The following is a 112,490-nucleotide window of genomic DNA, read 5'->3' as shown; positions in this document are numbered from 1 at the left end:
TCGCGCGCCAGCTGTACTCGTCGAGGCGTGCGGTGTCACCCGCGCCCTCCACGAGCAGCGAGGTGGCCATGCTCCGGCTGACCAGGTAGAGCGAGTAGGAGATGCTCCACGCCAGGGTGAAGTACGCGGCGGCGGCCGGCCCGGAGGCCTCGAGCACGACGAGGGGCAGCGCGCTGGTCAGGCCGGTGCCCACCAGCGCGACCAGGTAGTCGAGCGAGGCGAACTGCACGACCTGTCGCGGCTCGAGGGGTTGCGCCAGGTGGGCGGTGCGGGCGACGTGCGCGGGGACGAGGTGCGCGACCATCACGACGCCGACCGCCGCCAGGACCGGGACCACCGGGACGGTCCAGGCGAGGAAGACCCCGTACGACGACACGGCGATGGCCGGCACGAGGAGGGCGGCCAGCTTGAGGACCCCGTAGACGGTGTTCTTGGCGAGCACCCAGTCGGACTGGCGGAGTCCGGACAGGGCTCCCTCCTGCAGCACGAACAGGCACCAGACCACCAGGGCCACGACGAACAGGGCGTCGACGTGCAGGTCGTGGGACTCCAGCGGCAGGGAGGGTGCCCACCATCGGGCGCCCGCGAGGAACACCACGCCCACCACGAGCGCGGCCGAGACGGTCGCCACGCAGCACCCGGCGAGCAACCGCCCGGTGCGCTTCGCTGCGGTGGGCAGGAACCGGGCCAGGACGGTGGCGAGGTTGAGCTGGGCGATCGTCGCCAGCAGGCTGAGCGCGGCCACCAGAGCCGAGCCGTTCCCCACCTCCTCGACCGAGAAGCGCCGGGCGGCCACCACCCAGAAGGCCATGCCCAGCACGGCCGTCGCCCCCGAGTTCAGCACCAGGGCGTAGCCGTTGCGCAGCAGCGGCTGGCGCACGTGCCCGCTGAGCCGGGCGCGGAGGCGCTCCGGTCGGGCGTCGACGGTCATCGCGCTCACCCGCCCCGCTGCCAGATCCGGACGTAGTCCACCTCGAGGGCGGCGGGGAAGTCGGTCGACGGTGCCGGGTCCCCGGGCCACTCGCCGCCCACCGCCAGGTTGATCAGCAGGTACATCGGCTCGTCCGGGACGTGCTCCTCCTCGCTGAACCGCCACTGCTCCTCGCCGTCGACGAGCCACACGAGCTCCTCGGGGGTCCAGCGCAGGCCGTACCGGTGCCACCGGGCCGAGGAGTCCGCACCTCGCCAGGTGTGACCGACGGTGACCCGCTCCCCGTCGTCGTCGACGTAGCGGAAGTGGGCCCGCAGCGTCGCGGGCGTGTCGCCGAGGACCTCCATGACGTCGATCTCGGGCCGGGACTCGTGCGTGAGCGGGAGCAGCCACAGGGCGGGCCACAGGCCCTTTCCCTCGGGCATCCGCATCCGGGCCTCGACCCGGCCGTAGCGGAACCCGAACCGCGGTCGTTGCGACTGGTCGTCCCGGCTCCGGCCGGTGGTGACCATGCCGGAGGTGTAGGGATAGGTCTCGCCGTCCGAGCCGCGCACCCGCTCGCGTCGCGCCTCCAGGCGCAGGACCCCGTCCTCGACGCCGACGTTGTCGGGCAGGTACCACTCGAGCTCGTCGTTGCCGCTGTTGGTGCACCCGCGGTCCTCCCACCAGTAGCAGGTGGTCCACCTGCCCGGGTCCAACGCGTCGTGCTCGAACTCGTCGGCGAACACGAGTGTCTCCTGCGGCACGGAGCCGCTCGGGTCGGCGCGGGTCGCCATGACGCCGACCGCGGTGGCGCCCGCCACCGCCATCGCCGCGACCACCGTCGCGACCGGCCAGAGCCGCCGGTCAGCCATCGCGGACCCCCAGCGCGCGCTTGACACCCGTGCGCGCCAGCCGGTCGAGACGGTCCAGGGGGACCCGCTCGACGATGTACTCGTCATAGGGGTGCGCCACCGCGCCGAACCGGCTCTTGAACTGGGCGAGTCCGGCCGAGGCCCCGGACTCGCCCATGTGGTACCAGCGGCAGCCGGCCCGACAGGCGGCCTCGATCGCCACCTTGTGCAGCAGCCGGTTCGCCTGGGTCTGCGCCGCCAGCTCCTCGTCCATCGCTCCGCGGGTGTAGTGCGCGTTGCGTCCCTGGAGGACCAGGATCGCGGCCACGGCGCGGCCTTGATGGCGGGCGACCGACACCTGGCAGGACGCGCCGAGGTGATCGGCGATCGCTCGCAGCTTGGCCGGTGGGTCGCGCCGGGCGAACCGGGCCTGCGCCAGCCAGGCCGGCTCGTGCTGGTGGCCGGCCCAGCGGTCGACCGACGCCCGCAGGAGCGCGTGGAGCTCCGGCAGCAGGCGTCCGGTGGTGTCGGTCTCGACCACCACCCCCATCCGCTCGGCCTTCCGGACCTGGCTGCGGGTCGCCGGCTTGAAGCGCTGCTGCCAGACCGTCGCGAAGCCGCCGCTCAGGTCGAGCACGTGTGCGCACGACGGCCGGGTCGAGACGCCCCGTCGCTCGGCCATGGCGCTCGACCAGAGGTCGGCGTGCAGGGGATTGGGGCGCAGGTGGACTCGGAGGGCGCCCCGGGCGACCAGGTCGTCCACCACGGCCGCGACGGCGTCGGCGGTCACGCCGCCCTCGACGAGCGGTCCGCCGAAGCCCCAGGCGGGCGGCATGGAGTCCAGGGTCGAGAGCCGGCCGGAGCGGCGTGCGCTCCGGACCAGGGGGAGCAGGACGCGGCGGCCGTCCGAGAGTCCGTAGCACGTGCTGGCGTCGACGTAGTGTCCGTGGGCGCACACGCTTCGGATCCACTCGGGTGACTGGGTCGGCAGGGCGTCCGGGTCGGCCGCGACCAGCTCGTGCCAGTCGCGGCGCGAGGCGGGCCCGTCGTGGGCCGCCCGCGCGACGATCGCTGCGCTGGCTGGCGTCATGGCGACCGGGGTCCTGTCCGGGCCGACGCCAGCACCCGTCGCGTGCGCCGCGCGGTCCGCCACAGGCCGGTGCGCGCGCGCGGACGGCAGGGCGCCTGCGGGATCCCGTCGCCGGCGAGCAGCCGGGCCAGGTCGTCGGTCGTCGTGTCGGCGAGCACCATCACGCGGGCCAGGGCGTACACGTCGTCGTCGGTCGAGGACATGGCATGCCGGACCGCGGCGGCCGAGGTGTAGCCCGCCTCGATGACCTGCTCCCGCACCCGACGGCTGTAGTTGCCGTGGGGGTAGGCGAAGCTGGTGACGGGTCGCTGCAGCTGCTGCTCGAGGACGTCCTTGCTCCGCCGGATCTCGGCCCGGGCCTCCGTCGCGCTCAGCTCGTCGAGCCGGGGGTGGGTGTGGCTGTGCGCCCCGATCTCCACGCCGCGCTCCGCGACGTCCCGCAGCTGCTCGGGGTGCAGCAGCCGGCGGTCCTGCTCCCGCTCCCGCGCCAGCCAGCCGGCGGTCCCGCCCAGGTAGCCGGTCGGCACGTACAGCGTGCTCGCCAGGTGGTGGGCCTCGAGCACGGGCAGCGCCGCGGCGTGGAAGTCGGCGAAGCCGTCGTCGAAGGTGATCACCACGGGGCGCTCGGGCAGCGGTGGTCCGCCCGGGAGCAGGCACTGCTCGAGCTGCCGCAGCGTCAGGCTCTGGTAGCCCCGCGCGGACAGGTGCTCCATGTGCGCCGCGAACCGGCGAGGGTGGAGCGTCCAGGGGCGGAACCGTCGCGAGGAGTCCTCCGCCACGCTGTGGTAGAGCAGGACCGGGACGCGGGCCGTCACGGCGTCCCCGATCCGATGTGACGTGCCTCCCGGACGCTGCGGGCGTAGTCGAACGGCCCACGCGCGATGCCGAGGAGCTGCCAGAGCAGCAGCTGGGAGGGCTGGCCCGTGCCGCGGCTCGTCCCTGCGGCGGAGGAGGTCCTCGCCAGGTGGAGCGCCCCGAGCGGGGCCAGCCGGGCGAAGGTGAGGAGCCGCGAGGGTCGGCGGGCGACGACTCGGGTGAGGTACGCCGCGAGGCCGACGCCGTAGTTGAGTGCCTGCGCCCGAGCGTCCGTGGCCTCGCGGCGGTGGTGGTGGTACACGATCGCCGCGGGCTCGTAGACGAGGGTGCAGCCGGACTCGATGACGTCGACGAAGGCGGCCAGGTCGTCCCCGCCCCGCCCCCTGCTGCCGGCACCGAGGGCCGGGTCGAAGCCCCCCAGCCCGCGCAGCACGTCGGTCCGGAAGGCCATGTTGGCGCCCGACCCCAGGGTCCCCGCGGCGTACGGGAACAGCGGGTCGTCGGGCCGGCCGTTCAGGTGGAAGGTGCGCGTGGTGAAGCCCTTGCCGAAGCCGCCGTGCGCCTCGATCATCGCCTGACCGGGTGTCTCGAGCTCGGCGGGCCAGATCAGACCCGTCACGCAGCCGACCCGGTCGTCGCGGAAGTGTCGGGCCAGGCTCGCGACCCAGTCGCGGTCGACCACGACGTCGTCGTCGGTGAAGGCGACGACCGGAGTGGCCACGTGCCGCAGTCCGCGGTTGTGCGCGCGCGCCAGCCCGGCCACGTCCTCGCGGACGTAGGTCACCGTCGGGTAGTCACGGCGCACCATGTCCTGCGTCGCGGACGTGCTCGGGGCGTTGTCCACGACGACCACCCGGAGGTCGGGCCGACCCGTGAGCAGCGACTCGAGGCAGCGCCGGAGCTGCCGGGGCCGGTCGTGGGTGGCGATGACCACGGTCACGTCCGGCTCGGCGGCGTCCCACGGTGGGATCACCGGGGCGGCCGGCGGCGTCGCGAAGGCGGCCCGGATCCGGGTCTCGTCCTGGGGGCTGATGCGGCCCTCGACGAGCGCGACGTCCGTGGCACCCACCGGTCGGCCCTCGCAGCGGACGAGGACGCGGGCGCGCTGGTACGCGGGAGCCGGCGCCGGAGGGGACGGATCGGTGAGCTCGAGCTGCAGCAGCCGGACCGGGAGGAAGTCGTCCTCGCCCTGGTCCGGTGCCCGGCGGGGCAGCAGCGCGTCCGTGCGCCCGACGGCGTACCCGGCCGCGGTCAGCAGCAAGCCCGCGGCGATGGCTCCCGCACGGGCGGCGCCGGCGGGGTCACCGCGCCGCACCGTGGCCGCCAGTCCCTCGACGACTCCCGCGGGCAGGGTCCGAGCCACGTAGGAACGCTCGGTGCTGAGCGCGTCACGGGCGCCGACGAGCCGGGCGACGGTCGCCTTGGACCGGCCCTCGGCGAAGGTGCGTCGCGCGAAGTAGCCGAACCGCTCGCGGTCCGCGGTGACGCGGTGGTGCACCACCGCACGCGGCTCGAACACGATGCGCGCGTCCGGGCGGCCCTGGCGTATCCGGATGCACAGCTCCGTCTCCTCACACCCGGTGGGTGCCGCGCCGATGCGACCCACCGCGGGTGAGAAGGAGGTTCCGTCGGCGAAGACATCGGCCCGGAACGCCATCGCGGCGCCGTGGACGTTGCGGACCTCGCCACCGCCCGCGGGCATCCCGAGATAGCTGCAGCCGACCACCCAGTCGAACTCCGCCGGCCACCACCGCGGGCGTGCGTCGTCCCAGCGGGGGACCGCGGCCCCGCCGACCGCGACGACCCGCGGGTCGGCGAACGGGGCCGTGAGGTGCGCCAGCCAGTCCGGCTCCGGGGTGGCGTCGTCGTCGAGGAAGGCGACCAGGGCGCCGCTGGCGGCCGCAGCTCCGGTGTTGCGGGCGCCGGAGAGGCCCCGCGACTCCTGGTTGGCGAGGACCTCGACCTCCGGCTGCCATGCGCTCCGGGCACGGCGCAACAGTGCGCCGTTGTGGTCCACGACGAGCACGACCTGGTCGGGCGGCCGGCTCTGCCCTCGCAGCGCGTCGATGGCGGCCGTGAGGTCGAGCCAGCGCTGCTCGGTGTAGGCGCAGACCACGACGGAGACCGACGGTGTGCCGTGGACGCGTGGGGCGGTCACGCCTTCGGTCCGTGTCCGTTGCTCGCTCTCCCGATCACCGCGGACGGGACGTCCGCGGCGCCGGGCTCGAGCAGACCCGGTCCGAGGTCCGTCGCGGCGTCCTCCGCTCGCGTGAGCTGCACGACCTCGTCCCGCACCTCGACCGCCGTTCCGACCGCCGTTCCGACCGAGGGAGCGGCAGGCGCCGCCGGGGAGCAGGGCAGGGCCCCTGCCACCGCGTCGGCCGGGGCCGCCGCCTCGGGGGAGTAGCGGGCGGAGAAGACGGGGGACTCGCCCCAGATCGTCCTGACGACCCGCAGCCCGTCGCGGATGGCGTGGAGGTTGCTCTGGCCGTGGATGCGGCGCAGCTCGTAGCTGGGCACCTCCCACACGCGCAGGGCCCCCTTGGCCGCGCGCACGTTGAGCACGGTCTCGACCTCGAACCCCTCGCCGAGGGGCGACTCGGCGGCGGGGTCCGCGGCGTACAGCGGCCGGGGCGTGCACAGCGCGGGCAGGCAGTCCGCCCAGAACGCGTTGTAGCCGTAGCAGAGGTCGGTGTAGCAGGTGCCGTAGATGCTGTTCACCAGCGTGCACAGCACCCGGTTGCCGATCTTCCGGGGGCGCGTGATGTCCGCGCTGCCTCCTCCCTGGGCGAACCGCGAGCCCTTCGCCACGTCGGCACCGGCGACCAGCGCTGCCACGAACCGGGGGATCTCGGCGGGATCGGCCGACCCGTCCGCGTCGAGGGTCACCAGGATGTCCCCGCGTGCGGCCACCAGGCCGATGTACAGCGCGTTGCCCTTGCCGCGCCCGGTCTGCTCGACCAGGCGCATGTCGGGACGCAGCCGCCGCGCCACCTCGACGGTGTCGTCGGTGGACCCGCCGTCGACCACCACCACCTCGAACAGGCCGTCGGGGAGCCTCGGCAACACCACCGACAGGTTCCGGGCCTCGTTCAGCGTCGGGATGACGACGCTGACGCGCGGGCTCTTGAGGTTCCTCCGGGCCCGATCCCCGTGCATCGGCGGACATCCCGGGTCGTGACAGTTGTTGCTGATCTCCCATGCGTGCTGCATCCAACCCACCCCACACTTGTGACAGGGGTTTCCCGACCCGAGCTCAGACCCTGTGCAGTCGATTCCCGGGCGACCGGCGATCGGTCGCCCATCGGTCCATCCGTTCACTTCGGTCCCGCGCCCGTCACCCCGTCGAGGCAGCCTCCGAGCATCCGCGCTCCGCGCGGCTCTCGCGTGCGGCCGCCTGGTAGACGTCCAGCTCCCGGTCGCCGCGTCGCCACATCGAGAGCCACATCGCGGTCGCGTCCTCGGGCGAGAGCTGCCCCAGCCGCAGCATGTCCATGTGCTCGACGTGGTGGGCCCACATGCGGATCGAGGTCCGTGCCGCCTCGAGCGTGCTGATCTGCGCCCCGACCTGCTCCACGCATGGGCGCAGCACCGGATCGACCGGCGCGACGACGGGCGCCGGGCACTCCACGGCCTCACGACGCACCCCCGCCCATGCCGCGTTGAACGCATCGACGCGACGCTGGGCCCCCACCCTGGTCCGGTCCCAGAAGTCGGTCGCCTGCTGGAGGGTGATCTCGCCGACGACGAGCTGGTTCATCGCCTCGATGTGCACCTCCCACTGCCTCAGCGCCGGCACGGCCGCCTCGAGTGGCGTCCGGAGCGCCTGGGCGGCGTGGGTGCAGCGGTCCATCCTCGAGGCCCGGGCCCCGGTCGCGGCCGGCTCCGGCTCGCTGTCGTCGCGCTCCACCTCCACGAGGGCGGACTGGTTCGCCGCGGGCGCGGGGTCGTCGGCCTCGTTGCCGTCGACCCACGCCAGGATCGCGACGGCGCCCAACCCGACGCCGGCCAGCAACCCGGCCACCGCGGCCAGGACGGTCGTCGGAACCTCTCGGCGCTCGTCGTCCATGTCTGGTCCTCGGGGTGAGGGATTCGGTCTGGACCACCACCGTAGGTAAAGGACCCCGTCTCGTCGTTCACCCATATCGGGGAACTGTGAGCAGCGCGCGGGGCGGCTCCTCAGTCGCCGATGCGCGTCCGCACCTCGTAGAGCTCCGGGAAGAACGTGAGGTCCAGCGCCCGCCGCAGGAAGTCGACGCCCGACGACCCGCCCGTGCCGACCTTGTGGCCGATCACGCGCTGGACGACCTGGAGGTGCCGGAAGCGCCACTGCTGGAAGGCGTCCTCGATGTCGACGAGCTCCTCGCACGTCTCGTAGACGCCCCAGTGCTCGGCAGGTGCGGCGTAGACGCCGGCGAAGAGGTCGACGAGCTCCTGGTCGGTCCGGTAGGGCTGCGACCAGTCGCGGTCCAGCAGCCGTTGCGGAACGGCGTACCCCTGCCGGGCCAGGTAGGCCAGGAACTCGTCGTAGAGCGACGGCTCGTGCAACAGCTCCGCGAGCGCGGCGTGGGCGACCTGGTCGTGGGCGTGCACCTTGACCATGTCGGCGCTCTTGTTGCCGAGCAGGAACTCCACCTCGCGGTACTGCGCGGACTGGAAGCCGGAGCTGGTGGCCAGGAAGGGGCGGATCTCGGCGTACTCGCTCGGCGTCAGCGTCGCCAGCACCGACCACTGGTCGGTGAGCGTGTGCTGGATGTGCTTGATCCGTGCCATCCGCTTCAGCGCAGGGGAAAGGTCGTCGCTGCGCAGCAGGTCGCGCGCCGAGCGCAGCTCGTGGATCATCAGCTTGAGCCACAGCTCGCTGGTCTGGTGCTGGACGATGAAGAGCAGCTCGTCGTGCTGCGGCGGGTCCGAGAGCGGCTGCTGGGCGGACAGCAGCACGTCGAGACGCAGGTAGTCGCCGTAGGACATCGAGCGCGAGAAGTCGCGCTGGATGCCGTCCTCGAGGTCACGCGTGTTCGGTCCGCCCATGGTTGCAAGGTAGTCGGTGGCCTCGTCTACCGTCGCACCCATGGCTCCATCCGCCGTCGGCTCCTCGCAGGCCGAGCGCACGCGCACCTGGCGCCCGGGGTGGCCGTGCGCGCCCGCGCAGGTGCTGCGACCGCAGCGGCGCGGCGCCGGCGACCCGACCCAGCGCCACGAGGACTCGGGACGCATCTGGCGCGCGATGCGTACGCCGGTGGGACCGGCCACGCTGTGCGTCCAGCCCCGGCCGGTGCTCGGCGAGGTCGTCGGGCGCGCCTGGGGACCGGGGGCGGAGTGGGCGCTCGACCGGATGCCGGCGCTGCTCGGCGGCGACGACGACCCGACCGGCTTCGAGGCGCACCACCACCCCGAGGTCGCGCACGGCTGGCGCACGCTGGCGCACTGGCGCATCGGCCGGACCGGGTTGGTCATGGAGTCGCTGGTGCCCTCGATCCTCGAGCAGAAGGTCACCGGCAAGCAGGCGTTCGGGTCGTTCCGCGAGCTGGTGCGCCGCCACGGCGAGCCGGCTCCCGGACCGGTCGCCCCGCTGCGCCTGATGCTCCAGCCGACGCCTGAGACGATCGCGGCGATCCCCTCGTGGGAGTGGCTGCGGCTCGGTGTCGACCCGGCCCGCTCCCGGACCGTGGTGACCGCCTGCCGCGTCGCCGCGTCGCTGGAGCGCGTCGCCGACCTGCCGGGGGAGGAGGCCGACCGCCGGCTGCGCTCGGTGCGCGGCATCGGGGTGTGGACGAGCGCCGAGGTCCGCCAGCGCGCCCTCGGCGACCCCGACGCGGTGAGCTTCGGCGACTACCACCTGGCCAACTGGGTGGGCTGGGCGCTCGTGGGGCGCGACATCACCGATGACGAGATGGCCGAGCTGCTCGAGCCCTACCGGCCGCAGCGCGGTCGGGCCGCGGCGATGGCGATGGCCGGCGGACGGTCCCGGCCGCGCCGGGGTCCGCGGATGAGCGTGCCGACGCACCTGCCGACGCGGTGAGCGAGCGGACCGGACCGGTCCAGACCCCCGGCGAATGGTGTCGCCACCCCCGAGGACCCGGAGTAGCGTCGCTGAGGACGTGAAGGCTGTGAGGGAGGCCGTCATGGGCGACACCGACCCCGTCCTGCTGCTTGCCACGACCGACGGGACCTCTCGTGAGGTGCTGGGCTCGGAGCTACGGCGCCGCTACGGCGGCGACTACGAGGTCGTCGTGTGCGCTGACTACGCGCACGCGCGCGCCGTGCTCGAGGGCCTGCGCCGCTGGGGACGCCAGGTCGCGCTCGTCATCGCCGGCTACGGTCCCGACGACCGCGACGGGCTCGACTTCCTGCGCCGCGCGTACGGGCTGCACCCCTCGGCCAAGCGCGCGGTCGCCGCCATCTGGGGCGACTTCGCCAGCACGCGCGATGTCTTCACCGCGATCGGTCACGGCCACGCCGAGCTCGTCCTGCTGCGCCCCGAACGCCGTCGCGACGAGGAGTTCCACGGCACAATCACCGACGCCCTGGACGACTGGCACCTCGCCCAGGGGATCGGCTTCGAGGCGGTGCGCATCATCGGCGAGCAGCGCGACGAGCGCACGCACGCGCTGCGCGACCAGTTCGGCCGCAACCACATCCCGGTGGGGTTCCACCAGGCCGGCTCCGAGTGGGCCAACCGCCTTCTGCGGGACCTCGGGCTGGACGACCCCGCCCTCCCGGTCCTCCAGCTGGCGTTCACCAACCCGCCGACGACGCTGGTGGCCCCCACGGACCTCGAGATCGCCGACGCGTTCGGGCTCATGGTGCCGCTCTCGCCCGACCGCGTCTTCGACGTCGTCGTCGTGGGCGCGGGACCGAGCGGCCTGGCCGCCGCCGTCTACGCCTCGTCCGAGGGCCTGTCGACGATGGTGGTGGAGCAGTCGGCCGTGGGCGGTCAGGCCGGCACGTCGTCGCTGATCCGCAACTACCCCGGCTTCTCGCGGGGTGTCAGCGGCGCCCACCTGGCGTTCCGGTCCTTCCAGCAGGCCTGGTCCTTCGGCACCGAGTACTCGTTCCTCCGGCAGGTCGAGGCCCTTGGCACCGCGGGTCAGCTGCGCACGGTCGCCATGTCCGACGGCAGCGTCGTGCACAGCCGCAGCGTCGTGGTGGCGACCGGCGTCGACTACCGGCGCCTCGACGTGCCGGCCCTCGACGCGTTGGTCGGGCGCGGCGTCTTCTACGGCGCCGCGGTCGCCGAGGCACCGTCGATGACCGGGCAGGACGTGTACGTCGTGGGCGGCGGCAACTCGGCCGGGCAGGCCGCCCTCCACCTGGCCCGCTACGCCCGCCAGGTCACGCTGCTGGTGCGCGGCCCCTCGCTCGCTGCGAGCATGTCGGAGTACCTCGTCGCGCAGCTCGAGGCCACGCGCAACGTGGCCATCCGCTACCGGACCGCGGTGCTCGACGGCCGCGCGGACGACGGCTGCCTGGCCCGGCTGACCCTCGGCGACCCGCACGGCGGGGCCGAGGTCGAGGAGGTGCCGGCCGGTGGTCTGTTCGTGCTGATCGGCTCTGTCCCGCGGACGTCGTGGCTGCCCGACGCGGTGGCTCGCGACGAGTCCGGCTTCGTCCGCACCGGAGAGGAGGGCCGACTGCCGTTGGAGACGAGCATGAGCGGCGTCTTCGCGGTCGGTGACGTCCGCGCCGGCTCGATCAAGCGGGTGGCCACGGCGGTCGGCGACGGGGCGACGGTCATCGCGCTGCTGCACGGCTACCTCGCGGCACACCCCGTCCCGGCATGACACCCCTCGCACGGCCGATGCGCGCGCTGCTCCTCCTGGCCGCGGTGCTCGTCTTCCTGGCCGGCTTCCAGCTGACGGTGTTCCCCACCCGCACCGCCGACTGGTTCGCATGGACCATCGACGTGCCGATGACCGCGGTCTTCCTCGGTGCCGCCTACTGGTCGAGCGCCGTCCTGGAGGTGTCGGGTGCGCGGTCCGAAACCTGGGGCCGGGCGCGCCTTGCGGTGTGGACGGTGCTGGTCTTCACGACGCTGACGCTCGTCGTGACGCTGGTGCACCTCGACAGGTTCCACCTCGGAGGGGCGCATGCGGTCGGCGCCCGGGCGGTGGCCTGGGGGTGGCTGGCCATCTACGCGGGCGTCCCGGTCGCGATGCTGGCCGGGACGGTCCTGCAGTCGCGCGTGCCGCGCGGCCGGGGCGACCGCGCGCGGCGTCCGCTCCCGCCGCTCCTCCGCGGCCTGCTCGTCGGTCTCTCGGCGGTGCTGCTGGGGTGCGGAAGCGTCCTCCTGCTCGCGCCCGAGTGGGCCGCCCAGGGTTGGGCGTGGCAGTTGACCCCGCTGACCGCGCGGGCCGTGGGGGCGTGGCTCGTCGGGCTCGGCTGGGCCGCCGCCCACGCATGCCTGGCCGACGACGCGGCCGACGTCCGTCCGATCGCGCTCACCGGCGCGGCGTTCGTGGTGCTGGAGTCGGTCGCGCTGCTGCGCCACGGCGATGCCCTCGACTGGTCGTCCGGACGGTCGGCGGCCTACCTCGCCGGGCTGACCTGGATCGCGGTGGTCTCGGCGTGGATGCTGCGCCTCAGAGCAGCGGGCGCAGCGGCGCCAGGAAGCTCTCGGTGAACTTGCGGTTGAGGTCGCGCGCCTCCCACTCGTCGAGCGTCAGCTCGAGGCAGTTCGTCTCGTCGGTGCGGAAGACCTCCTCCATCACCCGGGCGAACGCCGGGTCGATGACCTCGAGGTTGATCTCGTAGTTGCCCTGCAGGCTGAGCCGGTCGATGTTCGCGGTGCCCACGGTCGACCAGCTGCCGTCGATGGTGGCGGTCTTGGCGTGCACCATGGCGTCCTTGAACCGCAGGATGCGCACCCCCGCCGCGAGCAGCTGGCCGTAGTAGCCGCGCGAGATCCAGTCCGCGACGATGTGGTTGGACTTCAGCGGCAGCAGCACGCGTACGTCCACCCCGCGCCGTGCGGCGTCGACGAGGCAGTCGACGAAGTCCTGGTCGGGCAGGAAGTACGCCGTGGTGAGCCACACGTTGCGGCTCGCGCGGTTGATGGCCTCGAGGTACATGCTGCGGATCGGGAAGTTCCACTGCCGCGGCACGTTGCGGTGGATCCTGATCTGCGGGTCCCAGTCCGAGGCGGTCTCGAGCAGGAGCGGCCGGTCGTTGCGGCGCAGCCGGTGCCGGCGGTTGAGGTTCCAGAAGTCGGCGAAGGCCCGCTTGAGGTCCCAGACGCCCGGGCCGGTGATCCGCACGTGGGTGTCGCGCCACTCGGTGGCGTAGGCGGAGCCGACGTTGTAGCCGCCGAGGAACGCGACCTCCTCGTCGACGACCAGCATCTTGCGGTGGTTGCGGCCGTAGCGGCGCAGGTCCCAGAAGCGCAGGCCGGCCGTCCACACGGGGTAGCGCAGCACCTTGAGGGAGGGCGAGAACCGCTTGAACGCGGGCGAGACGACGAGGTTCGCGAAGCCGTCGTAGACGCAGTGCACGTCCACGCCGCGGGCGGCGGCCGCGGTCAGGGCGGCCTTGAACTTCCACCCGATCTCGTCGCCCTTCCAGATATAGGTCTCGAAGAGGATCTGCTTCTTCGCGCCGTCGATCGCGGCCAGCATGTCGTCGTAGAGGTCGCGTCCGAACGTGTACGTCGTGATCTCCCCGGCGCCGACCGGCACGGTCTCCGGGCCGGTCACCGGGAACGGCTTGGCCTTCTTGCCGCGCCGGCGGTAGGAGTCGACGAGGGAGAGGACGACGGCGAACCCGATCTGGAGACCGAGGAGCCCCAGCAGGGTCCGCCGGGCGGCGGTCAGCAGGCGGGCGGCAGTCACGGGCCACAGGGTAGCCACCCCCCGCCGGGAGCCACCCCGCTGTCGGTGGTCCCCCGTACGCTCGTCGCATGCGTCCGATCACCGATCTGCAGCGCCGCGTGGCGCCGTTCAAGGTCGTCTCCGACTACGAGCCGTCCGGCGACCAGCCGACCGCGATCAAGGAGATCGTCGGCCGGATCCAGGGCGGCGAGCAGGACGTGGTCCTCCTCGGCGCCACCGGCACCGGCAAGACCGCCACCGTCGCGTGGGTGGCCGAGCAGCTCCAGCGTCCCGTGCTCGTGCTCCAGCCCAACAAGACCCTGGCCGCGCAGTTCGCCAACGAGCTGCGCCAGCTGTTCCCGGACAACGCGGTGGAGTACTTCGTCTCCTACTACGACTACTACCAGCCCGAGGCCTACGTCCCCCAGACCGACACCTACATCGAGAAGGACTCCTCGATCAACGAGGAGGTCGAGCGGCTGCGCCACAGCGCGACCAACAGCCTGCTCACGCGCCGCGACACGATCGTGGTCTCGACGGTGTCCTGCATCTACGGCCTCGGCACCCCGCAGGAGTACGTCGACCGAATGCTGCGCCTCAAGGTCGGCGAGGAGCACGACCGCGACTCGGTGCTGCGCCGGCTGGTGGAGATCCAGTACACCCGCAACGACATGTCGTTCACCCGCGGCACGTTCCGCGTCCGCGGCGACACGCTGGAGATCTTCCCGGTCTACGAGGAGCTCGCCGTGCGGGTGGAGTTCTTCGGCGACGAGATCGAGCGACTGATGACGCTGCACCCGATCAGCGGCGAGGTGATCTCCGAGGACGAGGAGCTGCACGTCTTCCCCGCCACCCACTACGTCGCCGGCCCCGAGCGGATGGAGCGGGCGATCAAGGGCATCGAGCTCGAGCTCGAGGACCAGCTGGCCGCCTTCGAGAAGCAGGGCAAGCTGCTGGAGGCGCAGCGGCTGCGGATGCGCACGACGTACGACGTCGAGATGATGCGCCAGGTCGGGTCGTGCTCGGGCATCGAGAACTACTCGATGCACATGGACGGCCGCACGCGCGGCAGCGCCCCCAACACCCTGCTCGACTACTTCCCCGAGGACTTCGTCCTCGTGATCGACGAGTCGCACGTCGCCGTGCCGCAGATCGGCGGGATGTACGAGGGCGACATGTCCCGCAAGCGCAACCTCGTCGACCACGGCTTCCGCCTGCCGAGCGCGATGGACAACCGCCCGCTCAAGTGGGAGGAGTTCCTCGACCGGATCGGGCAGACGATCTACCTGTCCGCCACGCCGGGCAACTACGAGCTCGACAAGGTCGGCGGCGTCGACAACACCGTCCAGCAGATCATCCGGCCGACCGGCCTCGTCGACCCCGAGGTCGTCGTCAAGCCGACCAAGGGCCAGATCGACGACCTCATCCACGAGATCCGCGAGCGGTCCGACAAGGGCGAGCGGGTGCTGGTCACCACGCTCACCAAGAAGATGTCCGAGGACCTCACCGACTACCTCCTCGACGCCGGCATCCGCACCCGCTACCTCCACTCCGAGGTCGACACCCTCAAGCGGATCGAGCTGCTGCGCGACCTGCGCCTGGGCGAGTACGACGTGCTCGTCGGCATCAACCTGTTGCGCGAGGGCCTCGACCTGCCCGAGGTGTCGCTGGTGGCGATCCTCGACGCCGACAAGGAGGGCTTCCTGCGCTCGGACAAGTCGCTCATCCAGACCATCGGTCGTGCGGCCCGCAACGTGTCCGGCCAGGTGCACATGTACGCCGACAAGATCACGCCGTCCATGGAGGCCGCGATCGGCGAGACCAACCGGCGTCGCGCGATCCAGGTCGCCTACAACACCGAGCACGGCATCGACCCGCAGCCGCTGCGCAAGAAGATCGCCGACATCACCGAGATGCTCGCGCGGGAGGACGAGAACACCGAGGAGCTGCTGCGCACCTGGGCCGACGTCGGCCAGAAGGGCCGCGCGGGCGGGGTCAAGGCCGGCAAGTCCCCGACGCCGGCACTGTCGAAGATCCGGTCCGAGGCTCCGGACACGGCCGGCATCCCCAGCACCGACCTCGCCGAGCTGATCCAGGGGCTGACCGACCAGATGAAGGTGGCCGCGGCCGAGCTGCAGTTCGAGGTGGCCGCGCGGCTGCGCGACGAGATCTCCGACCTCAAGAAGGAGCTGCGCCAGATGATGGAGGCGACGAAGTGAGGACTGGGCGCGCGGGCCGAGGTGGTGTCGCGGCGTCGGCGTGGACTCGCTAGCGTCAGGGCCATGAGCACTCCCATCGACCTGGGTCGACCCATCTCCGGCAACGTCATCGACCTGATCCTCGACGACCACAGGCGCTTCGAGGCGCTGATGCGCGACCTGCGCGACAGCACCGCGGACCGAGACGGCGTGCGCAAGGCCCTGGCCGCGCTGCACGTCGCGCACGCCGAGGCGGAGGAGAAGCACGTCTACCCCCAGCTGCGCCGCAAGGACGCGATCACCGAGCACGAGGCGGAGCACGGCGAGGAGGAGCACGCCGAGGGCCACGAGGCGATGCTGAAGGTGCTCGAGCTCAAGGGCACCGACACGCAGGCGTTCGACGACGCGGTGGAGGAGCTCGCGACCGCGCTCAACCACCACCTGACCGAGGAGGAGCTCACGATCCTCAACCCGGCGCGCGAGGAGATCTCCGAGGACGTGCTGGTCCGTCTGGGCGAGGCGTTCCTGACCGAGCGCAACGCCCAGCTCGACGCCGACTGCGGCAACATCGACAACATCCGCCGGATCGTCGCGGCCGCCGAGCGCGAGGGCCTGCTCGACGACGACGAGGACGGCGACGAGGGCTGAGGCTCCGCTCCGGACCTCAGCGCCGGCGCATCATGGTCAGGCCGACCATGCGGGCCACGACCATGGCGACGTAGAACACGCCTGTCATCATCTCCACCATCACGAGCGCCCGGGCGTGCGCGCCGACGGCGACGATGTCGGACAGCCCGACGCTCGTGAGGGTGGAGAACGACAGGTACAGCAGCTCGAACCACTCTTGGCCCGAGCCCGACGGGCTGGAGAACGAGTCGGGCCAGACGACCTGGACGGCGGCGTAGGCGTACGCGAAGCCCCACGCCACCACGGTGAACGCGGCGCCGGTGGCGTAGTACTCGTCGGTCGTCACGTCGTCGTCGTGCAGCAGGTAGCGCAGCATCGCGTAGGAGACGTAGAAGTAGAACGGGCAGTGCAGCAGCCCGGACATCAGCACGATCCGGTCGTTGGTGTGGAAGACCGCCTCGAGCAGGGTGAGGACCATCGCCGGCGCACCCAGGAAGAGCACGACCCGGCTGACCCGGGGCGTGCGCCGCACCGCGAGGACGGCCGACCCGACCGCCAGCATCCCGATCACGCCGAGGAACGCACGCCCGATCACGGAGCCGTCGAGGAACGGCCACGCGAGGACCTGCAGCAGCTGCGCGCCGAGCAGCACCGCGGACGGGTGCGCCACCAGCTGTTCGAGACGTCGCTTCACGGTCACGCAGTCTAGGGAGGGGACGCCCGCTGCCCGGGGATCGGCTGGGCTAGGTTCTCGGCGTGAGCTCGAGGCGCGGCAGGTGGGTGACGGCTGGGCTCGCAGCCGCGCTCCTCGCCCTGCTGGTCGCGATCGGCGTCGAGCTGGTGGCCCGAGACGGCGTCGACGCGGAGCTGACCAGCGCCCAGCAGCAGGTGGCGCGGGCGGCCCGCGCCGAGGCGCTCGCCTTCCTGACCGTGGACCACGCGGACATGGACCCGTTGATCGACGCGGTGCTGGCCGGCGCCACCGGCGAGTTCGCCGAGGAGTACGCCTCCCAGCGCCGGCGGCTCGTCCGGGAGGCCGTCCGGACCGAGGCGACCTCGACCGCCGAGGTCGTCGCCCTCGGCGTGGGTGACCTCGACGCGGACTCGGCCAGCGTGCTGGTGGCCGCGAACAGCACGGTCACCAACAACCGCACCGATGGCGAGGGCGAGGTCCGCTACTACCGCCTGCGCCTCGACCTGGTCCGCGAGGACGACCGGTGGCTCACCAGCCGGATGGAGTTCGTCCGGTGACGGCGACAGACCCCGGACGGCGCGTGACGGCCGTGCTGGCCGGGCTGGTGGTGCTCGCTGCTGCCGTGCTCGTGTGGCTGGTCACGGGCGGCGGGCAGCCATCCCGGCCGGAGGTCACGAGTGCCGAGTCGGCGGAGGCCGCGGTGGCGTCCGCCGCCGTCAAGGAACAGGTACGCGAGGCCGCGGCGGACGCCGCCGCCCGCGCCTACGCCTACTCGTGGGACACCATCGCCGACGACAAGGCCGCCGCCCGCGCCCTGATGACCGACGACATGCAGCGCCGCTACGACCGCACCATGGCCGGGGTCACCACCAGCAGCCGCGAGCACCACACGGTGGTCCGCACGGTCGTGGTCGACACGGCCCTCGTGACGGCGACGGAGGAGCACGCCCGGGTGCTGGTGTTCGCCAACCAGCGCAGCTCCGGCGACGACCTGGCCGAGCCGCGGCTGGACCTGGACCGGGTGCTGGTCACGCTCGAGAACGTCGACGGCGACTGGCTGGTCAGCGAGCTCGACGCCCTCTAGGCACGGGCGCGCACACCCGCCGGAGGCCTTGTGGGCGGCCGTCCCGGACGGGAGGATCACGGCGTGGACGACGTGCGGACCGACCTGCTCATCATCGGAGCCGGCCCCACGGGCCTCTACGCGGCGTACTACGCCGGGTTCCGCGGCATGAGCGTCGCGGTCGTCGACTCCCTCCCGGAGCTCGGCGGGCAGATCACCGCGATGTACCCCGAGAAGGCGATCCTGGACGTCGCCGGCTTCCCCAGCGTCAAGGGCCGCGACCTCGTCGCGGGCCTGGTCGAGCAGGCCGCGTCCGCCCACCCGACGTACCTCCTCGACCGCACCGCCACCACGCTCGAGCACGGCGACGACCACGTGGTGGTCACCCTGGACGACGACACGCGCATCACCGCCGGCGCGGTGCTGATCACTTCCGGCATCGGCAAGTTCAGCCCGCGCCCGCTCCCCGCCGGCGAGGGATGGGTGGGTCGCGGCATGGAGTTCTTCGTGCCCAGCTTCGCGCCGTACGCCGGCAAGGACGTGGTGGTCGTCGGTGGAGGGGACAGCGCGTTCGACTGGGCGCAGCACCTCGAGCCGCTTGCGGCCTCGGTCACGCTCGTGCACCGCCGCGACGCGTTCCGCGCCCACGAGCGCACCGTGGCGGAGGTGCGCGCCTCCAGCGTCGAGATCATCACCAACGCCCAGGTGACCGAGCTGCGTGGCGACGCGCACCTCGAGGAGGTCGAGATCAGCGTCGACGGCCAGGAGCCGCTGGTGCGGCCCGCGCAGGCGCTCGTGGCGGCCCTCGGCTTCCTCGCCGACCTCGGCGCCATCCAACGCTGGGGGTTGGTCACGCAGAAGCGCCACGTCGTCGTGGACTCGGCGATGCGCACCAACCTCCCGCGTGTCTTCGCCGCGGGAGACATCACCGACTACCCCGGCAAGGTCCGCCTGATCGCCGTCGGCTTCGGCGAGGCCGCGACGGCCGTCAACAACGCCGCCGTGGTGCTCGACCCCTCCGCGCACGTCTTCCCCGGGCACTCGAGCGAGGGGTGACCCGCCGGGCCGATACCGGCCAGTAGGCATAATGGGCACTCCACCTGCGCGACGCGAAAGGCATCACACGTGCGCATCGCCCTGCTGTCCTACCGGAGCAAGCCTCACTGCGGCGGTCAGGGCGTCTACGTCCGTCACCTCAGCCGTGAGCTCGTACGCCTCGGGCACGAGGTCGAGGTGTTCTCCGGCCAGCCCTACCCCGAGCTGGACGAGGGCGTGCGGCTGACGAAGGTGCCGAGCCTCGACCTCTACCGCGAGCCGGACCCGTTCCGGATCCCGCGGCTGCGGGAGTTCCGCGACCGCATCGACGTCGAGGAGTTCCTCACCATGTGCACGGCCGGGTTCCCCGAGCCGAAGACGTTCAGCTCGCGCATCGCGCGGCTGATGCGCGAGCGTGCCGGTGACTTCGACATCGCGCACGACAACCAGGTCCTCGGCACGGGGATCCTGCAGCTGGAGTCCTACGGGCTGCCGGTGATCGCCACGATCCACCACCCGATCACCATGGACCGGCGCATCGACCTGCAGACGGCGCCGACGTGGCGCAAGCGCCTGACCCTGCGCCGGTGGTACGGCTTCCTGCGCATGCAGAGCCGGGTCGCCAAGCAGATGCGCACGGTGCTGACCCCCTCGGAGTCCTCGCGCCGCGACGTCGCTCGCGACTTCGGCGTCGACCCAGCGCGGATCCGGACGATCCTCCTCGGGGTCGACGACGTCTTCGCCCCGCCCAGCGCGCCTCGGGTGCCTGGACGGATCCTGGCCATGGCGAGCGCGGACGCGCCGATGAAGGGGATCGCGACGCTGCTGGAGGCGTTCGCCAAGCTCAGCGTCGAGCGCGACGTGTCGCTGGTGCTCGTCACCCGTCCCGAGCCGGGCGGCCGCACCGAGCAGCTCATCGACCAGCTCGGCATCGCCGACCGGGTCACCTTCGTCAACGGGGTCAGCGACGCCGAGCTCGTCGAGGTGATGGGCTCGGCCGAGGTGGCCTGCGTGCCGTCGCTCTACGAGGGGTTCTCGCTCCCCACCGCCGAGCTGATGGCCTGCGCGACGCCGCTGGTCGTGTCGCGCGCCGGTGCGATCCCGGAGGTGGTCGGGCCCGACGGCCAGTGCGCCGACCTGGTGACGCCCGGCGACGTCGGCGAGCTGGAGTCCGCGATCGCCGCGCTGCTCGACGACCCCGAGCGGCGTACGGCGATGGGCGCGGCGGGTCGGGCCCGCGTCGAGGAGATGTTCAGCTGGCGCGCCGTGGCCGAGGCCACGGCAGCCGCCTACGAGGAGACGATCGCCGCCTTCCAGCGTGAGCATGGCGGGCGCGTGCAGGAGGAGAGCCGCCGTGCTGACCGTTGACTTCGACCGGCTCGGGCTGCGCCCCGGTGAGCGTGTGCTCGACATGGGCTGCGGCGCCGGGCGGCACGCCTTCGAGATGTACCGGCGCGGGGCGGACGTCGTCGCGTTCGACCAGGACGCCGACGAGCTCGCCACGGTGCGCGAGTGGTTCACCGCGATGCGCGAGGGCGGCGAGGTGCCCGAGGGAGCCGAGGCGGACGTCAAGGAGGGCGACGCACTGGCGCTGCCCTTCGCCGACGGCGAGTTCGACCGGATCGTTGCCGCGGAGGTGCTCGAGCACATCCACGCGGACGTGGAGGCGATCAAGGAGCTGGTGCGCGTGCTGCGCCCCGGCGGGACGATGGCGATCTCGGTGCCCCGCTGGCTGCCCGAGGTGATCAACTGGAAGCTGTCCGACGACTACCACAACGCCGAGGGTGGCCACGTCCGCATCTACACGGCCGAGGAGCTGGTCGACAAGGTCACCAAGGCCGGTCGCCCCAACGACGGCACGCCGGGCGACGCCATGGTCTTCACCGGCAAGGACTACGCCCACGGACTGCACGCGCCCTACTGGTGGATCAAGTGCGCGGTCGGCGTCACCAACGACGAGCACCCGCTCGCCAAGGCGTACCACAAGCTGCTGGTCTGGGAGATCATGGAGAACCCGAAGGCGCTGCAGTACGCCGGCAAGGTGCTCGACCCGCTGATCGGCAAGAGCATGGTCCTCTACTTCCGCAAGCCGGTGGCCCCCGCCGAGCCCTCCGCACGGTGAGTCCGGTCCCCGCGCAGGGCGTGCTCACCCGCGCCCAGGTGGAGCAGACCGCCGCCTCCATCGAGGCGATGCAGGAGGGCTCCGGCGCGATCCCCTGGAGCCCCGGTGAGCACGCCGACGTGTGGAACCACCTGGAGGCGGCCATGGCGCTCATGGTCGGCGGTCGGCGCGAGGCCGCCGAGCGGGCGTTCGCGTGGGTGCGGACGACACAGCGCGACGACGGCTCGTGGCCGATGAAGATCGTCGCCGGCCAGGTCGAGGACCACTCGGCGGAGTCCAACATGTCGGCGTACGTCGCCGTGGCGGTGTGGCACCACTGGCTGGTGACCGGCGACCAGGCGTTCGTCGGCGCGATGTGGCCGACCGTGCGCCGCGCGCTCGACCTCGTGGTGTCGCTCCAGCTGCCGTTCGGAGGGATCGCCTGGTCGCAGGAGTGGCGCGACGGCGCGCCTGCGGCGGTCAACGAGGAGGCACTGCTCGCCGGCTCGTCGAGCATCTACCACTCGCTGCGCGCTGGCGTCGCGATCGCGGGGCTGATGGGGGAGCCGCAGCCCGCGTGGGAGGTCGCCGGCGGCCGACTCGGCCACGCCCTGCGCGAGCACCGCGACCTGTTCCTCGACAAGTCCACGTTCTCCATGGACTGGTACTACCCGGTCCTCGGCGGCGCCGTGCGTGGCGCGGCCGCGCACGCGCTGCTCGCCGAGCGCTGGGACACCTTCGTCGAGCCCGGACTGGGCATCCGGTGCGTGTCGACCAACCCGTGGGTGACCGGCGCGGAGACGTGCGAGCTGGTGCTCGCCCTCGAGGCCGTCGGGGACCGGGAGCGTGCGCTGCAGCTGTTCGCGGACATGCAGCACCTGCGCACCGACGCGGGGTCGTACTGGACCGGCTACGTGTGGCCCGACGAGGTCAACTGGCCGGCCGAGCAGACGACGTACACGGCCGCGGCGGTCGTCCTGGCTGCCGACGCCCTGTCGGACATCACCCCGGGCGCCGACATCATGCGCGGCACCACGCTGGCACCCGACTTCCCCGAGGTGGACCTGCGGTGCGGGTGCGCGTCAGAGGAGCCGGTCGCCGGCGTCGCCCGACGTACGGCGTAGCACCCGCATCGAGCCGACCGCGCCGACCTCGGTGAAGGCGCCGCTCGCCAGCGCGGGCAGGTAGATGTCCTCGTAGGGCGGACGCCCGCCGTCGGCGGGATCGGGGAACACGTCGTGGACCAGCAGGATGCCGCCCGCCATCAGCCAGTGCGGCCAGCCCCGGAAGTCGGCGCGGGCCGGCTCGACGCCGTGGCCGCCGTCGATGAACAGCAGCGACAGCGGCGTGCGCCACCATCGCGAGACCGTCTCCGAGCGACCCACCACTGCGACCACCTGCTCCTCCAGACCCGCCTCGGCGATGGTCCGGCGGAAGACCGGCAGCGTGTCCATCACCCCGAGGTCGGGGTCGACAAGGGTGTCGTCGTGGTGCTCCCAGCCGGCCTGGTTCTCCTCCGACCCGCGGTGGTGGTCGACGGTGAAGACGGTGCCGCCCACCTCGCGTGCGGCGCCGCCGAGCCAGATCGCGGACTTCCCGCAGTAGGTGCCGACCTCGAGCGCCGGCCCGTGCGGCAGCCGCTCGCGGGCCCACCGGTGCAGGACGGCGCCCTCGTCCTCGGGCATGAAGCCCTTGGCGGCGCGGGCGTGCTCGAGCAGGTCCGGCGGCAGGGCGGGGTCGGCGGGCAGCACGACCGATGACCCTAGTGCGGCTGTGTCACACCGCGGCCCGCCGGCCCGTCGAGTGGGTAGCAGCACCACCACAACCCGAGGAGCACCTATGACCAACCACTCGATCGTCATCCCCGTCGACGACATCGCCGCCGCGACGGCGTTCTACACCACCGCCTTCGGCGTCGAGCCGCACACCGACACGCCCTACTACGTCGGCTTCAACCTGGACGGCCAGGAGATCGGGCTGAACCCCAACGGGGAGGCGGACCGGATGACCGGCCCGGTCGTGTACTGGGAGACCGACGACGTCGCCGCGAAGGTCGCCGAGGTCGAGGCGGCCGGCGGGCGCGTCGTACGTCCCGTGTCCGAGGTCGGTGGCGGGACGTCGCTGGCGCTGCTGGCCGACCCGGCCGGCAACCAGGTCGGCTTCATCAGCCAGGGTTGAGCGGCGGCTGAGGCGCGGAAGGAAGGTCGCTGCGCTCGTCCCGTGGGCGGGGCTACCGTCGTCCGGTGAGTGGGATGCACGCCGACGAGGTCGCGATCGACGACGCCACCGTACGTCGACTGCTGGCCGCGCAGCTGCCTGACTGGGCCCCTCCTGCCGCTCGTGCGGCTGACCCCGGTCGGCACCGACAACCAGCTGTTCCGCCTCGGCGACGACCTGCTCGTGCGGATGCCGCGCATCCACTGGGCAGCCGACTCCGCCGAGTGGGAGCACGCCTGGCTGCCGCGGCTGGCGCCCCACCTGTCCGTCGCCGTGCCCGCACCGGTGGCGCTCGGCGAGCCCGGCGAGGGCTACCCCTGGCGCTGGACCGTCGTGCCGTGGATACGTGGGGAGACGCCGACCGCTGCCACGTTCGACCCGCACGAGTGGGCGGTGTCGCTGGCCTCCTTCGTGCGCGAGTGCCGCGCCGTGCCCGGCTTCGAGCCCCGGTCACCACGGAGGGCCGGGGCGGTCCGCTGTCGTCGCTCGATGCCTGGGTGCACGAGTGGACCGACCGCGCCGACCCGGCCGAGGTGTCCCGCGACGCAGTCCTCGCCGTCTGGGCCGACGCCCTCGACGCCCCCGCGCACGCCGGCGAGCCCTGCTGGTTCCACGGCGACCTGCACGAGGGCAACCCGGTCGTCCGCGAGAGCCGGCTCGCCGCCGTCATCGACTGGGGTACGGCCGGACGGGGCGACCCGGCCGTCGAGCTCAACGTGATGTGGGGCTCCGTCCCCGAATCGGCGGCGCAGCTGTACCGCGACCAGGTTGGCCTCGACGAGGCCGCGTACCGACGCGCGCGCGGCTTCGCCCTCGCCCCCGCGATCAGCGGGTGGACGTACTACCACCACACCAACCCCGCGATGTCCCGGTCCAGCCTCGACACGGTGCGGAAGCTCATCGCGTCGCTGGGCTAGGAGCGTCAGGCCTCTAGGCAGAACTCGTTGCCTTCGGGGTCGGTCATCACGACCAGGTCGCCGTGCTCCGCGAGCACGGTCGCGCCGAGGGCGACCAGGCGCTCGCGTTCGGCCTCCAGCGGGCCGATGACGCGCAGGTCGAAGTGTTGGCGGTTCTTGGAGGTCTTCGACTCTGGCACCGGCTGGAACCACAGTGTGGGGCCACCCCATCCCGCGGGCTCGACCCACGCCTTGTCGCGCGTGCTGTCGTCGTCGACGTCGGATCCGAGTGCGTCCGCCCAGAAGGCAGCCACCCGCAGCGGGTCGTGGCAGTCGAACGTCACGGACTTCACGAAGGAGGTCATGGGACGACCCTATTGGCGGAGCTCTGCGGTCACGGAAGCCGCCGAGGGCACTTTCCGGGGGAGTACGGGCGCACTCGATGCGGCAGAACCGGGCGAGCCCAGCCGCCCTCAACGCGGCAGATCCGGGGGGCCGGCGCTTGCGTCGGGCCGCCGTAGACCGCGAGCGCCAGCGATGCGTAGCCGTTTGTCGACCGCTCGATCGACCTTGAGCGTTAGCGGCGGATGAACTCGATGAGCATGCTCAAGAGCACGAGGACGCCCCAGGCCTGAAGGAACCGCAGCGCCCAGTCCTGTCGATGCTTCGTGCCCAGGCTGCCGCCGAAGAACCGCGATGCCGGGTCCGCGTAGAAGACCGGGACCACGGCATCCGGGCGGACGTCGACCTGGAGCGCACGGACGCGGACGGGGTCCCACCGCGGCGCAACCTGGACCAGGTGCGATCCGGCGGACACCTTGATCAAGTTGTCTCCGACGACCACAGGCACTTGGACTCCGTCGACCTGTACCCACGGCGCGTGACGGCCGCTGCCCATGGTCGGCCTACGCACATTCAGACGAATCATCCCGTCCGAGTTGGTACGGGGCTCCACCGTCACGATTCCATTGCACCAGAGAACCGCCCGCCCGCGCACGCAACTCGGCAGATCCGGATGTTGCGAGCGTCCTCGACAGGGGGCGTAAACACGCACTCATCGCGGCATGAGCGGACGTCACGGCACCGTCTGCGGCTGAATCGTTACGTGATAGTCACTGACTCCGGGGGTTCGATGGAGGACGCTCCACCCGTGAAAACAACGGGGGCCCGAGTCATACTGCTTGCAGTGCTGACGTGCGGAGGCTGCGCGTCGAATGCTGAATCCCCACCGAAGCAGCAAGGTACTCAGTTGAACCTGCTCACCTCTGACTGGCAGTCGGGCGACGAGATGATGTTCGCTCAGATCACTGGGACGTTGCGACTTGACGACCAGGGCTGTCTGGGGTTCGAGGGCACCGGGACGCCGCCTGTTTGGCCCAAGGGCTTCACGGCATACCGGCATGACGGCGAATTCACCTTGTACGGCCCCGAGGGCGAAGTCGTCGCGACCGAGGGCGACACCATCGAGTCCGGTGGCGGCGAAGTACCCGCGAACGACTTGGTGTCTGCCAGCGACTGTCTGTCGCCGGATGGAAAAATGTTGCTAGTCCAGGGTGAGGTCCGAGTGGTGCGCGACTGAACGACCGCTCATCGGCAGATCCGCGCTCGAATCGCGGCATCTGAGTGGGTTGGTGGCGTAGTCGAGCCCGGTGCACTGCGACAAAATGCGCGGGTGAGCAGTTCGGGTCGGCCGAGCGATCGGATCATCGAGCAACGCGTTCGCAACCGCGTGATCGAGTACCTCGAACCTGCGTCGTCGTTCGCCGCTCAACAGGAGTACGCGAGAACCGCCTCCGCCCTACGTTTACGTTCCTCACGAGACCATCGAGCAGTGGGAGGACTGGGCTCCCCAACTGGATCTAGTGCTGACCGACTCGCGGTCTACACCCGCGAGGAGAAGGAAGCACTCGGCCGCTTCCGGTCCGTCCGGGGAGACGACCGCAGCCGCATCCCCAGGACGACAACCCCCGCTGGCAGCAGTGCAAGCAACGCCTGAATGTGAAGCGATGCGACCTGAAGCCGAGACTGCGCTCGCCCAGCTCAGCGCACGCGGTCGGCTGCCTGAGGACTGATCGACGCAAGCAACTCAGCAGGTCCGGGCGCGTGCGTGCGAGGGGCCCCGCCGACTTCAGGTCGGCGGGGTGCGGGGCGGGGTCATGGTCGGCGCGGCAGCGGGACCGGTGGTGGGTCGTCGAGTGCGGTGCTGCCGGACGGATCTCGTCTGAACCGGTGGCCGTGGGGGCTGGTCCACTCGAACGCACCCGGCCCGGTGACGGTGTAGCGCCAGGGGGAGTGTGTCTTGAGCCGGTGGTGCCTGCGGCAGAGGGCGGCGAGGTTGGACGTGGTGGTGGGCCCGGGTTGTGGGCGGCCTTCCGCGTCGGCGTCCGCGGCGTAGGGGATGACGTGGTCGATGTCGCAGCCACGGGCCGGCCGAGAGCACCACGGGAAGACGCAGGTGCGGTCGCGAAGGGCGACCTGCTCGCGGATGCGGTCGGGGATGTCGTAGCCGGGGGTGGTGAGCTCGGCGGTGAGGTCGATGACGGGCTTGATGGTGACTTTGGTGCGGGTGTCGCCGCACCAGGCCTTGACCTGGTCGAGCATGACGAGCCGCTGGCCTTCCTCGAGCCGGCCGGTGGCGCCGAACAGGGTGTGAGTGGTCCCGTCGGCGTCGTTCGTGGCGGTGGCGGCGAAGTGGGCGTGCAGGACGACCTCCCGCGCGATGGGGAGCCCGTCCTGCGCCCGCGTGTCCGTCGTGCCTTGGGCGTGGAGGTCGAGTGCGGTCTGGGTGCGGGCCAGGTCACCGAGTGCCTTGGCCCGCCGGGCGTCCAACCGCTCGACGGACCCGAGTGCGGCGAGGGTCGCGGCGCCGTGGGCGAGGGCCCGGTCGAGGTCGAGGGCGTCGGCGAGGTCGAGCTCAGCCTCGAGACGCATGGTCCCTGCGTAGTGCACGTCCTGGGTGTCGATCGTCGCGTGGCGCGGGTCGACGTGCTGCCAGCCGTCCTCCGGATCCCCGGCCGGATCGGGAAGCGCGAGCTCGAACCGCTTGATGGTCTCGGCGACGAGCCGGTCGAGCTGTGCGGGACCGATGCGCCCGGCGACCGCGGCGACCTGGGAGTCGACCCAGCCCGCTGCCTCGCGGGTGAGCGCGGGTGTGGCGTGGATGGTGGCCTCGGCGACCGACCGGGCCCGCCACGCCGGCACGCGGCCGGACTGGACCTGGGCCCACAGCCGGGGGAGGCGGTGGCGCAGCTCGAGTGCGTGCCCGATGAGCCGCTTCGCCGCCATCGTTGAGATGCCCAGAACCGCGCCGAGTTCGGCGACGCAGAACTCCGCCACCAACGGGCAGCCCTCGCCAGCGATGGGCTCCTCGTGCTCACACCCGGGCACGGTGAACGCCACCGCGGAATGGATGGACTCCGGCGGGTGCAGGTCGGCCCACCGCGCCGCCACCTCCAACAGGTCGGCGGCGGCTCGGTCCTCGGCGGCCTTGCGATCACGAGCGAGAGCGAGCAGCGCAGAGGCGGAGAGGTCATCGACCCTCACGTCCTGTGGCGCTGCCAGCGTCTCGATCATGTGTTCGATTCTACGCGGGACCACCGACAGCGGCTATGCCCGACAGTGCCCTGTGAATCACGCGATCCGCTGCCCCCGCGGACGACTCGAGCTGCTCCTGACCTGGGCTGATGCCATCAGCGTGAATCGGCTGGCGTGCCACGATCCCCGCCGGGCCGCGCGCACGCTCCCGTCGGGTTCGATGAAGCACGCGACTCACCCGCCACGCCACAATGATCCCTGCAACTTCCCGGCAACGCCCACGCTGCTCAACCAACGCTCCCGGCAGCCACAGGTGCCCTCAGAACGTGTAGCCGAACGCCTCGAGATCGGCCGCGTACACCTCGGCGACCTTCTTGCGCGTGGCGTCGGAGTAGTAGTCGCGATAGCTGCCGTGCGGCGACTTGTTGCGGTGCGGGATCCGCGACGGCTCGCCGCCGAGGCGTCGCTCGACCGCCATCAGGTCCTCGGCGAAGGTCTCGGTGCGACCGACGAAGTCGACCTCGCGGCCGGGCGCCACGAGGTACTCCACCTGGGGCCGACCGACTCGGGGCAGCTCCTCAGTGCCGCGCAGCACGAACTCGTCGAAGCCGGAGTACGCCGCCGCGGCTCGCCACATGTCGTTGCCCCGCATCCGGGTGGCCGTCTCCTGCGGCTTGCCGCTCGCCGGGCCGTGGGCCTGGTTCCAGTCGTGGATCATCGACCACCACGACACCATCCGCGCCCACGGGTTGCGGACGAAGGCGAACGACCAGTAGTCGGCGACGTGCGGCTCGGCGCGCAGGATGCGCTCGTACGGCGCGTGCCGGCCCAGCGGGGGCGTGACGCCCGGCGCCTTGCTCCGCGCGTCGGGGCAGCAGCGCGCGAACGCTACGCCGACCGAGACCCCGCCGGTCTTCGGCACGTGCACGAACAGCGCGCGCCTGTCGTCGGAGATGAGCACGGGCGCGAGGCTAGCCCACGCACCGGTGCAAGGCCGTGCCGATGAGGGATGATCGCGGCGTGATGACGTTCCTCGGGCGCGGGCCCGGTCGCGACTTCGTGTTGCTGGCGCTCCCCAAGACGGCCAGCACGACCCTGGAGCGCGCCCTCGCGCCGCACGCCACCGAGTCGATCACCTCACCGCCCGCCCGCAAGCACCTGCCCGCGCGGGGGTTCGTGCACACCAAGGCGCACGAGCTCGCCGCCCAGGGACACCCGCGCGAGTCGTACGAGCTGGTCACCATGTTCCGCGAGCCGATCGCCTGGCTGGAGTCGTGGTGGCGCTACCGGGCCCGCGACGACAGCCGCCGGTCGACGGCCGACATGACCTTCGAGCAGTTCGCGCTGCACTACCTCGCAGGCGACGACGATGCCCCGGTCCCGCGGGGCCGTCCGGCGCGGTTCATCGAGGCGCAGGGCGCGGTGGCGGTCGACCGGATCCTGAGCGTCGACCGGCCCGACGTGTGGTCGGCCTGGTTCAGCGAGCGGCTCGGCGTCCCGCTGGAGTTCGAGCGGCGCAACGCCTCGGGGGCGCAGCGCGGCGAGCTCGGCACTGGCACGCGCGAGGCCCTGACGGCCCACTTCGCGCCGGAGTACGACGTGTGGCGGCGCCTGGCCGACACGGGGCAGTGGTCGGGTGCGCGCGGCACCCGGCTGCGCGAGGTGGCCGGGTAGGCGATCAGTAGGTGTAGCCGAACAGCTCGATGTCCTCGGCGTAGACCTCGGCGACGCGTCGGCGGGTCTCGTCGGTGTAGTAGTCGTGGTAGGTGCCGTGCTTGGACTTGTTCTTGTGCGGCGGGACAGTGGGCTCGAGGCCCAGCTGGACCTGGACCCGCTGCAGGTCCTCGACGAAGTTCTCGGTGCGGCCGACGAAGTCGACCTCGCGGTTGAACCGCGGCGCGCGCAGGTAGGTGATCTGCGGCGTGCCGACCCGGGGGAGCTCCTCGGTCCCGCGCATCACGAACTCGTCGAAGCCGGAGTACGCCGCGGCGGCGCGCCACATGTCGTTGCCGTCGCGCATGGAGTTGTGCTTGACGTCCTGCGGCTTGCCGCTCGAAGGACCGTGCCGGCGGTCCCAGGCGGTGATCATCGAGTACCACGACACCATCCGGGCCCACGGGTTGCGGACGAACCCGAACGTCCAGTAGTCGAGGACCTGCGGCTCGTGCTTGAGGATCTTGCCGAGGGTCGCGTGCCGGCCCAGCGCCGGGCGCGCCTTGCGGGCGTCCGGGCAGGCCTCCTTCACCGTCTCCTCGACCGACACGCCGCCCGTCTTCGGGACGTGGACGAAGAGGACCTGCCGGGAGTCGCTGATCAGCACGCGCCGAGGCTATCCCACGCTCCGGCGCCTCCCGCGCGGTGCCGGAGCCCCGTGTCGCGGCCCTAGCATCGGGGCGTGTCCACCACCGCGACGACCGCCGCAGCCCGGGGCTACCGCCGGTCCCAGAAGGTGCTGCACTGGCTGACCGTCGTCGCCCTGGCCGCGCAGTTCGCGGTCGGCTACGCCCTCGACCTCGACGGGGACTGCGACCCGCCGGGCGAGGACCGCAGCGGCGGCGACACCAGCGACGCGGCCGAGGAGCGGATGGAGCGGCTCGAGGAGGCGTGCGAGGCCCGCGCCGACGGCTACGACCTGGTCGGAGGCGGCTTCGACCTCGCCGAGCTGCACCTGCTCCTCGGGCTCGCGGTGCTGGCGCTCGGCGTGGTGCGCCCGGTCTGGCGTCGCGTCGCCGGCCTGCCGCCGTGGTCCGAGCACCTCTCGCCGGCAGATCGCAGGCTCGTGCACTGGACCGAGCGGGCGCTGCTGCTGCTCCTCGTCGTGGTGCCGCTGAGCGGCCTGCTGCTCGTCGGCACGGGAGACGACGCCTGGCTGCCCCTCCACGTCGGGGCGCACGTGGCGTTCTTCGTCGCCCTCGCCGCGCACCTATTCACCAATCTGCGCCCGGCGATCCTGCGCCGGATGGTGTGACCGGCCCGGTCAGGCCTCGAGCGGCCACCCGCGCTGTGCCCAGCCGCCGGTGCCGCCGGCCACGTTGACCGCCGGCACGCCCTGCGCCCGGAGGTGGTCGACGACCTGACGGCTGCGTCCGCCGCTCTGGCAGATCACGAAGACGGGGGTGTCGCGGGGCAGCTCGGCGACCCTGGCGGGCACCTCGTTCATCGGGATGTGGACGGCACCGGGCACCCGTCCGCGGGCGACCTCGTCGGCCTCGCGCACGTCGAGGACGTACGCCCCCTGGCTGTGGGCCGCCGCGAAGTCGTCGAGGCCCACCTCGTCCTGCGGCCCGTCGGCCGCGGCCTGCTGGGCGGCCTGCATCTCCTGGCGCACGGCGTCCATGTCGAGCTCGCGCGCCTGCTGGATCACGCCGGCGAGCGCCTGCGGCGGCAGCGCGCCGGCCTGGTTGAAGAGCAGGACCCCGTCGCGGAACAGCATCAGCGTCGGGATCGAGGTGATGGCCGCCATCTGGCTCAGCTGCTGCTCGGCCTCGGTGTCCACCTTGCCGAAGACGATGTCGGGATTGTCGTGCGACGCCTTCTCGTAGACGGGCGCGAACTGGCGGCACGGGCCGCACCAAGAGGCCCAGAAGTCGACGAGGACGATCCCCTCGCCACTCACGGTCTGCTCGAAGTCGGCCAGGGTCAGCTCGCGGGTGCTCATGACTCCAGCCTGCCACGCCGGCCCTACGCCATCACCAGCCGCGTGAGCGCCACTCGGACAGGTGGGGACGCTCGTCGCCCAGCACGCCGTCGTTGCCGTGGCCGGGGTAGAACCAGGTCTCGTCGGGCAGCCGGCCGAAGATCTTGGTCTGGACCTCACCGATGAGCTGCGCGAACGCCGCTGCGTCGCCGAACGTCGCGCCGACCCCGCCGGGGAACAGCGAGTCGCCGGTGAACAGGTGCGGGGCGGCGGAGACGGCCTGGTCGTCCAGCAGCAGGCAGATCGAGCCGGGCGTGTGTCCGGCGACCGGGACGACCTCGAGGGTGCAGCTGCCGACCGGGATCCGGTCGCCCTCGCCCACGCGTGCGTCCACATGGACCCCGGTCTGCTCCTCGATCGCCGGGGCGTCCGGCGCTCCGGCGACGACCACGGCGCCCGGGTGCGCGGCCTTGACGGCGGCCAGCGCGCGGTGGTGGTCCCAGTGCTGGTGGGTCGTGACGATCGCGGACAGCGTGCGGTCCCCGACGAGCTCGAGCAGGCGCTCGGGCTCCGCGGCCGCGTCGACGAGCACGACGTCGTCGGTCTCTTTGCAGTGCAGGAGGTAGCAGTTGTTCGACATCTCGGGATCGACCGCGACCTTGGTCACGGTCAGCGGCCCGAGGGTGCGTACGGCGGGCGGTCCGCCCGGCGCGACCTCCCCGGTGTAGCTCGCGTGCTCGTTCACCATGGCCGTACCTCCGGGAGTCTTGTGCTGTCGCTGGTGAGCCCCTCGCCGGAGCCGCGGCCGGTCAGCCACCACCCCAGCGCGGCGGACGGGCCGGTGACCACGGGGCCGCCGGGACCCTCGCCGTAGCGCCACTCGCCGTCGACGTCGGTGGGCCGGACGAGGAACGGCTCCGGATAGTCGCGCTTGGTCATGGACGCGAGCAGCAGGACGCAGAACTCGCGCGGCCAGTCGGCGGGGGAGTATCCGGCGTCGAGGTCGACGTGGTGGATCTCCACCTCGCGCAGCCGCATCAGGGGGACGTTGACCAGGGCGACGACGGGACCGCCGGGCGTCCGCTCGAACCGTCCGTCCCAGTCCTGCTCGTGCATCGCGTCGAGGGCAGCGGCGAACCGCGACGTTGCGGCCAGCAGGCGTTCGCGCAGCTCGCCCGGCCCCGCGGCGGCCAGCGCCTCGATGTCGGCGTCGCGCGCCTCGACCGAGGCGTAGACCGGTGCCGGCGCTCCCGTGTGCGCCCCGTGGAGCACGCCGGCCAGCCCCTCGGCGTTGAGTGCGACGTGGGCGACGACGTGCGCACGCGTCCAGCCGGGCAGTTGGGACGCCTCGGCATACTGGTGGTCCGAGAGTGAGTCGACCGTGCGGACGAGCGCTCGATCCGCACGGGCGATCAGGTCCGGGGTCGGGCGGCGCGCATCGGTCACGTGCCCATCGTGCCACCTCCCGTCCACCCTGCCGGGTGGACGATGGACCCGGTGTCGGTGGTGCGTGAGATGGTGGAGCGGCGCGTCGGATTGACCCGACTGCGACACCGGGACGAACATGTGTTCGACTCCACCGTTACGCCAGATCGAGGAAGCACAGTGGCCGACCAGCTGATCATCCGGGGCGCCCGGGAGCACAACCTCAAGGACGTCTCCCTCGACCTCCCGCGTGACTCGCTCATCGTCTTCACGGGCCTGTCCGGGTCGGGCAAGTCGAGCCTGGCCTTCGACACGATCTTCGCCGAGGGCCAGCGTCGCTACGTCGAGTCGCTGTCGGCGTACGCCCGTCAGTTCCTCGGACAGATGGACAAGCCCGACGTCGACTTCATCGAGGGCCTCAGCCCCGCGGTCAGCATCGACCAGAAGTCCACGTCGAAGAACCCTCGCTCCACCGTCGGCACCATCACGGAGGTCTACGACTACCTCCGCCTCCTCTACGCCCGCGCCGGCCGCGCGCACTGCCCGACCTGCGGCGCGCCGATCGAGCGGCAGACGCCCCAGCAGATCGTCGACCGCATCCTCGGCCTGGAGGAGGGACGCCGCTTCCAGGTGCTCGCACCGGTGATCCGGGGCCGCAAGGGCGAGTACGTCGAGCTGTTCCGCCAGCTGCAGCAGCAGGGCTTCAGCCGCGCGCGCGTCGACGGTCAGACCCACTCGCTCGACGAGCCGCCGGTCCTCGACAAGAAGCTCAAGCACACCATCGAGGTGGTCGTCGACCGCCTCGCGGTCAAGGAGTCGTCCAAGCGCCGCCTCACCGACTCGGTCGAGACGGCCCTGGGCCTCGCCGGCGGGCTGGTCGTCTTCGACTTCGTCGACCTCGATGCCGCCGACCCGGGCCGGGAGATGAAGTTCTCCGAGAAGATGGCGTGCCCCAACGACCACACCATCGACACCGACGACCTCGAGCCGCGCTCCTTCTCCTTCAACTCGCCCTTCGGTGCGTGCCCGGCCTGCTCGGGTCTCGGCACCCGGATGGAGGTCGACCCCGAGCTGGTCGTCCCCGACCCGAGCGCGACGCTCGGCGAGGGCGCCATCGCGCCGTGGAGCGGTGCCCACGTCGCCGACTACTTCCTCCGTCTGGTCAACGCGCTCGGCGAGGAGCTCGGCTTCGACCTCAACACCCCCTGGGAGCAGCTGCCCGCCAAGGCGCGGACCTCGCTGCTCGAGGGTCACAAGACCAAGGTCCACGTCGTCACCCGCAACCGCTACGGCCGCCAGCGCGCCTACTACGCCGCGTTCGAGGGCGTACGCCCCTACGTCGAGCGCCGCCACCGCGAGGCCGAGTCCGACACGAGCCGCGAGCGCTTCGAGGGCTTCATGCGCGAGGTGCCGTGCCCGACCTGCCGCGGCACGCGGCTCAAGCCGGTCTCGGTGTCGGTCACCCTGGGCCCGCGCGACCAGGGCGGCAAGAACATCGCCGAGGTGTGCGCGCTGCCGATCAACGAGGCCGCCCACTACCTCCGCACGCTCGACCTGTCGGTGCGCGAGCGCCAGATCGGCGAGCGCGTCCTCAAGGAGATCCAGGAGCGGCTGCAGTTCCTGCTCGACGTCGGCCTCGACTACCTCTCCCTCGACCGGCCCAGCGGCTCGCTGTCCGGCGGCGAGGCGCAGCGGATCCGGCTGGCGACCCAGATCGGCGCCGGCCTGGTCGGCGTCCTCTACGTCCTCGACGAGCCCTCGATCGGTCTCCACCAGCGCGACAACCAGCGGCTGATCGAGACGCTGGTGCGGCTCAAGGACCTCGGCAACACCCTCATCGTCGTCGAGCACGACGAGGACACGGTGCGAGTGGCCGACTGGGTCGTCGACATCGGCCCGGGGGCCGGTGAGCACGGCGGCCAGGTCGTCCACTCGGGCTCGGTCGAGGACCTGCTCAACCACCCGGACTCGATGACCGGCCAGTACCTCAGCGGTCGGCGCGAGATCCCCATCCCCGCCGTACGCCGCCCGCGCACCAAGGGGCGCGAGCTGACCGTGCACGGCGCCCGCGAGCACAACCTGCGCAACGTCGACGTCAGCTTCCCGCTCGGCGTCTTCACCGCCGTCACCGGCGTCTCCGGCTCCGGGAAGTCGACCCTGGTCAACGACATCCTCTACACCTCGCTGGCCAAGCAGATCTACAACGCCCGCACGGTCCCCGGGCGGCACACGAAGATCACCGGGCTCGAGCACGTCGACAAGGTCATCCACGTCGACCAGTCGCCGATCGGCCGCACCCCTCGGTCCAACCCGGCCACCTACACCGGCGTCTTCGACCACGTGCGCCGGCTCTTCGCCTCCACGCCGGAGGCCAAGATGCGCGGCTACCTGCAGGGCCGCTTCTCGTTCAACGTCAAGGGCGGACGCTGCGAGGCGTGCTCCGGTGACGGCACGATCAAGATCGAGATGAACTTCCTGCCCGACGTCTACGTCCCGTGCGAGGTCTGCCACGGCGCCCGCTACAACCGCGAGACGCTGGAGGTGCACTACAAGGGCAAGACGATCGCCGAGGTGCTCGACATGCCCATCGAGGAGGCGGCCGACTTCTTCGCCGCCGTGCCGGCGATCTCGCGGCACATGCAGACGCTGTGCGAGGTCGGCCTGGGCTACGTCCGGCTGGGGCAGCCGGCCACCACGCTCTCGGGTGGCGAGGCGCAGCGCGTCAAGCTGGCAAGCGAGCTGCAGAAGCGGTCCACCGGCCGCACGGTCTACGTCCTCGACGAGCCCACCACGGGGCTGCACTTCGAGGACATCCGCAAGCTGCTCCACGTCCTGTCCGGGCTGGTGGACAAGGGCAACACCGTGCTGGTGATCGAGCACAACCTCGACGTCATCCAGACCGCCGACTGGCTGATCGACATGGGTCCCGAGGGCGGCTCGCGCGGTGGCACGGTGGTCGCCGAGGGCACGCCGGAAGAGGTGGCCGCGGTGGCCGAGAGCCACACGGGGGCCTTCCTCAAGCCGATCCTCGAGGGTCGTGGCGCGCAGCAGCCGGGCAAGCCGCGGCGTCCCTCGGCCGCCGCCGCTGCGGCACCGGCGCGCAGGACCACCGCGAAGGCCACCGCCAAGGCTGCGGCGGAGAAGGCTCCCGCCAAGAAGGCCGCCGCCACCAAGGCTCCCGCCAAGAAGGCTCCTGCCGAGTAGTCGGCGGCGAGGCGCCGCGGCGTCGGTCACCCGCACGTCGTGGTAGTCACAGGGTCCTCACAGGTGTGCTGGCTAGGGTCACGGCATGACCGTGATCAACAGACGACGTGCCCTGTCCGGAACCGCCGCGATCGTCGTCGGCGTCCCCGTCCTCGCCGCCTGCGGCTCGGACGACACGACCGCGACCGACCCGGCGACGTCCGGCGACGCGACGACCGACCCCAGCGCGAGCGCTGACGCCGGCGGCGAGGGCTCCGGCGCCGCGACCCTGGCGAGGGCTGCCGACGTGCCGGTCGGCGGCTGCTTCGTGGTCGCCGCTGCGAAGGTCGTGGTGACCCAGCCGACCGAGGGGGACTTCAAGGCGTTCTCGGCCATCTGCACCCACCTGGGCTGCGCGGTCGAGTCGAGCACGGACGGGGTCATCCCGTGCCCGTGCCACGCGAGCGAGTTCTCGCTCGAGGACGGCTCGCCGCTGTCCGGGCCGGCCACGGCTCCGCTGGAGGCGGTGCAGATCACCGTCGACGGCGACTCCATCTCCCGCGCCTGAGCGGTTCCGAGCCGGGGGTTCCGAGGCCCTCCGGGGCCTCGATACGCCATGATGCTCCCCGAACGCCCCGAACCGGGGGCACGACGGGGGAGCACCACATGTTGATCAGGGCTGTACGAACGCGCACCGCCGTCGCATCGGCCGCGGCCGTCGCGGCGGCGTTGCTCATGCCAACGCAGGGCGGCGCGGCGCCGGCCGCCGGCGCGTCGCGGGACACCGTCGAGGTCACCGGCACGGTCATCGTGCTGGCAGGCGAGAACGGCCAGCCGGACCGCTACTCGCTGCTGCTGCCGTCGGGGCGCACCATCGAGCTCGCCGACGGCTTCGAGGCCGAGCCGCTGTCGCGCTTCACCGGCACGGTCGCCGTGCCGGGCGAGGGAAGCGGCCGGACGCTGACCGGCTCGCTGCGCGCCAGCACGCTGCGGCGAGCGACGCAGTCGGCGGCACCCATGGAGGTGGTCCGTGCCCGGGTCGCGCACCCGGCGCCGTCGCCGGGGCCAACCAACCACACGACGTACGTCGCCAAGGTGACCAACTTCGGCACCATCGGGCTCAGCGACCAGCAGATCCTGGCGAACATCGACGCCTCGCAGCAGTACTGGGTGCGGGAGTCGGCCGGCATGATCCCGTCGTGGACCACGGTCACGGGCGTCACGCCGGTGACGACGACGGCCAGCTCGGTGGGCGCAGGCTGCGGCCTCGGCGCGGGTGGCGCCGACTTCCCCGCCGTCGTGGACAGCGTCGCCGCGCAGGCATACCCCGGGGTGGACTTCTCGGGCAGGTCGCCCAACCACCTTGTCATCGTGGTCCCGGCCAACTGCAGCGACGTCACCGCCGGCCGGGCCCGGCTCGGCGCGTCCTTCGCCAGCGGTGGACCGATGATCTTCGGCGCCCGCCCCCAGTCGCAGCCCACGATCGACCACGAGTTCGGGCACAACGTCGGGCTGGAGCACGCCAACAACATCGCGAAGGAGTACGGCGACGCCTACGAGGTGATGGGCGCCGCTCCGAACCAGTACCGCAGCCCCGTGCTGGGCACCGTCTACCGCTGGGAGCAGGGGATCGTCGGCGCCGGCGAGGTCGTCGACGCGAGCAACGGCGGCGGGCCGTGGTCCCTGGCGGCCCGCTCGGCCGCCGGCGGGCTGCGCAGCGTCGTGTTCATCGACCCCGACGACGGTCGTCGCCACTTCGTGGACTACCGCAACGCGACGGGCAACGACGCCGGCACCTGCTACGCCAGTGCCTGCAACCTCACAGACTACGGTTACGGCCAGAGCTACGCACCGGGCATCACCATCGAGCGGGAGAACGAGTCGAGCGGCGCCTTCCTCCACGCCGCCGGCGGTGACGGCGTGCTGACGGGTGGCGAGACCTGGTCCAACGCGAGCGGAACGCTCAAGGTGACCGGCAACGGCAGCACGGTCTCGGTCGCCCGCAACACCAACGTGCCCACCGTCGCCGGCGGCAGCGCCGTGACGACGGGGCCGACCGCGCTGCGCGACGTGACCGCGAGCGTCTCCGGCTTCAGCCCGGCGCCCGCCGGCTACCGGTTCCAGTGGCTCTTCAACGGCCAGCCCATCGCCAACGCGGAGGAGCGGACGTTCCGCCCGAGCCTCGCCATGGCGGGCGGGGCGCTCAGCGTCGCCGTGACGGCGTACGCCCCGGGCCACAACCCGCGCACGGTGGAGTCCGCCCGCCAGGCGGTCGCGCCGGCTAGCTGGCACGCCGTGGGCGCGCGCCGGGCGCCGGAGGTCAGCGGCACGACCCGGGTCGGGCAGACGCTGACGGCCCTCGGCCTGAGCTGGGTGAACTACTACGCCGAGCGACCCGCCGACCTGGCACCGACGTACCAGTGGAGCCGCAACGGCACGATCATCCAGGGCGCCACCGGACCGACGTACCGGCTGACGGCGAAGGACCTCGGCAAGACGATCCAGGTGGCGGAGTACCCCCGCGCCGCGGGCTACGCGACGTCGACCTTCGCCCGGTCCGGCTCGACCGCCAAGGTGACCATCGGGCGCCTCGCCACGAAGCGTCCGAAGATCGCGGGCAAGGCCCGGGTCGGCAAGCGGGTGGTCGCCAAGACCCCCGGCTGGACCAACGGCACGAAGTTCACCTACCAGTGGTTCGTCGGCAAGTCGGCCGTCAAGGGAGCGACGAAGAAGAAGCTCGTCGTCACCCGCGGCATGCGTGGCAAGAAGCTCGTCGTCAAGGTGACGGGCAAGAAGAAGGGCTACAAGAAGGCGACCGTGAAGTCCCGTCCGGAGAAGGTGCGCTGAGCGGCACTCCGGTCGGCTGACCGGGCGGTCCCCGGTGTCGGGGGCCGCCCGTAGGGTTGGCGGGTGGCATCCCCCAGCTCCTATCGACCCGCGCCGGGCTCGATCCCGACCAATCCGGGGGTCTACCGGTTCCGCGACGCCAAGGGCCGGGTGATCTACGTCGGCAAGGCCAAGAGCCTGCGGTCCCGGCTGTCGTCGTATTTCCAGGACATCTCCAACCTCCACCCGCGCACGGCCAGCATGGTCACCACGGGCGCGAGCGTCGAGTGGACGGTCGTCGACACCGAGGTCGAGGCGCTCCAGCTCGAGTACAGCTGGATCAAGGAGTTCGACCCGCGGTTCAACGTCAAGTACCGCGACGACAAGTCCTACCCGTGGCTCGCGGTCACCGTGGGCGAGGAGTTCCCGCGCGTGATGGTCGGCCGCGGGGCCAAGCGCAAGGGCACCCGCTACTTCGGTCCCTACAGCCACGCCTGGGCGATCCGCGAGACCGTCGACCTGCTGCTGCGGGTCTTCCCGATGCGCTCGTGCAGCAACGGCGTCTTCAAGCGGTCCGCGCAGATCGGCCGGCCGTGCCTGCTCGGCTACATCGACAAGTGCTCGGCCCCGTGCGTCGGCAGCGTCACCCCCGAGGAGCACCGGGCGATCGTCGACGACTTCTGCGACTTCATGGCCGGCAACACCACGGCGTTCACCCGGCGCATCGAGCGCCAGATGTACGCCGCCAGCGAGGCGCTCGACTTCGAGAAGGCCGCGCGCCTGCGCGACGACCTCGGCGCCCTCAACCGGGCGCTGGAGAAGCAGGCGGTCGTGCTCGGCGACGGCACCGACGCCGACGTCATCGCGCTCGCCGAGGACCCGCTCGAGGTCGCCGTGCAGATCTTCTACGTCCGCGGCGGGCGCATCCGCGGGCAGCGCGGCTGGGTCGCCGACCGCACCGACGAGGGCGGCACGCCCGAGCTCGTGCAGGACTTCCTGCTCCAGCTCTACGGCGGCGTCAGCGCCGACGAGGGGCGGGACTCGATCCCGCGCGAGGTGCTGGTGCCGGCGCTCCCGCCCGACCACGACGTCCTGGAGGAGCTGCTCACCGAGCGGCGGGGGAGCAGGGTCGCCATCCGGGTGCCGCAGCGCGGCGACAAGCGCGACCTGCAGCAGACGGTGGCGACCAACGCCGCCCAGGCGCTCGCGCTGCACAAGACCAAGCGCGCCAGCGACCTCACCACCCGCAACCGGGCGCTGGAGGAGATCCAGCAGGCGCTGGCGCTCGACGAGGTGCCGCTGCGCATCGAGTGCTACGACGTGTCCAACCTCCAGGGCACGGAGGTCGTCGCCTCGATGGTCGTCTTCGAGGACGGCCTGGCGCGCAAGTCGGAGTACCGCCGGTTCGTGATCCGCGGCGTCGACGGGCAGAACGACGTCGCCTCGATGCACGAGGTCATCACCCGGCGGTTCCGCCGCCTGCTCGACGAGCAGGCGAGGAGCCAGACGGTCGCCACCGACTCCGGCCCGATGCTGGTGGACCCGGAGACCGGACGCCCCCGCAAGTTCGCGTACGCCCCGGCGCTCGTGGTCGTCGACGGCGGCCCGCCCCAGGTGGCGGCGGCACAGCAGGCGCTGGCCGAGCTGGGCCTCAACGACGTCCCGGTGTGCGGGCTGGCCAAGCGGCTCGAGGAGGTGTGGCTGCCGGGGGAGGAGGACCCGGTGATCATGGCCCGCACCAGCGAGGGTCTCTACCTCCTGCAGCGGATCCGCGACGAGGCGCACCGATTCGCGATCAACCACCACCGCAACCGCCGCTCGAAGTCGATGGTCGAGAGCATGCTGGACGACGTGCCGGGGCTCGGCGAGGTGCGGCGCAAGACGCTGCTCAAGCACTTCGGCTCGCTCAAGAAGCTGCGCGAGGCCGACGTCGACGCGATCGCGCTGGTGCCCGGCATCGGTCCCCGCACCGCGACCGCGATCAAGGATGCCGTCGCCAAGGCCGACGCCACCCGCAAGACTGCGGCCAGGACGCCGACGATCAACACCGCCACCGGCGAGATCATGGAGGACGACTGATGGACGAGCCGACCCCCGGCGAGCTGGTGATCGTCACCGGCATGACCGGCGCCGGTCGCAGCACGGCCGCCAAGGAGCTGGAGGACCTCGGCTACTTCGTGGTCGACAACCTGCCGCCCACCCTGGTGCGCGACGTGGTGCGGCTCGTCGACGACAGCCGCGGCATGCACCAGCCGATCGCGGTCGTGGTGGACGTGCGGTCCGGCTCGTTCTTCGACTCCCTGCAGGCCAACCGGCACCAGCAGGTCACGGGCCGCCCGACGACGCTGCTGTTCCTCGAGGCCACCGACGAGGTCCTCGTGCGACGCCAGGAGGCCGCGCGCCGCCCGCACCCCCTGCAAGGTGGCGGCCGGCTGCTGCACGGCCTGCGCCGCGAGCGCGAGGTGATGGCCGACCTCCGCGGCGACGCCGACGTCCTGCTCGACACCTCGAGCTACAACGTTCACCAGCTCCAGGACCGCATCGCGGAGCTGTTCGGCACCGCGGCCTCGACCCGGCTGAAGATCACCGTGATCAGCTTCGGGTTCAAGTACGGCATCCCGGTCGACGCCGACTGGGTGGCGGACATGCGGTTCCTGCCCAACCCGCACTGGGTCCCCGAGCTGCGCCCGCAGAACGGTCGCGACCCCGACGTCGCCGCCTACGTGCTGGCCCAGCCGGACGCGGGGACCTTCCTCACCCAGTACCTCCCCGTCCTGAGGACGGTCGCCGAGGGCTACCTCGTCGAGGGCAAGCGGTTCATGCAGGTCGCGGTCGGCTGCACCGGCGGCAAGCACCGCAGCGTCGCGATGTCGGAGGCGGTCGCGGAGCTCCTCCGCCAGGACGGCTACGACGTGAGCACCGCCCACCGCGACCTCGGCAGGGAGTGACGTGGCCCGCGAGACCGCCCAGGCCGCGGTGGCCCTGGGCGGCGGGCACGGGCTGGCGGCGACGCTGTCGGCGCTGCGCCGCCTCCACGACGACCTCACCATCGACGAGCTGACCGCGGTGGTGACCGTCGCGGACAACGGCGGCTCGTCCGGGCGGCTGCGCGACGAGTTCGGCGTGCTGCCTCCCGGCGACCTGCGGATGGCCCTCGCCGCGCTGTGCGGCGACGACGAGTGGGGCCGGACCTGGGCCGACGTCGTCCAGCACCGCTTCGCCGGCCAGGGCGAGATGAACGGCCACGTCGTCGGCAACCTCCTGATCGTGGGCCTCTGGGAGCTGATGGGCGACCACGTCCGGGGCCTGGACTGGGTGGGCCGGCTGCTCGGCGCCCACGGGCGGGTGCTGCCGATGGCGACGACACCGATGGACATCACCGCACGGGTGCGCGGCGGCGACGGTGCGGACCCGGGCGCGGTGAGCGTCGTACGCGGCCAGGTGGAGGTCGCGACCGCCGCGGGCCGGATCGAGTCCGTCGCCCTCGTGCCCGCGGACCCGCAGGCGTGCGAGGAGGCCGTCGAGGCGATCCTGGCTGCCGAGTGGGTCGTGCTCGGGCCGGGCTCGTGGTTCAGCTCGGTCATCCCGCACCTGATGGTCCCGGGCCTGCGGCGCGCGCTCGCCGACACCACCGGCCGACTCGTGGTGGTGCTCAACCTCGAGGCGCAGGCGGGGGAGACGACCGGCTTCGGGCCCGAGGACCACCTCGCCGCCCTCTTCGAGCACGCCCCGGACCTGACGGTGCACGCCGTGCTGGTCGACCCCTCGACGCTGGCCGGCGACCGCGACCAGCTCGAGCGGGCGGTCGCCGCCCGCGGGGCCCGGCTCGTGGTCGAGGACATCGCCGTGCCCGGCGAGCCCCGCCACGACCCCGACCGTCTGGCGGCCGCCTTCCGGCGCATCGTGGACGAGGGTTGAGCGGCCCGCTCGCACCTCGGGGAGGGCGACGAGGGTTGTTGACCACCGTGGGAGGATTCGGGCCATGGCAATGACGGCACAGGTCAAGGCAGAGCTCGCCTCCACCCAGATCACGAAGACCTGCTGCCGCAAGGCCGAGGTGGCCTCCATGCTCCGCTTCGCCGGCGGCCTGCACATCGTCAGCGGTCGCATCGTCGTCGAGGCCGAGCTGGACACCGGCGCCGCCGCGCGCCGGCTGCGCAAGGACATCGCGGAGGTGTACGGCCACCCCTCCGACGTCGTGATGGTGCAGGGCAACGGCATCCGCAAGGGCAGCCGCTACATCGTGCGCGTCACCAAGGACGGCGAGGCCCTCGCCCGGCAGACGGGGCTGCTCGACCAGCGCGGGCGTCCCGTGCGGGGTCTTCCGCCGGGCGTCGTCAGCGGCGGTGGCTGCGACGCCGTCGCAGCGTGGCGCGGCGCCTTCCTCGCGCACGGGTCGCTGACCGAGCCCGGACGCTCGTCGTCGCTCGAGATCACCTGCCCGGGCCCCGAGGCCGCCCTGGCGATCGTCGGCGTCGCCCGGCGTCTTGGGATCTCCGCCAAGGCCCGTGAGGTGCGCGGCGTCGACCGGGTCGTGATCCGCGATGGCGACGCCATCGGTGCGCTGCTCACCCGGCTCGGGGCCCACGAGTCGCTGATGGCGTGGGAGGAGCGGCGGATGCGCCGCGAGGTCCGCGCGACCGCCAACCGCCTCGCGAACTTCGACGACGCCAACCTGCGCCGCTCGGCCCGGGCCGCAGTCGCAGCGGGAGCCCGCGTCGAGCGCGCCCTGGAGATCCTCGGCGAGGAGATCCCCGACCACCTGCGCCAGGCCGGCCACCTCCGGCTGGAGCACAAGCAGGCCTCGCTCGAGGAGCTCGGCCAGCTGCACGACCCCGTGCTGACCAAGGACGCCATCGCCGGCCGGATCCGCCGGCTGCTGGCGATGGCCGACAAGCGCGCCGAGGAGCTCGGCATCCCCGACACCGAGGCGTCGCTGACGCCGGAGATGCTCGCCGAGGACGCGTGAGCGGTGACCGGGACGTGACCGTGCGGTGACGTTCTTGGATCGATCCACAGTTACCTGTCCGTACGGCGGGCGACCGTCCTCCTGACCCGGGTGCGGACCCGCTAGGGTCGGAAGCGCTGGTCACCGAAGGCCAGTGTCGTCAACGGGGTCACCGAAGGCCCCACACCGAGGAGAGATGAACATGACCGTCCGCGTAGGCATCAACGGCTTCGGCCGCATCGGCCGCAACTTCTTCCGCGCCGTGCGCGCCTCCGGCGCCGACATCGAGATCGTCGGCGTCAACGACCTGACCGACAACGCCTCCCTCGCCCACCTGCTCAAGTTCGACTCGATCCTGGGCCGCCTCGACGCCGACGTGTCGAGCGACGAGTCCTCGATCAAGGTCGGCGACCAGACGATCCACGCCTTCGCCGAGCGCGACCCGTCCGCCCTCAAGTGGGGCGAGATCGGCGCCGACGTCGTCGTCGAGTCCACCGGCTTCTTCACCGACGCGACCAAGGCCCGCGCCCACGTCGAGGCGGGTGCCAAGAAGGTCATCATCTCCGCTCCGGCCTCCAACGAGGACATCACCGTGGTGATGGGCGTCAACCACGAGCTCTACGACCCGGCCGCGCACACGGTGATCTCCAACGCCTCGTGCACCACCAACTGCCTGGCTCCGATGGCGAAGGCGCTCCACGAGGAGTTCACCATCGTCAAGGGCCTGATGACCACGGTGCACGCCTACACCGCCGACCAGAACCTCCAGGACAACATCCACAAGGACCCGCGCCGCGCTCGTGCCGCCGCCCTCAACGTGGTCCCGACCTCGACGGGCGCCGCCAAGGCGATCGGCCTGGTCCTGCCCGAGCTCAAGGGCAAGCTCGACGGCTACGCGCTGCGCGTCCCGGTGCCCACCGGCTCCGCCACCGACCTCACCTTCGAGGCCGGCCGCGAGACCTCCGTCGAGGAGGTCAACGCCGCGATCGAGAAGGCCGCCGACGGCCGCTACCTGCGCTACTCCACCGACCCGATCGTCTCCAGCGACATCGTCACCGACCCCGCGTCGTGCATCTTCGACGCGCCGCTGACGAAGGTCATCGGCAACCAGGTCAAGGTCGTCGGCTGGTACGACAACGAGTGGGGCTACTCCAACCGCCTCGCGGACCTGATCACCTACATCGGCGAGACGCTCTGACCCGATGTCCGACATCGACGCAGGCATCGCCTCGCTCGGCGACCTGGGGGGCAAGCGCGTCCTGGTCCGCTCGGACCTCAACGTGCCCCTCGACGGCGCCGGGACCGCAGAGGTCCGGATCACCGACGACGGCCGCATCCGCGCGAGCGTGCCGACGATCCGCCAGCTGTCCGACGCGGGTGCCCGGGTGGTCGTCACCGCCCACCTGGGCCGCCCGGACGGCAAGCCGGACCCGGCATACTCGCTGAAGCCGGTCGCCGACCGGCTGTCCGAGCTGCTCGGGCGGCCGGTCGCCTTCGCCGCCGACACCGTCGGAGCGAGCGCCACCGAGACCGTGGCCGCGCTGGGCGACGGCGACGTGGCGGTGCTGGAGAACGTCCGCTTCAACGCCGGCGAGACCAGCAAGGACGAGGCCGTCCGCGGCGCCTTCGCCGACGAGCTCGCAGCGCTCGCCGACGCCTTCGTCTCCGACGGGTTCGGCGTGGTCCACCGCAAGCAGGCCAGCGTGTACGACGTCGCGCTCCGGCTGCCGTCCGCGATGGGCGGCCTGGTCGCGGCGGAGGTCGACGTGCTGCGCCGGCTCACCGAGCACCCCGACCGGCCCTACGTCGTCGTCCTCGGCGGCTCGAAGGTGTCGGACAAGCTCGGCGTGATCGACAACCTCATCGACAAGGCCGACCGGCTGCTCATCGGTGGCGGCATGGTGTTCACCTTCCTCAAGGCCCAGGGCCACGAGGTCGGCAGGAGCCTGCTCGAGGACGACCAGCTCGACACGTGCAGGCGCTACCTCACCGAGGCAGCGGATCGCGGCGTCGAGATCGTGCTGCCGACGGACGTCGTCGTCGACACCGAGTTCCCCTCGGGCGAGCGCGACCCGCAGCCGCGCGTCGTGCCCGCCTCGGAGATCCCCGCCGACGCGCTCGGGCTCGACATCGGCCCGGAGTCGGCCGCCGCGTTCGCGGCGGCGCTGGCGGACGCGCGCACGGTGTTCTGGAACGGTCCGATGGGCGTGTTCGAGGTGGACGCCTTCGCCGACGGCACCCGCGCCGTCGCCCAGGCACTCACCGAGGTCGACGGCCTGTCCGTCGTCGGCGGTGGCGACTCCGCCGCGGCCGTGCGGCAGCTGGGCTTCGACGAGGCAGCGTTCGGCCACATCTCCACCGGCGGTGGCGCGTCGCTGGAGTTCCTGGAGGGCAAGGAGCTCCCGGGCATCGCCGTACTCGAGAAGGACTGACACGTGGCTGGCTCCGCAAAGACCCGTACCCCGCTGATGGCGGGCAACTGGAAGATGAACCTCAACCACCAAGAGGCGGTGGTGCTGGTCCAGAAGCTCGCCTGGACGCTGGCAGACAAGCGGCACGACTTCGGCAAGGTCGAGGTGGTCGTGGTGCCGCCGTTCACCGACCTCCGCTCCGTGCAGACGCTCGTCGACGGCGACCGCCTCGCGATCCGCTACGGCGCCCAGGACGTCTCGGTGCACGACGAGGGCGCCTACACCGGCGAGATCTCGGCGGGCATGCTCGCCAAGCTGGGTTGCTCCTACGTCGTGGTCGGGCACTCCGAGCGCCGGATGTACCACGGGGAGAGCGACGAGCTCGTCAACGCCAAGGCGCACAAGGCGCTGCACGCTGAGATGACCCCCATCGTGTGTGTCGGCGAGGGCCTCGACGTACGGCAGGCGGGCGAGCACGTGCCCTTCACGCTGTCGCAGGTCGACGGCTCGCTCGACGGCTTCACCGCCGAACGGGTCGCCGGCCTGGTCGTGGCCTACGAGCCGGTGTGGGCGATCGGCACCGGTGAGGTGGCGACTCCCGACGACGCGCAGGAGGTCTGCTCGGCGATCCGCGAGCGGGTGCGCGAGGTGCACGGCGACGCGGCCGCCGAGGGCCTGCGAATCCTCTACGGCGGGTCGGTGAAGGCCGCCAACGTCGGCGGGATCATGGACAAGGCGGACGTCGACGGGTGCCTCGTGGGCGGGGCCAGCCTGCAGGTCGACGAGTTCGGCGGCATCTGCCGGTTCTACGACATGCCGGTGCTGTGAGGGCACGCACCGGTTCGCCCGGACGTGACGTAGGCTTCCGCTCGTGATTCTGCTCTTCACCGTCCTGCTCGTCATCTCGAGCGCGATCATGATCCTGCTGGTGCTGCTCCACAAGGGCCGCGGTGGCGGCCTGTCCGACATGTTCGGCGGAGGGGTCTCCAGCAGCCTGGGCGGGTCGTCGGTGGCGGAGCGCAACCTCGATCGGTTCACGATCGGCATCGGCGTCATCTGGTTTGCCTGCGTCGTCGCCCTGGGCCTCCTCATGGCCTACCAGGGCAACTGACCCCCTTCTGAGTCTCGACAAGGAGTCCTCGTGGCTGGTGGTGGAAACGCGATCCGCGGTAGTCGGGTCGGCGCCGGACCGATGGGTGAGGCCGAGCGCGGCGAGGCCGCGCCGCGGCAGACGGTCACCTACTTCTGCAGTCATGACCACCGCTCGGTGGTGACGTTCGCGATCGAGGCGTCGGCCCCCGAGTCGTGGGACTGCCCCAAGTGCGGCCTGCCCGCCAGCCTGGACAGCGAGAACCCGCCCCCGGCGCCGAAGATCGAGCCCTACAAGACGCACCTGGCCTACGTGAAGGAGCGTCGCAGCGAGACCGAGGCCGCCGACATCCTCGACGAGGCCGTCGCCCTGCTGCGCAGCCGTCGCAAGGCCGGCGAGATCATCTTCTGATCCCGACCGGGCGCCTCCTCGCGCTGGGGAGCGCCGACTGGGCGCCTCCTCGCGCTGGAGAGCCCCGACCGGGCGCCTCCTCGCGCTGGGCGCAGGGAGCCTGTGGATGAGTTGCGCGGCGGGCGGCTGATGTCGGGCATCGTCGCGACATGCCCCTCATGCCGCCCTGGTGCCGCGACGTCGTGCTCCTCGACGCGCGGGCACCCGTCCCGATCGACCGACCCTTCACCGCGCGCGACGCCGACGCGTGCGGCGTACCGGCTGCGCTGCGGCACAAGCTGGTGGCTCGCGGGCTGCTGCGGCCGCTGGTGCGTGGGGTGTACGTCGCCTCGCAGGTGCCGGACTCCTTCCGGCTCCGGGTGGCGGCCGTCGCCCTCGTGACACCGCCGCACGTGGTCGTGGTCGACCGCACCGCCGCCTGGATCCACGGGGTGGATGCGCTGCCGCGCACCGCGATCCGGGCGATGCCGGCGCTCGACCTCTACAGCCGCGACGGGAGCCGCGTACGCCGCGCCGGCGTGGCCAGCGGGATCCGAGAGCTCCGGCCCCGCGACGTCGAGCAGCTCGGACCACTCGCCGTCACCACCGCGCTCCGTACCGCGTGCGACCTGGGCCGCCTGCTCTGGAGGTACGACGCGCTCGCCGCCGTCGACGGTTTCCTGCGTCACGGCGTCGACCGCGACGAGCTCGTGCACGAGGTCGAACGCTTCAAGGGGTTCCGCGGTGTCGTGCAGCTTCGTCATCTCGCGGCGATCAGTGATGCCGGCGCCGAGTCGCCCCCGGAGAGCGCGCTGCGGCTGCACTGGCACGAGTCGGGCATCCCGGCCTGGCCGGAGACGCAGGTCTGGGTGCACGGCGACGACGGCGCACCCCGGTACCGCATCGACGTCGGCGACCGCGAGGTCCGCTTCGGAGCGGAGTACTACGGCGAGGAGTTCCACACCGAGGCCGACCGAGTCGCCGACGAACGCCGCCTCGCCTGGCTGAGCCGGGAGCGGTGCTGGCACATGGAGGTGTTCATGCGGGAGGACGTGTACGGCGCAGAGCTGGCGGCGGGCCACCGGCTGCGCCACGGGTACGAGCAGGCCCGTGCGTCGCTGGGCATGCGTCAGACGACGTACGTCGACCTGGCCCGGTAGCGCGAGGAACTGCCCGATCGGCGGCCCCCAGCGCGAGGAACTGCCCGGTCGGCCGCCCCCAGCGCGAGGAACCGCCCGGTCGGCGGGTCAGGGGAGGGCGGACGCGGCTGCCTCGTCGAGCCACCACACGGTCGCCTCGTTGCGTACGCCCCGGGCCGGCGTCTCCTCGACGGAGCCCTCCGCGGCGAGGGCTCGCGCGACGGCCTCGGCCTTGCCGTCGCCGCTGGCGATGAACCACACCGCGCGAGCGCGCTCCATCGCCTCGAAGGTCAGGCTCACGCGGTCCGGCGGGGGCTTCGGTGAGTCGTGGACGGCGACCGCGACGGCGTCACGCGCGCCGAGGGCCGGGTGCCCCGGGAAGAGCGAAGCGGTGTGGCCGTCGGGACCGATGCCCAGCATCAGCACCTCGAAGGTGCCGCCCCCGTGCTCGCGCAGCGCCGCGTCGTACGCCGCTGCCGCGTCCTCGGCGGTGGCCACCTGGTCGCTGGCGGGCACCTCGTGGACGCGGGCCGGGTCCACGCCGACGCGGTCGAGGAAGGCCTCCCGCGCCTGCCGGGCGTTGCGGTCTGTGGAGTCGGCCGGGACGAAGCGCTCGTCGCCCCACCAGAAGTCCACCCGGGACCAGTCCACCGACGAGTCGGGTGCGCGACGAGCGAGCTCGCGGTGCAGCGCCTCGGTGATGGTCCCGCCGGTGAGCGCGACGTGCGGCACCTCGCCGCGTGCCTGCGCGGCCTCGATGCGGTCGAGGAGCGCGGACGCGAGGTCCCCGACCAGCAGGTCGGCGTCGTCGTGGCGGCGCAGCTCGGGGCTCATCCGGCGTCCTCCATCTCGACCAGGTGCTTGGCCGTCGCCGCGTAGACGTCGTCCTCGTCGAGGCGGCGCAGCTCCTCGGCCAGGAGCGCCGGGATCTCGCGGCGCTTGAGGGCGACCGGGCGGTTCGGGCGGTGGGGCGAGGAGAAGGTGGCCAGCCGGCCGTCGGCGCGGGAGATGCGGATGGGGCCCTCCTCGGTCTCCATGCTGACCTCGGTGATGCCCGGTCCGTCCGAGTGGCCGCGGGCCACCTCGACCCCGAGCCGGTCGCTCAGCCAGGCGACGAGCAGATCGGCGCTGGGGCTCACCCGCTCGGCGGTGACCTTCGCGCCGGTGACCTCGAGCGGGTGCTGGTCCAGGGCGGCGGCCAGGAGCGCGCGCCACGGCGTGAGCCGGGTCCAGCTGAGGTCGGTGTTCCCGGGCGCGTAGGCGCGGCACTGGTTGACCATCGCGCTGGCCTTGCCGCGCGAGGCGGAGGCGGAGTCGGTGATGCGGCGCTGGGCCAGGGCCCCGAGCGGGTCGGACGCGGGGTCGGCCGGCGCGGTGGTCGGCCACCAGATCGCGACGGGGGAGTCCGGGAGCAGCAGGGGCAGCACGACGGACTCGGCGTGCTCGACCACCTCGCCCTCGAGCCGGATCAGCGCGGTCTCGCCGCCCCAGCCGTCGCCGCTGCCCACCTGCGCGCTGACCCGCGACGTGCCGCGCGTCTCGCCCAGGATCACGCCGAGCACGCGGGACGGGTGCTCGCGCGAGGCGCGCTTCGCGGCGAACATCGCCTCCTCCGCGTCCTCCTCCGGCGCGACGATGATCAGCGTCATCACCATGCCCATCGCGGGGCTGCCGGCCCGGGTGCGGGCGCGGACGAACTCGGCGGCGATCTGGGAGGAGTTGGTGTCGGTGAGCTCGATCATCGCAGGGTCACCTCGGGGTCGGGAACGGAGCGAACGGCGGTCGGATGCGTCATGTCAGGGCCTCCGCCAGGTGCGGCCGTCGCGCGCGAGCATCGCCTCGGCCGACGCCGGGCCCCAGGTGCCGGACTCGTAGGGTTCGGGCCGGCCCTCCTTCTCCCAGTGCTCGATCACGGGGTCGAGCAGCTTCCAGGACAGCTCGACCTCCTCGTGCCGCGGGAACAGCGGGGGGTCGCCCAGCAGGACGTCGAGGATCAGCCGCTCGTAAGCCTCGGCGCTGGCCTCGGTGAACGAGCCGCCGTAGGCGAAGTCCATGTTGACGTCGCGGATCTCCATCGCGGTGCCGGGCACCTTGGAGCCGAACCGCATGGTCATCCCCTCATCGGGCTGCACCCGGATGACCAGCGCGTTCTGCGTGAGGTCCTCGGTGGCTGTCTGGGTGAACGGCAGGTGCGGGGCGCGCTTGAAGACGACCGCGACCTCGGTGACGCGGCGACCGAGCCGCTTGCCGGTGCGCAGGTAGAACGGCACGCCGGCCCAGCGCCGGGTCTCGACGTGCACGGTGATCGCCGCGAACGTCTCGGTGGCCGAGTCCTTCGCGATGCCCTCCTCGTCGGTGAAGCCGATGACCTTCTGGCCACCGGCCCAGCCCGCCTGGTACTGCCCGCGGGCGGTCGTGGTGTCGAGACGAGGGGGGAGCTTGGCGGAGGCGAGCACCTTCTGCTTCTCCAGCCGCAGGCTCTCGGCGTCGAAGGCGACCGGCTCCTCCATCGCCACCAGGGCCATCAGCTGCAGCAGGTGGTTCTGGATCACGTCGCGCGCCGCGCCGATGCCGTCGTAGTAGCCCGCGCGGCCACCGATGCCGATGTCCTCGGCCATCGTGATCTGCACGTGGTCGACGTAGTTGGCGTTCCAGATCGGCTCGAACATGTTGTTGGCGAACCGCATCGCCAGGATGTTCTGCACCGTCTCCTTGCCCAGGTAGTGGTCGATGCGGAACACCGACCCGGAGGGGAAGACGCCGGCGAGGGTCTCGTTGAGCTCGCGGGCGGACTCGAGGTCGTGGCCGAACGGCTTCTCCACCACCACCCGCCGCCACTGCTCGGGACCGGGGTCGGCGAGACCGTGCTCCTTGAGCTGGCCGACCACGGTGCCGAAGAACGCCGGCGGGATCGCCAGGTAGAAGGCCATGTTGCCGCCGGTGCCGCGCAGCGCGTCGAGCTCCTCGACCGTGCGGCGCAGCTGGTCGAAGGCGTCGTCGTCGTCGAAGTTGCCCGACACGAAGCGGAAGCCCTCCGACAGCTGGTTCCAGACCTCCTCGCGGAACGGCGTACGCGCGTGCTCCTTGACCGCGTCGTGGACGATCTGGGCGAAGTCCTGGTCCTCCCAGTCGCGGCGCGCGAAGCCGACGAGGCTGAACCCGGGCGGCAGCAGGCCGCGGTTGGCCAGGTCGTAGATGGCCGGCATGACCTTCTTGCGCGACAGGTCGCCCGTCACGCCGAACAGCACCATCCCGCACGGGCCGGCGATGCGCGGCAGCCGTCGGTCCTGCGGGTCGCGGAGGGGGTTGGGGGCGCTCATCGGCCTCGGTGCTCCTGGTAGTAGGCGATCAGTGACTGGGTGGAGGGGTCCTGCCGGGCGGTCACCTCGGGGTCGCCGGCCACGGCCGGGCGCAGCTCCTGCGCGAGCTGCTTGCCGAGCTCGACGCCCCACTGGTCGAAGCTGTCGATGCCCCACACGGCGCCCTGCACGAAGGTGATGTGCTCGTAGAGCGCGATCAGCTGGCCCAGCACCGCCGGGGTGAGCGCGGGCGCCATGATCGAGGTGGTGGGGCGGTTGCCCGGGAACGTGCGCGCGGAGACCAGCTCCTCGGGCACCCCCTCGGCGCGCACCTCGTCGGCGGTCCTGCCGAGGGCAAGCGCCTTGGTCTGGGCGAGGAAGTTGGCCAGCAGCAGCTCGTGCACGTCGACGTCCTCCCCGTCCACGCTGTCCACCAGCGGGTACGCCGCCCGCGCGAAGGCGATGAAGTCCGCCGGCACGAGCCGGGTGCCCTGGTGGATGAGCTGGTAGAACGCGTGCTGCCCGTTGGTGCCGGGCTCGCCCCAGAACACCTCGCCGGTGTCGTAGCCGACGGCTGCGCCGTCCCAGCGCACGCCCTTGCCGTTGGACTCCATGGTGAGCTGCTGCAGGTACGCCGGGAAGCGGTGCAGCAGCTGCGCGTAGGGGAGCACCGCGTGCGTGTGGGCGCCGAGGAAGTTGGCGTACCAGACGTTGAGCAGGCCCATCCGCAGCGGGACGTTGGCCTCGGGCGGCGCGGTGCGGAAGTGCTCGTCCATCGCGTGGAAGCCCGCCAGCATGTCGGCGAAGCTCTCGGGTCCGACGGCCACGACCAGGGACAGGCCGATCGCGGAGTCCACCGAGTAGCGCCCGCCGACCCAGTCCCAGAACCCGAAGGCGTTGTCGGGGTCGATGCCGAAGTCGGCGACCTTGTCGAGAGCCGTCGAGACGGCCACGAAGTGCTGGGCGACCGCCGCGGCCGGGTCGCTGCCCGCGGGCAGCCGGTCGAGCAGCCAGGCCTTGCACAGCCGCGCGTTCGTCAGGGTCTCCAGCGTCCCGAAGGTCTTGCTGGACACGATGAACAGCGTGGTCTCGGGATCGAGCCCGGCCAGCTTCTGCCCGGCGTCGGTCGGGTCGATGTTGCTGATGAAGCGGCAGGACAGGCCGTCTTGCCGGTAGGGCTCGAGCGCCTCGTAGGCCATGACGGGTCCGAGGTCCGAGCCACCGATGCCGACGTTGACGACGGTCTCGATGCGCTTGCCGGTGACCCCGGTCCACTCGCCCGAGCGGACGCGCTCGGCGAAGGCGTACGCCCGTCGGAGCACCTCGTGCACGTCGGCGACGACGTCCACCCCGTCGACGGTCAGCGTGGCGCCGGCGGGCAGCCGGAGGGCGGTGTGCAGCACCGCCCGGTCCTCGGTGACGTTGATGCGCTCCCCGGCGAACATCGCGTTCCGGCGCTCCATGAGCCCCACCTCGTCGGCGAGGGCGAGCAGCGCCGCCTCCACCTCGGCGTCGACGAGGTGCTTGGACAGGTCGACGTGGAGGTCGGCGGGCGTCAGCGTGTGCTCGGCCACCCACGACGGCGTCAGCGTGCTGCGCAGGTCGGGCGTGGAGCCGTCGGCGAGCTCGGTCAGGCGGCTCCACGCCCGGGTGGTCGTCGGGTCGACCGGGGGCGTGCTCATGCCCGGGCGGCCTCGAGGGACGCCGACAGGGTCGTCTGCAGCTCGTCCCAGGCGACGACGAACTTGTCGACCCCCTCCTTGAGGAGCGTCTCGATCACGTCGTCGTAGTCGATGCCCGCGTCGGCCAGCGCCTGCATGTGCGCGGCGGCGTCGTCGTAGAACGGCCGGACCCGGTCGCCGCGGACCTCGCCGTGGTCGGCGACGGCGTCGAGGGTCTTCTCGGGCATGGTGTTGACGGTGCCCTCCACGACCAGGTCGACGACGTACATCGTGTCGTCGTAGTCGGGGTTCTTCACACCCGTCGACGCCCACAGCGGCCGCTGCTTGCGAGCGCCGTCGGCCTCCAGCGCCTCCCAGCGCTCGCCGGTGAAGAACTCCTCGTACATCTTGAAGGCGAGCCGGGCGTTGGCGACACCGGCCTTGCCCCGCAGCGCGGCGTCGGTGCCGGGGCCCTCGGTCATCGCCTCGAGCCGCTTGTCGATCTCGGAGTCCACGCGGGAGACGAAGAACGAGGCGACGGAGTGGATGGTGGACAGGTCGTGACCGTTGGCGCGGGCCTGCTCGAGCCCCGCGACGTAGGCCTCCATCACGTTGCGGTACTGCTCGAGACCGAAGATCAGCGTCACGTTGACCGAGATCCCGGCGGCGAGCGTCTCGGTGATCGCCGGCCAGCCCTCCTTGGTGCCGGGGATCTTGATCATCACGTTGGGCTCGCCGACCGTCTTGTACAGCTCGGCCGCCTCCGCCACCGTCTTCTCGGTGTCGTGGGCGGAGCCGGGGGAGACCTCGATGGACACGCGTCCGTCGACGCCGTCGGTGGCGTCGAAGACGGGGCGCATGACCTTGCACGCCTCGCGCACGTCGTCGGTGGTGATGACGAGCGTGGCGCGGTCGACGTCGGCACCCTGCGCGGCGAGCTCGCGCACCTGGGGGTCGTAGCGCTCGCCGTCGGCCAGCGCCGTCTGGAAGATCGCCGGGTTGGACGTGACGCCCACGACGTTCTTGTCGCGCACCACGTCGGCGAGGTTGCCGGTCTCCAGGCGCTCGCGGGACAGGTCGTCGAGCCAGATGGACACCCCGGCGTCGGCCAGGGCCTTCAAGCGGTCGTTCATGTGGTGTCTCCTGAGGTCGGTGTGCAGGGCGGGCCGGCGGTGTGGGCCAGCCGTCAGTCGGTGAGCGTCCGCAGGCTGTCGCGGGCGGCGTTGGCCACGGCCTCGCCGGTGATGCCGAACTCCTCGTAGATGCGCGCGAAGTCGGCCGAGGCGCCGTAGTGGTCGATCGAGACGATGCGGCCGTGGTCGCCGACGTACTCGCGCCAACCCTGCTTGACGCCGGCCTCCACCGAGACCCGGGCCCTGACCGTCGGCGGCAGCACCGTCGTCTTGTAGGCGTCCTCCTGCTCCTCGAACCACTCCAGGCACGGCATCGACACGACGCGGGCCCGGATGCCGTCCGCAGCCAGAAGCTCGCGGGCGGCGACGGCGACCTGCACCTCGGAGCCGGTGCCCATCAAGATGACGTCGGGGTCCCCGCCGTCGACGTCGAGGAGCACGTACGCGCCGCGGTGCACCTCGGAGGTGTCGCTGAACCCCTGCTCGCCGCGCGGGAAGACCGGCACGTTCTGACGGGTCAGGGCGATGCCGGCCGGGTGGTCGGTGCGCTGGAGGATCGCGTGCCAGGCCGCCGCCGTCTCGTTGGCGTCCGCCGGGCGTACGACGTCGAGGCCCGGGATGGCGCGCAACGCGGCGAGGTGCTCGACCGGCTGGTGAGTCGGGCCGTCCTCACCGAGGCCGATGGAGTCGTGGGTCCACACGTAGGTGACCGGCAGCCCCATCAGCGCGGCGAGGCGGACCGAGCCGCGCATGTAGTCGCTGAAGGTGAGGAACGTGCCGCCGAAGACGCGGGTCCCGCCGTGCAGCGCGATGCCGTTGAGGATGCCGCCCATGCCGTGCTCGCGGATGCCGAAGTGCAGCACCCGGCCGGCGAGCGGGTCGCCGGTCCACTGGTCGGTGGAGCGGCTCTCGGGGATGAAGGACGGCGCGCCCTCGATGGTCGTGTTGTTGGACTCGGCCAGGTCGGCCGAGCCGCCCCACAGCTCCGGCATGACGGCGGCCACGGCGTTGATGACCTGTCCGGAGGCCTTGCGGGTCGCGACGCCCTTCTCGTCGGCCTCGAACCTCGGGAGCGCGTCGGCGAGGCCGTCGGGCAGGGCCCGGGTCTGCATGCGGGTGAAGACCTCCAGCACCTCGGCCGGCGCGGACGCCTGCCAGGCGTCGAACCGCTCCTGCCACGCGGCCTGCGCCTGCTTGCCGCGCTCCACCAGGGAGCGGGTGCGCGCGAGCACCTCGTCGGGGACCTCGAAGTGCTTCTCCGGGTCGAACCCGAGGATCTGCTTGGTGACCGCGACCTCCTCGGCACCCAGCGCCGAGCCGTGGGACTTGCCGGTGCCCTGGGCGTTGGGGGCCGGCCACGCGATCAGGGTGCGCAGGACGATCAGGCTCGGTCGGTCGCGCACCTCCTCGGCGGTACGGACCGCGTCGTAGAGCGCCGGGACGTCCTCGACGTAGTCGGTGCCGTCGTTGGTCCAGTCGACGGTCTGGACGTGCCAGCCGTACGCCTCGTAGCGCGCGCCCACGTCCTCGGTGAAGGCGACGTCGGTGTCGCCCTCGATGGAGATCCGGTTGGCGTCGTAGATCATCGTGAGGTTGCCGAGCTGCTGGGTGCCCGCGATCGAGGAGGCCTCCGCGCTCACGCCCTCCTCGAGGTCACCGTCGGAGCAGATCGCGTAGACGTGGTGGGTGAACGGCGACTCCTCTTCCGGCGTCGAGGGGTCGAGCATGCCGCGCTCGCGCCGGGCGGCCATCGCCATGCCGACCGCGTTGGCGACGCCCTGGCCCAGCGGACCGGTGGTCGTCTCGACCCCCGCGGTGTGGCCGTGCTCGGGGTGGCCCGGCGTCTTGCTGCCCCAGGTCCGCAGCGAGCGGAGGTCGTCGACCTCGAGGCCGAACCCGCCCAGGAACAGCTGCGTGTAGAGGGTGATCGAGCTGTGGCCGCAGGAGAGGACGAAGCGGTCGCGTCCGGTCCAGTGCGGGTCGGCGGGGTTGTGCCGCATCACCTTCTGGAACAACAGGTAGGCCGCCGGCGCCAGGCTCATGGCCGTGCCCGGGTGGCCGTTGCCGACCTTCTGCACCGCATCCATCGCCAGGACCCGGGCGGTGTCCACCGCGCGCTGGTCGACGTCGTCCCACTCAAGGGCGGGGGGCAGGGCGGACTTCTCGGTCAACGCAGTTCCTCTCGATGGGGTGCAGCCATGGGTGCAGCCAGGATCACAGGCCCGTGGGGCCGGTGGAGGAGGCCTCGACTGCGAGCCTACCGACGCGGCCGAGTAGACTCGACCCCGCCCGAGGGTCGCTGCGTACGCCGTCGAACTCCCTCGTCCACGTCCTCCGGTTCCCACCGGCGCGCGTGCCATCCGTCCCCGTCCCCGAGGTTCCACCGTGTCCCACGCCGGCCCGCACGCTGCTGCGTCCGACCGGCAGCCGACCCCCGGCGAGCCCGAGACCCCGGCCGGGTCGGAGGAGAGCACGTGGCGCGACGTGGTCGCGGCCTATGTGGGACTCACCAAGCCGCGGGTCATCGAGCTGCTGCTGCTGACGACGGTCCCGGTGATGTTCTTCGCCGAGCGAGGCATCCCGGAACTGGGCCGGGTCGCCGCGACGGTGGTCGGCGGCGCGCTGTCGGCCGGCTCCGCGTCGGCCTACAACTGCGTCTACGACCGCGACATCGACGAGCAGATGCGACGTACGCGTCGCCGCGCCCTGCCGCGTCACATCGTCTCGCCGGTCTCGGCGCTCGTGTTCGCGACCGTCCTCGCGGTCTTGTCGACGGTGGTCCTGGCGCTGTGGGTGAACTGGCTCTCGGCGGTCCTGTCGGTGCTGGCCAACGCGTTCTACGTGCTCGTCTACACCATGCTGCTCAAGCGGCGCACCACCCAGAACATCGTCTGGGGTGGCCTGGCCGGCTGCTTCCCCGCCCTGATCGGCTGGACCGCGGTCACGGGTGAGCTGGCGTGGACGCCGGTGGTGCTCTTCCTCGTGGTGTTCTTCTGGACGCCCCCGCACACCTGGGCGCTGGCCCTGCGCTACCGCGAGGACTACCGCAACGTCGACGTGCCGATGCTGCCGGTGGTCAAGCCGGCCGCGGAGGTCGGCCGACAGGTCGTCGCCTACAGCTGGGTGATGGTCGCGACGTCGCTGCTCCTGTGGCCGGTGGCCGGGACCAGCCTGGTCTACCCGGTCGCGGCCGCCGCCCTCGGTGTGGTCTTCCTGGTGGAGGCCCACCGCATGTGGCGGCGGGCCAGGGGCTCCGACGCTCTGGCCGACATCAACCCGATGCGGCTGTTCCATGCGTCGAATCTTTACCTGTCCCTCCTTTTCGTCGCAGTTGCGCTCGACCCCTTGCTCGGCCGCTAGCGCATCTGCCGGAAAGTCTCCGGAGAATGAGAGATTCCAGAGGGGATCTTGAGGTTCCCTCCCGTGTCCGGCCCTCCGAACCCGCGTTGAATCGAGCGGAGGGGGCGGCGTTGGGCTGACCCCAGAAGAGCATGGGGAGCAGGAGCAATGGGTGCAGCACCAGGCGTGGGACTGGACGAGCGACGAGACGGTGGGGTCGCAAGACGCCGACCGTCCGTCCGAGCGGTGTCGAGGGTGGTGACGCTCGTCCTGGCGGTGGGGTTCGCCGTCGTCGGCGTCGCCGGGGCCGCCAGCGCCCACCACAACACCATCACCGGGACGGTGACGTGCAAGACCGGTGGTGGCTGGGCCGTCACCTGGCGGGTGACCAACAGCGAGCGGATCACCGAGACGATCACGGCGTCTAGCCGACCCGCGGTGGTGCCGGTCGGCACGCAGCTCACCGCGCGGCAGACGCGCACCTTCACCGAGACCGTGACCACCAAGCCGACCTCGGCGCTCGAGCTGGTCCTGTCGGGTCGGTGGGCCAACGGCAACAGGGCCACCAACAAGGGCAGCATCCCCGTGGCGGACTTCACCGACGACTGCGTGGTGACCACGGTCGCGCCGCCGACCGTGCCGGTCGTCGACGACTGCGGCCCCGGCAACGCGCACTTCGGCACCGTGCCGAGCGGCCCGTGGACCTCGACGACCAACTCGGACGGGAGCCTGACCGTCACCGCCAACCCGGGCCACCAGTTCACCAACGGCCAGACGAGCGTGACCTATCCGGCGCCCGTCGACAGCAACCAGCCGTGCCCGACGCCGCCCGTCGAGCCCCCGCCCGTGCAGCCCCCGGTCGTCACGCCCCCGGTCGTCCAGACGCCTCCCGTGGTGCAGACGCCCGAGGTGCTGCCCGCGCAGGCACAGGTCGTGCGGGCCCAGGCGCGCAAGATCGACAAGTGCGGCACCCGCAGCGACCTGTTCAAGGTCGCCAAGCGCTCCGGCGTGGTCTACACGTCGCGGGGCAAGGTGCTCGAGCAGGGGGTCTGGCTCAAGGCCCGGCACCGCTCGGTGACCGTTCGCGCCGAGGCGGCCGACGCCGGCTACGCGCTGCGGGGCAAGCAGGTCTGGCGGATGACCTTCAGCACCCGGCCGTGCGCCAAGGCCCCCGAGGTCGCGCCCGACACCGGCAGCTGATGCCGCGCACCGCTCTCGCCCGCCTCGCCGTGCTCGTCACGGTGTGCGCGACGGGGCTCGTCGGTCAGGGTGCGGCGCACGCCGCCCCTGACCGGCTCCGGATCGCCAGGACGGGCACCGACGCCGTCGTGATCAAGGTCCCGGCCCGCAACGACACACTGGCGGTGGGCGGCCAGCTGCGTGGCGCCGTCTACACGTGGTCGCAGGGCGACCCGCCGTGCGACCCGACCGGCAGCACCCTCTACGCCGGGCACGCGTGGCGCGCGGGCAACGGGGTCGCCGACCGGTGGGGTCAGCTGCGGCGCGGTGACCTCGTGCGGGTCGGCGGCTGCCGGTTCGAGGTCACGCGCCGGGAGTTCTGGCCCGCGCGGCGGCCGATGGGTTCGCTGTACTCGGTCGCCGGCCCGGCGCGCATCGTGCTCGTGGCGTGCAAGGCAGACGACTACTCCAAGCGCACGGTGGTGTTCGCGCGCAAGGTCGCGGGTTAGGCTCGCAGTCACACAAGCCTGGGAGGGCTCAGGTCAGGCGGGTCGCAGCGTGGGGCTGCGGCTCGCCGCCGGGGCTCGCCTCGCGGTCCGCCCGGTGAGGCAGCACCGCCAGCGCGATCCGTGCCAACCCGGCCGCGAGCAGGGCGGCTCCGAGCATGTGCAGCGCCACCAGTCCGACCGGCAGGTCCAAGGCGTACTGCACCCAGCCGAGGACGCCCTGCAGCAGCTCGATGAGCAGGACCAGACCGGTCACCCGCGACAGCCACCCGAGGCCGACGCGTCGTGCCACCACGAGCAGCGCGACGGTGAGCGCGACCAGCACGTAGACCGAGACCGCGTGTACCTGGGAGACCGCTGCCGGGTCGAGGCCGTTGCGCGGGGACTCGGTGTCGCCGGCGTGCGGCCCGGCGCCCGTGACCACCGTGCCGAGGTAGAGGACCACCCACCCGGCCAGGAGCGTCGCCCACGCCAGCGCGCGAGGCAGCGGCGGCGCGGGTCCGCGCTCGGGGCTGCGCAGCTCGTCGACGAGCGCGACGCACACCATGATGATCGCCATCGACAGCAGGAAGTGCCCCGCGACGATCCACGGGTTCAGGTCCGTGAGCACGGTGATGCCGCCGATGACCGCCTGCAGCGGGATGCCGAGGCCGATCACGAGCGACAGTCGCGTCGCCCGGCGGTGCCGCGCGCCGAGCGCGGCGAGGAAGCACAGGACGGCGACCGCGGACAGCACGAACGTCAGCAGCCGGTTGCCGAACTCGATGGCGCCGTGCATGCCGAGCTCGCCGTGCGCGACGTACGACGCGTCGGTGCAGCGCGGCCACGTCGGGCAGCCGAGCCCGGAGCCGGTCAGCCGAACGGCGGCGCCCGTGACCACGATGCCGATGTTCGCGACGAGGTTGGCCACCGCGAGCGGCCAGAGGTAGCGCGCCAGTCGGTCGAGCAGGGTCCGCATCATTCCCACCTGAAGGTTCGAGCCGTGAGTGCCGTGCCGATCGCGGCCCAGGCAGCGAGCACGAGCAGCGAGCGACCGTCGACGACGGCGTCCACGAGCGCCGACCGCATGGCCTCGCCCAGCGCCCCCGACGGTAGCCACTGGATCAACGCGGACGCGGTGCCGTAGGTGTCCGTCGGCAGCACGACCCCGCCGCCGGCCATGAGCAGCAGGTAGACGAGGTTGGCGAGCGCCAGCGTGGCCTCTGCCCTCAGCGCTCCGGCGACGAACAGACCCAGCGCGGCGAAGGCCGCCGTACCGAGACCGACCGCGAGCACGGCCCCTACGAGCGACCGGAGCGGGTGGGCGAGGGTCGGCTCCCAGCCGAGCGCCAACCCGACGACCACCAGCACGACGAGCTGCAGCGCGACGACGTTGAGCAGTGCCAGGATCTTGCCGAGCAGCAGGCCGTGGCGCGGTAGCGGGGACGAGCCGAGCAGCTTGATGACGCCGTAGCGACGCTCGAACCCCGTGGCGATCGCGACGGAGGTGAAGGCCGTCGACATCACCGCCAGCGCCAGCACCCCGGGCGTGAGCACGTCGACGGCACGGTGGCCGTCGAGGTCGAGCCCGATCCGTCCCGCGGCGGCCACGCCGCCGACCAGCACGATCACGGGGATCACGATGGCGAGCAGCAGCTGCTCACCGTTGCGCAGCATCAGCCGCGCCTCCATGCGCGACTGGGCGAGCACCATCCGCGCGAGTGGCGCCGCCCCGGGTGCGGGGGTGAACGTGCGAGGTCCGGAGGCGCTCACGAGGCCAGCTCCCGTCCGGTGAGCTCGAGGAACACGTCCTCGAGGGTGCGCCGGCCGAGGTTGAGCGTCTGCGGCACCACGTCGTGCGCCTCGCACCACCGCGACACCCGGCCGAGGGTGGTGGAGTCGGCCGGGCCGTGCACCAGCATGCTGACCTCGTCGAGCTGGCGGACCTCCGCGCCGGCGCCCAGCTCGGCACGCAGGGACTCCGGCGCACCGTCGGGGAAGGGTCGGTTGACCACGAGCCGGATGGTGGCCGAGCGACCCTCCCGGGTCAGCTCCGCCGGCGTACCGCTGACGATGACGGTGCCGCGGTCGAGGATGTGGATGCGGTCGGCGAGGTGCTCGGCCTCCTCCATGTGGTGGGTGGTCAGCACGACGGTCGCGCCGTCGCGGCGGACCTCCTCGAGCAGCTCCCAGGTCGTGCGCCGCGCCTGCGGGTCCATCCCCGCGGTGGGCTCGTCGACGAAGACCAGCTCGGGACGGCCCACCAGGGCGATGGCCAGACCCAGCCGCTGCTGCTGGCCGCCGGAGAGCCGCCGGTAAGGGGTGTGTCCACAGTCGCCCAGCCCCAGCCGCTCGCTGAGCATCGCGGTGTCGAGCGGATGTGCGTGCAGCGACGCCATGTGCTCGAGCATCTCGTGCGCCCGTACGCCGCTCCAGGCGCCACCGGACTGCAGCATCACCCCGATGCGGGGGAGCAGGGCGCTCCGCTCGCGCTGCGGGTCGAGGCCCAGCACCCGGACCGTGCCGCGCTGCGGCACGCGGTAGCCCTCGCAGGTCTCCAGCGTGGTGGTCTTGCCGGCGCCGTTGGGGCCGAGGACCGCCGTGATCGAGCCGCGGGCCACCTCGAGCGACAGGTCGTCGACGGCGACCTTGTCGCCGTAGGCCATCACCAGGCCGTCGATCTCGACGGCGGGGGAGGCGGCTGGCACGCGGCGAAGTCTAGGTCCGTTAATGCAGAGGCGCGGTGTCGGTCCCCGCCGTTAGCGTGGAAGCCATGACGCGTCCAGCGATCGAGGCCGAGGGCCTCGTCAAGCACTTCGGCGACACGGTGGCCGTCGACGGGGTCTCCTTCGTCGTCCCCGAGGGCTCCGTGCTGGGGCTGCTCGGGCCCAACGGTGCCGGCAAGACCACGACGGTCCGCATGATGACCACCTTGACCCGACCCACCTCCGGCACCGGACGGGTGGCCGGTCACGACATCCTGGCCGACCCGGCGGCGGTGCGCCGCAGCATGGGCCTGACGGGCCAGGCCGCGACGGTGGACGAGCTGCTGACCGGCCGGGAGAACCTCCGGCTCATCGGCAGCCTCTACGGCCTCGACGCGCGCTACATCAAGCGGGCGAGCGACGAGCTGCTCGAGCGCTTCTCGCTCGCCGAGGCGGGCGATCGCATCGCCAAGACCTACTCCGGCGGCATGCGCCGGCGACTCGACCTCGCGGTCAGCCTCATCGCGACGCCCCCGGTGCTGTTCCTCGACGAGCCGACGACCGGACTCGACCCCCGTTCGCGCGTCGAGCTGTGGGAGGTGCTGCGCGAGCTGGTCTCCGACGGCACCACGCTGCTGCTCACCACGCAATACCTCGAGGAGGCCGACCAGCTGGCCGACAACATCGTGGTCATCGACCGCGGCACCGTCATCGCCGAGGGCACGCCGCTGCAGCTCAAGGACCGCTCCGGGGCGGCGGCGCTCGTGGTGACGGTCTCCAACGGCCCCGACCTCGCCGCTGCCGAGGCGCTCCTGCGACCCCACGTGCGCGAGGTCCACGTCGACGTCGGAGCCCGCCAGCTGACGGCCCCCGCTGAGGGGCTGGGGCACATGACCCGCGTGGCGGGCATCTTCGACGAGAGCGGCATCGTGCTCGACGACATCGGGCTCAAGCGTCCCAGCCTGGACGACGTGTTCCTCCACCTCACCGGCCACCGCGCCGAGCAGCGCCCCGACGACACCGGCGACGAGACGACGGCGGACTCCGCCGAGGAGATGGCCCGATGAGCACCCTCGAACGACCCGAGATCCGGCCGACCGGCCTGCTGACCCAGGCCTGGGCCATCGCCCGGCGCAACTTCCTGCACATCCGCCGCATGCCCGAGATGCTCATGGACGTGACCATCCAGCCGGTCATGTTCGTGCTGCTCTTCGCCTACGTGTTCGGCTCCTCGATCGACGTGGCCACGCCCTCGGGCTACCGCGCGTTCCTGCTCGCCGGGATCATGGCGCAGACCGTCGCGTTCGCGTCCTTCATCGTCGCTGTGGGCCTGACCGCCGACCTCGAGAAGGGCATCGTCGACCGGATGCGGTCGCTGCCCATCAACCCCGCGGCGGTGCTGGTCGGGCGCAGCATCTCCAGCCTGGCGCACTCCTCGATCGGCCTGGTGGTGATGTCGCTGACCGGCCTGGTCATCGGGTGGCGCATCCACACCAACCTGTTCGAGGCCGCTCTGGGCTACCTGCTGCTCCTCGGCTGGGGCTTCGCGATGATCTGGGTGGGCATCTGGGTCGGCTCGGCGATGCGCTCGGTGGAGGCGGTCAACGGCGTGATGTTCGCGACGATGTTCCCCATCACGTTCCTGGCCAACACCTTCGCGCCGACCGACCGGATGCCGACCTTCCTGCGGGTCATCGCCGAGTGGAACCCCATCTCCGCCCTCACCCAGGCCGTGCGCGAGCTGTGGGGCAACGACCAGCCGCTCGCCGACGGGGCGGCCCTGCCGATGCACCACCCGATCCCGTTCACCATCGGCTGGATCGTGCTCATCACCGCCGTCGTGGCGCCGCTGGCGATCCGCACGTTCCGCAGTCGCACCGCCGACTGATGTCGGGGAGGTCGCGGTCCGTCAGCCCGTGGCCCGCGTCACTTAGGCGACCCTTGCTTGAGAGCGCCCAGCAATAACGTCACACTTGCGTTGTGGAATTCACCAGGACGGCGCCAGCCCCGGACCGGGACGCGCCCACGCGCGACCGCGTGGCCCGCGCGATCTTGGAGAACGGCCCGTCCAGCGCCGCCGACCTGGCCCGCCGGCTGCAGCTGACGCCCGCTGCCGTGCGTCGGCACCTCGACCACCTGGCGGTCGAGGGCGTCGTGGAGTCGCGCGAGCCGAAGGTCTACGGAGCCCGCGGTCGCGGTCGCCCGGCCAAGGTTTTCGCCCTGACCCAGGCGGGGCGCGACAGCTTCGACCAGCAGTACGACGACCTCGCGGTCCAGGCGATGCGGTTCCTCGCCGAGACCCAGGGGGAGGACGCCGTCGTGGAGTTCGCCCGGCGCCGCGTCGCGTTCGTGGGGCGTGACTACGCCGCCGTGGCGGCCGCCGATCCCAGCCTGACGCCCGCCGAGGCGCTGGCCCGGGTCTTCACGCAGAACGGCTACGCCGCCTCGGTGCGCGGCCTGCCCGTCGTGGGGGAGCAGCTGTGCCAGCAGCACTGCCCGGTCTCCCACGTCGCCGCCGAGTTCCCCCAGCTGTGCGAGGCCGAGACGGAGGCGATCGCCTCCGTGCTCGGCAGGCACGTCCAACGGCTGGCGACCATCGCCCACGGCGACGGCGTCTGCACCACGTGCATCCCCCAGACCCTTCCGACCACCCAGACGGACCCGCAGCAGGACCCTCAGAAGGAGCAGTCATGACCCAGAACCTGAGCATCGAAGACCTCAACCCCGAGCTCAAGGGCATCGGTCGCTACGAGTTCGGTTGGGCCGACAAGGACGACGCCGGCGCCACTGCGACGCGTGGCCTCAACGAGGACGTCGTGCGCGACATCTCCCACAAGAAGTCCGAGCCGCAGTGGATGCTCGACCTGCGCCTCAAGGGCCTGAAGCTGTTCCACCGCAAGCCCATGCCGACCTGGGGCTCGGACCTGTCGACGATCGACTTCGACAACATCAAGTACTTCGTGCGGTCCAGCGAGAAGCAGGCGACCTCGTGGGAGGAGCTGCCCGAGGACATCAAGAACACCTACGACAAGCTCGGCATCCCCGAGGCGGAGAAGCAGCGCCTGGTCGCGGGCGTCGCCGCGCAGTACGAGTCCGAGGTCGTCTACCACTCGATCCGCGAGGACCTCGAGGAGAAGGGCGTCATCTTCGTCGACACCGACACCGCGCTGAAGGAGCACGAGGAGCTCTTCAAGGAGTACTTCGGCACCGTCATCCCGGTCGGCGACAACAAGTTCGCCGCGCTCAACACCTCGGTGTGGTCCGGTGGCTCGTTCATCTACGTCCCCAAGGGCGTCCACGTCGACATCCCGCTCCAGGCCTACTTCCGGATCAACACCGAGAACATGGGCCAGTTCGAGCGGACGCTGATCATCGCCGACGAGGACTCCTACGTGCACTACGTCGAGGGCTGCACCGCCCCGATCTACTCCTCGGACTCCCTGCACTCCGCGGTCGTCGAGATCGTCGTGAAGAAGGGCGCCCGCGTGCGCTACACGACCATCCAGAACTGGTCGAACAACGTCTACAACCTCGTCACCAAGCGCGCCACGTGCGAGGCCGGCGCGACCATGGAGTGGGTCGACGGCAACATCGGGTCCAAGGTGACGATGAAGTACCCCGCCGTCTACCTGATGGGCGAGCACGCCAAGGGCGAGACGCTGTCCATCGCCTTCGCCGGCGAGGGCCAGCACCAGGACGCCGGCGCCAAGATGGTGCACGCCGCACCGCACACGTCGAGCTCCATCCTGAGCAAGTCGGTGGCCCGCGGCGGTGGCCGGACGTCGTACCGCGGCCTGATCCAGGTCAACGAGGGCGCGCACGGGTCGAAGTCCAACGTGCTGTGCGACGCCCTCCTGGTCGACCAGATCAGCCGCAGCGACACCTACCCCTACGTCGACATCCGCGAGGACGACGTGTCGATGGGCCACGAGGCGAGCGTCTCGAAGGTCTCCGACGACCAGCTCTTCTACCTCATGTCACGCGGCATGGAGCAGGACGAGGCGATGGCGATGATCGTGCGCGGATTCGTCGAGCCCATTGCCAAGGAGCTGCCGATGGAGTACGCCCTCGAGCTCAACCGCCTCATCGAGCTGCAGATGGAGGGCGCGGTCGGCTGACTGATCCCGGCCGAGCGGCCGGGACGACAGTACGAAGCTCCTCGAGTACAAGGAAAGTAGACAGTTGACCATCACCGATTCCGTCCGCTCCGCGCTAGAGCAGGCACCCGCGCTCGACAAGGTCGAGAGCCACCTCCACCCGACCGGCTCGTTCGACGTGGCCGACCACACCGTGCCGACCGGGCGCGAGGAGATCTGGCGCTTCACGCCGCTCAAGCGGCTGCGCGGGCTGCACGCCGACGCGGAGTTCATGCCCTCGGCGACCTCGTGCACCTGGAACACCCCCGAGGGCGTTCGCATCGAGGGTGTCTCGGGTGACGAGGCGCGTGCCCTGCGCGGCATCTCGGGCCTCGTCCCCAACACCCGGTGGGCGGCCCGCGTGCTCGCCGAGGTGCCGGCCAGCCTGCTGGTCGACGTGCCGGCCGACACCGAGGTGGCCGAGCCGATCGTCGTCGACCTCGACGGCAAGGACGTCACGGTCACCGAGGCGGGCCACGTGGCCCTGCGCTTCGGCCGCCACAGCCGTGCCGTGGTGGTGCTCAACCACACCGGCTCCTCGTCGGTCGCCGCGGTCGTCGAGGTCGTCGTCGGCGACGGTGCGGACGTCACGGTCGTGTCCATCCAGGACTGGGCCGACGACGCCGTCCACTTGGCGCACCACCAGGCCCGCGTGGGCCGCGACGCGACGTACCGGCACGCGGCGATCTCCTTCGGCGGCGACCTGGTCCGGATGGACGCCAACGTGACCTACGACGGCCCCGGCGGCTCCGCGGAGCTGCTCGGCCTCTACTTCGCCGACGCCGGCCAGCACATCGAGCACCGGATCTTCGCCGACCACACGGCGCCGCGCACCAAGTCCAACGCGATCTACAAGGGCGCGCTGCAGGGCGAGAAGGCGCACACCGTGTGGGTGGGCAACGTGCTGATCCGCAAGGTGGCGGAGGGCATCGAGACTTACGAGGAGAACCGCAACCTGGTCCTCACCGACGGCTGCCAGGCCGACTCCATCCCCAACCTCGAAATCGAGACCGGCGAGATCGAGGGCGCCGGGCACGCCTCGGCGACCGCTCGCTTCGACGACAACCAGCTGTTCTACCTCCAGTCGCGCGGCGTGTCCGAGCAGGAGGCGCAGCGGCTGGTGGTGCACGGGTTCTTCAATGACCTGATCCGCAAGGTCGGGGTCCCCTCGATCGAGGAGCGGCTGCTGAGCACCGTCGAGGCCGAGCTGGCCAAGAACGTCCTCAAGGACACGACGTCCGGGGCGGGTGCCTGATGGCCTTCGAGCGCGCCTGCTCCCTCGACGAGCTCATGGCGGACCAGGGCCTCGCGGTGACCCTCGGCGACCTCGAGGTCGTCGTGGCCCGCGACGGCGACGAGGTGTTCGCGCTGCAGAACGAGTGCAGCCACGCCGCGGTGGCCCTGAGCGAGGGCGAGGTCGCCTCCTGCCAGATCGAGTGCTGGTTGCACGGGTCCATGTTCGACCTGCGCACCGGCAAGCCCACGAACCTCCCGGCGACCGAGCCGGTCGCCACCTTCCCCGTCGACGTGCGCGGCACCGACGTCTACGTCGACACCGAGACCACCCTGAACGGAGTCACCCCCGCATGAGCAAGCTCGTCATCACCGACCTGCACGTCACCGTCGACACCGAGGACGGCCCCAAGGAGATCCTCAAGGGCGTCGACCTCACCATCAACGACGGCGAGACGCACGCCATCATGGGCCCCAACGGCTCCGGCAAGTCAACGCTCGCGTACTCGATCGCCGGCCACCCGAAGTACACGATCACCGGCGGCTCGGTGACCCTCGACGGGCAGGACGTGCTGTCGCTCTCGGTCGACGAGCGGGCCCGTGCCGGGCTCTTCCTCGCCATGCAGTACCCCGTCGAGGTGCCCGGCGTCTCGGTGGCCAACTTCCTTCGGACCGCCAAGACCGCGATCGACGGTGAGGCGCCCAAGCTGCGCACGTGGGTCAAGGACGTCAACGGCGCGCTCGAGCGGCTCAACCTCGACGCGACCTTCTCCTCGCGCTCGGTCAACGAGAACTTCTCCGGTGGTGAGAAGAAGCGCCACGAGATCGCCCAGCTCGAGCTGCTCGACCCCAAGGTCGCGGTGCTCGACGAGACCGACTCCGGCCTCGACATCGACGCGCTCAAGGTCGTCTCCGAGGGCGTGAACCGGTTCCGCCGGCGCGAGGGCAAGGGCGTGCTGCTGATCACGCACTACACCCGCATCCTGCGCTACATCGAGCCCGACCACGTGCACGTGTTCGTCGACGGCAAGGTCGCCGAGTCCGGCGGCAAGGAACTCGCCGACGAGCTGGAGGCCAACGGCTACGACAAGTACCTCAAGGCCGCGACGGCCTGACCACCCCCACCTGCCGCACCGGAAGAGGAGGACCACGATGGAAGGACTGCTGCCGGATCTCGACGTGATCCGCAAGGACTTCCCGATCCTCGAGCGCACGCTCGCGGACGGAGTGCCGCTGGTCTACCTCGACAGCGCCAACACCTCGCAGAAGCCGCAGGTCGTCATCGACACGATGGTCGACCACCTCGAGCGGCACAACGCCAACATCGCCCGCGCCATGCACCAGCTCGGCGCGGAGTCGACCGAGGCCTACGAGGGCGCGCGCGACCAGGTGGCGGCGTTCCTCAACGCGCCGTCGCGCAACGAGGTCGTCTTCACCAAGAACGCCACCGAGGCGCTCAACCTGCTCGCCCGCACGATCGAGCTCGGCCCCGGCGACAACGTCGTGATCACCGAGATGGAGCACCACTCCAACATCGTCTCGTGGCAGCTGGCGTGCGAGCGCTCGGGCGCCGAGCTGCGCTGGTTCGGCCTGACCGACGACGGCCGGCTCGACCTCGACGGCGCCGACGGGCTCATCGACGAGCACACCAAGGTCGTCGCGTTCACCTGGGTGTCCAACATGCTCGGCACGATCAACCCGGTCGAGGAGCTGGTGGCTCGTGCGGCCGCGGTCGGCGCCCGGTCGGTGGTCGACGCCTCGCAGGCGGCGCCCCAGCTGCCGGTCGACGTCCAGGCCGTCGGCTGCGACTTCCTCGTCTTCACCGGCCACAAGGTGTGCGGCCCGACGGGCATCGGCGTGCTGTGGGGCCGTGAGGAGCTGCTCAACGAGCTGCCGCCGTTCCACGGGGGCGGCGAGATGATCGAGACCGTCACCATGGCGCGCTCGACGTACGCCTGCGCACCGCACCGCTTCGAGGCCGGCACCCCGCCGATCGTCGAGGCCGTCGGGCTCGGCGCGGCGGTCGACTACCTGCGCCACATCGGGCTCGACGCCATCCACCGCCACGAGCAGGCGATCACGGCGTACGCACTCCAGGGGCTGCAGGACGTGCCGGGACTGACCGTGCTGGGTCCGCTCGACGCGTCCGAGCGGGGCGGGGCGATCTCGTTCGAGCTCGAGGGCGTCCACCCGCACGACATCGCGCAGGTCCTCGACTCGCGCGGCGTCGCGGTACGGGCTGGCCACCACTGCGCCAAGCCGGCGCACGCCCGCTACGGCGTGCAGAGCTCGACGCGGATGTCGTCGTACCTCTACACGACCCCCGCCGAGATCGACGCGCTGGTCGAGGCGCTCCACCACACCCGCAGCTACTTCAAGGTGGGCTGACGATGAGCACCGATCTCGACTCGCTCTACCAGGAGATCATCCTGGACCACTACAAGAACCCGCACCACAAGGGATTGCGCGACCCGTTCGGGTCCGAGGTGCACCACGTCAACCCGACCTGCGGCGACGAGGTCACCCTGCGGGTGCACCTCGCCGACGGGGTCGTGGAGGACGTGTCGTACGACGCCGTCGGGTGCTCGATCTCGCAGGCCTCCGCGTCGGTGCTGACCGACCTCGTGATCGGCAAGCCGGTCGACGAGGCGATGTCGATTCACCAGACGTTCCTCGAGCTCATGCAGGGCAAGGGGCAGGTCGAGCCCGACGAGGACGTCCTGGAGGACGGGATCGCGTTCGCCGGCGTCGCCAAGTTCCCCGCGCGCGTGAAGTGCGCCCTGCTCTCCTGGATGGCGTGGAAGGACGCGACCACCCAGGCCCGGACCGACCCGCAAGGAGATGGACATGCCTGACCACAGCGACCTGCCGGAGGTCCCCGAGGCCGCAGCCGGCGGCGGCACGGCGACCGTGACGGTCGAGGACGTGACCGAGGCGATGAAGGACGTCGTCGACCCCGAGCTGGGCATCAACGTCGTCGACCTCGGCCTCGTCTACGGCGTACACCTCGACGAGCACAGCAACGCCGTGCTCGACATGACCCTCACCTCCGCGGCCTGCCCGCTGACCGACGTGATCACCGACCAGACCGAGTCCGCCCTCGAGGGCCTGGTGGGCGACGTGGCCATCAACTGGGTCTGGATGCCGCCGTGGGGTCCGGACAAGATCACCGACGACGGCCGCGAGCAGCTGCGGGCCCTCGGCTTCAACGTCTGAGCGAGCTCAACCGGCTCAGCGCCGGCGAGGCGCGCGCACCTGGGTCACCCAGTACTCCGTCGTCGGGGTCGGGGTGGTCTCGAAGCGCGCGTTCGGCAGGTAGAGGTGCGCCCCGAAGCGGGCCACCGTCGTCGGCACGTCGAAGCTCGTGGAGTCGTCGAGGTCGGCCTCGGTGATCGTCCGCACCAGCCGGCCGGTCAGGCCGCTGCGCGACAGGCGCAGCACGGCGATCTTCTCCAGCCGGTTGCGCACGACGTACAGGGTCCTGCCGTGGCGCAGCATGCCGTCGCCCATCGTGAGCGACGCACCGCCGAGGTCGACCTCGGTCGCTGCGCCCGTGGCGGGGTCCACCCGGTAGAGCAGGCCGGTGGTCGAGTTCACGACGAGCAGGTGGCGCCCGGTCGGCGTGGTGCTGGTGCCGTTGGCGCCGAACCCGGTGCCCTGCACCCACTCACCGGTCAGCGGGACGGTCGTCGCGGTGGCACCGGGGCCGCGGTCGAGGCGGTAGAGCTGCGGCTGCGCGGAGTCGGTGAACCACGCGGCGCCGCGGGTCAGGACCACGTCGTTGACGAAGCTGGTCGCGGTCGTGAGGGCCACGTCGGCTCGCACCTCGCCGGTGTCGGCGTCGACGACCCGCGCGGTGCCGGAGCTGCCCCCGGCGATGTAGAGCAGGCCGCGGCGGTCGGACTTCAGACCCACCGAGGGCGTGCCCGGACCTTGGCTGATCACCCTGCCGCGGCCCGTGCGCAACGACACCTCGTAGATGTCGCCGTCGGCGCGCGAGCCGAACCACGCCGTCGGGCCGGGGCCGATGGCGATCCCCTCGGGCTGGAACCCGTCGGGCAGCGCGATGCGGGACGGGAACGTGCCGTCCGGGGCGGCGACGCCCGCGACGGCGGGTGGCGGCCCGGCGAGGAGCGCCAGGCCGAGGACGGCGGCGGCAGCAGTGACGTGGACACGACGCATGGGGAACCTCCGAGACGGTGGGGGAGAGGCGCACCTCGACGGTAGTCCCGCCCGGCCGCACGGACCAGGGTCGTCGGCGCCGCGGCGGCGGCCGACTCGGCGCCCGGCGGAAACCCGGTGGCGGGAAGCACCACGCGGGCGCACACTCCAAGCGTGCTGAACCCCCATCCCACGCGCTACGCCGAGCTCAACGGCGTGCTGCACGACCTCGTCACCGGCGCTCGGAGCGCGCTCGGTGAGACGTTCGTGGGCGCCTACGTGCAGGGCTCGTTCGCGCTGGGTGCCGGTGACCTGCACAGCGACTGCGACTTCCTCGTCGTGCTCCGGGAGCGGCCGGACGCAGCGCAGGAGGCGGCGCTGCGTACGCTGCACGCCGACCTGCCGCACCGCGACGGGTTCTGGAACCGCCACCTCGAGGGCTCGTACGCCGTCGCCGACGAGCTGGCGTCGGTGGCGGGGCTCGGGCGCGCATGGCTGCACGTCGACCACGGGCACGACGAGCTCGGGTGGTCCGAGCACTGCAACCAGGCCTGGACCCGGTGGATCCTGCGCGAGCACGGCATCACCCTGGTCGGCCCGTGCCCCGTGGAGCTCGTCGACGCCGTGCCCGAGGACGTGCTGCGCGAGCGAGCACGCGCCGCTCTCGCGACCCTCAGCGACGACGTCTTGCGCTGGTGCCCGCCGGACGTCGCGTGGTGCCAGCGCTACCTGGTCGTGCAGGCCTGTCGCTGCCTGTACACGGTGCGCACCGCGCGGGTGGCCAGCAAGCGGGACTCGCTGCGCTGGACGATGGTGCACGGCGACCCGGTCTGGCGCCCGCTGCTGCAGCAGGTGCTGGCCGACCGCGACCTCGGTCTCGACCCCGCCGCCGCGCCCCGGCCGGGCTCGCTCGAGGCGGCGCGCGAGTTCGCGGCGTACGCGGCAGCAGTGGCCTGACCGCTACGCTGGCGTGCCATGGAGCAGCCCGAGGTCGACCTGTCCGAGATCGAGTTCGACCACGAGGAGCTGCGGGTCTTCTGGGAGCTCGCCCGCTACCACGCCAAGCTCAACGCGGCGCCGTCCTACTTCGGCCCGACGACGCTGGAGTCCGTGCCGCCCCCGGCCTGGGCGTTCGGCGAGTCCGCGGCGGAGTCCGACGCATTCGTCGCCGAGGTGCTCGCGGCCGAGTCGGGCAGCACGACCGCCGCGACGGGCGACTACGCGGGGGACCTGCCGGCGGTCGGCGTGCTGTCGATCCTCTGCGACGGGGCGGGCGTGCCGCGCGCCCTGGTGGAGGTCACCGACGTGGCCGTGTCCGACGACGAGGTCGTGGAGTCGTTCAAGGTCGTCTACCGCAGCTGAGCCACGGCGGCTGAGGCACCCCAGCCGGCCCGTGTGGGAGAGTCCTCGCATGGCCGAGCGGATGACCTACCTCCTCGTCGACGGGGAGAACATCGACGCCACCTTGGGCACCTCGATCCTGGGCCGGCGCCCCCGTCCCGAGGAGCGGCCCCGCTGGGACCGGCTGCTGGAGTGGGCCGAGCGCGCATTCGACCAGGACGTCACCGGGCTGTTCTTCCTCGCCGCCGGCACGGAGCTGCCGACCAGCTTCGTGCAGGCGCTGCTCGCGATCGGGTTCACCCCGATCCCGCTGAGCGGCGAGGGCAAGATCGTGGACATCGCCATCCAGCGCACGGCCGAGGCGCTGGTCGCGCGGCAGGCGGACGTGGTGCTGGTCAGCCACGACGGCGACTTCGTCGACCAGGTGTCCGCCCTGTGCGACGGCACGCGCCAGGTCGGCGTCATCGGCTTCACGGAGTTCGTCAACTCGCAGTTCCGCAGCCTGCCCGGGTTGCGCATCTTCGACCTGGAGTACGACATCGCGGCCTTCAACTCGCCGCTGCCCCGGGTGCGGGTCATCCCGATCGACGAGTTCGACCCGCTCGACTTCCTGTGACGGTCCGGCGCCGGCGCGCCGTACGGCTCGGCGGGCCCGGCGGGCCCGGCGGGCCCGTCGGGCGGTGCGTGAGCCACATCGTCGGGTCGTCGGATGTGGCTGAGTTACCGTTGGGGCGGGCGTACGACGCGTGGGTCCTGCGGGCGGTGCGTGAGCCACATCGTCGGGGCGTCGGATGTGGCTGAGGCACCGCCGGGGCGCGTGTACGACGCGCGTCCCTGGGGCGGTGTGTGAGCCACATGGTCGGGGCGTCGGATGTGGCTGAGCCACCGCTAGGTCGCGTGTACTACGCGCGCGTCCCTGGGGCGGTGAGTGAGCCACAATTTCGGCCGGTCAGATGTGGCTGAGCCACCGGTGGGGCGGGGGTACGACGCGCGCGTCCCTGGGGCGGTGCGTGAGCCACAATCTCGGCCGGTCGGATGTGGCTGAGACACCGCTGCGGCGTCAAGACGATATAGCACTCTTGCTACACCGATAGCACATGGACTACATTTCGACCCGTGAGCACTGCATCGGCGCCGGTCATCGACGTTCGTGGCCTGCGCATGCGCTACGGCGACAAGGACGTGCTGACCGACGTGGAGTTCACCGTCGGGCCGGGCGAGGTGGTGTGCCTGCTCGGACCCAACGGAGCGGGCAAGACGACGACCGTCGAGATCCTCGAGGGGTTCCGCGACCGGTCCGCCGGCGAGGTCGCCGTGCTGGGGGAGGACCCGCGCCGCGCGACCGAGGCGTGGCGGGCGCGCACCGGCGTGGTCCTGCAGTCCTGGCGCGACCACCCGCGCTGGACGCCGCGCACGCTGCTCGACCAGATGGGCGGCTACTACGAGCCCTACTCGACCGAGGAGCGTCCACGGCCGGTGCCGACCGACGAGCTGCTCGAGGTCGTCGGCCTCGAGGACCTCGCCGACCAGAAGATCGCCACGTTCTCCGGCGGACAGCGGCGCCGCCTCGACGTCGCCATGGGGATCATCGGGCGGCCCGAGCTGCTCTTCCTCGACGAGCCGACCGCCGGGTTCGACCCGATGGCGCGCCGGGAGTTCCACCAGGTGGTGCACCGCCTCGCCGATCTCGAGCACACCACGATCCTGCTCACGACCCACGACCTCGACGAGGCGGAGAAGCTCGCCGACCGGGTGCTGATCCTGGCCGGCGGCCGGATCGTCGCCGACGACACCGCGGAGCGCCTGGCGCTGCGAGCGGCGCTGGACGTCGAGGTGAAGTGGTCACGCGGGGGAGAGCGCTTCGTGCACTCGACCGACGACGCGACGGACTTCGTACGCCGCCTGCTCAACGAGCCGGGCGAGCCGGTCGTGGACCTCGAGGTGCGCCGCGCCAGCCTGGAGGACGCCTACCTCGACCTGGTCCAGCGCTACGAGGCCGGCCAGACCGACGAGGCGGCCCGTGCCTTCTCGGAGGTGTTGTGATGAGTGAGCGACCCGCTGCCCCGAACGCCCTGCCGCACGCCGTACGCCTCGGGCTGCGCCGCGGCTGGACCGAGTTCGTCCAGGGCCTGCGCAGCAGCCAGGACCAGTGGTTCTACCTGTCCACGGCCTTCCTCGCGGTCGGCTACCTCTACCTGCGCCGCGACACGCCGGTCGAGGGCACGGGCCTCATGCTGCCCTCGGTGGCCCTGCCCAGCATCCTGGCCGGCCTGCTGGTCTTCGGCCTCATCATCGGGCCGGCCTACAGCCTGGCGATGGAGAAGGAGGACGGCACGCTGCTGCGCGCCAAGGCCGTGCCCCACGGGCTGGTGGGCTACTTCGCCGGCCAGCTGGTGCTGCACTCCTCGAGCCTCCTCCCGCAGACCGTCGCGGTCCTGGTCCCGAGCTTCCTGCTCTTCGACGACCTGATGGCCTCTGCCTCCGGCTGGTTCACCGTGGCCTGGGTCGTGATGCTCGGCCTGCTGGCGACGCTGCCCATCGGCATGGTGATCGGGGCGGTGGTCCCCAGTGTGCAGAAGGTCGGCATGTGGGGGATGCTGCCGGTCATGGCGATGGCCGGGATCTCCGGCATCTTCTTCCCGGTCCAGGCGCTCTGGGGATGGGTCCAGGTCGTGGCACAGGTGCTTCCGATGTACTGGATGGGCCTCGGGATGCGCTCGGCCTTCCTCCCCGACTCCTACGCGGACGCCGAGCTCGGCGGCTCGTGGCGCACCCTGGAGACGGTCGGGGCCCTCGGGGCGTGGGCCGTCGTCGGGGCGGTCCTGGCGCCCGCAGTCCTGCGCCGCATGGCACGCCGGCAGTCCGGCTCCCAGGTGGCGGCGGCACGCGAGGCCGCGACACAGTGGGTCAGGTGAGCGATCCCGTGCACAACCGCATCGCACTGCTGCGCGCCGAGCAGGGCGTCTCGCGCCGCGACCTGGCCGCCGCGCTGGGCGTGCACTACCAGACCGTGGGCTACCTCGAGCGCGGCGAGAACAGTCCGAGCCTCGAGCTGGCGCTGCGGATCGCGGCCTTCTTCGCCGTGCCCGTCGAGTCGGTGTTCTCCCTCACCCCCTACCCACGGGTCAGCGACGAGGCCGACCGCCCGGCCTGATCCTGCGGAGGCGCGGTAGCGTCTTGCGCGTGCCGCTCGTCCTGGTCCCCGCGCCGCGCTGGGCGCGCTGGATCGACAACTTCGTCGCTCGCCACGGTCCGGCTCCGCTCTCGGTGGTGGACGGTGCGCTGCGCGGCGAGGCCGAGGACGGGTCGCACTTCACCGCCCGGCTGCCCTTCGCCGCGTCGTACGACGGTCCGGCGCAGGTCGCTGCGTTCGCCGAGGCCGCTGCGGCGCCCGCGCCGTGGGGGGTCCTGCTCGTCCGCAAGGGCGGCTTCGCCGTGGCGCGGCTGCACGGGAGCGACCTGGTCGAGCACAAGATCGGGCAACGGCACGTGCAGGGTCGCACCAAGGCGGGTGGACAAAGCCAGCAGCGCTTCGCCCGGCGCCGCGACAACCAGGCCAGGCAGGCCAACGAGGCGGCCGCCGACCACGCGGCCCGCATCCTCGCCAGCAGCCGGGTCGTCGTCACCGGCGGCGATCGCACCGCCGTCGAGGCCGTGCTCGCCGACCCGCGGCTGACCTCCCTCGTCGTGGTCGCTCCCTGGTTGGCCGTCCCGGATCCGCGCCGCGCGGTCCTCGACGCGGCGATCGGCGACGCGAGATCCCTCCAGGTCGAGGTCGTCAACGCCTGACGACCTCCGCCGGCCCGGTCCCGCGGTGCGCTAGGTTCGCGCCCATGGACGCCTCCGCCTGGCAGCCCGAACCGGGGTGGCAGCGCCTTCCCGGAGCCGGGCCGGCGACCGTCGGCGTCTGGTCGGCCACGCACCGGGGCCGGGACGTGGTGGTCAAGCGGCTACGCCGACCGGATCCGCGCGACGCACCCACTGCCCTCGTCCCCGGTGACGTGAACTACTGGCGCCGGGCGGCCGACGTGGCCCTGAGCGGCGTGGTCGCCGGTACCTCCGGCCTGCGCGAGGCCCCTGTCGTACGGGTGGACGAGGACGACGAGGGGATCACGCTCGTCCACGAGCGCGTCGTGCCGCACGACGCTCCTGGCCTGTGGCTCGCCGCCTGCCTCGGCCGCTTCGCCGCAGTCGACCTCGGCCGCCACCCCTGGCTGGCGCGTGACCAGCTGCGCAGCAGACTGGCGCTGGTGGAGCGCCGCGGCGGCTGGCGCACCCTGGCCCGCACGCCGATGGCCGACATCGCCGACCACCTCTGGACCCGCCGCACGCTCTGGCTCGACCGGTGCGACGCGCTGCCGCAGGTCGCCCAGCACGGCGACCCGTCGCCGGCGAACCTCCCCGGGCGCAGCGGCGAGGACGCCGTCGCGATCGACTGGGCACACCTGGGTCGTGGCCCGGTCGGTGCCGACCTCGGCTATCTCTCCCTGGCCACCCGGGAGGCGGTCGAGCCGCTCGTGGAGGCGTACGTCGCCGCGCTGCCGGCCGGCCTGGCGACCGCTGCCGAGGCGATGACCGGGGCCCGGGTCATGGCCGTCTACACCGCGCTGACCCGGCTCGACTGGGCCCTGGCACGGGTGGCGGACGGCGACGGCGCGCTCGCCGGCAAGTTCCGCCACCCCAGCGTGGCGCCGTACATCCGCGCGATGCAGCGGCAGGTCGGTCAGATCGAGGCGCTGCTCGCCTAGATGTGATGCCCAGCCAGGTTGTCCAACCTGGCTGGGCATCACACCTAGAGCCGCGCCGCGGCGAAGGTGTCGCAGGCCTCGAGGGTGCCCTGCTCGTAGCCGGTCATGAACCAGCGCATCCGCTGCTCCGACGATCCATGGGTCCACCCCTCGGGGTTCACCCGCTGCCCGGACTGCTGCTGGATCCGGTCGTCGCCGACGGCCTTGGCCGAGTCGAGGGCCTCGGCGATGTCGCCCTCGTCGAGCTCGACGAAGATGCCGTCGCCGTCGCTGGCGTCGCGGGTCCACATGCCCGCGTAGCAGTCGGCCTGCAGCTCCAGCCGTACGGCGTCGGACTCGGGACCCTGCTGCGTGCGGACCCGGCCCATCGTGCCGAGCAGGTTCTGGATGTGGTGGCCGTACTCGTGCCCGAGGACGTAGGGCTCGACGAAGTCGCCGCCCTGGCCGCCGAGCTGGCCCTCGAGGACGTCGGCGAAGAACGTGGTGTCGAGGTAGATCTGCTGGTCGGCGGGGCAGTAGAACGGGCCGACCTGCGAGGAGGCCTGGCCGCACGCGGTGCCGACCGCCCCGGCGAACGTGTTGATGACCGCCGGAGCGAGGTCCGTGCCGGCCTGGTCGGGCAGGGCCGAGGACCAGTACTGCTCCAGTGACAGGGCGACGGCCATGCGCGCGCAGTCCGGGTCGTCCTGCGCGTCGGCGCCGGTCCGGCAGTTGGCGTAGCGCTCGTCGCCGCTGTCGATCCCCTGCGGGTCGCCCTGCACCTGCCCCGCCGACCCGGTCCCGCCGCCGGGCAGGGCGCCCTCGGTGCACTGGGTGAGCACCAGGAACAGGACGATGATCACGATGCCGCCGAGGCCGCCGCCCGCCCGGGCGCCGCCCGGGATCGGCATCCGCATGCCGCCGCCACGACCGCCACCGCCCCCGGCGTCACGGACCCGACCTCGGCTGATGTTGGCCTTCGGGTTGAAGCGCATGGACGATGCCTTTCCGCAGGTGATGGCGCCGGTCGAGCCCCCGCGCAGGTTAGCGCGATGCGTCGCCGATGGGGCTGTGGCCACCACCCCTTCGTAGGATGTCCCGCGAGATGATCACCGCCCAGAAGCTCGAGGTCCGAGCCGGCGCGCGGCTCCTCATGGAGGACGTCACCTTCCGGATCGCCGCAGGCGACAAGGTGGGCCTCGTGGGGCGCAACGGAGCCGGCAAGACGACGCTCACCCGCATCCTCGCCGGAGAGGGCCAGCCCGCCTCCGGACAGGTCCTGCGCAGCGGGGACATCGGCTACCTGCCGCAGGACCCTCGCGTCGGCGATCCCGAGGTGATCGCCCGCGACCGGATCCTGTCGGCGCGTGGCCTCGACGAGGTCGTACGCCGCCTGCGCGAGGCCGAGGTCGACATGGCCAGCGAGGACCCCAAGGTGCACGAGCGCGGCATGCGGCGGTGGGCCAACGCCGACGCCGAGCTGCACGCCGGCGGTGGCTACGCGGCGGAGTCGGAGGCGGCGCAGATGGCCGCGGCGCTCGGCATCGAGGAGCGGATCCTCGCCCAGCCCATCGGGACCCTGTCCGGCGGGCAGCGTCGACGCGTGGAGCTGGCCCGGATCCTGTTCTCGGGTGCGGAGATCATGCTGCTCGACGAGCCCACCAACCACCTCGACGCGGACTCGATCGTGTGGCTGCGCGACTTCCTCAAGGCGCACCGCGGCGGGTTCGTGGTGATCAGCCACGACAACGCCCTGCTCGAGGCCACCGTCAACAAGGTGTTCCATCTCGACGCGAACCGCGCCGTCATCGACGTCTACAACATGGGCTGGCACAACTACCTGACCCAGCGCGAGGACGACGAGAAGCGCCGCAAGCGCGAGCGCCAGAACGCCGAGAACAAGGCCAAGGCGCTCACCGACCAGGCCAACAAGATGCGGGCCAAGGCGACCAAGGCCCAGGCCGCGCAGTCGATGCTCAAGCGGGCCGAGAAGATGATGTCCGGCATCGAGACCGAGCGCCAGGCTGACCGCGTCGCCCGGATCGCGTTCCCCGAGCCCGCACCCTGCGGCAAGACCCCGCTCATGGGCACCGAGCTGTCGAAGTCGTACGGCTCGCTGGAGGTCTTCACCGCCGTCGACCTCGCCATCGACCGGGGCAGCCGCGTGGTCATCCTCGGGCTCAACGGCGCCGGCAAGACCACGATGCTGCGCATCCTGGCCGGTGTCGACAAGCCGGACACCGGGGAGGTCGTGGCCGGCTACGGGCTCAAGATGGGCTACTACGCCCAGGAGCACGAGACGCTCGACGTGAACCGCACCGTGCTGGAGAACATGCACAGCGCCGCGCCGGAGCTCACCGACACGCAGGCGCGCTCGGTGCTCGGGTCGTTCCTCTTCAGCGGCGACGACGCGCACAAGCCCGCCGGCGTGCTGTCCGGCGGCGAGAAGACGCGCCTCGCGCTGGCGATCCTGGTCGTCTCGAGCGCCAACGTGCTGCTGCTCGACGAGCCCACCAACAACCTCGACCCTGCCTCCCGCGAGGAGGTGCTGCACGCGATCCGCAGCTACACCGGGGCGATCATCCTCGTCACCCACGACGAGGGGGCCGTCCGCGCACTCGACCCCGACCGCGTGCTGCTGCTGCCCGACGGCGACGAGGACTTGTGGAGCGAGGAGTACGCCGACCTGGTGTCGCTCGCCTGAGGTTACCGCCCGGTAGTACGGTGCGGCCATGACTGCCGAGGACCTCGCCGCCGTCGGACTCCGCCTCGACCTCGACAGCCCCGTCGCCACGGTCACGCTGGACCGACCGCAGGTGCGCAACGCGCAGACGCCCGCCATGTGGCTGGCCCTCGCCGACATCGGAGCGACGCTGCCCGACGACGTACGCGTGGTCGTGCTGACTGGGGAGGGGCCGAGCTTCTCCGCCGGTCTCGACCGGGCCATGCTCGACCCCGCCACCCGAGGCGAGGAGAGCGTGATCGGCCTGTTGGCGCTCAGCGACGAGGACGCGTCGGCCCGCGTCGAGCAGTTCCAGCGCGGCTTCACCTGGCTGCGCGACCCCCGGTTCGTGTCGATCGCCAAGGTCCGCGGCCACGCCGTCGGCGCCGGCTTCCAGCTCGCCCTCGCCTGCGACCTGCGGGTGGTCGCCGACGACGCGCAGCTCTCCATGAAGGAGTCCGCCCTGGGGCTGGTGCCCGACCTCACCGGCACCAAGCCGCTGGTCGAGCTCGTCGGCTACGCCCGGGCGCTGGAGATCTGCGCGACCGCTCGCGTCGTACCCGCCGACGAGGCGGTGCGGATCGGGCTGGCGACCACGGCGGTGCCCGCGGACGACCTCGACGGCGCCGTCGCCGACCTCGTGGCGGCCCTCCTCGCGCCGATGCCCGGCGTCGTCGCCGAGACGAAGGCCCTCCTGCAGGGCGCGAGCGACCGCGACCTCGACGACCAGCGGCGCCTGGAGCGGGAGGCGCAGGTACGGCGCTTCCGCGCGCTCGCCGCGGCCCTGGGCTGACCGCGCCGGGCTGACCGCGCGGGGCTGACCGCGCGGGGCTGACCGCGCCGGGCTGATCCAGCGGGGAACAATGCCCGCTGCCCGGGAGTTCACGCTGATGAGCGGACGGAGGAGCGCGCATGTCGATGGGGCCCGGATCTGGTGGTCCGCCGTGGCGGTACCTGCGCAGCGACCGGAGCGTCGTCGACAACAAGATCGAGCGCCGCACCGTGCGCCGGGTGCTGTCCTTCGCGCGACCGCACCGCAGGCTGATCGCCGCCTTCCTGGCGATCACGGTGGTCGATGCCGCGCTGGTGGTCGTGCCGCCGCTGCTGCTCAAGGCGATCATCGACGACGGCGTCCGCGCCGGCGACACCTCGCTGGTGGTGTGGCTGGCGGCCCTGGTCGCCGTCGTGGCGGTGGTCGACGCCGCCTTCGGCCTGGTCACGGGCTGGCTGTCCAGCCGCATCGGCGAGGGCCTGATCTACGACCTGCGCACCCGCGTCTTCGCCCACGTGCAGCGACAGTCCCTGGCGTTCTTCACCCGCACCCAGACCGGGGCGCTGGTCAGCCGGCTCAACAACGACGTCATCGGCGCCCAGCGGGCCTTCACCTCCACCCTGCAGGGCACCGTCTCCAACATCATCGCGGCCGTGGTGGTCGGGGTGACGATGCTCTTCCTCAGCTGGCCGGTGACCGTGCTGTGCCTGGCGCTGTTCCCGATCCTGCTGCTGGCCTCGCGCCTGGTCGGCAACCGCCTGGCCGACCTGTCGCGCCAGCAGATGGACGGCAACGCCGACCTCGGCAACGCCATGACCGAGCGCTTCAACGTCGGCGGGGCGATGCTGCTCAAGCTCTTCGGCCGCCGCGAGTCCGAGGACGTCGCCTACGCGCGCAAGGCGGCCGTGGTGCGCGACCTGGGCGTGCGCATCTCGTTGCTGACCCGCATCTTCTTCGCCGCCATGACGCTCGTGCCGTCGCTGGCCACCGCCCTCGTCTACGGCATCGGCGGCTGGCTGGCGATCCGCGGCGACCTCTCCGTCGGCACCATCGTCGCCCTCGGCGTGCTGCTCACCCGACTCCTCGGTCCGCTTCAGGGGCTGTCCAACGTCCGCATCGACGTGATGACCGCGCTGGTGAGCTTCGACCGCGTCTTCGAGGTGCTCGACCTGCCGTCGCTGATCCAGGAGAAGCCCGACGCCGTCGAGCTGCCGCGCACCGCGTCCCGGCTCGAGTTCGACCACGTCGCGTTCACCTACCCGCGCGCCGACCAGATCTCGCTCGCGTCGCTGGAGACCGTGGCGCGCACCGAGTCGCGCGAGACCGGCCAGGTGCTGCACGACGTCACCTTCACCGCCGAGCCGGGCCAGATGGTGGCGCTCGTCGGTCACTCCGGCGCGGGCAAGACGACCGTGACGCACCTCGTCGCCCGGCTCTACGACGTCGAGGCCGGCGCCGTACGGGTGGGCGGCCACGACGTCCGCGACGTGACGCTCGAGTCGCTCGAGGACGTTGTCGGCTACGTCACCCAGGACGCGCACATGTTCCACGACACCATCCGCGCCAACCTGCTCTACGCCCGGCCCGACGCGACGGAGGCCGAGGTCTGGGCCGCGCTCGAGGCGGCGCAGATCGCCGGACTGGTACGCGCGCTGCCCGACGGGCTCGACACCGTGGTCGGCGACCGCGGCTACCGCCTCAGCGGCGGCGAGCGCCAGCGCCTCGCGATCGCGCGGCTGCTGCTCAAGGCGCCGTCGATCGTGGTGCTCGACGAGGCCACGGCGCACCTCGACAGCGAGTCCGAGGCAGCCGTCCAGCGCGCGCTCGACGCGGCGCTGGAGGGACGTACGTCCCTGGTCATCGCCCACCGGCTCTCGACGGTGCGCAACGCCGACCTGATCCTCGTCCTCGACGACGGCCGGGTCGTCGAGCAGGGCACGCATGCCGAGCTGCTCGCCGCCGGCGGGCTCTACGCGACCCTCCACGCGACGCAGTTCCGCGAGGAGTCGGCCGTCGGCGCGTCCGGCTGAGCGCGTCTCGGCGGCCCGTCGCGCGCCGCTAGGCTCGGGGACATGGACCTGCAGCTGACCGACCGCGTCTACCTCGTGACCGGAGGGGCGCGCGGACTGGGGCGGGCCACCGCCGAGGCCCTCGTCGCCGAGGGCGCCCGGGTGGTGCTGTCCGGCCGATCCGCGCCGTCACTCGACGACGCCGTGGCGACCCTCAACGACGCCGCGCAGCGCGACGCGGCGGTGTCCGTCGTCGCCGACAACGCCGACCGCGACGCGCCCGCCCGCCTGCTCGCGGCCGCCGAGGAGGCGTGGGGCCGTGTCGACGGTGCGCTTATCAGCGTCGGCGGCCCCCCGAAGGGGCCGGTCGGCGCCATCACCGACGAGCAGTGGAGCGCCGCGTTCGAGTCGGTGTTCCTCGGAGCCGTACGCCTCGCGCGCGAGGTCGGCGCGGCGCTGCCGGACGGCGGCGCGCTGGGGCTCGTGCTCTCCTCCAGCGTACGCGCGCCGCTGCCCGAGATGGCGATCTCCAACGGGCTGCGCCCCGGGCTGGCGATGGTCGCCAAGACCCTGGCCGACGAGCTCGGGCCGCGCGGCGTGAGGGTCAACGGCCTGCTGCCGGGCCGCATCGCCACCGAGCGGGTGGCCGAGCTCGACGCGTCGACCGGTGACCCGGAGGCGGCACGCGAGGCGGCCGAGGCGACGATCCCCCTGGGTCGCTACGGCGAGCCGGAGGAGTTCGGCACCGTGGCCGCGTTCCTCCTCTCGCCTGCCGCGTCATTCCTGACGGGCGTGATGCTTCCGGTCGACGGCGGGCTGCTCCGCGCGCTGTGACTGCGGACCGCGGGTCTTGCCCCAGGGGCCGCGGCCGCCGCGCCACTCGTCGTAGATGAGGTAGAGGAAGCCGAAGATGGCCAGGGCGCCGAAGAACCACCACTGCAGGCCGTAGAAGAAGTGCGGCCCCTCGTTCAGTTCCGGCATCTCCACCGGCTCGAGGGGCGTCGCCGGTGCCGGGGACTCCGAGCGCAGGTCGATCCAGCCGCCGAGCACCTCGCGGCCGAGCGCCTCGCCGATGCGCTCGCTGTTCACCGCCCGGGTGGACCCGTCGGTGACCGCGGTGCTGTCGCCCTCGGCGTCGCGGCGCACCCAGCCGGTGACGGTGACCTCGCCCGCCGGTGGCTCGGGCACGTCCTCGCTCGTGGCGCCGCGGTTGTCGGTCGCGAACCAGCCGCGGTCGACCAGCACGGTGGAACCGTCGCTGAGGTCCAGCGGCACCACGACGTCGACGCCGGCAGCGCCGTCGCGGGTGCGGTACCGCACGATCACGGTGTCGTCGACCGCATAGGTGCCTCGCGCCTCGACGATGCGCCACTCGTCGGTCTCCGCGACGGTCTTGCCGGGCGCCATCACCTCGGCGACGGGATCGGCGCCGGCCTTCTCGTTGCGCTGGATGATCTCGTTGCGCTCGCGGCGGTCCTCGAGCCGGTGGAACTGCCACTCGCCGAGGCGCCACGCGACCCATGCGAGGAAGACGACGACGAGCGCGAAGGCGATCCAGCGCCGCGAGACCAGGAACCGCAGCTTGTGCACTCGCTGAGGCTATCCGGCGCATCCTGAGCCGCGGACGGGTGGTGACGACGGTTCGCCCGTAGACTCGAGACGTGACGACACCTCTGGCAGACCGCTTCGGCCGCGTGGCCACGGACCTGCGTGTGTCGCTCACCGACCGGTGCAACCTGCGGTGCAACTACTGCATGCCTGCCGAGGGGCTGGACTGGCTGCCCACCGAGCAGACGCTGAGCGACGACGAGGTCGTCCGGCTCGTCACCATCGGTGTGGAACGGCTCGGCATCGCCGAGGTGCGGTTCACGGGCGGGGAGCCGCTGCTGCGCCGCGGGCTCGTCGACATCGTCGCGCGCACCCACGCGCTCGGCGTGGAGACGTCGCTCACCACCAACGCGCTCGGCCTGACGCGCACCGCACACGCCCTGGCCGAGGCCGGTCTCGACCGGATCAACGCCAGCATCGACAGCGTGCGGCCCGAGACGTTCGCGACGATCACCCGTCGCGACCGGCTCCAAGACGTCGTGGCCGGGCTCGAGGCGGCGAAGGCGGCCGGCCTGGGGCCGATCAAGCTCAACGCGGTGCTGCTGCGCGGCACCAACGACGACCAGGCCGCCGAGCTGCTGCGGTGGAGCATCGCCCAGGGCTACGAGCTGCGCTTCATCGAGCAGATGCCGCTCGACGCCCAGCACGGGTGGAGCCGTGCCGCGATGGTCACCGCCGACGAGATCCACGAGGCGCTGAGCGCCGAGTTCACCCTGACGCCGCACGGGGCTCCCCGCGGGAGCGCCCCGGCTGAGCTGTTCGACGTCGACGGGGGACCCGCGACGGTCGGCATCATCGCCTCGGTCACCCGCCCGTTCTGCGGGGACTGCGACCGGGTGCGGCTCACTGCCGACGGTCAGGTGCGCAACTGCCTGTTCGCCCGCGAGGAGTCCGACCTCCGCACGGCGCTGCGCAGTGGCGCGAGCGACCAGGAGATCGCCGAGCGGTGGGTCGTCGCGATGCTCGGCAAGCGGGCCGGTCACGGGATCGACGACGTGACGTTCCTCCAGCCCGACCGGCCGATGTCCGCGATCGGCGGCTGACGCCGGCTAGTCGCGCAGAGCATCGGTGACGAGCCGCACGAGCCGGGTCGCCGACGGCAGGTCGCCCAGCGCGTCGACCGGCACCGGCAGGGGCAGCCGCCAGTTGTGCCGCTCGACCGTCCCCGGCACGTTGGGACGGCGCTCCTCGAGCACCGCGTCCTCGAGCGACAGCGACAGCAGGAGCGAGGGCGCGCGCGACAGCTCGGCGTACGCGGCGTCCACCGCCTCCTCGGGCGTGGCGTCGGGCGACAGGCCGGAGCGGACCAGCTTGGCCACGAGGTCGTCGCGGCCGGCGCGGACGTCGTCCTCCGGCATCCCGGTCGTGGCGAGCTGGTCGGCGGCATCCGAGCCGGTCCACAGCCCGGCCACCGTGGGCAGGTCGTGGGTGGTGACCGTGGCGAGCGCCTCGACCGGCCACTCGGCGGGGTCGTCCTCCTCGAACCACAGCACCTTGTAGGACAGGATCGCCCGGCTGCTGAGCGCCTCCGGGACACCCGGCTCGACGGTCCCGAGGTCCTCGCCGACGACCACGGCCTGGGCTCGGTGCGACTCGAGGGCGACGATGTCGAGCAGGTCGTCGCTCGGGTAGCGGACGTAGGCGCCCTCGGTGGCGCCGGCACCCTCGGGGATCCACCACAGTCGGAACAGGCCCATCACGTGGTCGATGCGCAGGCCGCCGGCGCCGGAGATGGTGCTGCGCACAGACTGGATGAACGGCTCGTAGTCGGCCAGGCGCAGGCGCCACGGCACCATCGGCGGCGAGCCCCAGTCCTGTCCGAGGGTGTTGAGAGCGTCGGGCGGCGCGCCGACGGTGACGCCCTGCGCCAGCCCCTCCTGCCACGCCCACGCGTCCGCGCCGCCGCCGGACACCCCGATGGGAAGGTCCTGGATGACGGTGAGGTCGCCGGTCGCCGCGCGGAGCTGCTCGTCGAGCTGCCACTGCAGCCAGGCGTGGAAGCCCACCCGCTGAGCGTGATCACGACGGAAGGACTCGACGTCCTCGCCATCGGGGCGGCGCAGGGCGGGCGGCCACGTGTGCCAGTCCGGACCGTGCTCCTCGGCCAGCGCGGACCACGTCGCGAACTCCTCCAGCCCCGGTCCCCGCTCGGCGCGCCACGCCTCGAAGGCGGGGTCGCCGCCGCTCGACCGGCGGTCGTAGGACCGCCGGAGGGCGGCCAGCTTGAGCTCCCAGACGGGGTCCCGGTCCACGAGCCCGGACGCGTTCGCACGCGCCACCGCGTCCGGGTCGGCGTCGCCCTCCGCGAAGCCCGCCACCTCGGGGACGTGCAGGTAGACGGGGTTGCGGAAGCGGCGCGTGGCCGGAAGATAGGGGCTCGTCTCGAGCGGGACCGTGGGCGCGACCGCGTGGAGCGGGTTGACCAGCAAGAAGCCGCCGCCCTCGCGCTCGGTCCACTCGCGCAGGGTGCGCAGGTCGGCCAGGTCGCCGATGCCCCAGCTCGACGCGGACCGCGCGCCGTACAGCTGGACGGCCCAGCCCCACGTGCGCTGCTGGGGCAGCCAGCACCGTCCGGGTGAGACCACGAGCAGGCGGTCGTTGCCGTCGGCGTCGTGCAGGCGGTGGTAGCCGAGCGGCATGTCGTCGGGCAGCACGCCGTCGATCCGGCGCTCGGTGCCGTCCTCGCAGACGACCGTCACCGGGCCGGTCCCGAGGTCGCGGCCGGGCCGGGAGACGATCGGGGCGCGCCGCTCGAGGTCGTCGGGCGCCTCGCCGATCACCTCGCGCAGGCGCGCGACCGTGTCCTCGGAGACCCGCTGGGGCACGTCATCGGCGTCGACCCAGTCGCGCTGGATGCCCCAGGCGTCGGTCGTGCTGCGGTAGTCGGTGTTCACCATGCGCCCCAGTTCCCCGCGCGCGCCGATCTAGCCGCCCTGCTCGACGTCGGCGGCCGGGTCGTGCGGAACGACGTCCCTCAGGAAGCCGCGCGCGGCCAAGAAGTCCGACAGGGAGCCCCGGTGCTCGTCGCACGCCAGCCAGGTCTTGCGCCGCTCCGGAGTGTGGATCTTCGGGTTGTTCCACTGCAGCGCCCACGCCGCGTCGGCCTGGCAGCCCTTGGCGGAGCAGGTGTCGCGATCGGGGCCCACGGTCCTCACGCCTCCGGACGGGTCGGACGGTCAGGGGAAAGAGCAGGTGCCGGACAGCCACGGGGGGAAGCTGTCCGGCACCTGGTGGCCAGCACAGACGGGGGATGCCGCGCTGGCGTCAGCGATCATGGCACGGCGGTCGATGAAATCCAAACCATCACCGCGCGAGGTGACGCCGATCTTTTCAGCGGTCCTCCGGGTCAGGAGCCGCGAGTTCGTGGATGCCAGGGTTCGCCGGCAGCGTGAATCCGTCGTCTCGCTGGTCGCCGGCGTTGGCCATCACCACCGCGAAGAGCGGCAGGAAGACGGCCGCCGCGACCAGCGTCCATCGCAGGACCCCGGGGCCGACGGCGACCGCGGCGACGAAGCAGACCAGGCGGATGCTCATCGACCAGGCGTAGCGCCGCTGGCGAGATCGCATGTCGTCGGCGGCGCTGCTGCGAGCCGTCGTGATCCGTACGGCTTCGGGCTTGGCCATGCCTCGAGTCTACGTCGCTAGGCTCGCAATCCCACGCCCGCGACGACCGGGCGGCCAGGCCGCAGGAGGCACCCATGACCGACCGCACGTACCGCGTCACCGAGATCGTCGGGACCTCGCCCGACGGGGTCGACCAGGCCATCCGCAACGGGATCCGGCGCGCCGGCCAGACCCTGCGACACATCGACTGGTTCGAGGTCACCCAGATCCGTGGTCACGCCAAGGACGGCGAGGTCGAGCACTTCCAGGTGGGGATGAAGGTCGGCTTCCGGCTCGAGGACGAGTGAGCCGTCCGGAGGTCGTCGGGCCGAGCCGGTTCGGCGTACCCCGCGGTAAGCACTAGCGTCGTCGACCGTGAGCGAGATTCCCAGCACCCCCGGCCCGGCCCCTCGATCGGTGCTCGTCACCGGTGGCAACCGCGGCATCGGCCGCGCCATCGCGGAGGCGTTCTTGGCGCAGGGCGACAAGGTCGCCGTCACCACCCGCAGCGGGGGAGCACCTGACGGCGCGCTCGACGTGCGGTGCGACATCACCGACCCCGACGCCGTCGAGGCCGCCTTCGCCCAGGTCGAGCAGGCGCACGGTCCCGTCGAGGTGCTGGTCGCCAACGCCGGCATCACCAAGGACACCTTGCTGCTGCGGATGAGCGAGGACGACTGGGCCTCGGTGATCGACACCAACCTCACCGGCACCTTCCGGCTCACCAAGCGAGCCGCCAAGGGCATGCTCCGTCTGCGGCGCGGCCGGATCATCCTCATCTCCTCGGTGGTCGGGCTGCTCGGCTCGGCCGGCCAGGTCAACTACGCCGCGTCCAAGGCCGGTCTGGTGGGGATGGCCCGCTCGCTCGCCCGTGAGCTCGGCAGCCGCTCGATCACCACCAACGTCGTGGCGCCCGGCTTCGTCGAGACCGACATGACCGACGTGCTCAGCGACGAGCAGAAGGCCGCGATCAAGGCGCAGGTGCCGCTCGGGCGCTACGCCTCGACGAGCGAGGTGGCCTCGGCCGTGACCTGGCTGGCCTCCGACGGCGCCGCGTACGTCACCGGCGCCGTGATCCCCGTCGACGGTGGCCTCGGCATGGGCCACTGACGGCGCTTCCACCCCGGCGCCCGAGCCCCGGCGCGACTCACCAGCACCACCCGCGAACACCACCCCTGGAGGGACACAGACATGGGAATCCTCGACGGCAAGCGCATCCTCGTCGCAGGCGTGACGATGGACAGCTCGATCGGCTTCGCGACGGCCAAGGTCGCCCAGGAGCAGGGCGCGACGGTGCTGATCTCGAACTTCGGCCGGGCACTCGGCATCACCCGGCGCATCGCCAAGCGGCTCCCGCAGGAGCCGCCGGTCCTCGAGCTCGACGTCACCGACGAGGACCACCTCGCCGGGCTCGCCGACCAGGTGCGCGAGCACGTCGACGGCCTCGACGGAGTCGTGCACTCCATCGCCTACGGCAATCCCGAGACGCTGCTCGGCGGGAAGTTCCTGGACGGTCCCTGGGACGACGTCGCCCAGGCCGTGCAGGTCTCCGCCTACTCGCTGAAGTCCCTCGCTGTCGCCACCCGCCCGCTGATGTCGCGCGGCGGCTCGATCGTCGGTCTCACCTTCGACGCCACCACCGCGTGGCCGGCGTACGACTGGATGGGCGTGGCGAAGGCCGCGCTGGAGAACACCTCGCGCTACCTGGCCCGCGACCTCGGCCCCGACGGCATCCGCTGCAACCTGGTCTCGGCCGGCCCGCTCAAGACGCTGGCGGCCAAGGCGATCCCCGGCTTCGAGGACCTCGAGTCGGCGTGGAAGGACCGCGCTCCGCTCGGATGGGACGAGGCGGACCACGTGCCCACCGCGCAGGGGGTGTGCGCGCTGCTGAGCGACTTCTTCCCGGCCACCACCGGTGAGATCGTCCACGTGGACGGCGGCTTCCACGCGATGGGCCTGTAGCGGCGAGGCGACCGGCGGTCTCCCGCCTGCCCGTTCTGGCACGGCTGGCCCGCGGGGCATGACAGGCGGGCCAGCGGCTGGAAGGGTGGAGCAATGCAGCAGTCATCGAGCGACGATCCACGAACGCTGGTGGTCGTGCGGCACGCCCGGGCGGAGCCGGTGGCTCCGAGCGACCACGAGCGCGCTCTCGCTCCTCGCGGCCGCGCCGACGCCGAGGAGGCAGGTCGCTGGCTGCGCGGGCAGGGCGTCGAGCCCGATGCGGCGCTCGTCTCGGACGCGCTGCGCGCCGTGCAGACCTGGGAGCAGCTCGCGACGGGCGCCGGCTGGGAGTGCCCGGTCGACTACTCGGCCGCCCTCTACGCCGCCGGGGACGACTCGGCGTTCGACCTGATCCGCGAGACCGACCCCGCGGTCGGGTGCCTGGTCGTCGTGGGGCACAACCCGACCGTGGCCTCCGTCGCCGAGCTGGTCGACGACGGTGAGGGGGACACGGAGGCGACCACCGCGATGCTGACCCGCGGCTTCGCGACGGCCGCTGTCGCGGTGTTCGCCGTCGCCGTCCCGTGGAGCGAGCTGGAGCCGGGGACGGGCCGGCTCCTGGCGTTCCACGTCGGGGAGGCATGACCGGACCGCAGCCCCCGTCGATTCCGGGGACCCCGGCCACTCCGGACGTCGTCGCCCGGCTGCGCGCGGCGGGATGCGTGTGGGCGGAGGACGAGGCAGCGCTGCTGCGCGAGGCCGCGGCGTCCGGCACCGAGCTGGAGGAGCTGGTCGCGCGGCGCGTCGCGGGCGAGCCGCTGGAGCTCGTGCTCGGGTGGGCGGCGTTCCTCGGGCGCCGGCTGGCGGTCGTGCCGGGCGTGTTCGTCCCTCGGCGACGCACCGAGCTGCTCGCCCGTACGACGCTCGCGCACGTCGCGGCACGCAGCCGACCCGGTGCTGGGGCACCGGTCGTCGTGGTGGAGATGTGCTGCGGCGTCGCGCCGGTCGCGGGCGTCCTCGGCGGACCCGACCACCGCGGGGTCGAGGTGCACGCAGCAGACGTCAGCTCTGCGGCGCTCGAGTGCGCGAGGCGCAACGCGCCGCACGCCACGCTCCATCGCGGTGACCTCTTCGCGGCGCTGCCGCGCGACCTGCGGGGCAGGATCGGCGTGCTCGCGGCCAACGCGCCCTACGTGCCGTCCGATCGGATCGCGGTGATGCCGCCCGAGGCGCGCGAGCACGAGCCGCCGGCCGCGCTCGACGGGGGCCCGGACGGCGTCGACCTCCACCGGCGCCTCGCCGCCGGCGCGACCGCATGGCTGGCGCCCGGCGGATCGCTCCTCGTCGAGACGAGCCCCGCGCAGGCCGAGCTCACCACCGATGCCATGAGCGCCGCCGGGCTCGAGACCCACGTGGTGACGGAGCCCGAGATCGGCGGCTGCGTCGCCGTGGGGGTGCGCGCCGCCGACGTGGTCAGTCGCGGACCGGGGGAGCCGGGGTGACGATCCCGGCCTCGGCGTCGGCGTCCTCGATCTCCTCGCGCGAGATGCCGAGCAGGTAGAGCACGGTGTCGAGGTAGGGCACGTTGACGGAGGTGTGGGCGGCGTCGCGCACCATCGGCTTGGCGTTGTAGGCGATGCCGAGGCCCGCGGCGTTGAGCATGTCGAGGTCGTTGGCGCCGTCGCCGATCGCGATCACCGCGTCGAGCGGCAATCCGACCTCGGCCGCGAACTCGCGCAGCGCCGCCGCCTTGCCGGCCCGGTCGACCACCTCGCCCACGATGCGGCCGGTGAGCCGCCCGTCGACGATCTCGAGCTCGTTGGCGCGCGCGAAGTGGATGCCGAGGTCGGCGGCGAGACGGTCGGTGACCTGCGTGAAGCCGCCGGAGACGATCGCGAAGCGGTAGCCCAGCCGTCGCAGCGTCCGCACCATGGTGCGCGCGCCCGGCGCCAGGACGATGGAGTCGTAGACCTCGTCGAGGGCGCTCGCCGGCACGCCCTCCAGCAGGGCCACGCGCTCGCGCAACGACTCCTCGAAGTCCAGCTCGCCGCGCATCGCAGCCTCGGTCACCCGGGCGACCTCGGCCTCCTGGCCCGCGTGGGCGGCGATCATCTCGATGACCTCGCCCTGGATCAGCGTGGAGTCGACGTCCATCACGATCAGGCGCACGCCGCGCCGGTGCAGCGACTCGCGCTGGACGGCGAGGTCGATGCCGATCCGGGCCGCCTCGGCGGCCAGCAGCGGCCGGAGGGTCTCTGCCGGCGCACCCGAGACGTGCAGCTCGATCGCCGTCACCGGGTAGCGCGCCATCCGCTCGATCCGGTCGATGTTGGCGCCGCAGTCGGCGATGCGGCCGGCCACCGCGGCAACGGCCGACGCCTTCAGGGGACTGCCGATGAGGGTGATGTGGGACCGCGCCCCGCGCGGTGCCCGGTTGTCGCCGGCACCCCGCTGGACCTCCACCGTCATGTCGAGCCCGGCCGCGGTGTGCTCGATGGTGTCGCGCAGCCGCTTCCAGTCGCGGGGAGCCGTGACCAGGATGCCGAGCAGGAGGCGCCGACGGAGCACGATCTGCTCGATGTCGAGGACCTCGACACCGGCCGCGGCGAGCACGTCGAACATCGCGGAGGTGACGCCCGGCCGGTCCTTGCCCGTGAGGGTGACCAGGAGCGTCTTCGGCTCGTCTTCCATGGTGGGACGAAGGCTAGTCCCGGTGCGGCGGTCGCGGTCGCTCGGTCCGCGGACCGGGCGCTGTCGGTGCCGCTCCCAGCGCCCTCCCAGCGTTCCGGCTCACCGCTCGGGCCACACCTCGGGCGAGCACGCAGCGACCACCGCCCGGCGGGCGGCCCGCCCGAGCGGCTGCAGCAGGCCGCGGCGGCGCTCCGCCTCGTACGACGACAGCGCACCGCCGTCGTCGGCGAGCGCCAGGTCGACGATCGCCCACGCCTGCAGCCCGCGCGAGGCCAGGTCGACGCACCGCGCCGGGGTGCCCAGCGGTGCGTCCAGGTGCGGGCGGTGGTGCAGGTCCATCAGGGCGTCGGCGACCTCGGGACGCCAGCGGGCGACGTCGAGGTCGGCGAGGTCGCCGGCCGCGTGCAGCAGCGCCTCGCGCAGCCCCCGGTCCGCCTCGCCCACGTCGGGCAGCTGGCGTCGCGACGCCGCCAGGACCCGCCACTGCACCGTCTCGCCCGCCTCCTCGGGCACCAGCCCGAGGTCGCCCACCACCACCGCTTGGCCGGCGTCGAGGGCGGCGGCGTTGAACTCGCTCGGACCGCCGAGCCCCAGCGGGTCGCCCTCGACCGGCAGAGCCAGTCCGGCGTACGACGCGCCGGTGGCCCGCGATCGCGCGAGCAGGTCCAACGCCGAGCCGCCGGCGAGGAGGTGCGTGTCGGCGGCGAGAGCGTCCAGCACGTGGTCGGTCTGCTCGTGGCCGCGCAGCCACGCGGTGAGCCACCACGCCAGGGTCGCTGCGTGCGGCAGCGCGAGCCCGGCGCCGGGAGTGGAGGAGGACATCGATGGCGAGGCTACCCGCGCCCGGCGGAGGGTCGAGCCGGGACCGCGTACGTCAGCGCCGCTGGATAGGGTGAGCCGCATGGCCGCCGTTCTGGAGCTCGCAGGGGTCACGGTCCGCCGTGGTCGCTCCCTGCTGCTCGACGACGTCAGCTGGCTCGTCGAGGAGGACGAGCGCTGGGTCGTCCTCGGTCCCAACGGCGCCGGCAAGACGACGCTGCTCCAGGTCGCCGCAGCCCAGCTGCATCCCACGTCCGGCGTCGCGGGGATCCTGGGAGAGGTGCTGGGCACCACCGACGTCTTCGACCTCCGCCCGCGCATCGGGCTCACCAGCGCTGCCCTCGCCGACCGCATCCCCCGCACCGAGCACGTCAGGGACGTCGTGGTCTCGGCGTCCTACGGGGTCCTGGGTCGCTGGCGCGAGGAGTACGCCGACCTCGACCACGACCGCGCCGCGGCCCTGCTGGCCGAGGTCGGGGCCGCCCACCTGGCCGACCGCACCTTCGGCACGCTGAGCGAGGGCGAGCGCAAGCGGGTGCAGATCGCCCGGGCGCTGATGACCGACCCCGAGCTGCTGCTCCTCGACGAGCCCGCCGCCGGGCTCGACCTCGGCGGGCGGGAGGATCTCGTCGCGACCCTGTCCGAGCTCGCCCTCGACCCCGACTCGCCGGCCACCGTCTTGGTGTCGCACCACGTCGAGGAGATCCCGCCCGGCTTCACCCACGCTCTCCTGCTGCGCGAGGGCCGGGTGGTCGACGCCGGGCCGGTGGAGGACGTCGTGACCGAGCAGACCCTGTCGGAGACCTTCGGCATGCCCCTGCTGCTGAGCCGGGCCGACGACCGGTTCGCCGCGCGCCGCCGTCCCGCCCGGCCAGTGCTCGGGCACTGACTCGATAGGGTCGGCCCATGGACTGGATCCGCGACCACCTCTGGGAGACCTGGCTGGCGCTGTCGATCGTGCTCGGCGTGGCGGAGATGTTCAGCCTGGACCTGATCCTCGCGATGCTGGCCGCCGGTGCGGTCATCGGCATGGTCACGGCGCTGCTCGGCCTGCCGATCTTCGTCCAGGTGCTCGCCGCGCTCGCCACGTCGGTGGCGATGCTGGCCTTCGTCCGTCCCGCCTTCGTCAAGCGCCTGCACAGCGGACCGGATCTCGCGCTCGGTCACGGCAAGCTCGTCGGCACCCGCGCGCTGGTGACCGAGGAGATCACCGGGCTGGCACCCGGGAGGATCAAGGCAGGCGGCGAGGTCTGGTCGGCCCTGCCCTACGACGAGCACGTGCGGATCGCGCCCGGCGAGACGGTCGAGATCCTGCAGATCAAGGGCGCCACGGCCTACGTCCACCCGGTCGGCACCCTCGAGGCCTGAGCGCGCCGCGCCGCCGACCGTCCGGCTCGCACGCGCGAGCCATCTGAGCCACTTCCACAGCCACACACAAGATCGGGGGAGACCGTATGCCGACCGCATTGCTGGTCCTGTTCCTGCTCGTCGTCCTGTTCGTCGTCGTGATGCTCGCCAAGACGGTCCGGATCGTGCCCCAGGCACGCGCCGCGGTCGTCGAGCGCTTCGGCAAGTACAAGCAGACGCTGCCCGCGGGACTCAACATCGTCGTGCCGTTCATCGACAAGGTGCGCTACCTCATCGACCTGCGCGAGCAGGTCGTGAGCTTTCCGCCCCAGCCGGTGATCACCGAGGACAACCTGGTGGTGTCGATCGACACCGTCATCTACTTCCAGGTCACCGACCCGGTCGCCGCGACGTACGAGATCGCGAATTACATCCAGGCCGTCGAGCAGCTCACGATGACCACGCTGCGCAACATCGTCGGCGGCATGGACCTGGAGCAGACGCTGACCTCCCGCGAGGAGATCAACAACGGTCTGCGCGGGGTGCTCGACGAGGCCACCGGCAAGTGGGGCATCCGCGTCAACCGGGTGGAGATCAAGGGGATCGACCCGCCGCCGTCCATCAAGGACGCGATGGAGAAGCAGATGCGCGCCGACCGCGACAAGCGCGCCCTCATCCTCAGCGCCGAGGGCCAGCGGCAGTCGGCGATCCTCACCGCCGAGGGCAACAAGCAGTCGCAGATCCTCAACGCCGAGGGTGACCGCGAGTCGCAGATCCTGCGTGCCCAAGCCGAGCGCGAGGCCGCGATCCTGCGGGCCCAGGGTGAGGGCCAGGCCATCCAGACGGTCTTCCAGGCCATCCACGACGGTCAGCCCGACCAGTCGCTGCTGGCCTACCAGTACCTCCAGATGATGCCCAAGATCGCCGAGGGCGACGCCAACAAGGTCTGGGTGATCCCCTCGGAGATCACCAAGGCCCTCGAGGGCCTCGGCTCCTCCATCCACGAGGTGGCCGGCATTCCGCGCGACGCCACGCCCCGCAAGCGCGTGGACATGGGGCCCACCGAGCCGCAGATGCCGCGTGGCTCGGACGACCCGGAGGCGCAGGCCACCAGCGAGGCCGTGCAGCAGGCGATCGCCGCGGCGGAGAGCGCGGCCAACCCGGGCAGGACGGCCCGCTCGGTCGACCCGGCGGCCACGGCGACCGACGTGGGCGCCTCGGCCGGCACTGCCGGCTCCAGCGGCGCGGCCGGCACTGGCGACCCGTCGACGCCGGAGGCACCTGCCGGCTCGTGAGTCCGATCGAAGCGGTGCTGGTCGCCCTCGCAGGAGTGGCGGCCGGCACCATCAACACGGTGGTGGGGTCGGGAACGTTGATCACGTTCCCGACCCTGCTGGCGTTCGGCGTGCCACCGGTCACCGCCAACGTGAGCAACACGGTGGGTCTGGTCCCCGGCAGCATGTCCGGCGTCTTCGGCTACCGGCGCGAGCTGGCCGGCCAGCGCGCCCGCGTCCTACGGCTGGGCTCGGCCTCGCTGCTCGGCGGGATCGTCGGCGCCCTCCTCCTGCTCTGGCTGCCGTCCTCGGCCTTCGACGCGATCGTGCCGGTGCTGATCGCGCTCGGTGTCGTGCTGGTGGTCGTCGGACCGCGGGTCCAGCGCGCCGTCGCCGCCCGGGCCGAGTCGCGCGGCGGCATCCCCGACCACGGGGTCTGGTGGGTGTGGCCCGCGGTGGCGGTCACCGGCGTGTACGGCGGCTACTTCGGCGCCGCCCAGGGGGTGCTGCTGATGGCGGTCCTCGGGATCGGCGTGGCCGACTCGATGCAGCGGCACACGGCGACGAAGAACGTCCTCGCCCTGCTCGTCAACGCCGTCGCCGCCCTCGTCTTCATCGCGGTCGCTGACATCGACTGGGTGGTCGCCGGCCTCATCGCGCTCGGCTCGGTGGTGGGGGGCCAGATCGGCGCCGGCGTCGGGCGGCGTCTCCCGCCCGCCCTGCTACGCGCCGTGATCGCCCTCGTCGGGATCACCGCGCTGGTCGTGCTGCTCGTCTGAGCCGGTCGGCTCGACCCAGGCGGTGAGCCAGCGATCCAGCACGGCGTAGGCGCGCGCCCGGGCGGCGGGTCGCGACAGCACGACGTCGTGCATCGCTCCCTCCACGGCGACCGAGGTGACGTGCCGGCCCACCGAGGAGGCCCAGCGCCGGATCTGCTCGACGTCGAGGACGATGTCGTTGGTCGCGGCCGTCTCGGTGGTCTGCTCGCCGAAGTGCGAGCGCGCCGAGGACAGCACGAGCGTGGGGCATGCCAGGTCGAGGCCGGCGTGCAGCTGAGCGTGGCCGCGCCGCACCGCTCGCAGCCAGCCGACGTACACCGGTCGCGACTCGAGGGGCTTCCAGCGCAGGTCGTAGTCCCACTCGCCGTCGTGCTCGCGGTGCAGCGAGCGGCCGTAGACGCCGCTGATCTTGCGCGGGATCGCCTGCAGCGGTCGCCGGGTGCCGAGGCGCTCGAGCGCGACCCGGGTGGCCGGGCTCCGCAGCCACGCCGCGCCCTGCATGTCGAACCACGGCGAGTTGAGGACCAGCGCGACCAGCTCGGCGGGTCGGCGCTCGTGCGCCCACAGCGGCACGGTGAGCCCACCGGTGGAGTGGCCCGACGCGATGACCTGCCGGTGGCCGTCGCGCTCGGTGATGCGCCACCAGGCCAGATCGATCTCGGCGAAGTACTCGCGCAGGTCGGCCACGTAGTTCGGCGTCTGGTGGTCGCGCAGGGAGCGGCCGTACTTGCGCAGGTCGAGGGCGTAGAACGTGTAGCCGCGGTCGGCCCACCACCGGGCGTACTCGGTGTGGAAGAAGTAGTCGGCGAATCCGTGGACGTGCAGGACCGCGCGACCGCGAGGCCGGTCCGGCTCGAGGCTGACCAGCGTCGCGACCACCGCCCCCTCGTCGTCCGGAGGGAGCGAGAACGTCTCCACGCGGTAGTCAGGCCCGAGGATGTCGGCCTGCAGCGGGACGGAGGACATGGCGCGACCCTATCCAGCGACGCGTGCGGGGCCGCGCGAACACCACGAGTAACAGAATTCCCATTAGGCCTCGGCGGCCACGCCCGGAGACCTACGCTTTCGCAGTGTCGAACGCGTTGGGGACGGTGCTGCGAGGGTTGTCGGCGTACGTCCAGCAACGTGTGGACGGCTGGCGAACCGGATCGCGCGGCAGCCAGGCCTTCCTGCTGACGGTGCTGCTGTCGCTGGTCGCCGTCTCGGTCGCCCTCGGTGCCCTGGCGGGCGCCGTGCTGCCGGTGGCGCTCTGGTTCCTCTTCCTCATGCTGGGGCTCATGCTGCTGCGGTTCGTACCGCTGCTGGTGCTCGCGGTGGTGTTGTGCGCCGTCGCGGTGTGGACCTCCCTCGACGCCGACTTCGCCGGCGCGAACCGCTACAGCGCCCTGGTGATCTTCGGGCTCGCGGCCCTGCTGGCGATCTACCAGGCCAGTCGGCAGCGATCCGGACTGCCGATGGCGCTCAGCGAGGCCGTGCTGACCCAGCTGCGCGACCGGCTGCAGCGACAAGGCGTCGTGCCGCAGCTGCCCAGCGGCTGGCGCACCGAGTCGGCGACCATCACCGCCAACGGTCCCAGCTATGCCGGCGACTTCCTGGTCGCCGACCTGCGGGAGGGTCGCTGGCTGGAGATGGCGCTGGTCGACGTGTGCGGCAAGGGGACCTCCGTCGGGCCGCAGGCGCTGCAGTTCGCCGGTGCCCTGGGCGGCCTCATCGGCGCGCTGCCGCCGGCCGAGCTGATGGCGGCGGCCAACCACTTCCTCCTGCGGCAGGAGTCAGACGAGTCGCTGGCGACCGCGGTCCACATCAAGGTCGACCTCGTCACCGGCGACTACACCATCACCAGCGCCGGGCATCCGCCCGCGCTGCACTGGCACCTCGGTCAGCGGGGGTGGAACGTCGACAACGCCCGCGGCATGGCGCTGGGTGTGATCGACGACGCAGAGTTCACGCCGAGCAAGGGGCGGTTGCGCCCCGGCGAGGCGCTGATGTTCTACACCGACGGGGTCATCGAGACCACCGACCGCGACCTCGACGACGGGATCGACTGGCTGCGCGGGGTCGCGCTGCAGGCGGTCGACGCGCGGGGGTTCACCGGCATGGCCAGGCGCGTGCTCAAGCAGGTGCCGCGCGGCGACGACGACCGTGCGCTGCTGCTACTGGAGCGTCAGGCGCTGACGACGCCCGAGCGCGACGCCGAGCGGCTGGGCCGGCTCGGCGGCTGACCGCCCGCGCCCCGCCGCTCAGGCGCCCCGGGAGTAGAGGTCCCGGATGACGTCCTCGATGGCAGGCTCCTGGATGGACAGGTCTGCGACGTCGTACGCCGACGCCACCGCCGCGACGATCGGCGCAGCGCTGGCGTCGCTGGGGAACGACAGCCACTGTCGCGGCCCCTCGATCCTGCGGACGGTCGCGCCCGGCACGTCGATCGGCGCCGCCTCGTCGACCAGGTCCACCACGAGCGTGCGGGTGGACCCGCCGCGGGCGTGCAGTCCTCCCAGCGAGCCGTCGTAGACGGCCGTGCCGCGGTCGATCACGATCACCCGGTCGCACAGCGCCTCGATGTCCTGCAGGTCGTGGGTGGTGAGCAGCAAGGTGGTGCCGCGCTCGCCGTTGAGCGCCCGCAGGAACTCGCGCAGCCGGCTCTTGCTGACCACGTCCAGACCGATGGTGGGCTCGTCGAGGTAGAGCACCTCAGGGTCGTGCAGCAGCGCGGCGGCGATGTCGCCCCGCATCCGCTGGCCCAGGCTGAGCTGGCGCACGGGCGTGTCGAGGCGGTCGCCGAGGTCGAGCAGCTCGACGAAGCGGTCGAGGTTCGCCCGGTAGCGCTGCGGCGGGATGCGGTACATCTTCTGGAGCAGGTCGAAGGAGTCGCGCAGCGGCAGGTCCCACCACAGCGTGGACCGCTGCCCGAAGACGACGCCGATGCGCCGCGCGAGCTCGACCCGGTCCCTGCTGGGGTCCAGGCCGCCGACGCGCACGTGCCCGCCGGTGGGCACCAGGATCCCGGTCAGCATCTTGATGGTCGTGGACTTCCCGGCCCCGTTGGGACCGATGTAGCCGACCATCTCGCCGGCCGCCACCTCGAAGGACAGGTCGCGGACGGCCACGACGGACTCGCGGACGCGACGCCGCCGGCCCTCGACCCGACGCCGCACGTCGAAGGTGCGCTCGAGGTCCACCACCTCGATCAGCGCAGCCGGCCCGTGCGGGGCCGGTCCCTGGGCGGTCGGTGTCACGGTGTCAGCTCCCGGTCGAGGTGTAGTGGCGCACGCCGGTGCGCCACACGAGCAGGGCCGCGCCCACGGTCACGAGCGCGGCGAGGGGCGAGGCGAACCGGAACGCGTCGGGCGTCCCGAACGGGTCCGTGCGCCCGAGCAGGTAGAGACAGGGGTACCAGTTGACGAACGCGACGGGCACCACGAAGGTGAGCCCGACGAGCACCTCGCGGGGGAAGATGCTCAGCGGGTACTGCGTGACGGTGGCGCCGCCGTAGGTGAAGGCGTTGGCGAACTCGGTCGCGTCCGTGGTCCAGAACTGGACGCACGAGAAGCCGACGAACAGCCCGAAGAACACCAGGGTCCCGCTGGCGATCATCGACACCGCGACCAGCGCCCGCAACGGGGTCCACTCGACGTACGTGCCCGCCCAGGCGAGCACGACGCCGGCCTGGGTGAGCCGGCCGAGGCGACGCAGGCTGAACTGGTCGGCACAGACCTGCACGAGCAGCGGCACCGGCTTGGTCATCATCTGGTCCAGGCGCCCGGTGCGGATGTAGGTGCCGATGCGCTCCACGCTGCTGATGGCGGTGTCGGCGAGCGCCAGCGCGAGCGACGCACTCCCGTAGAGCAGTGCCACCTCGTGCAGCGCGAAGCCCGCCAGGTCGCGCAGGTGGGCGAACATGATCCAGAGACCGACGAAGTCCAGGCCGGTCACCAGCCCGTTGCCGACGGCGAGCAGGACGAACGACGCCGGGTACTGCCACGCGGCGCGGATCCACAGCCAGGCGATCTGGACGTAGGTCCGCAGGTGCCGCACCGATCCTGCCTCAGCCACCTTGGACCACCACCTTGCGTGTGGCCAGGCGCAGCACGCCGTGACAGGCGGCCAGGAGCACGACGGCCCAGAGGACCTGGAACGCGAGCGCGGAGGCGAGGTCGGCGCCGCTGTGCCGGCCGAGCCAGATGTCCGCCGGCACCTGGACGTACGACGCCCACGGAAGCCCCAGCGCCAGGGTGCCGAGCCACCCGGGGAACAGCACCAGCGGCAGCATCATCCCGCTGAAGAAGATCGCGAACGCACCGCTCATCACCTTCACCCCCGACTGGTCGAGCAGCCAGAAGGCCGTGCTGGCGACGAGGAATCGGATCGCGAAGCTCACGACGACGGCGAGCACCACGGAGACGCCGAACGCGAGGGCCGTCACGGGCGACGACGGAAGGGCGATGCGGAAGGCGATGAGCCCGATGAGCGTGGGCGCGAGGCCACGGGTCAGCAGGTGGTACGCCGCGCGGCCGAGGTCGCTGGCGAGGTACCAGCCGACCAGCCCGACCGGACGGTAGAGGTCGATGGCGACGTCCCCGGTGCGGATCCGCTCGGCGAGGTCGTCGGTCGCGCCGCCGCCCCAGAGGGCGATCGTCATCAGGAGGGCCTGGCCCAGCCAGACGTACGTCACGGCGTCCTGCGAGTCGTAGCCGCCCGCGCTCGGGTTGGCCCGCCAGAGCGCGAGGTAGGCGTAGGAGTAGATGACGCCGAAGACCGAGTTGGTGAAGATGCCGGCCACGGTGGCGGCCCGGTAGGTCGAGTACCGACGGAAGGCCCTGCTCGCCACGGCGACGTGCAGCACCCCACCCACCCCCCTTCCCGCACGTGAGACGATCCCCGGCCCACCCACGAGGGGGCTGGGGATCGTCTCACATCGAAGCGGCTCGGCGCACGGGGCGCGGCCGCGGCTCAGCCCTGGCGCACCAGGTTCACGACGCCGATCGTGCGGCCCTGCGCGTCCTGGGTGATCGCCACGCCGGCGCGCCGAGCGCGGGGGCTGAGCAGGATGTCGCGGTGGCTGGGGGAGTCGAGCCACAGCCGCACCATGACGTCGGGGGTCAGGCCCGTGCCGCGCACGAGGGTCTCGCCGGCCCAGGCGTTGTCGCACTTGCGGATGACCTCGCCCTGGTCGCGGTGCACGAAGCGGCCGGTGCGGGCGATCCGTTCGCCCCAGGCCTCGGCCAGCCGGTCGGTGCACGCGTCGAAGACGCGGATCGCGCGGAGGCCGTGCTTGGCACGAGCGTCGTTGATCCCGACCATGAGGGCGGCCTCGAGCTCGTCGTCGGTCAGCGTGTCGACGTCGCGGGAGAGGTCGCCCGCAGACGGGACCGGCCACGTGTCCGCGGAGGCCCCGGACGGTGCGCCGCACACGGTGGCGAGGGCGACGGCGGTGGACGCAAGCATCAGGCGGAGACGGGGGAGGCGCACGATCAGTCCTAGAGGTCCGCGGATCGAGGTTGAGCGGATCTTGAGAGAATCTTGGGTTTTGACACCTTGACCATACGTTGCGACGCGGCGGCGCGTCGACTTATCGCGAATGTATGCGTCGACACACCAAAGAGTTCGTCAAGGTTCTCTAGGCGGCGCCCCGGAACCTTCAGGTACAGATGAAATCGGCTTGACCGTTTCCGCATGGGCGAAATGCGAAAAAGAGGCCTGGTGGTCTGGACCGCGCGGGCCAGACCGCCAGGCCTCCGAGGGGGCGCGTGGGGTGGGTGGGCTGAGGGGTGGGTGGTGACTGGGTGAGCTCAGTGCTGGTACGTGCCGTGCAGGATCGCGCGGCCGAGCGTCTTGAACGCCAGGTTGAAGGACACGACCGTCGGGGAAGCGTCCTCGTCCACCCCGAGCGAGTCCTCGCCCACCGCGTGCACCACGAAGAAGTAGCGATGCGGCTGGTCGCCCGGCGGCGGTGCGGCCCCCATGAAGCCCTTCTCGCCCCCGTCGTTGCGCACGTGGAACGCGCTGCCCGGAAGTGGACGCGAGGCCGCCCCGGCGTCGAGCGAGGTGACGTCGGCCGGGAGGTCGACCAGGCACCAGTGCCAGAACCCGCTCGGGGTCGGCGCGTCCGGGTCGAAGCAGGTCACGACGTAGGACCGCGTGCCCTCGGGGGCGCCGGACCAGCTGAGCTGCGGCGAGGTGTTGCCGTGAGCGGCGACCTGCTCGTCCTGGAGCGGGGCGCCGTCGGTGACGTCGTCGCTGGTGAGGGTGAACGACGCGGTCGCCGGCAGCAGGTCGTACGGATTGGGCGCCACGGGGCGCTCGAGGCCTGTTCGCGAGGTGCTCATCCCTCGAACCTAGCCATCGGTGCCAGCCGGTGGCCAGCGACAATGCACCGTGCGTGAGAACGGATCGACTCCTGCCCCTGTGGACCGCCCCTACCTGGCCGGGCTGGTGCTGGCCGGTCGCAAGGTCGTCGTGGTCGGCGGCGGCCACGTCGCCCAGCGGCGCCTGCCCGCACTCCTCGCGACCGGGGCCGACGTGACCGTCATCAGTCCGGAGGTGACCCCGGCGATCGAGGGTCTCGCCGGCGAGCTGACGTGGGTGCAGCGCGACTTCGTCGAGTCCGACCTCGACGGCGCGTGGTACGTCATCGCGGCGACGGACGACGGCGACGTCAACGCTCAGGTCGCCGAGGCGGCCGAGAGCCGCCACACCTTCTGCGTCCGCAGCGACGACGCGCTCGGCGGCACCGCCTGGACACCGGCCGTCGGGCACCACGGCAGCGTGAGCGTCGGCGTGCTCGGCAACCGCGAGCCGCAGAAGTCCGCCGCCCTGCGCGACGACATCATCACGGCGCTGCGCGACGGCCACCTCACCGCCTCCGACGCCCTCGACCGCACGCCGGGCGTGGTCCTCGTGGGCGGCGGGCCCGGTGAGCCCGAGCTGGTCACGGTGGCCGCTCGCCATGCGCTCGCCTCGGCCGACGTGGTGGTCGCCGACCGGCTCGCTCCACGCGAGCTGCTCGACGAGCTCCCGGCCCACGTCGAGCTGATCGACGTGGCGAAGCTGCCTCGTGGGCGCTCGGCCTCGCAGGACACGATCAACGAGGTGATCGTCGACCGGGCCCGTGCCGGCAAGCGGGTGGTGCGCTTCAAGGGGGGTGACAACTTCGTCTTCGGGCGAGGCTTTGAGGAGCTGCTGGCCTGTGCCGGCGCCGACGTGCCGGTCACCGTCGTGCCCGGCCTGACCTCCGCCATCGCGGTCCCGGCACGGGTCGGCATCCCAGTGACCCACCGCGGGGTGGCCCACGAGTTCACCGTCGTGTCCGGCCACCTGCCGCCCGGCCATCCCGACTCCCTGGTCGCCTGGGACGCGCTCGCGCGCCTCCGCGGCACGCTGGTGCTCCTGATGGCCGTCGACAACGCCCCGTCGATCGCCGCCGCGCTGCTGGCCGGCGGCCGCTCGGCCGACACGCCGGTCGCCGTCGTCGTCGACGGCACCATGCCGACCGAGCGCACCGTCCTCACCACGCTCGGCTCGCTGGCCGACGACCTCGTCGCCCACCGAGTCGTCCCGCCGGCCATCATCGTCGTCGGCGACGTGGTGGCCGTGGCCCGTCCGGCACACTACGGGCGTGGCTGACCTCGTCGAGATCTCCGATGCCGGCGACCCCAGGCTCGGCGACTACCGCGACCTGCGCGACGTCGAGCTCCGCAAGCACCTCGAGGCCGAGCACGGGCTCTTCCTCGCCGAGGGGGGGAAGGTGGTGCGACGTGCGGTCGAGGCCGGCTACGAGGCGCGCTCCTTCCTGATGGCGCCGCGGTGGCTCGAGGGCCTCGGCGACGTCCTCGACCGCAGCGATGGACCGTGCTACGTCCTGCCGGAGGCGCTGATCGAGCAGGTCACCGGGTTCCACGTGCACCGCGGCGCCCTGGCCTCCCTCCGGCGGCGACCGCTGCCGCCGCTCGACGAGGTACTGGACGGCGCCAGGTCGGTCCTCGTGCTGGAGGACCTCGTCGACCACACCAACGTCGGTGCGATCTTCCGCTCGGGTGCGGCGCTCGGCTTCGACGCGGTGGTGCTCGCACCCCGCTGCGCCGACCCGCTGTACCGGCGCTCCATCAAGGTCGGCATGGGCGCGGTGTTCACCACGCCGTGGACGCGGCTCCCGGACTGGTACGACGCCCTGCCCGACCTCGCGCGGCGCGGCTTCACGACCGTCGCGCTGACGCTCGCCCCCGACGCGCGGCCGATCGAGGAGGCCGTCGAGGGGGTCGACCGCCTCGCGTTGGTGCTGGGATCGGAGGGGCACGGCCTGTCGTCGCGCTGGGAGGCGACCGCCGAGCGACGCGCGATCATCCCGATGCGCGCCGGCATCGACTCCCTCAACGTCGCAGCCGCTACGGCTGTCGCCTGCTACGCGGCTGCGCGCCGCTGAGGCTGCCGCACCCGGCGTCCCACCTGTGCCGGTTTGCGCCGCGTCGCTCAGCCGCGCTGCCGCAGCGCCTCGTGCAGCACGATCGAGCCCGCCACCGCCACGTTGAGCGAGGAGGCCGTGCCCACCATCGGGATGCTGACGATGTCGTCGCACGCCGCACGCCAGCCCGAGGAAAGACCGGCCGTCTCGTTGCCGACGACGAGCACCACGCGACCGCCCAGGTCGACCTCGGCGAGCGGGCTGCCCTGCTCGTCCGTGCCGACGATGCGGTAGCCGTGGGCGTGGGCGTGCTCGACGACGGGCCCGGGACCGGGCACGCGCAGGATGGTCAGGGCGAACAGCGAGCCGGTGCTGGCGCGGACCGCCTGCGGGTCGTAGGGGTCGGCCGCGTGGCCGGTCACCACGAGGGCGGAGGCGCCGAACGCGTCGGCCGAGCGTGCCAGCGTGCCGATGTTGCCCGGACTGGTGGGGCGGTCGAAGACCACGACCGGTCCGTGCTCGCGCCGGGAGTCGCCGAGCCGGGCCACGCCGTCCTCCGGCATCTCGACCACCGCGACGAGCTCGGCCCCCTCCTTGCCGCTGAGCCGGGCGTGCAGCGCGGGGGAGAGCACGACCCGCTCGGCCCGGGTGCTGGCCCAGAGCTCGTCGGACCAGGACGACGCGGCGCCGTCCGCCCGCAGGAGCGCCCGCACGGGCCACCCCTCCTCGACCACGCGGGTGATCGGGCGGACGCCCTGCACCAGGAACTCGCGGTTGCGGTGCCGCTTGGACCGGTTGGTGAGCAGCGCCTCCCACTGCTGGAAGCGGGCGTTCTCCCGGGTGATCCGCAGCTCGGTCATCGTTGCCTCAGGCCGGCCAGCCGGGCGGGTAGTCGGCTGCGGCGGCGTCGTGCTTCTTGCCCAGCCGCTTGCGCGCCTTGGCCGAGAGCCGGTCGCCGAACACGGTGCCGAGCGTGTGGTCGGTCTCGTGCTGCAGGCAGCGCGCCAGCATCCCGTCGCCCTCGAAGGACACCGGCTCGCCGTCGAGGCCCTGTCCGTCCACCCGGGCCCAGCTCGGCCGGGCGCACGACTCGAACGAGCCGGGGAAGGACAGGCAGCCCTCGTCGTCGTCGTCGAGGCGGCGGTCCTTGCCCTCGGGCAGCGTCAGCACCGGGTTGCACACGACGCCGACGGTGCGCACGCCCTCCTCGTCGGGGCAGTCGAAGACGAACATCGCGAGGTCCTCGCCCACCTGGCAGGCGGCCAGGCCGACGCCGTCGGCGGCGTACATCGTCGCCACCATGTCGGCGGCCAGGGACGCGAGCGCGTCGTCGTACGTCGTCACTGCCGCCTGCGGGCGGTGCATGACGGGCGTCCCCCAGCGGGTGATCGGACGCACCGTGCCGCCCTCGGGCAGGGGACCGTGCGGCGCGCGCACGTGGGTGGGCTGCGGGTCGGGCATGCCGTGGATCCTAGCCAGCACACCGAGCGCGTCACGTGTCCGGTCGGTCCCGCGACAGCTCGTGACCAGGCGCTGGCCAAGCGGTGTAACTCGAAGTTACATTCAGGGCATGTCCTTCCTCAGCAGCCTTCGGCCGGGCGGTCGTCACGGGTTGTCCACCCGCGAGACCCGCGACGCGATCGGCCTCGCCGTCGCGGCCGTCAGCCGGGTCGCCCAGAGTGACCTGATCGACCGCGTCGGGCTGCGCCGGCAGGCCGAGCAGGCCGTCTACTCGGCCACGCGCAACGGCTTCCGAGTGGTCACCGCGGCCGGGCGGACCTTCGCCCGGACCGGCGCGCGCAGACCCGGCGCCCGCCCGGCGAGGGCCGCGTCGCGCGGTGTCTTCGACCTCACCCCGACCGAGGACGAGCGCATGCTCCTGGAGGTGGTGCGCGAGCTGGCCGACGAGGTGCTGCGGCCCGCGGCCTCCGCCGCCGACGAGGCCTGCGCCGCTCCGCAGGAGGTCCTCGCCGCCGCCCAGGAGCTCGGGCTGCCCGGCCTCGGCGTCCCCGAGGAGCTGGGCGGCATCATGGAGGAGCGGTCGGCGATGGCCGGCACCCTCGTCGCCGAGGCGCTCGCCCACGGCGACATGGGCCTCGCCGTCGCTGCGATGGCGCCGGGCGCCGTCGCGACCGCGATCGGCCTGTGGGGCACCGAGGCCCAGCAGCAGACCTACCTCCCGGCCTTCACCGGCAGCGACGTCCCGGCCGCCGCCCTGGCCATCGCCGAGCCGAGCGTGCTCTTCGACCCGTTCGAGCCCGCCACCACAGCGTTGCGCGACGGCGACGGCTTCGTCCTCGACGGGGTGAAGTCCGCCGTCGTGCGCGGCGCCGAGGCGGAGCTGTTCGTGGTGGCCGCCCGGCTCGACGGCGCGCCCGCCCTCTTCCTCGTCGAGTCGGGCACTCCCGGGCTCGAGGTCGAGGGCGATCCGTCGATGGGTCTGCGTGCCGCCGGGCTGTCGCGCCTGCACCTGACCGGCGTACGTCTCGAGCCGGACGCGCTGCTCGGCGACGCCGAGGGCACGGCGTACGCCCAGTGCGTCCGCCTGTCGCGGCTCGCCTGGTGCGCGCTCGCGGTCGGCACCGGCCAAGCCGTGCTGGACCACGTCAAGGACTACGTCAACGAGCGGCAGGCGTTCGGCGAGCCGATCAGCCATCGGCAGTCGGTGGCGTTCATGGTGGCCGACATCGCGATCGAGCTGCAGGCGATGCGGCTCGTGACGTGGAAGGCCGCCTCGCGCGCCGCCCGCGGCGAGGACTTCGCCCGCGAGGTCGCGCTGGCCCGCCAGCTGTGCGCGGACAAGGGCATGCGGATCGGCCTCGACGGCGTGCAGCTGCTCGGCGGCCACGGCTTCGTCAAGGAACACCCGGTCGAGCGGTGGTACCGCGACCTGCGGGCCGTCGGTCTCATGGAAGGCGCGGTCCTCGTCTGATGATCAACCTCGAGATCCCGAAGAAGCACGCGGGCCTGGTGGACCAGGCGCACCAGCTCGCGATGAACATGCTGCGCCCCATCTCGCGCACGTACGACCGCGCCGAGCACGCCTACCCCAAGGAGCTCGACATGCTCGCCGCGCTCATCGACGGCGTGTCCGAGACCGGGGCCACCGGCGGCGCCGGCGCGGGCGGCGTACGGCGCGACACCGCGCCCATCGATGGGGACCGGGTGCGCAACGGCGCCCATCTGGCGTCCGTGCTGAGCGTCGCGGAGATGTGCTGGGGCGACACGGCGCTGCTGCTGTCGATGCCGCGTCAGGGACTGGGCAACTCCGCGATTGCCTCGGTCGCCAACGAGGAGCAGCTCGAGCGCTACCGCGGCACGTGGGCCGCGATGGCGATCACCGAGCCCGGCACCGGGTCGGACTCGGCCAACATCACCACCACCGCCGTCCGCGACGGCGACGACTACGTCATCAACGGCGAGAAGATCTACGTCACCTCCGGCGACCGCGCCGACAGCGTCGTGGTGTGGGCGACGCTCGACAGGGAGCTCGGCCGGGCGGCGATCAAGCCCTTCCTGGTCCGCAAGGACAACCCAGGACTCCGGGTCGAGCGGCTCGAGCACAAGCTGGGCATCCGCGCCTCCGACACCGCCGCGATCACCCTCACCGACTGCCGGGTGCCGGCCGAGGACCTGCTCGGCTCGCCGGAGATCGACCCCAGCTCCGGCTTCGCCGGTGCGATGGCCACCTTCGACAACACCCGGCCGCTGGTCGCCGCGATGGCCGTCGGCTGCGCCCGCGCCTCGCTCGACCTCACCCGCGACCTGCTCGAGCAGGCCGGGGTCGTCATCGACTACGACCGGCCGGGGCAGGCGCAGTCGGCCGCCGCCGCGACGTACCTCCGGCTCGAGGCCGACTGGGAGGGCGCCAGGCTGCTGATGATGCAGGCCGCGTGGATGGCCGACAACCGCCGGCCCAACTCGCTCGAGGCGTCGATGGCCAAGGCGAAGGCGGGCCGGGTGGGCTCCGACGTGACGCTGTCGTGCGTCCAGCTGTGCGGCACGCTCGGCTACAGCGAGGCCGAGCTGCTCGAGAAGTGGGCCCGCGACTCCAAGATCCTCGACATCTTCGAGGGCACCCAGCAGATCCAGCAGCTGATCGTGGCCCGCCGGGTCCTGGGGCTCACCAGCGCCGAGCTGAAGTGACGCGGCCCGCCCGGACATGACGACGTCCCCGCCGCAGCGGGGACGTCGGTGCCGGAGGGTCAGGACACGGACCGGAACGGGTCGTGCTCGGCGAGGATCTTGTCGACGCGAGCCTGGTCGAGGCGGGTGACGACGTAGTTGTCGTCCTGGGCGTCGCGCACGCACTTGGCGAGCGTGAAGCTGGAGGTGGTGAGGAACATCGTGCCGAGGCCGAGGAAGGCGCGGATCCACGGGTCGACGGGCAGGTAGAAGATCGCGAAGATCATGGTGAGCAGCGCGACGGCGAACGAGATGCCGGCCTGCAGGAAGAAGGCGTTGGTGTTCTTGGTGGGAGTGGGAGTCGTCATGGCTCAACCGTCGTCCGTGACGGCCGCTGCGGGACCTGTCCCGCTACCCGATCGCCCCTGAGTACGCCTACCCGACCGCACCGGTACGTTCGGGCCATGCCGGACGAGACGACAGGCCACCTGACGCCCGAGGAGTTCCGCCGCCACGGGCACGCCGCCATCGACTGGATCGCCGACTACTGGGCCTCGCTCGAGGACCTGCCGGTGCGCGCCCAGGTCGCGCCCGGCGACGTACGCCGCCTGCTGCCGGCCGCCGCGCCGGAGGAGGGCGAGCCGTTCGACGCGCTGCTGGCCGACCTCGACCGCGTCGTCGTGCCCGGGCTCACCCACTGGCAGCACCCGCGGTTCTTCGCCTACTTCCCGGCCAACTCCTCGCCCGCCGCGATCCTCGGCGACCTGCTCTCCAGCGGCATCGGGGCGCAGGGGATGATCTGGGCGACCAGCCCCGCCGTGACCGAGGTGGAGCAGGTCGTGCTCGACTGGCTCGCGGACGCGCTCGGCCTCCCTGCCGCCTTCCGCAGCGACGGTCCCGGCGGCGGCGTCGTCCAGGACACCGCGTCGACGGCCACCTTCACCGCGCTGCTCGCGGCGCTGCACCGCGCCAGCGGGGGCCAGGTGCGCCGCCACGGCGTCGGCGCCGGCGGCTGGCGGGTGTACGGGTCCACGGAGGCGCACTCGTCGCTGGTCAAGGCCGCGATGATGGCGGGGCTGGGGGAGGACGCCGTGCGCACCGTCGCGGTGGATCCCGCCACGCAGGCCATGGACGTGGCCGCGCTGGGTGCCGCGATCCGCGAGGACGTGGCAGCGGGCTTGCGACCGGTGATGGTGCACGTCGCGTCCGGGAGCACCTCGACCGGCGCGATGGACGACATCGGCGCGGTCGCCGAGGCGGTCCGCGAGCACGGCACGTGGGTTCACGTCGACGCGGCGTGGGCGGGTGTCGCCGCGGTCTGTCCCGAGCACCGTGAGCACCTCGCCGGGCTCGAGGCCGCCGACTCCTTCGTCACCAACCCGCACAAGTGGCTGCTCACGACCTTCGACTGCAGCACCTTCTGGGTCCGCGACCGTGCGGCCCTGACCGGCGCGATGTCGATCCTGCCGGAGTACCTGCGCAACGCGGCCACCGAGTCGGGCGAGGTCGTCGACTACCGCGACTGGCACCCGCAGCTGGGCCGGCGGTTCCGTGCGCTGAAGCTGTGGGCGGTGCTGCGCACGTACGGACTGTCCGGCCTGCGCAGCCACGTCCGCAGCGGCATCGCCCTCGCCCAGCACGTGGCCGACCTGGTGGCCGCCGACGACCGGTTCGAGATGGTCACCGAGCCCGCGCTGTCGCTGGTCGTGTTCCGGCTGCGGGCCGGCGACGAGCAGACCCTGGCGGCGATGGAGGCGGTCAACGCCTCCGGCGAGGCGTACCTGAGCCACACCACGGTCGCCGGTCGCGCGGCGATCCGGCTGGCGGTCGGCAGCTGGCGCACCACGCAGGCGGACGTGGACCGCACCTGGCGCGCGCTGCAGGAGGCGGCGTCCGCCCAGGGGTGAGGCAGGGGAGCGGCGTGGGCTGAGACCGTGGGGCATGAAGCTCTTCGCCGACACGCCCGCGCGTCGCACCCGGCAGGTGCTCGCCGACCTCCTCTTCGTCGCCTGGCTCGTCCTGTGGGTGTGGATCGGTGCCGCCGTGCACGACGGCACCCTGCATCTCGCGGGACCCGGTCGGCAGACGGAGTCCGCGGCCACGTCGATGGGTG

115 protein-coding genes and 1 pseudogene (2 of these 116 only partly in view) are annotated in these 112,490 nt (G+C 72.2%); 71 read left to right on the top strand and 45 right to left on the bottom strand.

Annotation, left to right across the window (positions count from 1 at the left end; genetic code table 11):
* The 8 genes from J3P41_RS00870 to kynA all read right to left on the bottom strand — a co-directional run.
* Positions 1–940: the 5' portion of a phosphotransferase gene (locus tag J3P41_RS00870; RefSeq protein WP_210443333.1), read on the bottom strand. The gene continues 1,358 nt to the left of window position 1, outside the view; 940 of the gene's 2,298 nt are visible here — the first part of the coding sequence; its start codon is at positions 938–940; its stop codon lies beyond the left edge, outside the window.
* Complete coding sequence (locus J3P41_RS00865; RefSeq protein ID WP_210443332.1) at positions 937–1,785, bottom strand: family 16 glycosylhydrolase; 849 nt, start codon at positions 1,783–1,785, stop codon at positions 937–939. Before J3P41_RS00865 ends, J3P41_RS00870 begins: the two co-directional genes overlap by 4 nt.
* Positions 1,778–2,854, bottom strand: a complete 1,077-nt coding sequence (locus J3P41_RS00860; RefSeq protein ID WP_210443331.1) for a GNAT family N-acetyltransferase — start codon at positions 2,852–2,854, stop codon at positions 1,778–1,780. The genes J3P41_RS00865 and J3P41_RS00860 overlap by 8 nt, the downstream gene beginning before the upstream one ends.
* Positions 2,851–3,669, bottom strand: coding sequence for a polysaccharide deacetylase family protein (locus J3P41_RS00855; RefSeq protein WP_210443330.1), 819 nt, complete (start codon positions 3,667–3,669; stop codon positions 2,851–2,853). The genes J3P41_RS00860 and J3P41_RS00855 overlap by 4 nt, the downstream gene beginning before the upstream one ends.
* Positions 3,666–5,828, bottom strand: a complete 2,163-nt coding sequence (locus tag J3P41_RS19100; RefSeq protein ID WP_210443329.1) for a glycosyltransferase family 2 protein — start codon at positions 5,826–5,828, stop codon at positions 3,666–3,668. The genes J3P41_RS00855 and J3P41_RS19100 overlap by 4 nt, the downstream gene beginning before the upstream one ends.
* Positions 5,825–6,883: a glycosyltransferase family 2 protein gene (locus J3P41_RS00845; protein WP_246861415.1), complete on the bottom strand. Its 1,059-nt coding sequence runs from the start codon at positions 6,881–6,883 to the stop codon at positions 5,825–5,827. The genes J3P41_RS19100 and J3P41_RS00845 overlap by 4 nt, the downstream gene beginning before the upstream one ends.
* Positions 6,884–7,007: 124 nt before the next feature.
* Entirely contained in the window at positions 7,008–7,739 is a 732-nt protein-coding gene (locus tag J3P41_RS00840; protein ID WP_210443328.1) for a hypothetical protein, read from the bottom strand.
* Between the two features lie 110 nt (positions 7,740–7,849).
* A complete protein-coding gene (gene kynA / locus J3P41_RS00835) occupies positions 7,850–8,701 on the bottom strand; it encodes a tryptophan 2,3-dioxygenase (protein WP_210443327.1) in 852 nt (283 codons plus the stop codon).
* A gap of 40 nt (positions 8,702–8,741) precedes the next feature.
* Here kynA and J3P41_RS00830 point away from each other — a divergent pair, with 40 nt between their 5' ends.
* From J3P41_RS00830 to J3P41_RS00820, 3 genes are all read left to right on the top strand, one after another.
* Positions 8,742–9,692 carry a DNA-3-methyladenine glycosylase gene (locus J3P41_RS00830; protein WP_210443326.1) on the top strand — a complete coding sequence of 317 codons (951 nt, stop codon included), beginning with the start codon at positions 8,742–8,744 and terminating at the stop codon, positions 9,690–9,692.
* Between the two features lie 79 nt (positions 9,693–9,771).
* Entirely contained in the window at positions 9,772–11,454 is a 1,683-nt protein-coding gene (locus J3P41_RS19095; RefSeq protein WP_210443325.1) for an FAD-dependent oxidoreductase, read from the top strand.
* A complete protein-coding gene (locus tag J3P41_RS00820) occupies positions 11,451–12,293 on the top strand; it encodes a hypothetical protein (RefSeq protein WP_210443324.1) in 843 nt (280 codons plus the stop codon). Before J3P41_RS19095 ends, J3P41_RS00820 begins: the two co-directional genes overlap by 4 nt.
* Here J3P41_RS00820 and J3P41_RS00815 read toward each other — a convergent pair.
* Positions 12,253–13,497 carry a phospholipase D-like domain-containing protein gene (locus J3P41_RS00815; RefSeq protein WP_307861767.1) on the bottom strand — a complete coding sequence of 415 codons (1,245 nt, stop codon included), beginning with the start codon at positions 13,495–13,497 and terminating at the stop codon, positions 12,253–12,255. The two genes, J3P41_RS00820 and J3P41_RS00815, sit on opposite strands and share 41 nt — an antisense overlap.
* A gap of 68 nt (positions 13,498–13,565) precedes the next feature.
* On the opposite strand from J3P41_RS00815, the gene uvrB reads away from it, so the two are divergent.
* Entirely contained in the window at positions 13,566–15,695 is a 2,130-nt protein-coding gene (gene uvrB / locus J3P41_RS00810) for an excinuclease ABC subunit UvrB (RefSeq protein ID WP_210443323.1), read from the top strand.
* 63 nt (positions 15,696–15,758) lie between these two features.
* Positions 15,759–16,322: a hemerythrin domain-containing protein gene (locus tag J3P41_RS00805; RefSeq protein ID WP_210443322.1), complete on the top strand. Its 564-nt coding sequence runs from the start codon at positions 15,759–15,761 to the stop codon at positions 16,320–16,322.
* Between the two features lie 16 nt (positions 16,323–16,338).
* Here the strand turns inward: J3P41_RS00805 and J3P41_RS00800 are convergent, their stop codons facing one another.
* Positions 16,339–16,995, bottom strand: a complete 657-nt coding sequence (locus tag J3P41_RS00800; RefSeq protein WP_210443321.1) for a potassium channel family protein — start codon at positions 16,993–16,995, stop codon at positions 16,339–16,341.
* Between the two features lie 62 nt (positions 16,996–17,057).
* Between J3P41_RS00800 and J3P41_RS00795 the strand changes: the two genes are divergently transcribed.
* The 6 genes from J3P41_RS00795 (at position 17,058) to J3P41_RS00770 (ending at position 22,318) form a co-directional block, all read left to right on the top strand.
* Complete coding sequence (locus J3P41_RS00795; RefSeq protein ID WP_210443320.1) at positions 17,058–17,552, top strand: hypothetical protein; 495 nt, start codon at positions 17,058–17,060, stop codon at positions 17,550–17,552.
* Positions 17,549–18,079, top strand: a complete 531-nt coding sequence (locus J3P41_RS00790) for a hypothetical protein (RefSeq protein WP_210443319.1) — start codon at positions 17,549–17,551, stop codon at positions 18,077–18,079. Before J3P41_RS00795 ends, J3P41_RS00790 begins: the two co-directional genes overlap by 4 nt.
* A 63-nt stretch (positions 18,080–18,142) precedes the next feature.
* A complete protein-coding gene (locus tag J3P41_RS00785) occupies positions 18,143–19,114 on the top strand; it encodes an NAD(P)/FAD-dependent oxidoreductase (RefSeq protein ID WP_210443318.1) in 972 nt (323 codons plus the stop codon).
* Positions 19,115–19,183: 69 nt separating this feature from the next.
* Positions 19,184–20,461 carry a glycosyltransferase family 4 protein gene (locus tag J3P41_RS00780; protein WP_210443317.1) on the top strand — a complete coding sequence of 426 codons (1,278 nt, stop codon included), beginning with the start codon at positions 19,184–19,186 and terminating at the stop codon, positions 20,459–20,461.
* On the top strand, positions 20,448–21,215 hold the full coding sequence (locus J3P41_RS00775) for a class I SAM-dependent methyltransferase (RefSeq protein ID WP_210443316.1): 768 nt from the start codon (positions 20,448–20,450) through the stop codon (positions 21,213–21,215). The genes J3P41_RS00780 and J3P41_RS00775 overlap by 14 nt, the downstream gene beginning before the upstream one ends.
* Positions 21,212–22,318: a prenyltransferase gene (locus J3P41_RS00770; protein ID WP_210443315.1), complete on the top strand. Its 1,107-nt coding sequence runs from the start codon at positions 21,212–21,214 to the stop codon at positions 22,316–22,318. The genes J3P41_RS00775 and J3P41_RS00770 overlap by 4 nt, the downstream gene beginning before the upstream one ends.
* Here the strand turns inward: J3P41_RS00770 and J3P41_RS00765 are convergent.
* The gene (locus J3P41_RS00765) at positions 22,277–22,945 is read right to left on the bottom strand and encodes a class I SAM-dependent methyltransferase (protein ID WP_307861766.1); all 669 of its coding nucleotides are present in this window, start codon (positions 22,943–22,945) and stop codon (positions 22,277–22,279) included. The two genes, J3P41_RS00770 and J3P41_RS00765, sit on opposite strands and share 42 nt — an antisense overlap.
* A gap of 88 nt (positions 22,946–23,033) precedes the next feature.
* Here J3P41_RS00765 and J3P41_RS00760 point away from each other — a divergent pair, with 88 nt between their 5' ends.
* Both J3P41_RS00760 and J3P41_RS00755 read left to right on the top strand, forming a co-directional pair.
* Positions 23,034–23,372 carry a VOC family protein gene (locus tag J3P41_RS00760; RefSeq protein ID WP_210443313.1) on the top strand — a complete coding sequence of 113 codons (339 nt, stop codon included), beginning with the start codon at positions 23,034–23,036 and terminating at the stop codon, positions 23,370–23,372.
* 228 nt (positions 23,373–23,600) lie between these two features.
* A pseudogene (locus J3P41_RS00755) lies at positions 23,601–24,328 on the top strand (phosphotransferase).
* A gap of 5 nt (positions 24,329–24,333) precedes the next feature.
* Here the strand turns inward: J3P41_RS00755 and J3P41_RS00750 are convergent.
* Together J3P41_RS00750 and J3P41_RS00745 are read right to left on the bottom strand one after the other, a co-directional pair.
* Positions 24,334–24,672 carry a VOC family protein gene (locus J3P41_RS00750; protein WP_210443311.1) on the bottom strand — a complete coding sequence of 113 codons (339 nt, stop codon included), beginning with the start codon at positions 24,670–24,672 and terminating at the stop codon, positions 24,334–24,336.
* A 212-nt stretch (positions 24,673–24,884) separates the two neighbouring features.
* Complete coding sequence (locus J3P41_RS00745) at positions 24,885–25,268, bottom strand: hypothetical protein (RefSeq protein WP_210443310.1); 384 nt, start codon at positions 25,266–25,268, stop codon at positions 24,885–24,887.
* 288 nt (positions 25,269–25,556) lie between these two features.
* Between J3P41_RS00745 and J3P41_RS00740 the strand changes: the two genes are divergently transcribed.
* Positions 25,557–25,886 carry a hypothetical protein gene (locus J3P41_RS00740; protein WP_210443309.1) on the top strand — a complete coding sequence of 110 codons (330 nt, stop codon included), beginning with the start codon at positions 25,557–25,559 and terminating at the stop codon, positions 25,884–25,886.
* 575 nt (positions 25,887–26,461) lie between these two features.
* Here the strand turns inward: J3P41_RS00740 and J3P41_RS00735 are convergent.
* Entirely contained in the window at positions 26,462–27,880 is a 1,419-nt protein-coding gene (locus J3P41_RS00735) for an HNH endonuclease signature motif containing protein (protein WP_210443308.1), read from the bottom strand.
* A gap of 280 nt (positions 27,881–28,160) precedes the next feature.
* On the bottom strand, positions 28,161–28,802 hold the full coding sequence (locus J3P41_RS00730) for a sulfotransferase family 2 domain-containing protein (RefSeq protein ID WP_210443307.1): 642 nt from the start codon (positions 28,800–28,802) through the stop codon (positions 28,161–28,163).
* A 41-nt stretch (positions 28,803–28,843) separates the two neighbouring features.
* On the opposite strand from J3P41_RS00730, the gene J3P41_RS00725 reads away from it, so the two are divergent.
* Positions 28,844–29,515, top strand: coding sequence for a hypothetical protein (locus tag J3P41_RS00725; protein ID WP_210443306.1), 672 nt, complete (start codon positions 28,844–28,846; stop codon positions 29,513–29,515).
* A gap of 4 nt (positions 29,516–29,519) precedes the next feature.
* Here J3P41_RS00725 and J3P41_RS00720 read toward each other — a convergent pair whose 3' ends face one another.
* Positions 29,520–30,161, bottom strand: coding sequence for a sulfotransferase family 2 domain-containing protein (locus tag J3P41_RS00720; protein ID WP_210443305.1), 642 nt, complete (start codon positions 30,159–30,161; stop codon positions 29,520–29,522).
* A gap of 75 nt (positions 30,162–30,236) precedes the next feature.
* On the opposite strand from J3P41_RS00720, the gene J3P41_RS00715 reads away from it, so the two are divergent.
* A complete protein-coding gene (locus J3P41_RS00715) occupies positions 30,237–30,809 on the top strand; it encodes a cytochrome b/b6 domain-containing protein (protein WP_210443304.1) in 573 nt (190 codons plus the stop codon).
* A gap of 9 nt (positions 30,810–30,818) precedes the next feature.
* Here the strand turns inward: J3P41_RS00715 and J3P41_RS19090 are convergent, their stop codons facing one another.
* Genes J3P41_RS19090 through J3P41_RS00700 form a run of 3 tightly spaced genes read right to left on the bottom strand, consistent with a single transcriptional unit; the run spans position 30,819 to position 32,924 of the window.
* Positions 30,819–31,499 (bottom strand): thioredoxin domain-containing protein, encoded by a 681-nt coding sequence (locus tag J3P41_RS19090; RefSeq protein ID WP_210443303.1) that lies wholly within the window; start codon positions 31,497–31,499, stop codon positions 30,819–30,821.
* 31 nt (positions 31,500–31,530) lie between these two features.
* A complete protein-coding gene (locus J3P41_RS00705) occupies positions 31,531–32,226 on the bottom strand; it encodes an MBL fold metallo-hydrolase (RefSeq protein WP_210443302.1) in 696 nt (231 codons plus the stop codon).
* Positions 32,220–32,924 carry a maleylpyruvate isomerase family mycothiol-dependent enzyme gene (locus J3P41_RS00700; protein WP_210443301.1) on the bottom strand — a complete coding sequence of 235 codons (705 nt, stop codon included), beginning with the start codon at positions 32,922–32,924 and terminating at the stop codon, positions 32,220–32,222. Before J3P41_RS00700 ends, J3P41_RS00705 begins: the two co-directional genes overlap by 7 nt.
* 159 nt (positions 32,925–33,083) lie before the next feature.
* Between J3P41_RS00700 and uvrA the strand changes: the two genes are divergently transcribed.
* From uvrA to J3P41_RS00635, 13 genes are all read left to right on the top strand, one after another.
* Complete coding sequence (gene uvrA, locus J3P41_RS00695) at positions 33,084–36,107, top strand: excinuclease ABC subunit UvrA (RefSeq protein ID WP_210443300.1); 3,024 nt, start codon at positions 33,084–33,086, stop codon at positions 36,105–36,107.
* 85 nt (positions 36,108–36,192) lie between these two features.
* On the top strand, positions 36,193–36,654 hold the full coding sequence (locus J3P41_RS00690) for a Rieske (2Fe-2S) protein (protein ID WP_210443299.1): 462 nt from the start codon (positions 36,193–36,195) through the stop codon (positions 36,652–36,654).
* 167 nt (positions 36,655–36,821) lie between these two features.
* Entirely contained in the window at positions 36,822–38,933 is a 2,112-nt protein-coding gene (locus J3P41_RS00685) for a hypothetical protein (protein ID WP_210443298.1), read from the top strand.
* A 63-nt stretch (positions 38,934–38,996) separates the two neighbouring features.
* Positions 38,997–40,991 carry an excinuclease ABC subunit UvrC gene (gene uvrC / locus J3P41_RS00680; RefSeq protein WP_210443297.1) on the top strand — a complete coding sequence of 665 codons (1,995 nt, stop codon included), beginning with the start codon at positions 38,997–38,999 and terminating at the stop codon, positions 40,989–40,991.
* Positions 40,991–41,860, top strand: a complete 870-nt coding sequence (gene rapZ, locus J3P41_RS00675; RefSeq protein WP_210443296.1) for an RNase adapter RapZ — start codon at positions 40,991–40,993, stop codon at positions 41,858–41,860. Before uvrC ends, rapZ begins: the two co-directional genes overlap by 1 nt.
* 1 nt (position 41,861) lies before the next feature.
* Positions 41,862–42,830, top strand: coding sequence for a uridine diphosphate-N-acetylglucosamine-binding protein YvcK (gene yvcK, locus J3P41_RS00670; RefSeq protein WP_307861765.1), 969 nt, complete (start codon positions 41,862–41,864; stop codon positions 42,828–42,830).
* Positions 42,831–42,894: 64 nt separating this feature from the next.
* The gene (gene whiA, locus J3P41_RS00665) at positions 42,895–43,881 is read left to right on the top strand and encodes a DNA-binding protein WhiA (RefSeq protein WP_210443295.1); all 987 of its coding nucleotides are present in this window, start codon (positions 42,895–42,897) and stop codon (positions 43,879–43,881) included.
* 181 nt (positions 43,882–44,062) lie between these two features.
* Complete coding sequence (gene gap, locus J3P41_RS00660; protein ID WP_210443294.1) at positions 44,063–45,058, top strand: type I glyceraldehyde-3-phosphate dehydrogenase; 996 nt, start codon at positions 44,063–44,065, stop codon at positions 45,056–45,058.
* A 4-nt stretch (positions 45,059–45,062) separates the two neighbouring features.
* A complete protein-coding gene (gene pgk / locus J3P41_RS00655) occupies positions 45,063–46,292 on the top strand; it encodes a phosphoglycerate kinase (protein WP_210443293.1) in 1,230 nt (409 codons plus the stop codon).
* A 36-nt stretch (positions 46,293–46,328) separates the two neighbouring features.
* Entirely contained in the window at positions 46,329–47,099 is a 771-nt protein-coding gene (gene tpiA, locus J3P41_RS00650) for a triose-phosphate isomerase (protein WP_246861520.1), read from the top strand.
* Between the two features lie 43 nt (positions 47,100–47,142).
* A complete protein-coding gene (gene secG, locus J3P41_RS00645; protein WP_210443291.1) occupies positions 47,143–47,382 on the top strand; it encodes a preprotein translocase subunit SecG in 240 nt (79 codons plus the stop codon).
* A gap of 30 nt (positions 47,383–47,412) precedes the next feature.
* A complete protein-coding gene (locus tag J3P41_RS00640) occupies positions 47,413–47,772 on the top strand; it encodes an RNA polymerase-binding protein RbpA (protein ID WP_210443290.1) in 360 nt (119 codons plus the stop codon).
* A gap of 149 nt (positions 47,773–47,921) precedes the next feature.
* Positions 47,922–48,911, top strand: a complete 990-nt coding sequence (locus J3P41_RS00635) for a type IV toxin-antitoxin system AbiEi family antitoxin domain-containing protein (RefSeq protein WP_210443289.1) — start codon at positions 47,922–47,924, stop codon at positions 48,909–48,911.
* Between the two features lie 87 nt (positions 48,912–48,998).
* Here the strand turns inward: J3P41_RS00635 and pgl are convergent, their stop codons facing one another.
* From pgl to tkt, 6 genes are read right to left on the bottom strand one after another with little or no spacing between them, the layout of a single operon-like run.
* Complete coding sequence (gene pgl / locus J3P41_RS00630) at positions 48,999–49,724, bottom strand: 6-phosphogluconolactonase (RefSeq protein ID WP_210443288.1); 726 nt, start codon at positions 49,722–49,724, stop codon at positions 48,999–49,001.
* A complete protein-coding gene (locus tag J3P41_RS00625; RefSeq protein ID WP_210443287.1) occupies positions 49,721–50,632 on the bottom strand; it encodes a glucose-6-phosphate dehydrogenase assembly protein OpcA in 912 nt (303 codons plus the stop codon). Before J3P41_RS00625 ends, pgl begins: the two co-directional genes overlap by 4 nt.
* Before the next feature lie 54 nt (positions 50,633–50,686).
* Positions 50,687–52,210, bottom strand: coding sequence for a glucose-6-phosphate dehydrogenase (gene zwf, locus J3P41_RS00620; RefSeq protein ID WP_210443286.1), 1,524 nt, complete (start codon positions 52,208–52,210; stop codon positions 50,687–50,689).
* Positions 52,207–53,871 (bottom strand): glucose-6-phosphate isomerase, encoded by a 1,665-nt coding sequence (gene pgi / locus J3P41_RS00615; RefSeq protein WP_210443285.1) that lies wholly within the window; start codon positions 53,869–53,871, stop codon positions 52,207–52,209. The genes zwf and pgi overlap by 4 nt, the downstream gene beginning before the upstream one ends.
* A complete protein-coding gene (gene tal / locus J3P41_RS00610) occupies positions 53,868–54,983 on the bottom strand; it encodes a transaldolase (RefSeq protein ID WP_210443284.1) in 1,116 nt (371 codons plus the stop codon). Before tal ends, pgi begins: the two co-directional genes overlap by 4 nt.
* Positions 54,984–55,036: 53 nt before the next feature.
* Positions 55,037–57,154, bottom strand: a complete 2,118-nt coding sequence (gene tkt, locus J3P41_RS00605; protein WP_282594791.1) for a transketolase — start codon at positions 57,152–57,154, stop codon at positions 55,037–55,039.
* A 214-nt stretch (positions 57,155–57,368) separates the two neighbouring features.
* On the opposite strand from tkt, the gene J3P41_RS00600 reads away from it, so the two are divergent.
* From J3P41_RS00600 to J3P41_RS00590, 3 genes are all read left to right on the top strand, one after another.
* A complete protein-coding gene (locus J3P41_RS00600) occupies positions 57,369–58,343 on the top strand; it encodes a heme o synthase (protein WP_307861764.1) in 975 nt (324 codons plus the stop codon).
* Positions 58,344–58,580: 237 nt separating this feature from the next.
* Positions 58,581–59,522, top strand: a complete 942-nt coding sequence (locus J3P41_RS00595; protein WP_210443282.1) for a hypothetical protein — start codon at positions 58,581–58,583, stop codon at positions 59,520–59,522.
* Entirely contained in the window at positions 59,522–60,010 is a 489-nt protein-coding gene (locus tag J3P41_RS00590) for a class F sortase (RefSeq protein WP_210443281.1), read from the top strand. The genes J3P41_RS00595 and J3P41_RS00590 overlap by 1 nt, the downstream gene beginning before the upstream one ends.
* Before the next feature lie 28 nt (positions 60,011–60,038).
* On the opposite strand, the gene J3P41_RS00585 is transcribed toward J3P41_RS00590, so the two are convergent.
* Genes J3P41_RS00585 through J3P41_RS00575 form a run of 3 tightly spaced genes read right to left on the bottom strand, consistent with a single transcriptional unit; the run spans position 60,039 to position 62,694 of the window.
* Positions 60,039–60,965 carry a heme A synthase gene (locus tag J3P41_RS00585; RefSeq protein ID WP_246861412.1) on the bottom strand — a complete coding sequence of 309 codons (927 nt, stop codon included), beginning with the start codon at positions 60,963–60,965 and terminating at the stop codon, positions 60,039–60,041.
* Positions 60,965–61,759 (bottom strand): ABC transporter permease, encoded by a 795-nt coding sequence (locus J3P41_RS00580; protein WP_307861763.1) that lies wholly within the window; start codon positions 61,757–61,759, stop codon positions 60,965–60,967. The genes J3P41_RS00585 and J3P41_RS00580 overlap by 1 nt, the downstream gene beginning before the upstream one ends.
* Positions 61,756–62,694 (bottom strand): ABC transporter ATP-binding protein, encoded by a 939-nt coding sequence (locus J3P41_RS00575; RefSeq protein WP_307861762.1) that lies wholly within the window; start codon positions 62,692–62,694, stop codon positions 61,756–61,758. The genes J3P41_RS00580 and J3P41_RS00575 overlap by 4 nt, the downstream gene beginning before the upstream one ends.
* A 65-nt stretch (positions 62,695–62,759) precedes the next feature.
* Here J3P41_RS00575 and J3P41_RS00570 point away from each other — a divergent pair, with 65 nt between their 5' ends.
* From J3P41_RS00570 to J3P41_RS00525, 10 genes are all read left to right on the top strand, one after another.
* Positions 62,760–63,758: an ATP-binding cassette domain-containing protein gene (locus J3P41_RS00570; protein ID WP_210443279.1), complete on the top strand. Its 999-nt coding sequence runs from the start codon at positions 62,760–62,762 to the stop codon at positions 63,756–63,758.
* The gene (locus J3P41_RS00565; RefSeq protein ID WP_210443278.1) at positions 63,755–64,579 is read left to right on the top strand and encodes an ABC transporter permease; all 825 of its coding nucleotides are present in this window, start codon (positions 63,755–63,757) and stop codon (positions 64,577–64,579) included. The genes J3P41_RS00570 and J3P41_RS00565 overlap by 4 nt, the downstream gene beginning before the upstream one ends.
* 92 nt (positions 64,580–64,671) lie before the next feature.
* Positions 64,672–65,385, top strand: coding sequence for a metalloregulator ArsR/SmtB family transcription factor (locus J3P41_RS00560; protein ID WP_210443277.1), 714 nt, complete (start codon positions 64,672–64,674; stop codon positions 65,383–65,385).
* Positions 65,382–66,809 carry a Fe-S cluster assembly protein SufB gene (gene sufB, locus J3P41_RS00555; protein ID WP_210443276.1) on the top strand — a complete coding sequence of 476 codons (1,428 nt, stop codon included), beginning with the start codon at positions 65,382–65,384 and terminating at the stop codon, positions 66,807–66,809. Before J3P41_RS00560 ends, sufB begins: the two co-directional genes overlap by 4 nt.
* A 64-nt stretch (positions 66,810–66,873) precedes the next feature.
* Positions 66,874–68,082 (top strand): Fe-S cluster assembly protein SufD, encoded by a 1,209-nt coding sequence (sufD, locus tag J3P41_RS00550; protein WP_210443275.1) that lies wholly within the window; start codon positions 66,874–66,876, stop codon positions 68,080–68,082.
* Positions 68,082–68,417: a non-heme iron oxygenase ferredoxin subunit gene (locus J3P41_RS00545; protein ID WP_210443274.1), complete on the top strand. Its 336-nt coding sequence runs from the start codon at positions 68,082–68,084 to the stop codon at positions 68,415–68,417. Before sufD ends, J3P41_RS00545 begins: the two co-directional genes overlap by 1 nt.
* Entirely contained in the window at positions 68,414–69,175 is a 762-nt protein-coding gene (sufC, locus tag J3P41_RS00540; protein ID WP_210443273.1) for a Fe-S cluster assembly ATPase SufC, read from the top strand. Before J3P41_RS00545 ends, sufC begins: the two co-directional genes overlap by 4 nt.
* A gap of 37 nt (positions 69,176–69,212) precedes the next feature.
* A complete protein-coding gene (locus J3P41_RS00535; RefSeq protein WP_210443272.1) occupies positions 69,213–70,448 on the top strand; it encodes a cysteine desulfurase in 1,236 nt (411 codons plus the stop codon).
* 2 nt (positions 70,449–70,450) lie between these two features.
* Positions 70,451–70,915: a Fe-S cluster assembly sulfur transfer protein SufU gene (gene sufU, locus J3P41_RS00530; RefSeq protein ID WP_210443271.1), complete on the top strand. Its 465-nt coding sequence runs from the start codon at positions 70,451–70,453 to the stop codon at positions 70,913–70,915.
* The gene (locus tag J3P41_RS00525) at positions 70,908–71,276 is read left to right on the top strand and encodes a metal-sulfur cluster assembly factor (RefSeq protein WP_210443270.1); all 369 of its coding nucleotides are present in this window, start codon (positions 70,908–70,910) and stop codon (positions 71,274–71,276) included. Before sufU ends, J3P41_RS00525 begins: the two co-directional genes overlap by 8 nt.
* A gap of 15 nt (positions 71,277–71,291) precedes the next feature.
* Here the strand turns inward: J3P41_RS00525 and J3P41_RS00520 are convergent, their stop codons facing one another.
* Complete coding sequence (locus tag J3P41_RS00520; RefSeq protein ID WP_210443269.1) at positions 71,292–72,242, bottom strand: superoxide dismutase; 951 nt, start codon at positions 72,240–72,242, stop codon at positions 71,292–71,294.
* 153 nt (positions 72,243–72,395) lie between these two features.
* Here J3P41_RS00520 and J3P41_RS00515 point away from each other — a divergent pair, with 153 nt between their 5' ends.
* The 8 genes from J3P41_RS00515 to J3P41_RS00480 all read left to right on the top strand — a co-directional run bounded on the left by J3P41_RS00515 (position 72,396) and on the right by J3P41_RS00480 (position 78,310).
* A complete protein-coding gene (locus tag J3P41_RS00515; protein ID WP_210443268.1) occupies positions 72,396–73,178 on the top strand; it encodes an aminoglycoside adenylyltransferase domain-containing protein in 783 nt (260 codons plus the stop codon).
* A gap of 18 nt (positions 73,179–73,196) precedes the next feature.
* Entirely contained in the window at positions 73,197–73,583 is a 387-nt protein-coding gene (locus J3P41_RS00510) for a hypothetical protein (RefSeq protein ID WP_210443267.1), read from the top strand.
* A 49-nt stretch (positions 73,584–73,632) separates the two neighbouring features.
* Positions 73,633–74,178, top strand: a complete 546-nt coding sequence (locus J3P41_RS00505) for an NYN domain-containing protein (RefSeq protein ID WP_210443266.1) — start codon at positions 73,633–73,635, stop codon at positions 74,176–74,178.
* Between the two features lie 500 nt (positions 74,179–74,678).
* Entirely contained in the window at positions 74,679–75,605 is a 927-nt protein-coding gene (locus J3P41_RS00500) for an ABC transporter ATP-binding protein (RefSeq protein ID WP_307861761.1), read from the top strand.
* A complete protein-coding gene (locus tag J3P41_RS00495; RefSeq protein WP_210443265.1) occupies positions 75,605–76,477 on the top strand; it encodes an ABC transporter permease in 873 nt (290 codons plus the stop codon). The genes J3P41_RS00500 and J3P41_RS00495 overlap by 1 nt, the downstream gene beginning before the upstream one ends.
* Positions 76,474–76,716 carry a helix-turn-helix transcriptional regulator gene (locus J3P41_RS00490; protein WP_210443264.1) on the top strand — a complete coding sequence of 81 codons (243 nt, stop codon included), beginning with the start codon at positions 76,474–76,476 and terminating at the stop codon, positions 76,714–76,716. The genes J3P41_RS00495 and J3P41_RS00490 overlap by 4 nt, the downstream gene beginning before the upstream one ends.
* A 29-nt stretch (positions 76,717–76,745) precedes the next feature.
* Positions 76,746–77,351, top strand: a complete 606-nt coding sequence (locus tag J3P41_RS00485) for an acVLRF1 family peptidyl-tRNA hydrolase (RefSeq protein ID WP_210443263.1) — start codon at positions 76,746–76,748, stop codon at positions 77,349–77,351.
* Between the two features lie 44 nt (positions 77,352–77,395).
* On the top strand, positions 77,396–78,310 hold the full coding sequence (locus J3P41_RS00480; RefSeq protein WP_210443262.1) for a phosphotransferase: 915 nt from the start codon (positions 77,396–77,398) through the stop codon (positions 78,308–78,310).
* Between the two features lie 44 nt (positions 78,311–78,354).
* Here J3P41_RS00480 and J3P41_RS00475 read toward each other — a convergent pair whose 3' ends face one another.
* On the bottom strand, positions 78,355–79,284 hold the full coding sequence (locus J3P41_RS00475) for a neutral zinc metallopeptidase (RefSeq protein ID WP_210443261.1): 930 nt from the start codon (positions 79,282–79,284) through the stop codon (positions 78,355–78,357).
* Between the two features lie 110 nt (positions 79,285–79,394).
* Between J3P41_RS00475 and J3P41_RS00470 the strand changes: the two genes are divergently transcribed.
* The 4 genes from J3P41_RS00470 to J3P41_RS00455 all read left to right on the top strand — a co-directional run bounded on the left by J3P41_RS00470 (position 79,395) and on the right by J3P41_RS00455 (position 84,626).
* The gene (locus J3P41_RS00470) at positions 79,395–80,993 is read left to right on the top strand and encodes an ABC-F family ATP-binding cassette domain-containing protein (RefSeq protein WP_210443260.1); all 1,599 of its coding nucleotides are present in this window, start codon (positions 79,395–79,397) and stop codon (positions 80,991–80,993) included.
* A gap of 28 nt (positions 80,994–81,021) precedes the next feature.
* Positions 81,022–81,804: an enoyl-CoA hydratase/isomerase family protein gene (locus J3P41_RS00465; RefSeq protein ID WP_210443259.1), complete on the top strand. Its 783-nt coding sequence runs from the start codon at positions 81,022–81,024 to the stop codon at positions 81,802–81,804.
* Positions 81,805–81,923: 119 nt separating this feature from the next.
* On the top strand, positions 81,924–83,813 hold the full coding sequence (locus J3P41_RS00460; RefSeq protein ID WP_210443258.1) for an ABC transporter ATP-binding protein: 1,890 nt from the start codon (positions 81,924–81,926) through the stop codon (positions 83,811–83,813).
* Positions 83,814–83,855: 42 nt separating this feature from the next.
* Positions 83,856–84,626 (top strand): SDR family oxidoreductase, encoded by a 771-nt coding sequence (locus J3P41_RS00455; RefSeq protein ID WP_210443257.1) that lies wholly within the window; start codon positions 83,856–83,858, stop codon positions 84,624–84,626.
* On the opposite strand, the gene J3P41_RS00450 is transcribed toward J3P41_RS00455, so the two are convergent.
* A complete protein-coding gene (locus tag J3P41_RS00450) occupies positions 84,570–85,382 on the bottom strand; it encodes an SURF1 family protein (RefSeq protein WP_210443256.1) in 813 nt (270 codons plus the stop codon). The genes J3P41_RS00455 and J3P41_RS00450 overlap by 57 nt on opposite strands.
* Before the next feature lie 71 nt (positions 85,383–85,453).
* Between J3P41_RS00450 and moaA the strand changes: the two genes are divergently transcribed.
* Positions 85,454–86,443 carry a GTP 3',8-cyclase MoaA gene (moaA, locus tag J3P41_RS00445; RefSeq protein ID WP_210443255.1) on the top strand — a complete coding sequence of 330 codons (990 nt, stop codon included), beginning with the start codon at positions 85,454–85,456 and terminating at the stop codon, positions 86,441–86,443.
* Between the two features lie 6 nt (positions 86,444–86,449).
* Here moaA and malQ read toward each other — a convergent pair whose 3' ends face one another.
* The 3 genes from malQ to J3P41_RS00430 all read right to left on the bottom strand — a co-directional run bounded on the left by malQ (position 86,450) and on the right by J3P41_RS00430 (position 89,024).
* Positions 86,450–88,297, bottom strand: coding sequence for a 4-alpha-glucanotransferase (gene malQ / locus J3P41_RS00440; RefSeq protein WP_210443254.1), 1,848 nt, complete (start codon positions 88,295–88,297; stop codon positions 86,450–86,452).
* A gap of 27 nt (positions 88,298–88,324) precedes the next feature.
* The gene (locus J3P41_RS00435) at positions 88,325–88,546 is read right to left on the bottom strand and encodes a hypothetical protein (protein ID WP_210443253.1); all 222 of its coding nucleotides are present in this window, start codon (positions 88,544–88,546) and stop codon (positions 88,325–88,327) included.
* 184 nt (positions 88,547–88,730) lie between these two features.
* A complete protein-coding gene (locus tag J3P41_RS00430; protein ID WP_210443252.1) occupies positions 88,731–89,024 on the bottom strand; it encodes a DUF3099 domain-containing protein in 294 nt (97 codons plus the stop codon).
* Positions 89,025–89,098: 74 nt separating this feature from the next.
* Between J3P41_RS00430 and J3P41_RS00425 the strand changes: the two genes are divergently transcribed.
* The 5 genes from J3P41_RS00425 (at position 89,099) to J3P41_RS00405 (ending at position 92,446) form a co-directional block, all read left to right on the top strand.
* A complete protein-coding gene (locus J3P41_RS00425) occupies positions 89,099–89,311 on the top strand; it encodes a dodecin (RefSeq protein WP_210443251.1) in 213 nt (70 codons plus the stop codon).
* A gap of 76 nt (positions 89,312–89,387) precedes the next feature.
* Positions 89,388–90,113: a 3-oxoacyl-[acyl-carrier-protein] reductase gene (gene fabG, locus J3P41_RS00420; RefSeq protein WP_210649658.1), complete on the top strand. Its 726-nt coding sequence runs from the start codon at positions 89,388–89,390 to the stop codon at positions 90,111–90,113.
* An 81-nt stretch (positions 90,114–90,194) separates the two neighbouring features.
* On the top strand, positions 90,195–90,965 hold the full coding sequence (gene fabI / locus J3P41_RS00415; RefSeq protein WP_210443250.1) for an enoyl-ACP reductase FabI: 771 nt from the start codon (positions 90,195–90,197) through the stop codon (positions 90,963–90,965).
* A gap of 93 nt (positions 90,966–91,058) precedes the next feature.
* Positions 91,059–91,589 (top strand): histidine phosphatase family protein, encoded by a 531-nt coding sequence (locus J3P41_RS00410; RefSeq protein WP_210443249.1) that lies wholly within the window; start codon positions 91,059–91,061, stop codon positions 91,587–91,589.
* Positions 91,586–92,446, top strand: a complete 861-nt coding sequence (locus J3P41_RS00405; RefSeq protein ID WP_210443248.1) for a putative protein N(5)-glutamine methyltransferase — start codon at positions 91,586–91,588, stop codon at positions 92,444–92,446. The genes J3P41_RS00410 and J3P41_RS00405 overlap by 4 nt, the downstream gene beginning before the upstream one ends.
* Here the strand turns inward: J3P41_RS00405 and serB are convergent.
* Together serB and J3P41_RS00395 are read right to left on the bottom strand one after the other, a co-directional pair.
* Positions 92,418–93,635, bottom strand: a complete 1,218-nt coding sequence (serB, locus tag J3P41_RS00400) for a phosphoserine phosphatase SerB (protein WP_210443247.1) — start codon at positions 93,633–93,635, stop codon at positions 92,418–92,420. The two genes, J3P41_RS00405 and serB, sit on opposite strands and share 29 nt — an antisense overlap.
* A gap of 99 nt (positions 93,636–93,734) precedes the next feature.
* On the bottom strand, positions 93,735–94,457 hold the full coding sequence (locus J3P41_RS00395; RefSeq protein WP_210443246.1) for a hypothetical protein: 723 nt from the start codon (positions 94,455–94,457) through the stop codon (positions 93,735–93,737).
* A 79-nt stretch (positions 94,458–94,536) separates the two neighbouring features.
* Between J3P41_RS00395 and J3P41_RS00390 the strand changes: the two genes are divergently transcribed.
* The 4 genes from J3P41_RS00390 (at position 94,537) to J3P41_RS00375 (ending at position 97,854) form a co-directional block, all read left to right on the top strand.
* Entirely contained in the window at positions 94,537–95,343 is an 807-nt protein-coding gene (locus J3P41_RS00390) for an ABC transporter ATP-binding protein (RefSeq protein WP_210443245.1), read from the top strand.
* Positions 95,344–95,360: 17 nt separating this feature from the next.
* Positions 95,361–95,822 (top strand): NfeD family protein, encoded by a 462-nt coding sequence (locus J3P41_RS00385; protein ID WP_210443243.1) that lies wholly within the window; start codon positions 95,361–95,363, stop codon positions 95,820–95,822.
* Positions 95,823–95,908: 86 nt separating this feature from the next.
* On the top strand, positions 95,909–97,096 hold the full coding sequence (locus tag J3P41_RS00380) for an SPFH domain-containing protein (protein ID WP_210443240.1): 1,188 nt from the start codon (positions 95,909–95,911) through the stop codon (positions 97,094–97,096).
* Positions 97,093–97,854 carry a sulfite exporter TauE/SafE family protein gene (locus tag J3P41_RS00375; protein ID WP_210443238.1) on the top strand — a complete coding sequence of 254 codons (762 nt, stop codon included), beginning with the start codon at positions 97,093–97,095 and terminating at the stop codon, positions 97,852–97,854. The genes J3P41_RS00380 and J3P41_RS00375 overlap by 4 nt, the downstream gene beginning before the upstream one ends.
* Here the strand turns inward: J3P41_RS00375 and J3P41_RS00370 are convergent.
* On the bottom strand, positions 97,798–98,820 hold the full coding sequence (locus J3P41_RS00370; protein ID WP_246861410.1) for an alpha/beta hydrolase: 1,023 nt from the start codon (positions 98,818–98,820) through the stop codon (positions 97,798–97,800). The genes J3P41_RS00375 and J3P41_RS00370 overlap by 57 nt on opposite strands.
* 104 nt (positions 98,821–98,924) lie before the next feature.
* On the opposite strand from J3P41_RS00370, the gene J3P41_RS19085 reads away from it, so the two are divergent.
* Positions 98,925–100,076 carry a PP2C family protein-serine/threonine phosphatase gene (locus J3P41_RS19085; RefSeq protein ID WP_210443236.1) on the top strand — a complete coding sequence of 384 codons (1,152 nt, stop codon included), beginning with the start codon at positions 98,925–98,927 and terminating at the stop codon, positions 100,074–100,076.
* 18 nt (positions 100,077–100,094) lie between these two features.
* On the opposite strand, the gene J3P41_RS00360 is transcribed toward J3P41_RS19085, so the two are convergent.
* From J3P41_RS00360 to J3P41_RS00340, 5 genes are all read right to left on the bottom strand, one after another.
* Positions 100,095–101,090: an ATP-binding cassette domain-containing protein gene (locus J3P41_RS00360; protein WP_210443234.1), complete on the bottom strand. Its 996-nt coding sequence runs from the start codon at positions 101,088–101,090 to the stop codon at positions 100,095–100,097.
* A gap of 4 nt (positions 101,091–101,094) precedes the next feature.
* Positions 101,095–101,907: an ABC transporter permease gene (locus J3P41_RS00355; RefSeq protein ID WP_210443231.1), complete on the bottom strand. Its 813-nt coding sequence runs from the start codon at positions 101,905–101,907 to the stop codon at positions 101,095–101,097.
* Positions 101,900–102,697, bottom strand: a complete 798-nt coding sequence (locus J3P41_RS00350; protein WP_307861760.1) for an ABC-2 family transporter protein — start codon at positions 102,695–102,697, stop codon at positions 101,900–101,902. The genes J3P41_RS00355 and J3P41_RS00350 overlap by 8 nt, the downstream gene beginning before the upstream one ends.
* 107 nt (positions 102,698–102,804) lie before the next feature.
* Positions 102,805–103,323 carry a CAP domain-containing protein gene (locus J3P41_RS00345; protein WP_210443227.1) on the bottom strand — a complete coding sequence of 173 codons (519 nt, stop codon included), beginning with the start codon at positions 103,321–103,323 and terminating at the stop codon, positions 102,805–102,807.
* 320 nt (positions 103,324–103,643) lie between these two features.
* The gene (locus J3P41_RS00340) at positions 103,644–104,180 is read right to left on the bottom strand and encodes a YbhB/YbcL family Raf kinase inhibitor-like protein (RefSeq protein WP_210443225.1); all 537 of its coding nucleotides are present in this window, start codon (positions 104,178–104,180) and stop codon (positions 103,644–103,646) included.
* A gap of 79 nt (positions 104,181–104,259) precedes the next feature.
* Between J3P41_RS00340 and cobA the strand changes: the two genes are divergently transcribed.
* Complete coding sequence (gene cobA / locus J3P41_RS00335) at positions 104,260–105,477, top strand: uroporphyrinogen-III C-methyltransferase (RefSeq protein WP_210443223.1); 1,218 nt, start codon at positions 104,260–104,262, stop codon at positions 105,475–105,477.
* On the top strand, positions 105,470–106,273 hold the full coding sequence (locus tag J3P41_RS00330) for an RNA methyltransferase (protein WP_210443220.1): 804 nt from the start codon (positions 105,470–105,472) through the stop codon (positions 106,271–106,273). The genes cobA and J3P41_RS00330 overlap by 8 nt, the downstream gene beginning before the upstream one ends.
* 47 nt (positions 106,274–106,320) lie before the next feature.
* Here J3P41_RS00330 and J3P41_RS00325 read toward each other — a convergent pair whose 3' ends face one another.
* Together J3P41_RS00325 and def are read right to left on the bottom strand one after the other, a co-directional pair.
* Positions 106,321–107,112 carry an RNA methyltransferase gene (locus J3P41_RS00325; RefSeq protein ID WP_210443218.1) on the bottom strand — a complete coding sequence of 264 codons (792 nt, stop codon included), beginning with the start codon at positions 107,110–107,112 and terminating at the stop codon, positions 106,321–106,323.
* Positions 107,113–107,119: 7 nt separating this feature from the next.
* Positions 107,120–107,713, bottom strand: a complete 594-nt coding sequence (def, locus tag J3P41_RS00320) for a peptide deformylase (RefSeq protein ID WP_210443216.1) — start codon at positions 107,711–107,713, stop codon at positions 107,120–107,122.
* Between the two features lie 109 nt (positions 107,714–107,822).
* Between def and J3P41_RS00315 the strand changes: the two genes are divergently transcribed.
* On the top strand, positions 107,823–109,184 hold the full coding sequence (locus tag J3P41_RS00315) for an acyl-CoA dehydrogenase family protein (protein ID WP_210443214.1): 1,362 nt from the start codon (positions 107,823–107,825) through the stop codon (positions 109,182–109,184).
* Positions 109,184–110,398 (top strand): acyl-CoA dehydrogenase family protein, encoded by a 1,215-nt coding sequence (locus tag J3P41_RS00310; RefSeq protein WP_210443213.1) that lies wholly within the window; start codon positions 109,184–109,186, stop codon positions 110,396–110,398. Before J3P41_RS00315 ends, J3P41_RS00310 begins: the two co-directional genes overlap by 1 nt.
* 59 nt (positions 110,399–110,457) lie before the next feature.
* Here the strand turns inward: J3P41_RS00310 and J3P41_RS00305 are convergent, their stop codons facing one another.
* A complete protein-coding gene (locus J3P41_RS00305) occupies positions 110,458–110,745 on the bottom strand; it encodes a YiaA/YiaB family inner membrane protein (protein WP_210443212.1) in 288 nt (95 codons plus the stop codon).
* 96 nt (positions 110,746–110,841) lie between these two features.
* Between J3P41_RS00305 and J3P41_RS00300 the strand changes: the two genes are divergently transcribed.
* Together J3P41_RS00300 and J3P41_RS00295 are read left to right on the top strand one after the other, a co-directional pair.
* Positions 110,842–112,284 (top strand): aminotransferase class V-fold PLP-dependent enzyme, encoded by a 1,443-nt coding sequence (locus tag J3P41_RS00300; protein ID WP_210443211.1) that lies wholly within the window; start codon positions 110,842–110,844, stop codon positions 112,282–112,284.
* 34 nt (positions 112,285–112,318) lie between these two features.
* Positions 112,319–112,490, top strand: the 5' portion of a protein-coding gene (locus tag J3P41_RS00295; RefSeq protein WP_210443209.1) for a hypothetical protein. It continues 464 nt past the right edge of the window; only the first 172 of its 636 coding nucleotides appear in the window; its start codon is at positions 112,319–112,321; its stop codon lies off the right edge, out of view.

Origin of the sequence: Nocardioides sp. SYSU D00065, assembly GCF_017916425.1 — a bacterium.
GTDB lineage: Bacteria > Actinomycetota > Actinomycetes > Propionibacteriales > Nocardioidaceae > Nocardioides.
This window is presented reverse-complemented; position numbering and strand designations above follow the sequence as displayed.

Bases quoted from the DNA above. Each gene is read 5' to 3' on its own strand.
- J3P41_RS00865 (WP_210443332.1), bottom strand. From the start codon at position 1,785: ATGGCTGACCGGCGGCTCTGGCCGGTCGCGACGGTGGTCGCGGCGATG.
- J3P41_RS00860 (WP_210443331.1), bottom strand. From the start codon at position 2,854: ATGACGCCAGCCAGCGCAGCGATCGTCGCGCGGGCGGCCCACGACGGG.
- J3P41_RS00845 (WP_246861415.1), bottom strand. From the start codon at position 6,883: ATGCAGCACGCATGGGAGATCAGCAACAACTGTCACGACCCGGGATGT.
- J3P41_RS00840 (WP_210443328.1), bottom strand. From the start codon at position 7,739: ATGGACGACGAGCGCCGAGAGGTTCCGACGACCGTCCTGGCCGCGGTG.
- kynA (WP_210443327.1), bottom strand. From the start codon at position 8,701: ATGGGCGGACCGAACACGCGTGACCTCGAGGACGGCATCCAGCGCGAC.
- J3P41_RS00830 (WP_210443326.1), top strand. From the start codon at position 8,742: ATGGCTCCATCCGCCGTCGGCTCCTCGCAGGCCGAGCGCACGCGCACC.
- J3P41_RS00820 (WP_210443324.1), top strand. From the start codon at position 11,451: ATGACACCCCTCGCACGGCCGATGCGCGCGCTGCTCCTCCTGGCCGCG.
- uvrB (WP_210443323.1), top strand. From the start codon at position 13,566: ATGCGTCCGATCACCGATCTGCAGCGCCGCGTGGCGCCGTTCAAGGTC.
- J3P41_RS00805 (WP_210443322.1), top strand. From the start codon at position 15,759: ATGAGCACTCCCATCGACCTGGGTCGACCCATCTCCGGCAACGTCATC.
- J3P41_RS00760 (WP_210443313.1), top strand. From the start codon at position 23,034: ATGACCAACCACTCGATCGTCATCCCCGTCGACGACATCGCCGCCGCG.
- J3P41_RS00750 (WP_210443311.1), bottom strand. From the start codon at position 24,672: ATGACCTCCTTCGTGAAGTCCGTGACGTTCGACTGCCACGACCCGCTG.
- J3P41_RS00735 (WP_210443308.1), bottom strand. From the start codon at position 27,880: ATGATCGAGACGCTGGCAGCGCCACAGGACGTGAGGGTCGATGACCTC.
- J3P41_RS00725 (WP_210443306.1), top strand. From the start codon at position 28,844: ATGAGGGATGATCGCGGCGTGATGACGTTCCTCGGGCGCGGGCCCGGT.
- J3P41_RS19090 (WP_210443303.1), bottom strand. From the start codon at position 31,499: ATGAGCACCCGCGAGCTGACCCTGGCCGACTTCGAGCAGACCGTGAGT.
- J3P41_RS00705 (WP_210443302.1), bottom strand. From the start codon at position 32,226: ATGGTGAACGAGCACGCGAGCTACACCGGGGAGGTCGCGCCGGGCGGA.
- J3P41_RS00690 (WP_210443299.1), top strand. From the start codon at position 36,193: ATGACCGTGATCAACAGACGACGTGCCCTGTCCGGAACCGCCGCGATC.
- J3P41_RS00685 (WP_210443298.1), top strand. From the start codon at position 36,822: ATGCCAACGCAGGGCGGCGCGGCGCCGGCCGCCGGCGCGTCGCGGGAC.
- rapZ (WP_210443296.1), top strand. From the start codon at position 40,991: ATGGACGAGCCGACCCCCGGCGAGCTGGTGATCGTCACCGGCATGACC.
- whiA (WP_210443295.1), top strand. From the start codon at position 42,895: ATGGCAATGACGGCACAGGTCAAGGCAGAGCTCGCCTCCACCCAGATC.
- gap (WP_210443294.1), top strand. From the start codon at position 44,063: ATGACCGTCCGCGTAGGCATCAACGGCTTCGGCCGCATCGGCCGCAAC.
- pgk (WP_210443293.1), top strand. From the start codon at position 45,063: ATGTCCGACATCGACGCAGGCATCGCCTCGCTCGGCGACCTGGGGGGC.
- tpiA (WP_246861520.1), top strand. From the start codon at position 46,329: ATGGCGGGCAACTGGAAGATGAACCTCAACCACCAAGAGGCGGTGGTG.
- J3P41_RS00635 (WP_210443289.1), top strand. From the start codon at position 47,922: ATGCCCCTCATGCCGCCCTGGTGCCGCGACGTCGTGCTCCTCGACGCG.
- pgl (WP_210443288.1), bottom strand. From the start codon at position 49,724: ATGAGCCCCGAGCTGCGCCGCCACGACGACGCCGACCTGCTGGTCGGG.
- J3P41_RS00625 (WP_210443287.1), bottom strand. From the start codon at position 50,632: ATGATCGAGCTCACCGACACCAACTCCTCCCAGATCGCCGCCGAGTTC.
- zwf (WP_210443286.1), bottom strand. From the start codon at position 52,210: ATGAGCGCCCCCAACCCCCTCCGCGACCCGCAGGACCGACGGCTGCCG.
- pgi (WP_210443285.1), bottom strand. From the start codon at position 53,871: ATGAGCACGCCCCCGGTCGACCCGACGACCACCCGGGCGTGGAGCCGC.
- tal (WP_210443284.1), bottom strand. From the start codon at position 54,983: ATGAACGACCGCTTGAAGGCCCTGGCCGACGCCGGGGTGTCCATCTGG.
- J3P41_RS00590 (WP_210443281.1), top strand. From the start codon at position 59,522: ATGCCGCGCACCGCTCTCGCCCGCCTCGCCGTGCTCGTCACGGTGTGC.
- J3P41_RS00585 (WP_246861412.1), bottom strand. From the start codon at position 60,965: ATGCGGACCCTGCTCGACCGACTGGCGCGCTACCTCTGGCCGCTCGCG.
- J3P41_RS00570 (WP_210443279.1), top strand. From the start codon at position 62,760: ATGACGCGTCCAGCGATCGAGGCCGAGGGCCTCGTCAAGCACTTCGGC.
- J3P41_RS00565 (WP_210443278.1), top strand. From the start codon at position 63,755: ATGAGCACCCTCGAACGACCCGAGATCCGGCCGACCGGCCTGCTGACC.
- sufB (WP_210443276.1), top strand. From the start codon at position 65,382: ATGACCCAGAACCTGAGCATCGAAGACCTCAACCCCGAGCTCAAGGGC.
- J3P41_RS00545 (WP_210443274.1), top strand. From the start codon at position 68,082: ATGGCCTTCGAGCGCGCCTGCTCCCTCGACGAGCTCATGGCGGACCAG.
- sufC (WP_210443273.1), top strand. From the start codon at position 68,414: ATGAGCAAGCTCGTCATCACCGACCTGCACGTCACCGTCGACACCGAG.
- J3P41_RS00535 (WP_210443272.1), top strand. From the start codon at position 69,213: ATGGAAGGACTGCTGCCGGATCTCGACGTGATCCGCAAGGACTTCCCG.
- sufU (WP_210443271.1), top strand. From the start codon at position 70,451: ATGAGCACCGATCTCGACTCGCTCTACCAGGAGATCATCCTGGACCAC.
- J3P41_RS00525 (WP_210443270.1), top strand. From the start codon at position 70,908: ATGCCTGACCACAGCGACCTGCCGGAGGTCCCCGAGGCCGCAGCCGGC.
- J3P41_RS00520 (WP_210443269.1), bottom strand. From the start codon at position 72,242: ATGCGTCGTGTCCACGTCACTGCTGCCGCCGCCGTCCTCGGCCTGGCG.
- J3P41_RS00510 (WP_210443267.1), top strand. From the start codon at position 73,197: ATGGAGCAGCCCGAGGTCGACCTGTCCGAGATCGAGTTCGACCACGAG.
- J3P41_RS00505 (WP_210443266.1), top strand. From the start codon at position 73,633: ATGGCCGAGCGGATGACCTACCTCCTCGTCGACGGGGAGAACATCGAC.
- J3P41_RS00495 (WP_210443265.1), top strand. From the start codon at position 75,605: ATGAGTGAGCGACCCGCTGCCCCGAACGCCCTGCCGCACGCCGTACGC.
- J3P41_RS00480 (WP_210443262.1), top strand. From the start codon at position 77,396: ATGGACGCCTCCGCCTGGCAGCCCGAACCGGGGTGGCAGCGCCTTCCC.
- J3P41_RS00475 (WP_210443261.1), bottom strand. From the start codon at position 79,284: ATGCGCTTCAACCCGAAGGCCAACATCAGCCGAGGTCGGGTCCGTGAC.
- J3P41_RS00470 (WP_210443260.1), top strand. From the start codon at position 79,395: ATGATCACCGCCCAGAAGCTCGAGGTCCGAGCCGGCGCGCGGCTCCTC.
- J3P41_RS00465 (WP_210443259.1), top strand. From the start codon at position 81,022: ATGACTGCCGAGGACCTCGCCGCCGTCGGACTCCGCCTCGACCTCGAC.
- J3P41_RS00460 (WP_210443258.1), top strand. From the start codon at position 81,924: ATGTCGATGGGGCCCGGATCTGGTGGTCCGCCGTGGCGGTACCTGCGC.
- J3P41_RS00455 (WP_210443257.1), top strand. From the start codon at position 83,856: ATGGACCTGCAGCTGACCGACCGCGTCTACCTCGTGACCGGAGGGGCG.
- malQ (WP_210443254.1), bottom strand. From the start codon at position 88,297: ATGGTGAACACCGACTACCGCAGCACGACCGACGCCTGGGGCATCCAG.
- J3P41_RS00430 (WP_210443252.1), bottom strand. From the start codon at position 89,024: ATGGCCAAGCCCGAAGCCGTACGGATCACGACGGCTCGCAGCAGCGCC.
- J3P41_RS00425 (WP_210443251.1), top strand. From the start codon at position 89,099: ATGACCGACCGCACGTACCGCGTCACCGAGATCGTCGGGACCTCGCCC.
- fabI (WP_210443250.1), top strand. From the start codon at position 90,195: ATGGGAATCCTCGACGGCAAGCGCATCCTCGTCGCAGGCGTGACGATG.
- J3P41_RS00410 (WP_210443249.1), top strand. From the start codon at position 91,059: ATGCAGCAGTCATCGAGCGACGATCCACGAACGCTGGTGGTCGTGCGG.
- J3P41_RS00405 (WP_210443248.1), top strand. From the start codon at position 91,586: ATGACCGGACCGCAGCCCCCGTCGATTCCGGGGACCCCGGCCACTCCG.
- serB (WP_210443247.1), bottom strand. From the start codon at position 93,635: ATGGAAGACGAGCCGAAGACGCTCCTGGTCACCCTCACGGGCAAGGAC.
- J3P41_RS00395 (WP_210443246.1), bottom strand. From the start codon at position 94,457: ATGTCCTCCTCCACTCCCGGCGCCGGGCTCGCGCTGCCGCACGCAGCG.
- J3P41_RS00390 (WP_210443245.1), top strand. From the start codon at position 94,537: ATGGCCGCCGTTCTGGAGCTCGCAGGGGTCACGGTCCGCCGTGGTCGC.
- J3P41_RS00385 (WP_210443243.1), top strand. From the start codon at position 95,361: ATGGACTGGATCCGCGACCACCTCTGGGAGACCTGGCTGGCGCTGTCG.
- J3P41_RS00380 (WP_210443240.1), top strand. From the start codon at position 95,909: ATGCCGACCGCATTGCTGGTCCTGTTCCTGCTCGTCGTCCTGTTCGTC.
- J3P41_RS00370 (WP_246861410.1), bottom strand. From the start codon at position 98,820: ATGTCCTCCGTCCCGCTGCAGGCCGACATCCTCGGGCCTGACTACCGC.
- J3P41_RS00340 (WP_210443225.1), bottom strand. From the start codon at position 104,180: ATGAGCACCTCGCGAACAGGCCTCGAGCGCCCCGTGGCGCCCAATCCG.
- J3P41_RS00325 (WP_210443218.1), bottom strand. From the start codon at position 107,112: ATGACCGAGCTGCGGATCACCCGGGAGAACGCCCGCTTCCAGCAGTGG.
- def (WP_210443216.1), bottom strand. From the start codon at position 107,713: ATGCCCGACCCGCAGCCCACCCACGTGCGCGCGCCGCACGGTCCCCTG.
- J3P41_RS00315 (WP_210443214.1), top strand. From the start codon at position 107,823: ATGTCCTTCCTCAGCAGCCTTCGGCCGGGCGGTCGTCACGGGTTGTCC.
- J3P41_RS00310 (WP_210443213.1), top strand. From the start codon at position 109,184: ATGATCAACCTCGAGATCCCGAAGAAGCACGCGGGCCTGGTGGACCAG.
- J3P41_RS00305 (WP_210443212.1), bottom strand. From the start codon at position 110,745: ATGACGACTCCCACTCCCACCAAGAACACCAACGCCTTCTTCCTGCAG.
- J3P41_RS00300 (WP_210443211.1), top strand. From the start codon at position 110,842: ATGCCGGACGAGACGACAGGCCACCTGACGCCCGAGGAGTTCCGCCGC.